Raw genomic sequence first — 115,343 nt, forward strand, 5'->3', positions numbered from 1 at the left:
TAAAGTCGTTTACGCCCTGCCGGGGATGATTCTTGCTTCCCTGTTCGTGACGTTCCCGCTGATGGTGCGCGAGGTGCTGCCGGTGCTTCAGGAGATTGGCGCCCAGCAGGAGGAAGCGGCCTCTACTCTAGGCGCGTACTCGTGGTATACATTCTGGAAGGTGACTTGGCCGTCTATCCGCTGGGGCGTTATTTACGGCGTTGTACTGACGGTGGCAAGAACGCTAGGCGAGTTTGGAGCGGTGCTTGTCGTATCGGGCAATATTATGAACAAGACGCAGACGGCTACCACGCTCGTGTATCAGGATGTCGAGAATTTTAACGTTGTAGAAGCAAACGGCGTAGCCCTTGTGCTTGCCGTATTCTCCGTAGGCCTTCTCCTATTAATGGAATGGGCGAAAAAACGAAAGGAAGTGCATTAAGCCATGCATATTGAAGTTCGTAACTTGAGCAAGAGCTTTGGCGATTTCCACGCCGTGCAGGACGTCAGCTTCGAGATTGAAAAAGGTCATCTGATCGGGCTTCTTGGTCCAAGCGGCGGCGGCAAAACGTCGATTCTTCGTATGCTGGCCGGCCTCGAGACGCCTACTTCCGGGGATATTCTGTTCCATGGCAAGCGGGTTAACGATCTGCCCCCGCAGGAGCGCGGAATCGGCTTCGTATTCCAGAACTATGCATTGTTCAAGCATATGACCGTATATGACAACATTGCTTTTGGGCTGAAGGTAAAAAAGCAGTCCAAAGAGCAAATCCGCGAGCGCGTATCTACGCTGGTTGAGCTGACGGGTCTCAAGGGCTTCGAGCACCGTTACGTGCATCAGCTGTCCGGCGGACAACGCCAGCGCGTCGCTTTCGCCCGCGCGCTTGCTCCGGAGCCGCAGCTGCTGCTGCTTGACGAGCCGTTTGCCGCTATTGACGCCAAGATTCGTACCGAGCTGCGGACTTGGCTGAAAGAAATGATCGAGCGCGTAGGCATCACTTCCATCTTCGTCACCCATGACCAGGACGAAGCGATTGAAGTAGCGGACGAGATCATGATCATCGGCAAAGGCAAGCTGGAGCAGAAGGGCACGCCTTGGGAAATTTACAAAAATCCGCAAACGCCGTTTGTCGCAAGCTTTATTGGCGAATCGACGATCGTGGAGGACGTTAAAGTACTAAAAGGCTTTGACGCCGCATTGTCCTTCCCGGGAACAAAAGCTCTCATCCGTCCCGAATATATCGAGATTGGCAAGCCGGGCGAGATTCGCCTGCAGTCCGCGTCCGTAAACGCAACGGTGAAAGCCCTGCATTTCCGCGGCAGCGAGTGGATGGTCGAGCTGCTCGTGGACAACGTAAAGCTTATTACGTACCGTTCGCTGGAGAAGGAAGTGCTGCAGCCTGGCGAGCAGGTTAGCGTGCTTGTCCATCGCGCGTATCTCTTCAACGATAACGACAGCTGGATTATGGAAAACAGCCTGAAGGTTGACCCCATGCCGATTCATATCTAAGTACTCATCTTAGTAGAAAGAGTTGTATACGAACATGAATATAAATCGAAGAGCAAGCCGGCGGATTGCCGTACTGCTCCTGGCCGTACTGCTGATTATAACAGCAGGCTGCGGCAAGGAGGAGACGAAGCAGCCCGCCGAGTCTACCGCACAAGACGGTGATGTAACGCTTGTCATCGGTGCCTACTCCGTAGTGAAGGATGCGTTCAGCGAGATTTTGCCGCAATTCCAAGCCTATTGGAAAGAGCAGACAGGTCAGAAGGTTGTATTCCAGGAATCGTATGAAGCTTCGGGAACGCAGGCACGCGCCATAGCCGGAGGCTTCGAGGCGGATGTCGCGATTCTGGCGATGGAAGGCGATCTAGATAAAATCTCGAACGCAGGTTTCATTACGCATGATTGGAAGTCTCAGCCGAATAAAGGCTTGATTACGAAATCGATTGTTGTCCTCGGGACCAGAGAAGGCAACCCCAAAGGCATTAAGGACTGGGATGATCTCACCCGCAAAGGCGTAAAGGTTCTCTATCCGAATCCAAAGACATCCGGCGGCGCGCAATGGGATATCAACGCGATCTACGGAGCAGGGCTCAAGAAGTCGGAGGAAGAGACGGGGACAAAGGATCCGGCTTTTGCCAAGAAATATTTGGAGTCGATTCATAAGAACGTGGAGTCTCTCGATAAGAGCGGGCGCGCTTCCATGGCGGCTTTCGAATACGGCGTTGGCGACGTTATCGTTACTTACGAGAATGAACTGCTTGGCCGCATAATGAATGGCGTTAAGTATGACATCGTTGTTCCGAAGAACACGATCCTGATCGAGAACCCGGCTGCCGTCGTGGATAAAAACGTCGATAAACACGGTTCGCGCAAAGTGGCCGAAGCGTTTATCTCGTATTTGCAAAGCGAGGAAGCGCAGCGTACGTTCGTCAAATACGGCTTCCGTTCGGTCGACGATAAGGTAGCCGAAGAGTCTAAGGATAAGTATGTCGTACCGGAAGGGCTGTTCGATATTTCCTATCTGGGCGGCTGGAAGGAAGTCCGTCAGAATCTCTATTCGAAAAAAGGCATCTGGTATCAGGTGCTTGCGGGAATTTAAAACGCAACAAAAAACTCCATGGTGGAAGCGCCGCTTCCCCGTGGAGTTTTTTTGTTTTATTCGGCGGCTGGCTGCAGGACGAATTTCTCAATGACATGACGAACGCCTTCTTCGTTATTCGTCAGCGTAATATAATCCGCGATTTCCTTCAGCTTAGGGGTGGCGTTGCCCATTGCCACGCCAAGACCGGCTGCTTCAATCATTTCGTGGTCATTCCACGCATCGCCAATCGCGATGGTCTGCTCGACCCCGCAGCCTAAATGCTCGGCCATAAATCGCAGCGCATGGCCTTTTGTGCCTTCCTTGTGCATAAACTCGAGGTAATGAGGCTTGGATTTCGTAATATGGACCCGGTCGCCAATAATAGGCTTTAACTCTTCGGCGAGCTGATCCAGATAGGCCGGATCATCGATGATAAGCATTTTATTGTTAGGCTTGTCGAGCAAAGCTTCGAAATCCTCGGCTACGACATACGGGATATTCGTCAGCGTGGAATAGTTGACCGCTTTCTCGTTGGCTTCCTTCACGTATAAAATATCGTCCGCATAAAGCTGCAAATGGAGGCCTCGCTGCTCGGTGATCGCGTACAGCTCCTTCGCCGCATCCTGCGGCACGCAGCGCTCGTAGAGCACTTCCCCATCCAGGAGCGTCTTCACAAGCGAGCCCTGATAAGTAATAATCGGAACGTTCAGCTGGATCTGATCCGCGATTTTTTTGGCCGAAGCATACATCCGTCCCGTGGCCAGGGTAACGGTTACGCCTAACGCAATGGCTTCCTCCATCGCCTTTTTCGTGCCTTCGGTCACGATTAACTCGTCATTAAGAAGCGTATCATCGACATCGATTGCAATTAATTTGTACATGTCTCTCTCTCCTGTCTCTATTCGTCCAACAAAAGCTAGGTTGATTGTAGCGAAAAACCTAGCCGGCTTCAACCCTATACCCCAACGGATTACCCCGCCCATTTGCTCAGCGTACCCCAAATAAGCTACATTAGAATACAGAACATCAGTCATAGTCAGGAGTGACCCATAGTGAAAGAAATCTCGAATGAGGCAGCGAAGCAGCGGATTATAACGTTTGCGGTTATTGGCGCATTACTATTTACGATTATCGGATTTATTCTTGGCTGGCTCTGGATGGAAGTGAGGTATCCCATGCTGAAGGAGCCTGCGTTCCGTAATTTTACGGTGTCCTACAACACCATTATGGATAAATACTTAAACGGCGCGAAGTCGGAGGATCTCATTAACGGCGCCTCCCAAGGCATGCTTGCTTCGCTGGGCGATCCTTACTCCAGATATTTGGTCAAGGAGCAGGGCAGCGCTTATACGCAAGGCTACGAAGGAGAATTCTCCGGAGTGGGCATTACCCTTCAGGAAGCGGACGGCAAGTTTATCGTGGCCAGCGTGACGGAAGGAGCGCCGGCAGAGCGCGGAGGCGTTCACGCGGGGGATGAGATCGTTGGCGTGAACGGGACCACGATTAAAGGCAAAGAGTACGATGATGTCATTACCGTTCTGCGAGGAGATGCCGGTACGAAGGTGAAGCTGTCCCTTCAACGGGGAGACGTTGCGAAGCCGATCGAGGTGGAGCTGACTAGGGAAGCGATTGCGGTACATACGGTAACGTCGGAAATGCTCAGCGGCGGCATCGGGCACGTAACGATCACGAAGTTCGGGGAGAAGACGGATGACGAGTTCAAGACCGAAATCGGGAAACTCCAAAAAGAAGGGATGAAGAAGCTGCTGCTTGATCTTCGTTCCAATCCCGGCGGCCTGCTGCAATCCACGATCCAGATTGCGAATATGCTAGTGCCTAAGGATAAAGTCATTCTGGAGGTTGTCTACAAAAATCACACGAATACGGTTACTTACCGCTCGAAGCAGGAGAAGCCATGGACGATTCCGATCGTTGTCCTGGTGAACGGTCAATCCGCAAGCGCCAGCGAGGTGCTTACGGCTGCGCTCAAGGAATCCGCTGGCGCAACGGTGGTTGGGGAGAAAACCTTCGGCAAAGGCATCGTGCAGACCTTCCAGCAGTTCAAGGACAAATCGGTGCTTAGCCTGACGGAAGCCCAATGGAAAACGCCGGGAGGCACCTGGATCCATAAGCAGGGCGTAACACCGGATGTAACGGTAGCTCTGCCGGCCTTCGCAAGCCTCAGCCAGCTTCCGTTCGGAACGGAGCTTAAGACCGGAAGCTTCGGGGACAACGTCAAGACGCTCCAGCTGATGCTGCAGGAGCTTGGATACACGCCGGTTGGAGATATCGGCTTGTTTAACGAGCAGACCGCTGATGCGTTAAGCCGCTTCCAGAAGGATAATAAGCTGGGGGCAACCGGCACGTTTAACGACATGACGGGTTACCGGATACTCGAGTTATTAAGCGACAAGCTGAAGGAAGAGGATACGCAGCTTCACAAAGGGATCGAAATTTTGAACAGTAAATAAGTCCGCCGAATTCGCTATTGACAACGGGAATGATAATTATTATCATTCATAGAGGAAAGTATTACACCGTTGCGCAGCGAGGTGAGCCGGCATGAAGAAGATCAAATATTGCACCCGGAATTTAAAGAACGGAACCAAGCCTGTTTACAAGGCGATGAAGAACAAGTATCCGGACATAAAGATGAAGAAGAAGGACTGTCTTGGCAACTGCAGAACGTGCAAACGCGAGAGCTTTGCGATGATTAAATCCAGAAGCATCTGCGCTTCGAGCCCGGACCAGTTGTATAAGGAATTGAAGAAATTGATCGGGTAACCAAATATTTTGGATAATTTTGCATGGGACGGCTTTTGCCGTCCTTTCCGTTTATGTTAGAATAAAACCAAACACGAAAAAGAGGTGCATAAGCGATGAATGATAAATTAGCGGAAGCGCTCAATGAGCAGATGAATTTTGAATTTTATTCGGCGCATGTGTATCTTGCAATGGCAGCCTATTGCTCCGGCGAAAGTCTCGATGGATTCGCGAACTTCTTCATTATCCAAGCTGAGGAAGAGCGTTTCCATGGTATGAAAATATACAAATTCCTGAATGACCGCGGACGCCGCGCTACGCTTTCCGCGCTTGGCGAGCCTAAGAACGAATACGAGTCCATGCTTGACGCCTTCCAGCATGGCTACGCGCATGAGCAGCAAAATACGAAGCGCTTCTACAACCTGGCGGATCTTGCGCTTAATGACCGCGAGCACGCAACGATGTACTTCCTGAAATGGTTCATCGATGAGCAGGTTGAAGAAGAAGCATTGTTCGATAACATTATCCAGAAGCTGAAGCGCATTGATAAGGACAGCAACGCATTCTACATGCTGGACGCGGAATTCGCGCAGCGTACGTTTGTAGCTCCGGCAGAATAATAGACATTATGAGAAAACGGGACCTGGCAGCATTACTGACAGGTCCCGTTTTTTTATGATCACAAGATGGAGGAATGGAATGTTTATCGCGCAGCGTATTTTGGGATATGCGGCTATATTATTCGGTCTTCTGATTTCCTTTTCGGGACAAATCGGAGAGGGCGGGATGTTCGCCGCTGCCGGTTTTGTGCTTGTCTCGCTAGCCGAGCTCGTCCGGCTGCAGCAAGGAATGTACCATCTGGCCTTAGGTCTGCCGCTCAAAAATGAGCAGATTCATAAAATACTTAGACGAACCCCGCCGGTCAAAGTGACCTCAACGACCTTGTCGATTCATCCCTTTAATGAGACCGAATATCCGCTGCTGGAGCTTCAAGGAGAATCCTATTTGCGGGTAAAAGCCTTTATTCCTTATATCGAGCAGTCCGAAACGGAGTACCGGTTCACCTTCCCGGAATCGGCGCTTGTCCTGCTCATTTGCGACCCCCGTTATAGTCATGGAAGCCGCTTGTTCCAATATAATGACCAAGTATTCGTCAAGCTGTCGGCGTTGCCTCTTTCGGTACAGAAGGAAGGGGATCGGCTACGGGTTGAGATCGCAGCCCCGAAGCATTAACTATAAGCATGAATAATGAAAGACGATACCGCCGCGGGCTTGCCGCGGTAATAAGCGGGGGAGCTGATATACAGCTCCTCTTCCGCCCTTGTGACGGCTACATAGGCGAGCCGCCGTTCCTCTTCCATCGCAGCTTCCCCGACATTATCGCCAGCCTGAATAGCGCTTCGGTCGCTGTTCTTCTCCGCGGTAATCGCCGAGCTATGCGGCAGTATCCCTTCGGATACGCCGCACATAAAGACGACCGGAAACTCCAGCCCCTTGGACTTGTGAATGGTCATAAAATTGACCGCGTCGGCATTGCTGCTGTCCAGCTTCATCCGTTTCATCTCTTCATGTTTCGACGCAATCTCGTCGATAAAAGCAAGGAAAGCCGTTATGCCGTCAAACCGTTTGGCTGAAGCCTCCAGCTCGTCCAGCATTTCCTTCAGGGAATCCTTATGCTCGGTTAAGGCCGGTCCGCTTTTGTTAGCTTCAATAAATTGATCGTAGAATTCCATGCGAAGCCGGCGGATCGCCGCCTCCGGCTTCAGCTTCTCCAGGGAACGGATCAGCTTGATCCGTTCTTTTATTTTATCCTGATGGAAAGACTTAATCTCAGGATACCGGGTTAGATGGATAAGCGGCCATTTCTTAGCCTGCTTCTTATCCTCATTCCATATAAACGCCATCGCCTGATCCGGCCGGACATACATCGTGGCAAGCATCGCTTCCATCGCGTCAAAGTTGCGGCGGTCGACGGACAAGCGAAGATGGGCGATAACCGGCTTAATGACCCATTGCTCGTACAGCGATTCGCCGCTGCCGTAGTCGATAAACGGGACCTGGCGGATAACCAGTTGATCAAATATCGCCCGGCTGCTGCTGGCAGTCCGGAATAGGATCGCAAAATCTCGGAACGAGCGTCCTTTTTTCTCCTTCTGCTGCAGCAGCGTATTTACGATCAGATCCGCTTCGTCGTCGCTGTTGCCGGGTCTCGCATACACGGGCGGAAGGCCATGGGGCTTTGCCGTCAGCAAGGTTTTGCTGCGCCGCTGCTTATTATGGCGGATAACGGCGTTGCCAAGGCCAACGATGCCGGAGCCGGAGCGGTAATTGACGTCGAGAATAATGTTTTTGGCGCCGGGGAACTGCTTCTCGAAGTTCAGGATATAATCGTTGCGCGCTCCGTTAAAGGAGTAGATCGTCTGATCGTCATCGCCCACCACCATCAGATTCCGGTGCGGCTGAACGAGGAGCTTGATGATCTCGTACTGAATCGTATTGGTGTCCTGGAATTCATCGATCATGACATAGCGGAACCGGTTCTGCAGCATGGCGAGCAGGTTCTCGTCCTGCTTGAGCAGCTGGTACGCTTCGAGCAGCATGTCATCGTAATCGATTAAGTCTAATTGGCGTTTCCATTCTTCATAACTGGTAAAGATAAGCTTAAGCTGCCGGTCCTCTTCCGTTTTCTCGGGAAGGTCCGGAACGGCAATCATCTGCATTTTATAAGACGACAGCAGGGTTATAAGCGTCTCCGGCTGGTACGTCTCATGCAAATTGCGTTCGCGCAGCAGCCGTTTGAAGTAAATCTGCTTGCGTCCGGCTTCGCCCAGAATATTTTGCTTGTAGCCGCGCCTGCGCAGCATAAGAAGACAAAACGAATGGAAGGTTCGGGCTTCAATCTTGGCTGTGGCTCCTTGTCCGATATTCGGCAGCTGGCTGATTCGTTGCTTCATTTCGTCGGCTGCTTTTTTGGAGAAGGTCATAAGCAGAAGCTGCTGGGGCGGGATGCCGCGGACGGACAGCATGTATCCGGTCCGGCAGACGAGGACGGAGGTTTTGCCCGAGCCTGCGCCGGCCAGTGTCAGAATGGGGCCATCGATATGGCGCACCGCAGAGATCTGCCTCTGGTTCAACCGAATCCCTTGGCTTTCCAAAGCGCGGAAATAGAAGGCATCCTTGTCGGAAGGAGGGACCAGCTGCTCGCTTGTATCGGCGGAAGCAGGGGCGGCCGGTGTATAATTTTTATTAACAACGCCGTACGGGCGTTTGTAATAGATTTTATTGTTGGAATTTGTTGCATTGTTCATTGTCTATAATCACCTGTTGTCGATTATAGCATGATAGAATGGGTGTTCGTACGTTAAAACCGAAATTATTAATATTTGGAGAGGAATGAAGACATCATGATTGGACCGGCAGGCAAGGAAGACGTGGAGCAAGTAATGCCGCTGCTGCATGAAGCTATCGGCAACATCGCCTGCTCCCTTGCGGGAGTGGAGGATGAAGCGGAAGCGATGCGGATATTGGCCGAATTTTATATCGAAGAGGGGAACCGTGTCAGCTACCGGAATGTGATCGTAGACAAAAGAGACGGCGTAATTGCGGGTATATTGGTATGCTATTCCGGGGATCGCGCGGAGCAACTGGATCAGCCGTTAATCGAGCGCGTGAAGCGGGTAACCGGTATCGCGGATTACGCGATCCTGACGGAAACGCGTCCTGGCGAGTTTTACCTGGACTCCATTGCCGTCCATTCTTCATTCCGCAAGCAAGGCATTGCCAAGGCGCTGATGGCTGCTTTCGAGCAGGAGGCTGTGAAGCAAGGCTATTCTCTGGTTTCGTTAATCGTTGAGGAATACAATGGCCAGGCAAGGCTGCTTTATGAAAAAATGGGCTACAGGGCAGACGGCGAGCTTTTGATTAGCGGACACCGCTATACGAGAATGGTAAAGACTGTATCCGGAGAATAAGGGCGAGGAAAGAAGGAATGCGGCGAGTTATGTCGAAACTGTAGAACCGGCGTAATTATTACAAACATAACGGGTGATACATATATGAACCTTATCCCTTCCTCTTGGAGTACCCCGACTTTTAGTTGTGAAGATTTGCAGTCATCCGAAATTGGTCTTGTGCAGGAGTTGTATACGGCAAGCGCGCCGGTCGCCTTGTGGGATGGGAAAGAGCAAGATCCTCATTATATCGAGCTTTCCTATCATGAAGGCATACTGCCGGAAGGCGGCGTGAAGGAGCGGTTCCGGATTCAGTCCATCAGGCTGAAAACAACGGAGGAAATCGTTGGCTTCCTCAGTGTGTATCATAGCTACCCTCATCCGGATTCGCTGTATCTGGCCATGATGTGCATCAGCGGTGATTTCCAGAATCAAGGCTACGGCCAGGAAGTCATGAAGCATTTTCTGCTGGAGATTGGTCTGCTTGGTTATTCCGAAGTCAGGGTTAATGTCTCTCTCCGCAATTGGGCAGGACTTCGCTTCTGGACGAAATCCGGGTTCAATCGCATCAGCGGCATTTTTGGCGACAAGGAGTTCGCGGAAGGCAAATTTGCGGATATCGAGCTGATTAACCGATGGTCAATGTGAATTTTTAGATGTCATTGTGTAATAATGATAACTATGTTAAGATTATAATTATTCTAAATTATAATCATTCTAAATAAGCTTGAAGCACAACAACGGATATTGAAACACAAGGAAAGGCGGGTGAGCTTTATCATGATCGAAGAACAAATGGAAACGATCAACCGTCAGTTAAGAACAAAAGGCTACAAATTAACACCGCAGCGCGCAGCGACCGTTCGCGTATTGCTGGAGAACGAGAAGGACCATTTGAGCGCGGAGGATGTTTACATGCTGTTGAAGCGCAGCAACCCGGATATCGGTCTGGCAACGGTCTATCGTTCCCTCGAGCTGCTGAGCGAGCTGCACATCGTCGAGAAAGTAAACTTCGGCGACGGCGCAACGCGTTACGATCTGCGGAGCAACGATCAGGAGCATCACCATCATCACCTGATTTGTACCGAATGCGGTACGGTCGAGGAGATCATGGATGACTGGCTGCTGCCGATGGAGAATCGGATTGCGAAGGAATTCGGATTCAAGGTATTGGACCATCGCCTTGATTTTCACGGGATCTGCAAAGCCTGCAAAAGCAAAGCAACGGATAATGACCATAAAGCCGTGTCTTAACATAATAAGGAGCCTTGGATCCGGAATGGATCCAATGGCTCCTTTGTTGTTGAAAAGGCCTAGCTGCTCGGCTTGCCGTTTATGTAATAGCTGTCTTCCCGGTACGTACGGAAAGCGACCTCTACTTCAGCGATGCCGATCCGGGCCAGATGAGCGGTAACGGTTTGGGCGAACCGGTCGCGGACCGCTTGTCCGCGCTCGAACCAGCCTACCTCAACGAACGGATACGATTGTCCTTCCGCAAGACCGCCGAAGACGGCCGTCGCATGAAGGCATTCCATCGTGAAATTATCCGTGCCGCATTCGCAAATGGAGGCCAGATCTTCGGCCAGCGCCAGGCTAACCGTCGTCAGCCGATCGGCTGGTACCCCGCGAAATAAAAGCTGTGGCATATGCTACCTCCTTCTAGTCATGTAAAGCATCAGCTCCAGCAAGATGCACTATCCATTAGATTACCTTGACTTGGTCCTATATTGCAACGCATGGAAACTCCGAAGGTGGAGGTTGCGGAAGCCGATGCTCATGCGTTATCGTAGGAGACAAGAGCAAGACGAAGGCCCCCTTACGGATAAGGGAGCCTTCATGCAAGAAACATTAACTGTACTTGAGCCAAATATTGCTGAGGGCAAGAAGCGGCCAAATATAGTTGTTGCTGGCATAATGGGCATAGACGCTGCCGGGAAGCGCTCCGCCGGTTGGATACGTATACGTCCAGTCATGGCGGTCAAGGGACTGCAGGAGAGCTTCCACGCCGCGTTCCAGAGCAGGAGTAGGCTTAGGCAAAGCAGCGGTCAGCCCATCCAGCGCCCATGCCGTCTGGGATGGCGTGCTGAAGTTTAAGGGAACGTAACGCCGGACTTTATCGCTGATACAGGATTCGCCCCAGCCGCCGTCTTCATTTTGGACCTGAAGCAGCCAATCGACTCCCTTCTTGATAGCCGGATGATCCTCCGCGATGCCTACGGCCGTCAGCCCTTGAATAGCGGCACTTGTACCATGCACATAAGTGATGCCCCAGCGCCCGTACCAGCTGCCGTTGCTTTCCTGCTGGGACAGGACCCAGCGCAGCGTGGATTCAATCCAGCTGTTGCCGGCGTTCATGCCAAGCTCTTGCCCAAGAAACTGCAGCGTACGCGAAGTCAGGTCGACCGTGGAAGGGTCAACCGCGATATCCTTGGCACCTTCGAAATTAAAAAAAGCAATCGGCAGCCGCGAGCCCTGCCGCTCAAACGCCGGCCAGCCGCCGTTATCGTTGCGCATGGTGAGCACCCAGTTCAAGCCCCGTTGCCAGTCCGCTTGCAGCTCCGGCGTACGGGAGCTGTAGGGCTCGATGGCGCGAAGGGCGGCGGTGGTATCGTCCACATCCGGATAAAGGGTGTTTACGTTGGAGAAGCCCCAGCCGCCGGCAGGCGTGCCGGGATTACGGATTGCCCAGTCCCCAAGCTGGGTCTGCTGTCTTTGGCGGAGGTATGCACCGGCGTTCTCAAGCGCGGTTGAGGTAGGGTTTACTCCGGCCTTGCGCAGGGCATGAACAAGCATGGCGGTATCCCATACTTCCGAGGACGCGATCTGCACATGGCTGTTGGCGCACATGACGGAACGGATGCCGGACACCATGCGGTGAATAAGCGGTGAGCTTGACGAATAACCAAGCATCAGCAGCACCAGAATCATAAACATGGTGGCCGTTGTATAAGTGAGCAGCGTACCGTCCGGTTCCAGCCGGTCGAACAGAAATTGAACCGCCTTTTCCTGCGGGGTTGGCGATTCGAAGGGAAGCAGCTCCGACAGCGACAAGGAGCCAACCAAGGTGGCCAGGGCTGCAATCCACGGCGAATCGTTCTCGAATCGCTTGGAGCTGCCGACGAAGAGATCGGACAAATCGGGCATGGAAGCGCTATGCTGGACGAACTGGGCGTTAGCCAGCATAATGATCGGCACGATATGTACGCGGGCATGCCCGGATAAGGAAAAGAGATCGATGCCAATCCCGCTGTCGGAGAAAAAGACCTCGAGGGGAATACGCATCGACTTTGGCCATGAAGCCTGGCCTGCCGCGGCGAAGATGGCCTGCGTCAGGAGAGAGCGGATTTTGGACAAGCCGCCTTTGCTTAAAATAAACTGCTTCGCCTGCTGCATGCGGGGATCCAGCCTATTCAAAAAACCGGAGTAAAGCAGCGCGAAATAAGCTTCGGCCGTCGCATCCAGATTGCCGTCTTCTTCATCAGGGTATATTTTCCAAGTGCCGTTAGGAAGCTGTCTGCTCAAGATCCGGCTAGCTATTTGGCGGATAAGGGCTTCATTCTGGCCGTAGCCAAGCATCCGGAGAATAATGATAAAATAACTGTCCGGCATCGTGCCGGAATCAAAGCAAAGACGCCATGACCCGTCTGCCGATTGAAGCTGCAAGAGCTCACCCCGCATTTGCTCGATCCTCGCGCGGATTCGATTCATATCCATAGACCGCATTCATTCCTTTGCTGCGATGATATTGCTGCTTGTTATGTATATGCGGGAGCAAGCGGGGAAAAGAAGAAGCCTTGCAATTTCAAGCGTCATATCAGGAAAGGAGATTCGGATTAGATGCATGACATTACGATAGATTTGTATAGAAACTGGATTGATACGGTAAAGGAAGTTTTTCGCGGCTCGGGCCATCCGATTCCGGGAAATGTAAGCGACACGGAGGTAGCCATCCTGTATTTCCGTCAGACGGCCCAGTCGGATGAGGAGGCAGCAGCGCAGCAGCAAGCGAACGAAGAAAGGCTGCGCGGCATGCAGCAGGCGATTACGGACCATTTCGAATCGGTTATTTTGCCGGATATCCGGAAACGTACCCGTTACGAAGGCAACCGCTTCTGCTTCCAATGGGTATACAACAACGGCGAGCATATTATCGAGGAGTATTCGTCTTACCGCATCCCGGTATAGGTTCGAAAAAAAGAGGCTGACCCGTCTAACGACCGGTCAGCCTCTTCGTCATTATTCATCCGCTTCCTTGTAATGCTCCTTGCAGAAAGCAAGCAGCTCTTGCTCCTCGTCTTCCTCCAATTCGAAGTCGAGCAGCTTGTCCGTCACCCGCTCGATCAGCTCATGCTTGATCAGACGCCCGCCGCCTTCCTCTTCGCTGTATACGGCGCGGATATAGATGCCGTTACTTGAATACAATTCGTCTTCTTCATCCAGATCGATATCGACCAGGAACTCGTAACGGCGTCCGGATAAGATGCCAAACGGATCTTTAATAAATTCTACGCTGTAGCTTGTAATCTCTAGCATATGATCATCCTTTGCTTCTTCTGTTGTCTGCCTGGGCTGCCGCATTCCGGAGCGGATTGTAGAACAGCTTCGGTATTCCGGTATCGAACTTCAGGAGCTTCCCCGTTACCGGGTGCTCGAAGGCAAGAACCCGCGCGTGAAGGCCAAGGCGGCCAATCGGCTTAGTGTGCGCGCCGTATTTTTTATCTCCCGCGATAGGATGCCCGATATCCTGCATATGAACGCGGATTTGATTTTTACGGCCGGTCTCCAGATGAACCTCAACGAGCGAAAAGGCTTTTCCCGCCTGCAGCAGCTTGTAGTGGGTAACCGCGTGTTGACCGTCGTTCGGATGCGGACTGGAATACATTCGGAGCGTTTTGCTTTCCTTCAGCCAGGAGGAGATCGTGCCCTCTTGCCGTTTCACTTCGCCTTCCACAAGCGCAACGTAAGAGCGCTCCTTCACGATCGTCTGCCACTCTTCCTGCAGCTTTTGCTGCACGGCTTCGCTTTTGGCGAACATCAGCACCCCGGACGTATCCCGGTCGAGGCGGTGAACGATAAAGATCCGGTTCTTCGGATCGGAATCGCGAACATAAGCCATTAACTGGCGGTATGCGGTCATCTCGGTTTCTTTGTCCGAAGCTATCGTAAGAAGGCCGGCCTCTTTGCTGGCCACAATGACATGCTCGTCCTCGTGCAGAATCGTAAGCCCGACGAGGGGAAACTTTTCTTTTTCCCGTTCCTTGCGGATGACAACCGTTTGCCCGGGCTGAAGCGGGTAGTTATATTTCGTTTCGGCGCGGTCATTGACGTATACCTGACCATGCGCCAGCAGCGATTTGACCGAATTGCGGCCCTGGTTCAGATGAGCCAGCAAAAAAGCGAGCAGCTCGGACGCCTCGGTAACGGGGAACGACTTGTTTGGCGCGGCCGTACCGTTTTTGGATGAAGCGTTTTTAGCCGGGCCGGGGCTATGGGGTTTCTTTGACATGACTTTAAGTTCCTCCTGCGCTTGAGTTGCTCAAGCTTGACTGCAATCACTATACCATGATCGGCTTTGCAAATTCTACACAGAGCCCTTCATACTCCGTTCATGTTGAGCCGATATAATAAGCATTGGCATTATTAACCTATGAAACCATTTTCATAGACAAACGAAGGCAGATAGTGGTACGATAGATTAATCTATCATTTTAGCTGGTAATACAGTAAAAATTTGGAGGAAAAAGTAATCGTGAAAAAGAAATTATCCTATACCTTGTTAACTCCGCTGCTTGCAGCAGGTCTTCTGCTTTCTCCTCTCGGAGCTCCGCAGCATGCCGCAGCAGCAACGTCTCCCGTTAAATTCGCCGCTACGGCCAAAGCTTCCGCTATCAGCGTTTACGTCGACGATAAGAAGCTCTCGGTCTCGAAAGCTCCCTATACGAAAAATGGCGTTACCTTCGTTCCGATGCGCGAGCTGTTCAAAGCCTTGAATGCCTCCGTAACCTGGGAAGAGAAGGCGCAGACGATTATCATCCGCAAGGATTACACATCCATTACGCTTACGATCGGCAACAAAGTAGCTCTCATTAACGGCAAGTCGGTGAAGCTGGACGCCGCACCGGAAATCAAGAACAATACGACCTTTGTTCCGGCCCGTTTCGTAGCGGAATCGCTTGGCGGCACGGTGAAATGGGATAATGCCAAGCAGGCCGTGCGAATCACGACAGAAGAATACGAATACGAAAAGGAATTCGAGCAGCTTCAGGAAGAGCTGAAAAACCGTCCGAAATATACGCCGCAGCAGATCGTCGACATGTACGACGACAGCGTGGTAACCATTACGACCAATCTGGGTCTGGGCAGCGGCGTTGTTATTGGCGACCGTTACGTTCTGACGAATTACCATGTGATGCAGGATGCTTCCTCGGCAACGGTTATTACCGTGAACAATAAGCAGATCAAGGTATCCGGCGTTGTTACATACAGCCAAAACAATGATTTGGCGATTATCCAGACTGACCAGTCGATTGGCTCGACGCCGGTCGAAGTGGGCTACAGCAGCCTGAACGTGAAAAAAGGCGATAAGGTTGTCGCGATCGGAAGTCCGCTTGGTCTTCAAAACACGGTTTCCGACGGTCTGGTCAGCAATATCATTTATGAGGGAAGCACGCGTTACATCCAGACGAGTGCCCCAATCGACCATGGCAGCTCCGGCGGCGCTTTGTTTGACGAATACGGCGAGCTGATCGGCATCACCTCCGCGGGTTACACGTCGCAAGCGGATTTGAATTTCGCGGTCTCGACGGTTTATGCGGCGATGCTGATGGAGGATCTCCCGAAAGTGCCTTCCGCCAAAGTGAAATTCCTCGATCCAACGCTTCCGGACACGCTTGTTGGTCAATCGGAGGACAAGATTGCGGCTTTATTGAAAGAGCAATTCGGCGTTTTCTCGACGGAACAAGGGGAAGCGAAGCTGAGCAACTGGAAGGTTACGCGGGATTCCCAAGGCTGGCTTGTCATTACGACGGATATGGATCCCGTCTTTTACACGTATTACGGCGGGCAGAATAAAGAGGGTCTTCGCACCTGGGCTATCAACTTAGCAACCGAGCTTCATCGCATGCTGCCGGACGAAAAGATTCAATTCCAGATTTATTACGACCGTATTTTCGGCTTCGAACCGCGCGGCTTTGACGCAAGCGAAGTGAAGGCACTCGGCAATGACAAATGGGAGGTTCGCTTCCCGATTCTGGATATGCAGTTTAAAGATCAGCTTTATATTAACATGAAGGACTAATTCTCCATTATACGAAAAGAGGCTTACCGTTGGGGCAGCATGGATGCTCCCTGCGGCGGGCCTCTTCTTTTTTGGCCGTGTTTTCGGTACAATAGGGTAAGCTTGCATGAGAGCAGAAAGAGGTACCGTGATGAAAGTTGTGTTATCAACACTAAATGCCAAATATATTCATACTTCGCTTGCCCTGCGCTGCCTGAAGGCATACAGCGGCGAGCATTTCGATATGGAAATTGCCGAATATACGATCAAAGATCCCGTGATGAACATCGTTTCGGATATTTTCTCGCGCAAACCGGATGTTGTTGGCTTCTCCTGCTACATCTGGAATATTGAAGAGACGATTACCGTCATCAATATGCTGCGCAAAATCATGCCGGAGATCAAGATCGTCCTTGGCGGACCGGAAGTGAGCTACGACACGGAATATTGGATGGAGCGAATTCCGGAGGTTGATTTTATCGTTGTTGGCGAAGGGGAAGAGACCTTCCATCATTTGCTGACGGAGATTGAGGGAGCGGGCAAATACCATATGGTGTTCGGCATTGCTTATCGCAAGCAGCGCGAGGACCGGGTAGAGATTCTTCTCAATCCGGGCCGTCCGAAGCTGGATCTGGCGACGCTGCCGTCTCCGCACCGCTTCGAGGAGGATATTCCTCATCTGGGCAGCCGGGTTGTTTATTTCGAGACAAGCCGCGGCTGTCCGTTCAGCTGCCAATTCTGCTTGTCGAGTATCGAGGTTGGGGTCAGGTATTTCGATATGGAGCGGACGAAGGCCGATATTACGTATTTGATCGATTCCGGCGCGAAGCTGATCAAGTTCGTGGACCGCACCTTTAACATCAAGAGGGACTATGCGCTCGAAATGTTCAAATTCCTGATCGAGAACCACCGCGGCTGCGTATTCCAGTTCGAGATTACCGCTGATATCATGCGGCCGGAAGTGCTCGATTATTTGGCCGAGCATGCACCGCCGGGCGTTTTCCGCTTCGAGATTGGCGTTCAATCGACCAATGATCCGACCAATGAGGCGGTACAGCGCCGCCAGAACTGGAAGAAGCTCGTGCGGACCGTTACGAAGGTGAAGGAGTCCGGCAAGATCGACCAGCATTTGGACTTGATCGCGGGCTTGCCGCTGGAGAATTACGACACGTTCCGCGGAACGTTTAACGATGTGTTCGAGCTGGGTCCGGAGGAGCTGCAGCTTGGTTTCCTGAAGATGCTGCGCGGCACGGGCTTGCGGCGGGACGCCGATAAGTGGGGCTATATTTACATGGACCATGCGCCGTACGAGATGCTTGGCAACGAGCTGATGCCGTTTGCCGATATCGTGCGGATCAAGCGGGTTGAGGATGTGCTGGAGAAGTACTGGAACGCGCACCGGATGGACCGAACATTAGGTTACCTGGTCAACGAGGTCTTTCCTTCCCCGTTTGATTTCTTCCAGTACTTTGGCGACTTCTGGGAGGAAAGAGGCTGGCAGAAGATCGGTCATCAGCTTGAGGATCTGTTCTCAAGGCTCTGGGCATTCCTATCCGAGTACAAAGCGGGTGCGGCATCCGAAGAAGCGGCTAAGCTGGATCTGGATGTCGTGCTTGGCCTCATGAAGTACGATTATTTCCTGAACCATAACTACAAGCCGCGGAAAACATGGTGGGAATTCACGATGGACAAATCGGAATGGAGCGGCTGGATGCGCCGCCTTGCCGAGCGACCGGAGGAAGTATCCCGTGAATTTGCCGATCTGCAGCTGAACGAGAAGGAGCTTTACAAGCATACGGTAATCGAGCTGCTTCCGTTTGACCTGGAGCATTATCTGGCGACGGGCGAGGTTGTCAAGAGCAGCCATACGCTGCTTGCCGTCCTGTATGCCCTTGGCGGAGGAGAACGTCAGGCGAAGCCGACGCCTAAGCCGGTCATTATGAGGGTAAACTCCGATGCCATGTCCGTAGGTTTCTAAAAGAATCAAGGCCGCCCCGAGAGGCGGCTTTTATTTTGCATGCGTCCATATAAAACCATTGCCCGCGGCCGCTCATATGATACAATAGGAAGCTATGCGGAACGTTGAATAAAAGGAGTTATTATACATGGAACATGGCATTCCTTCTAATGCGCTTATTACGATAGCCGGTACGGTCGGAGTCGGCAAATCGACGTTAACGTCTGCCCTCGCGCAGCGTCTTGGCTTCCGGACTTCGCTGGAGCAGGTCGAGCATAACCCGTATCTGGAAAAGTTTTACCATGATTTTGAGCGGTGGAGCTTTCATCTGCAAATCTATTTCTTAGCCGAGCGCTTTAAAGAGCAGAAGGCGATTTTTGAGGCAGGCGGAGGTTTCGTGCAGGACCGTTCCATCTACGAGGATACCGGCATATTTGCGAAAATGCATGCGGATCAGGGAACGATGACCGCTACGGATTACGCGACGTATACCAGCTTGTTCGAAGCGATGGTCATGACGCCGTATTTTCCGCATCCGGATGTTCTGATTTATTTGGAAGGCAGCCTGCCGTCCATTCTGAACCGGATTGCGGCGCGCGGGCGGGAGATGGAAATTCAGACGGAACGCGCTTATTGGGAGCGGATGCATGAGCGTTACGCAGCCTGGATCGGCGAGTTTAACGCTTGTCCGGTGCTTAGGCTGAACATTGACGAATACGATGTTCACGATCCGGCATCGCTGGACGGAATTATCGCGCAAATTAGAAGCGTAATCGGAGCGTCGCGGTTGGCAAAGGCGCAGGCGGCTGCCGCAAGCGAATAGGGATAAATTAAAACTGCCGGGGCATCCCGGCAGTTTTTGCGTGTTTATACGGATGGGTCCGAACCTGAACCTATGCTTGCATGCGCCAGGTTGGTTTTTGGTTTAAGGAAAATATTCAGCCGTTCCGTAAACAGGAACATGGCTGCCGTGCACAGGACGATATAGAACGGGAAAATGCCGATGGTAATCGAGGAAGCCAATAAACCGAGAAGCGGCGGCATAAGCGTGCTGCCCGTGTAAGCCACGGCCATCTGGTACCCCATAATGGACTGCGATTTCTTTTTCCCGAACCGTACCGGCGTTTCATGCAGCATGCACGGGTAGATGGGGGCAAGGCCAAAGCCCACAATGATGAAGCCGGCAAGCGCAAAGCCTTCGGGCAGCGGAAGGAAAAGCAGCAGGGCGCCGATTAAGGCGATTAATTGGCCCCCGCGGATCAGATTGCGGTTGCTGACTTTGAAGGTGATGAAGCCGGTAATAAACCGGCCCGCCGTAATGCCTGCATAGTAGAGCGACACCCACTGCGCGGCGGTAGAAGCGGAAACGTTTTTCATGTTTACAAGATAGCTGCTGCCCCACAGGCCTACCGCCGCTTCAATCCCGCAGTACAGCATGAAGGAAACGAGAGCAAGCTTCACGCCTCTGATTTTTAACGGATGACCTGCCGCAGTCTTCTCCTCGGGCTCATTTACGGCTTCTTCCTGCGCGGCGAGGTGTGAGACTCTGCTATGAATCTTGGCAACCCGGTCCCATAAGGGGAGGGAGAAGAACAGGATGACGACAAGCGCGCATTGGATAGCCGCCACGGTCAGATAGCCGTATCTCCAGGCATTATTGGTAATGAATTGAGCCATAATGACAGGTCCAAGCGTAGCGCCTACGCCCCAGAAGCAATGAAGCCAGCTCATATGATGCGCTTTGTAATGGGCGGCCACGTAGTTATTCAGGCCAGCGTCAACCGCCCCGGCGCCAAGTCCTAACGGAATCGCGCAAACAAGCAGCCAGACGAGGGACGGGGAGGTGGCGTAACCAAGCAGGGCGCCAGCGGTCATAATGCAGCTGACCAAGGTTACTCTTCCGGTGCCGAAGCGATTAAGAATCGTGCCGCTGCCGAGGCTGGATACAATCGTTCCGGCGGCAATGGTCATATACAGCACGCCTGCCGCTCCAAGGGGAGCGTTCAGCTCCGGCCGCATGACCGGCCACGCCGTTCCGAGCAGGGAGTCCGGCAATCCGAGACTGATAAAAGCCAAATAAATAATGATCAGAAAAAAAGTTGCCATGCTCGTTCACCTGTTTCTTTTATTCAAATGGAGATCATCAGTTCCAGTCCGAGGCTTTGCAGGCCGTCCAGATAATCCTTCTTCATATCGCTCGCCTTCAGAAGAGGGAGATGCTCCTTCGGGATATAATCGGCGCTTCGCTCCAAGATTCGTCCCAGGATGGCCTCCGTTACCTCGGCGTTGTTAAAAACAATCGTATGCGGGTTGATAATCGCCGTAATCGATGCGATAAGCCGGCTGATGGCATCCAGCCTGCTGGCCCCGTCTTTTTTTTGTATCGCTTGCTGGAAGTTCAGTTCATTGTACTGGGGCACGAAGGAGACCTCTCCGGAGAAGAAGGTGCTTCCTCTTACGACATCTCCGTTGATCATAATGCCAGCGCCCGGGCCGAATTGCCCAAAGTACAAATAGACAAGGGAAGGATTGTTCTCGTGGCTACCTGTTTTGTAATAGCCCAGCACGGCGGCATTCATGTCGTTCTCCACCACGACGGGCAGGGAGAATTGCTCCTCCAGGTATTGCTTCAGGTTAATGTTCTGAAAGTTGGAGTAATCCGGGATATGGATGACCCGACCGTTATTGACCGCGCCCGGTACTCCGATTGCTATGGACTTGATAGTGGGATGACTCAGCAGAAGCTGTTCGATGTACAAGGTCAGGCTGGGAAGATCGTTCATTAACGCGCTTGACGTCGTGCCTTGCTCCTTCGTTTCTCCCGCACAGTTAAAAATCGTATAGCTGATCTCCGACTTCTCGAAAAAGATAGCCAGCCCCAGCATAAACTCCGTATTGTACGCGTATCGTTGAGCTCTTCTTCCGCCGCTCGAATCGTCCAGCCCTACGGTCATCAGCTCGCCGGCCTCTTCCATTTGGGTCAGAAACTTGCTGATCGTCGGGAAGCTGAGGCCAAGCTTTTGGCTAAGCTCCGCTTTGGTCGCGCTCCCCAGCGTCAGCAGGGCGGAACGCAGGCCGTATAGAATTACGTTTTTCATCTCTTTGGGTGTTGCCGGGAAATCAGTCACGGTTAACTACAGCTCCTCTGTACAGACTTATTAAACGTCTTTAATAAGTTGGTTTGATCGTATCAAAAATGATTCCGGAGAGCAAGAGGAGAGTCGTGAGAAAATGTTTTACGTTGGTGGGTATATTGCCGGATGGAACGGGAATTGGGAGGAGATTGGCGTTTGGCGGGCTTAACGATGCGGGGAAGCGGTGGAAGTGAGCGTGTTCGCATCGTTAAGGAGGCGAGCGGAGGCGGGGAAGCGGTGGAAATGAGCGTGTTTGCGGGGCTTAACGATGTGGCACATCGCTAAGGAGAGAAAAGTAGCTGGTTTGTGTGTCCTTAAAGATGCGGGGCATCGTTAAGGAGGCGAGCGGAGGCGGGGAAGCGGCAGAAATGAGCGAATTTGCAGGGCTTAACAATGTGGCACATCGCTAAGGAGAGAAAAGCAGTTAGTTTGTGTGTGCTTAACGATGCCGCGCATCGTTAAGGAGGCGAACGGAGGCGGGAAACCGGTGGAAATGAGCGTGTTTGCTAGGCTTAAAGATGCGGCGCATCGTTAAGGAGAGAAAAGCAGCTGGTTTGTGTGTCCTTAACGATGCGGCACATCGTTAAGGAGGCGAACGGAGGCGGGAGGCGGCAGAATTGAGCGGAATTGCGGCAGTTTAACGATGTGGGATATCGCAAAGGAGAGAAAAGTAGCTGGTTTGTGTGTGCTTAACGATGCGGGGCATCGTTAAGGGCTGGGCGGAGGGGAGTGAGGGCAGCGAGCGCAATGCCCGTGGGCATAAAAAAACGCCCCGAAAGATCAGTCCGACCTTTCGGGGGCGCTTTTTGAAGCTGCCAGGCAAGCCTCAGGCAGCTTACCTCTTCTCCACCGCGACCAAATACGGCGCGGTGTCTCTTTGCGGCTGGCGGTACAGCACAGCCGCGTACAAAGCCCCGGGCAGCTTCGCTGCCCAGTCGGCGACAATCGCCGCCTCCTCCGCGCCACCCGGATGCCCCGGGTATAGCGCGACAGTGACAATGCCGCCGCGGCGCAGCAGCGCAAGCGCCGCGTCCAGGGCGGCGATCGTTGTCGTCGGTACCGTAATGACCGACTCGTCGCCGCCCGGCAAATAGCCGAGATTGAACATCACGGCTGCAACGTTTCCTTCGGCGGACGGGCCAATGGCCTCCGCCATAAGTGCATGATTGCGCAGGTGAAGCCGCACCTGCGGCAGCTTGCCGCGCTCCTCCAGCGGGCGGAGCCGCTCGAGCGTGCGGTTCAGCGCATCCTGCTGGATGTCGAACGCGTGCACCGTGCCGCGCGCTCCGACCAGCTCGGCGAGCTTCAGCGTGTCGACGCCCCCTCCAGCGGTGGCGTCGATGACAATGTCGCCCGGCTGCACGCGTTCGGCGATCCATTGATGCGCCATGCTGAGAATAGACAGAAACCCCATTTTACACCGCCCCCCATAGCTTGCCCTGCCATGTGCCGCGGCGTTTCAGCTCCGCGTCAATCGCATTCAGCACCACCCATTTCTGCATGCTCCACATCGGCCCGATGAGAAGCTCCTTTGGCGCATCGCCGGTAAGACGGTGGATGATCATCTCCGGCGGCAGGAATTCAAGCGTGTCGACGATCAGCTTGACGTATTCGTCCAGCTCCAGGAAGCGGAGCAGTCCGGCTTCGTATTGCTTAACCATCGGCGTTTTGCGCATGAGATGGAGCAGGTGGATTTTGATGCCCTGCACGTCCATTGCGGCAACCGCCCGGCCCGTCTCCAGCATCATTTCGTGTGACTCCTGCGGCAGACCGTAAATAATATGCGTGCATACGCGGATGCCTCGTTCGCGCAGACGGCGTACCGCGTCAAGGTAACAAGCCGTATCATGGGCGCGGTTGATGAGCTCCGAGGTTGATTCATGGATCGTCTGCAAGCCCATTTCCACCCACAGGTAGGTCCGTTCGTTCAATTCGGCCAAATAATCGACGACATCGTCAGGCAGGCAGTCCGGCCGCGTTGCAATCGATAACCCCACCACACCCGGCTGCTGCAAAATCACCTCGTAATACTCCCGAAGCTCCAGGGCGGGTGCGTACGTATTCGTATACGCCTGGAAGTAGCCGATATAATTGGCCTCCGGCCATTTTTGATGCTGGCGGTCGCGGATTTTATTGAATTGCGTAACGAGATCATCGCGCCGGCTGCCGGCAAAATCGCCGGACCCGCGGGCGCTGCAGAACGTGCAGCCGCCTTTGGCAATCGAGCCGTCCCGGTTGGGACAGGTAAAGCCGGCATCAAGGGTCACCTTGAACACTTTGCCGCCTAGCTGCTCGCGCATCTCGTAGTTCCATGTATGAAATCGCTTGTCGCCCCACAGCATCGGCTGTCCTGGCGTCAAGGATGTTGAATTTGCTTTCATGCGGTTCTCCTTTATACGGATAAGAATGGCATTCTCCATTTTATCGGAAAGAAGGGGGAAATGCCATGCCGGATTAGGCGGATGGCCAGACATCCGAAGAGACATTTTGAACCGTAGAACAAGCTGGAAATTATTTTAAAACGGGAGCGAAATAGGCTTGCTATACCTTACATGATCTGTTATATTAAAAGTGCGACAAATCAATGAAAAAACCTTACATGCTTAATTCGTAATGATCGTCATAAAACGTCGATAAACTGGAAATGCTGTAATAAAAAAATCGATGAGGTGATCCTAATGAGTCAACAAACAAGAATTCCGCATGGCGATGAGAAAGTAACGGTTGAATTAACAGTCAAAGAATTGATGGCGCTTACAGGAGTTCGTTTCCACAACAACCATCATATCGAAATATCCGCACGCAAGAAGTTGAACGAGATTATCGAGAACACGTATCGCGACATTCAATCCGAAGGTCCGATTGATTACCAAATGCTCGTTTAATGATTATGCCAATATCCATACAAACCTAAAGCCTTGGCGATTGAAAAATCGTTAAAGGCTTTTTCTTTTGCGTCATTCCCGCTGGCATCTTTACAAGGCGGCCGAACTTGGGCACAATAGGGACTAGCTTAATTTGTAGGAGGACCTGTACAAGATGCGTTTAAGAGGAAGAAAAGGAATCCGCGAGTCGCTGGAAGCGCAGCCGGAATTAGTCGTATTGGATGCGAAGCCGCACAAGGGGAAATGGCGCGAGTTTTTCGGCAACGATAAGCCGATCCATGTAGAGCTTGGCATGGGGAAAGGCCGTTTCATCAGCAATATGAGCTTCCGCAACCCGGACAATAACTATATCGGCGTTGATATGTACGACGAGCTGATCCGTCGCGCAAGCGACAAGGCTCGCAGCATTTGGGAGGAAAGCGGAGTGGAAGAGCCGCCTAATCTGGCGCTGCTTCGCGCGAACATCGAGCATATCGAAGAAATGTTCGAGCCTGGCGAGATCGAGCGGATTTACCTGAACTTCAGCGATCCATGGCCAAAAAGCAAGCATGCCCGCCGCCGGCTGACCCATCCGCGCTTTTTGCGCAAGTATGCCCAGCTGCTGAACGAACGCGGAGAGATCCATTTCAAGACCGATTCGGAATCTCTGTTCGAATTCTCCCTTAATAGCTTTGCCGAGGTGGAATTCCAGCTCCGCAATATCTCGCTTAACCTTCATAAGAACGGTCCGCGCGAAGATCTGGTATTTACCGAATACGAGATGAAGTTTATGGAGAAGGGCCAGCCGATCTACCGCTTGGAAGCGGTAATTGGCGAAACCGTGCTGCGCGAATACCGCGAAAGCAAGCTGGAGAACTCGCGCCGCGAAGAAGCGGAAGCCGAGAACGCCGGTGAAGACGAAGACGATTCGGCAGAATAACAAAAAGGCTGTTCCCGCGGGGAACAGCCTTTTTCAATTCTAAGATTTTTATAAGTTTCTTCTCATCAGCATAGCTCCGCCAAGCCGTTCCCCTTGCTTTCAAAATAAAGTAAGAGTCCAGCTGTATTGAACGGTTATTGCCGTCAACGTGCCGACAAGCGCGCCGGCCGCCACGTCGGACGGGTAATGAAGGCCGAGATACATGCGTGACCACGCAACCGACAGAGCGAGTACGGCCGCAACGGGCAGGATAATCGGGAACCATACTCCGCCTGCTCCGATAATCGGAACGACATAGGCGAAGATAGCGGTTGTATGTCCGGAAGGGAAGGAGGAGTCGACAAGCGGATTTTTCCCCGTGTTTACTCCGTTTAACGCCTGATAAGGGCGAAGCCTTTTTAGTTTCCGTTTCACGACATAGACCGGTAGATGACTGATAAATACGGCAGTAAAGCATTGCCAGCCTGTCGTGCTCCAGGGATTAGGTGCAAACATGGCAACGAGGAAAGAGCTGATGAGTGTAAAGGACGCTCCTCCAACATGCGTCACCGTGCTTAAATAAACCCCAAGCAACCGGTGAAGCCTGCTTTGTGATCGGCGTTGATTCGCCCATAGGATCATTTGCAATTCCCGGGTTCGTAACCACCCTATCATTCTTCTCATCCGTTTCCTCCTAAAAGATTTGTGAAGCAAATCTGCTTCGAAAGCGTAGGCTTAAAGATTAAAGAGCAATTCTTAACTCCCACACATTATAATCGATATTTGTCTATTATGGTTCAATAAATAAGGTTGTACAAGTTTTAAGTTTATACGAAGAAGCCGAATTTCAAAAGATTAACCAATCTTTAAAATGAGGATGATTATTCGCTAACAGACCTCCTGTAGAATGGAGCCGATCAAGGTTTCATTCCGAAGCTTATGCTTTCGAGGCATGAATCACCACAACGGCTGAACCTTTGCCTTTTGTAGGTGCTAATTCATTTTAGGAGGCGTTCTTCATGAGAGTTGCGCTTTTTACCGACACGTTTGAACCTGATGTGAATGGCGTGGCACGCACGCTTGGCCGCTGGACCGACTATTTGAAGCGGCAGGGTGCGGAAGTGCTTGTTCTGGCTCCGGATCCGGCTGCAGGCAAGCAAAGCGGCAAATCATCCACTTCCGTTGAGCGCTTCGCCAGCCTGCCTTTCTTCCTATATCCCGAGTGCCGCCTGGCACTTCCCAATCCCATTCATATCCGCAGGGCGTTAAAAGAATTCAATCCAACGATTATCCACGTAGCTACTCCGTTTAACCTTGGACTTTGCGGCGTTCATTATGCCCGCAAGCTCCGGATTCCTCTCGTTGCGTCCTACCATACCCATTTTGATCAATATTTGCCGTTTTACAATTTGCAATGGATGGCAAAGCTGTTATGGAGATATATGGAATGGTTTCACCATGACTGCCGCTCCATCTACGTCCCTTCCCGTTCCACGTACGAGGATTTGAAGGAGAAGGGCTGGGATGACGGCCGGCTTGAAGTATGGAGCCGCGGCATTGATACGGAAGCCTTTCATCCGTCTGTCAACCGGGAGGAGTGGCTTCTCCGGTACGGAATCGACAACGATCGATTTGTCGTTCTGTACGTGGGAAGATTAGCTCCCGAAAAAAATGTCGATATCGCATTAGATGCTTTTGCGCAATTTCGGCAAAATATAAGCGAGGAAGCGGTTTTTGTCATCGCGGGCGACGGACCTTCGTCCGATGCGCTGAAGGAACGGTGCCGCCGCGAAGGAATCGACGCCCGTTTCATAGGGTTTACGGCTATGCCGGATTTGCAAAAATGGTATGCTTCCGCCGATTTGTTCCTGTTCCCTTCGGCAACGGAAACATTTGGCAACGTGGTGCTGGAGGCGATGTCCTGCGGGACGCCGGTCATTTGCGCCGACAAGGGAGGCGTAACGGATTCCGTTCAGCATGGCGTAACGGGACTGCAGTGCAATCCGGAGGATCCCCGTTCATTTACGAACGCGATGGGGCTTCTGTACAGCAATCCGGAACTGCGCGCGGCGATTGCCGAGCAAGGACGCATCTACAGCCAGAAACAGTCCTGGAACGCTATTTTCGACAAGCTGGCCGCCAGCTTTGAACGGTATTCGATTCCGTTACAGCCACATATTCGTCACAAAGCGAAGTGACGGACCGGGAACATTGTATCAACTCTTTACGTATGTATTGGACGTAAGGGCTAAAAAATTAGGAAATGGATGAAAATAAGGGCGATAGGGCGCAAAAGGAGGTAATGGAACCATCTGACTGCCATGCAAGCGTTTTAATGGCTGGATAACGGATAATGGCGGTAATTAGAGCTTTTGACAAAGATAATCAATCTGTGGAAAATCAAAATGTCCCGCGATTCGTTTACACAAACACAAAAAAACGGACCGGACACAAGAGAGAATTATGATAAAGAGCCTGTCGGCGCCTGATAGCAGGTCGATTAGAACGGGCAATTAAAAAGGGGTCTCAAGGGGGCAGTACCGAAAAATGTTCAACACGATTATGCTTGTATTCCAGATCGTATTCGCATTGCTGGGCTTGTACCAACTGTTTTTGACATGTTTTGGCTGGCACCGCAAAAAAGAAGATTTATCCCATCCGCCGCAAAAAACTTTCGCGCTTTTGATTGCGGCGCATAACGAGGAGCAGGTTGTAGGAGCGCTTATCGAGAATCTGCTGAAGCTGAAGTATCCTCGCGAGCTGTTTGACATTTTTGTCATCTGCGACAACTGCACGGACGGCACGGTCGATATTGTGAACAGCTACGAAGGCGTTTATGCCTGCGTGCGCAATAACAAGAACCAGCGGGGCAAAGGCTACGCCGTGGAATGGATGCTCAAGGAACTGTGGAAGATGCCGAAAAGCTACGACGGCGTTGCGATCTTTGATGCCGACAATCTGGTAGCGACCGATTTCCTGCAGTACATGAACAATGATTTGATTAACGGACACCGCGTTATTCAGGGCTACCTGGATACGAAAAACCCGAACGACTCGTGGATCAGCTCGGCGAACGCGATCAACTACTGGTTCTGTAACCGCCTGTGGCAGCTGCCGCGCACGAATCTGGGTCTGGCTAACTTCCTCGGAGGCACGGGCATGTGCTTTGATGCCAAGCTGCTTCAGGAAATGGGCTGGGGCGCAACAAGCCTCGTGGAAGACTTGGAATTTACGGTGCGTTGCATCCAACGGGGTATTTATCCGAAGTTTAATTTCGAAGCGAAAGTGTTCGACGAGAAGCCGATTACGTTCCAGGCATCGGCACGTCAGCGCCTGCGCTGGATGCAAGGACATTTCGACGTTACGCGCAAGTACATGCTGCCGCTTTTGTGGCAGGGCATTAAAGAACGCAGCATGACGAAAATCGATGCTTCGCTGTACGTATTTAACGCATATAACTATTTGGCCGGCTTTTTCATTGCAGCGATCATCTGGGGCGACATGCTTCTGTTTGGCGGCAACAATGTGGAATCGGTATACAACCTGCTGCCAATCTGGCTGAGCATTCCGTATATGGCTTACGTGTTTATCCAGATTCCTTTGTCGATGTACATGGCAAAGGTGCCGTGGAAGCTTTACTTGCGGATTCCGACATTCCTGCTCTTTACCGTGTCGTGGTGGCCGATTACGGTTCACGCGTTCTTCACGCAAAACAACAAGAAATGGAGCCATACGCAGCATACGCGCGTTATCCGTCTGGAGGACGTGCAAAGCAAACAGCTGTAATAAGGCATGACATAATGGGTTGACACATAGAAATCCATTGTGTTATAGTATGTCGGTAACGTTTTTGACAAAACATATTTGCACAAGCAGAAGCACCCGCTTCTCACCTTTCGGTCACGCCGACTGGTTTGCGATAACTGACTAGCTTAACGAGTTGCTTCCCTGCGAGGTAACGAGGGCGGCCACAATCAACGGTTATAACAATGCGGGTTCGTGCGAACCCGCATTTTTTATTTTGCACCACAACACATAAACATCCTATCTTGGAGGTGGCACGTTATTAGCAGAGAACATCAAATCAACGATGAGATCCGGGCCAGAGAAGTACGACTTGTAGGCGCGGACGGCGAGCAAATCGGTATCAAATCGATCCGTGACGCTATGCAGATGGCAATTGACCTGAGCTTGGATCTGGTGAATGTAGCACCAACGGCTAAACCGCCGGTTTGCCGGATTATGGACTACGGTAAGTTCCGTTACGAGCAGCAGAAGAAAGAAAAAGAAGCACGCAAAAATCAAAAAATCGTCGACCTGAAGGAAGTTTGGTTCCGTGCCAACATCGACGAGCATGACTATCAAACGAAATACCGGAACGTTGTGAAGTTCTTGGGCGAAGGCGATAAAGTTAAAGCCTCCGTACGCTTCCGCGGACGGGAAATCGCTCATGCCGCCATCGGCCAGAAAATTCTGGACCGTCTGGCGCAAGAGGTTGCCGAAATATGCAGCGTAGAACGTGCACCGAAGCTGGAAGGCCGGAGCATGATTATGATTTTGGCACCAAAAAGCAACAGTTAAATAAAGGGAGGATAATCGACATGCCTAAAATGAAAACACACAGCAGTCTGAAAGACCGCTTCAAAATTACTGGTACTGGTAAAGTGAAACGCTACAAAGCGTACAGAAACCACTTGCTTTCCCACAAATCCGGTCGTCAAAAACGTGTTCTTGCTGGCCAACCACTGATGGCAGCTGGCGACGTTCGTCGTATTCAACAAGGTCTCGCTAACCTTAAATAGTAGCAATCGTTCAGATAGCTTAATCAAATTCAACCTACGGGAGGTTTCCACTCATGGCAAGAGTTAAAGGCGGTTTTGTCCGCGCTCGTCGTCGTAAAAGAATTCTTAAACTGGCAAAAGGTTATTTCGGTTCGAAACACCGTCTGTTTAAAACAGCAAAGGAGCAAGTTGGTAAATCGCTTCTTTACGCATACCGCGACCGTCGTCAAAACAAACGTGAATTCCGCAGACTGTGGATCGTTCGTATCAACGCGGCTGCTCGTCAAAACGGTCTTTCCTACAACAAATTCATGTACGGCCTGAAACTGGCTGGCATCGAAGTAAACCGCAAAATGCTGGCTGACCTGGCTGTTAACGACATCAACTCGTTCAACTCCCTTGCTGGCGTTGCAAAAGCGAAAATCAACGCTTAGTTTTAAGCGTGATATAGAGAAGAGGTTGTCCCTGAGGGGGACAACCTCTTTTTTTCGTTCAAGCTACATCTCCCGCTCGGAAGAGGGCTGAAGCCGGTAAGCGCGGGGACTAACGCCGTAATAAGCACTGAAATGGCGGGTGAACGGATGAATCGACGTATACCCGAGCCGTTCTGCGATAGCCGTTACGGAATAATCCGTTTCGACGAGCAGCTGGGCAGCCTGCTTCATAAGAAGCCTATGGCGGTATACCTGCGGCGTAAACCCGGTCTCGCGTTGGAACAAGGAATGGAAGTAGGAGCGCTTAAGGCCGCACATGGCCGCCCAATCTTCGACTTGGGAGCGCGTCTCGGGATGCTCGTTCAAATAGGCGAGCAGCTTGACGATTCGGAAATCGCTGGGCTGGTGGGTGTGAACAACGTTGTACCAGCTGAGCATCCAGGCATACAGCATGCTGTTCACCAGCTCCGCGCGGTAATGCTGGCTGTTATCGAACTGCCTGGAGAGCGTAACGAAAGCATCGTACAGCCATGGATAAGGCTGAAGCGAGAAGAAGCTGGGCAGCGAATCCAGCTCCGGGCATGGCTCCTCGCGCGAGCCGGGCTCCAGCTCAAACGGCTCCGGGGCATGGATGAATACCCGGTTATAGGCTTCGGAAGTCCCTTCCCACAGATTGCAATAGAGATTATATGAAGATAACGGCTGTCCTTTCCGGATATGGAAGGCATGAGGCTCGCCGGGGCGCAGAAAGATAAGCGTCCCGCGTTCAATCGGATAAAGCTTTCCGTTCACTTCCATTTCCCCCGGTCCGTCAACAAACAGATGGAACGCGTAGACGTTGCTGATGCGAAGCTTTTCGTTCCAGCCCCCCACGTATAGATAACGCATGGAATCGCCGACATAAGGCTTTATTTCATTTATCGTTTTCATTCGGTTCCCTGCTCTCGAGCAAAAATTAGCGGATTAATCGTTAAATAATAGGACTGTCGGACAAATACGCTCTTTCCGTTCAATGTTACAATAATGCCATGATTTGCGAAAGGGCTTTCACTTGAAGAACGGACATTTAGCTAAAACTTGAGAGGATGAGCAGGATGAAAATGGTATATACCGAGCCGGCCTCGGGCTGGAAGCAGGGTCTTCCGCTAGGGAACGGACAGCTTGGCGCGGTGCTGCATGGCGGCATCGACAGCGAGACCTGGAATATGACAGAGATCACCTTCTGGTCAGGCAAGCCGGAGCGGTTCGGCGGATCGCCGGATGCCAAGGAAAAGCTGAAGACGATGCGCGAGGCTTTTTTCAACGGCAACTATGTGCTTGGAGATAAACTGGCTGCCGAGCAGCTTGAACCGGAGAAAGGCAACTTTGGAACCAATCTGTCCTTATGCGATATTCTCATTTCCTACAAGGATGAAGGCAGTCAGCTTGTGCGAGAGCTGGACCTCGAGAAGGCGGTTGTCGCGGTTTCTTACCGAAGCGGTTCCGGAGCGGTCATGCGAAGGGAAACGTTTGTGTCCCACCCGGATGGCGTGCTTGTCTCCCGGATTAAAGGGGATCAGGCAGGCTCCGTGTCTCTAACACTGAATATGGAGGGCAGGACAACTACGTTTGAAGCCCGGCTCGATGGACCGGATAAGCTTGTTTTCCGCACGCAGGCGACGGAGGACATCCATAGCGACGGCACCTGCGGGGTATGGAGCGAAGGCGCTTTAAAAGCGGTCGTTACAGGCGGGCGCGTATTAGGGGAAGGCGGTTCGGTAGCAATCGAGCAAGCCGATGAGGTTGTTCTATATTTTGCCGTAGCAACCGACTATGGCCGAAGCGATGAGGCATGGAAGGCGGAGCCCTCAGAACGGATTGAAGCGGCAGAGGCAAAAGGGTTCGAGCGGCTGCTCAGGGATCATATCGCGGATTACCGGTCGCTCTACGGCCGCGTTGATCTTGATCTTGGCGGATCCAAGTCGTTTGATTTGCTGCCTACAGACGAGCGCATCCGCAAGCTGAGAGCCGGGGAGTCAGCGGATAACGGACTTATCGCGTTGTTTTACCAGTACGGACGATATTTGACGATTGCCGGTACGCGGGCGGATTCTCGTCTGCCCCTTCATCTGCAGGGACTTTGGAATGACGGCGAGGCTAACGCCATGGCCTGGAGCTGCGACTACCATCTGGACGTCAATACGGAGATGAACTATTATCCGACGGAGATCAGCAACCTTGCGGAATGCCATATTCCGCTTATGAATTACATCGAGCAGCTTTCTTATGCGGGGCGTGCGGCCGCGGAAGATTTCTACGGCTGCGAAGGCTGGGTGGCGCATGTGTTTTCGAACGCTTGGGGATTCGCCTCGCCTGGCTGGGGACGCTCATGGGGGCTGAACGTAACAGGCGGGCTCTGGATCGCAACCCATTTGAAAGAGCATTACGAATATAGCCGGGACCGCGGGTTTTTGACTCGCCAGGCTTACCCGGTTATGAAGGAAGCGGCGCTTTTCTTCCTGGATTATATGACCGTTCATCCGAAATACGGCTGGCTGGTGACCGGCCCGTCGACCTCGCCGGAGAACAGCTTCTATCCGGGACCGGAGGAGCAAGGCGAGCAGCAGCTTTCCATGGGCTCCACGATGGATCAGATGCTGGTCCGTGATCTATTCGGCTTTGTGCTGGAATCGGCGGAGCTGCTTGCCGTGGATGAAGAGCTGCAAGAGAGGCTGAAGGAAGCCATGGAGCTGCTGCCTCCGCTGCAAATCGGCAGACGCGGACAGCTGCAGGAGTGGTTGGAGGATTACGAGGAAGCGCAGCCGCAGCATCGGCATTTCTCCCATATGTACGGCATTTATCCGGGCAACCAGATTACACCCGAGGAGACGCCCGAGCTTGGTCAGGCCATGCGGCAGACGCTGCTTGGACGGATGCTGGTCGATGAGCTGGAGGATATCGAGTTTACGGCAGCGTTGTTTGCCCTCGGCTTCTCCAGGCTTCATGACGGCAACCAGGCGGTGAATCATGTCCGTCATTTGATCGGGGAGCTGTGCTTCGATAATCTGTTGTCTTACTCGAAGCCTGGCGTGGCTGGCGCGGAGACGAATATTTTCGTCATAGACGGCAATTTCGGCGGTACGGCGGCCATCGCGGACATGCTGCTTCAAAGCCATGCGGGCTCCATTCATCTGCTGCCCGCTTTGCCGGCGGCTTGGGCAACCGGCTCGTACCGGGGGCTTCGGGCAAAGGGGAATGCGGAAGCAGCCGTCAGCTGGGAGAACGGGCAATTGACGGAAGCCGTTATTACCGCTTATTCGGATCTGGAGACGGTTGTGAAATGCGGAGGCAGCCAGATTCAGCTGAGGATGGAAGCGGGCAAGCGCTACCGGCTTGACGGCAAGCTTAAGCTGCTTGAGGCTGTAACGGCTTAATAGATCCATACCAAACCGCCAAAGAGGAAAGGGCCTTAAAGGTCTTTTCTCCAAACTTTGGCGGTTTGTCGTATGGTTCGTTAAATATTTGGATTGTTCGGGCCCTGTCTCTATTTTACATTGAAAAGGCAAACTGAAAGCGCTTCACCATTTTATGATGCGAACAGGAGGCTTGATGTAATGAAGAAGAAATTTGGGGCATGGTCCGGCAAAGGATGGTTTTTGCTGCTGGCAGCGGTCCTGGTCTTTCAATTAGCTGTAAGTTCCAACGGGCGGGAGGTTGAGGCCGCAGGAGCGGAGGTAACCGCCGTTGCCGATGCAGCATCTGCCGGCAGCTATTCCTTTGAGGCTGAATCCGCCGTCAACACGTTGTCTGGCAAAGCGGAGATCAAGGCATGCGCGGAAGCAACCGGCTGTTCGGGCAGCCAAATCGTTGGAGGACTGTGGGGCGGCTCGTCGCTCACCTTTAACGAAGCAACGGTAGATACAGCCGGCGTTTATACGATGACGATCCATTATATTTCAGGCGATCCGAGATCGGTTGGAGTCAGCGTAAACGGCGGTTCGATTGATCATTACGATTTGCCGAAGACCGCCGATTGGAACACGCTTGGCGTCTACGAGCTGGAGCTTGAGCTGAAGGCGGGAAGCAACACGATCCGCCTGGACGATGAGGGCGGCTATTCCCCGGACATCGACCGCATTGAGCTTCGCTTGTCTGATGGCGGTTCGGGCGAGCCTGGAACGGGCACGGCTTACGAGGCGGAAGCGACGAATAACGTTCTGACGGGCAATGCTTCCGTAAGCGGCTGCAGCGCGGCAACCGGCTGCTCGGGCGGCAAAAAGGTTGGCAATCTGTGGGGCGGCTCGACCCTGCAATTCCGTGACGTAATGGCGGAGAAAGCAGGCGTGTACACGCTTAGCGTTTCTTACATATCCGGAGACCCGCGCCCGGTATCGATTGCCGTTAACGACGGTCCGTCGGATAACTACGCTTTGCCTAAAACCGAGAACTGGGACACGCTTGGCGTATTCAAGCTGGAGGTTGAGTTGAAGGCGGGGGCAAATACGATCACGTTTAACGATGACGGCGGCTGGTCGCCGGATATCGACAAGATCGAGATTGCTTCCACGGAAGGTCCGGGCGAGGATCCGGGTCCGGTGGACAACATCGGCCAGATCGGGAAAGCGCTCGATTCCAAGAAATACGGCTCGATTAAAGTAACCGCGTACGAAAAAGGGGCAATCTTCGTATCCGGCAGCTACAGCATCACTTACAACACGGAGTCGGGGCTTTCTGCGTACGCCTGGAACGGCAAAACGCTTGTAAAAGGCGCTTACGCAAGCGCTCAGCTGGAAGATCAGCTGCTGGACAGCCGCAAATACAGCGAGCATAGCTTCAAGCTTAGCAGCGTGGAGAAAATCAAGGACGGGCATGGCAAGGGCGTCCGCATCACCGTTGAAAATAAAAGTGAAGGCCTTCCGCTTATGAAACAGATTTACCAGCTGTACGAAGATCAGTCTTACTTCCTTGTATCCCAGCAGGTAACGGGCAGCTCCGCGATCAGCTCGAACGACATGGCTCCGCTTGTCGTGAATGCGAGCGGCGGCGTTGATCTCGGAACCAGCGGCGACAACCGCGTCCTGATCACGCCTTATGATAACGATGCTTGGTCCCGTTATCAGGCTCGTACGATCAATACGGCTCTGAACAACAATAACTACATTAGCTCGGAAATGACGGCGATCTATGACAATACGAGCCGCGCCGGACTTGTTATCGGTTCGGTAACGCACGACGTATGGAAGACCGGTATTTTCTGGAGCGGCTCGAATGACAAGCTGAACAAATTGAAGGTGTACGGCGGCTTCACTTCGCTCACATCCACTCATGACAGCATCGGTCATGGCAAAGTATCGGGCACAACGATCACTTCCCCTCAAATTGCGGTTGGTTACTACGCGGATTACCGCGATGGACTGGAGAACTACGGGGAAGCCAATGCAGCAGTAGCGCCGCCGCTCAAGTTCGAGAAGGGCGTGCCTTCCGGCGTGCCGGTTGGCTGGAACAGCTGGGGCGCTTACGAAAGCTCGCTCAGCTACGACAAAGTCGTAGAGGTATCGAACTTCTTCAAGGATAATCTGCAAAAGTCGTTTACGAACAAAGGCACGGTCTATATCAATATGGATTCCTATTGGGATAACCTATCCGAGCAGCAGCTTCGCGACGCGGTAAAGGTTATTAAGAAAAACGGGCAAAAAGCCGGCATTTACTATGGTCCGTTCGTATACTGGGGTGACAACATGTCGCAGCCGGTGGAAGGAACAAACGGCAAGTATACGTACGGCGATATCGTACTCCGCGACGCGAACGGCAACATTCTTCCGAAGGTAGACGGCGCGTATGCGATTGATCCGACTCATCCGGGCTCGAAGCAGCGTATCGAGTATATTTTCAACAAGTTCCTGGACTATGGCTTTGAATATATCAAGATCGACTTCCTGTCCCATGGCTCCTTCGAGGGCAAGCATTACGATCCTAACGTGCAGACCGGCATTCAGGCCTACAACCAGGGAATGGCACATATCAACAAGACGCTGGGCGGCAAAATGTTCATCAGCGCGTCGATCGCGCCAATGTTCCCTAGCCAATACGCGCACGCAAGACGGATTTCCTGCGATGTCGACGGCTCGCTTGGCCGTACGGAATACCAGTTGAACAACCTGACTTACGGCTGGTGGCAGAACGGCACGATCTATTCTTACACCGATCCGGATTACATGACGCTTGCAAAAGGCGGCTCGTTTAACGCGGCTCAGACGCGGGTTAATGCCGCGGCTATTTCCGGCACCATCTACATGAACTCCGACGACGTCAGCAACGTGGAGACGCAAAAGCTGATGAAATCGCTGCTCACGAACAAAAACGTCAACGATATTGCCCTGATCGGCGAAGCATTCCGCCCGGTTGAAGGCAATACGGGCAACGCCGCGGCGGATATCTTTGTCCTCCAGGACAAGAAGGACTATTACCTTGCGGTGTTTAACTACACGAATGACGCAGTAACGAAAACCGTCGATCTGAAGCGTGCTTTTGGTATATCGGCAACAACAAAGGTTGAGCTTACGGACGCTTGGACCAACTCCAAAGTCGAAGCGAACGACACTCTCCAGGTGAACCTCGACGGCGCTCAATCCAAGCTCTACAAAGTAAAAATCAAGAATTAAACGAACAAAAGGCTGTGCCGGGTAAATCCCGGCACAGCCTTTTGTTATTTGGAGTCCTTTGTTTTCCTCCCCCTACACGCGATGCCCCCATGCGCCGACCTTACTATCGCTACGTTGGATTTCGTCCACTAGAATGATGCCGCAATGCCCGAAATTGGCGCGTACGTTGGATTCTATCCAGCGTAAACGTCCAAAAGTGGATTTAAACGCCCAAAACGGCTAATTTCGTTGGATGAACTCCAATGAAGGTTAGCTCCAGAGCTCTAATGCATGAAAAACGTTGGACTATATCCAATGTAGCTGTTGCCGAATCTTCTTTCCAATGCGGTAGAGGTTGACCCCGCACTTGCACTTGAATTCCAAAAACGGCTGTGACGGGTATACCCAGCACAGCCGTTTTTTCGCGTCACCCCAAATTCCTTGGCAGTATAAGAACTTAACCTCTAGGTTAAGTGCAGGCGGAGCAATTAAATGATTCTGGAGAAACGAAGTGTTCGCTTTTGTGAGGGGATTCCAATCCTATTGGAATTGTTCCAAGGAATCCCCGAGCAATGGCGATCGGAAGAACATTTAATTGCGCAGCATGCCCTTTAACCTGATAATCAAGTTCTTACTTCCCAGGAATCCGAATCGTCACCGACGTCCCGATTCCAAGTCGACTAAATATCGACACCCCATACGAATCGCCAAACAATAGCTTGATCCGATTATCGACGTTGCGGACGCCGTAGCCGGACAACGTATCCTCGCTTTGCGGCAGATCGCCGCTAGGCATCTTCATCCCCATGCCGTCATCGATGACCTTCAGGATGATGTCTTGTCCCTCGCGGTAAGCCCGGATAATGATGTTAATGCCGCATTCATGATCCCAGATCGCATGATTGATGCAATTTTCCACGAATGGCTGAAGAGTCAGCTTAAGAATCCGGCAAGGCAAGACCGATTCCTCGATATCGTAGTGAACCCGAAGCAGATTGGCGAACCGCACCTGCTGGATCGATACGTAATAACGGGTCAACTGAATCTCCTCGTGGATGGACAGCGTGTTTTTGCCTTTGTTCAGCGAGATCCGGTAAAACTTGGCCAGATCGGTCACCATCTTGTTCATTCGCGGGTCATCGTTGCGGATGGCTAGCGAAGAGATCGAAGCCAGCGAATTATACAGGAAATGAGGATTGATCTGAGCCTGCAGCACGTTAAGCTCCGCCTCCCGCTTGTCGATTTCCTTCATGTAGACATCCGAGATCAGCGAGCTTAGACGCTGGCTCATTTTTCGCAGCGCATTGCCGATTTGACCGATCTCATCCCGTCCAAGCGGCCGGATGTCGATAAGCTCGAAGTCCTCCCGTTCGATGCGGCGGATCATGCCAACAAGTTTTTCCATCCGTTTGGTGAACAGCCGTGCGGTGACGTAAATCAGGATAGCCATAAGGCCAAGGCTGACCAACGCGTAAGTCAGTATTCTTTTTGCCGTCAAATGAGCCTTGGACAAGAAGCTGCTGTAGGGAATAAGCGAAACGCTTTTCCAGCCGTATTTGGTCGTGTTGTAGACGACCAGCACCTTTTGGCCTTTATAGGTGCTGTCGAACCGCCCGTTATTTTCGGCGGGGAATGGTTCGGGCAGGTCGATCGGCTGGTTGAGAAGGCTTTTGTCTTTGGCGGACATCACGATGCCTTCTTCATTAATGATCAGCACCGCCTTGTCGCTCGCTTCCTTCGCCATCAGCCGGAAAATATCGGACTCTAGAATATTGATCGTTAAAACGCCGTACGGATTGTTCATGCTGCTGATGTTGAGCAGCCGCGTCAGCGTGAACATCGGAGGCTTGTCAGGCTCGGGAGGGGAGGTGACAAACCTTACGTCCCCAAAGCTGCCGCTAAGCGATTTGTAAGCCAGCGAGCTGCGGAATTTCTGATCCATGGATTTGATGTACATGCCGTCCGTGGGCAGCGTCTCATTGTTAATATAGATGCTCATGGATTCGATGTCCGGGTTTGTCGTCAGCATGTTGACGAACGAATTATTGATGTATTTGTAAGCATCAACGAACAGCGACGGATCCTTCGAATAATCGTTGGTCAGATAGGCGCGCATATTAGAGTCCAGATAGAGCGTTGCGGACAGCTTCGTGTACGTGTCCAGCTTGTTTTCAAGGTTGGAATTGATTTGCGCGACCGTAGAGTTCGTATTGGCGATCATCTGCGAAGAAAGCTCGCTGCGAATCGTCTCATACGAATATTGAACGAAAAAGAGCAGGGGGAGAATGCCCCCGAGCAAAAACATGACGAACAGCTTCTCGCGAAGCCTCCAATTGTATAAAGGATTAATCAGCCATCCGGCCAGCTTCCTCATGATTTAAGACCACCCAGCCTAAAGTTGCAGTTTGCGGTATTCGTTAGGCGTGCTGCCTTTGTGCTTCTGGAATACCGAGCAGAAATAGGAGACATTCTCGTAGCTGACCCGGTGCGCGATATCCCGTACCTTCAGCGACCGGTCCTTCAGCAGCTCCGCCGCGTGATTCATGCGGATTCGGGTCAAGTAATCCAGGATCGTCTCGCCTGTCTTCTCTTTAAAGATGGTCCGCACGTAATTGGGCGACAAATAAACTTCCTTGGCGATATCCTCTACCGTAAGAGGCAGATGATAACGCTCGGCAATCAGCTTCATAATCTGCTCCGCAACCGACTGATGGCGGTCAAGATCGCGCTCGGCTGCGGCTTTCAGCAGCTCCCTGCAGAACCTCAGCGCGTAGGCGTGATAATGGGCGATTGACGGGAGAGACGACAGCTCCTTCCAATGGTCGGCCAGCAGCTGGTCGCGAAGCGGCCCTACCATAAGAGAGGCAAAATGCTGCTCCAGCATGGACAACAGCTGAATAACCGCCCGGACGGCATAGTTCCGCTCGATTCGTTCCTGGCGCATGCCGGAGAACCAATCGTCCAGCAATTGTCCGGCGCGTTCGGCATCGCCGGCTTGCACGGCCGCAATAAGCGAAGCCGAAGTCGCGTCGACCGAGATATCGGTCTGCTTCACATTTTCGCCGGTACCGCCGCGTATAACGGAGCCGGCTTGCCGGTATAGCTTCTCTTCATTAAGTCGCTGCGATTCTTCGAACGCCTCTTTCAACAGATGAAATCCTTTGTATGGGCCAGACAGGCCGATGGTTGCGAAGGCTTCTCCTTCCGAAGTTGCGGCCAGCAGCTCTTCCCGCAGCAGCTCCCAATAAGCCGTCTCCCACTGCTGGGGTTTTCCTTGGAAGAGGACAAACAGTGTGCTTGGTCCGGTCTCAAGCACAATAGCGGCATCCAATCTCCGCCGCAGCAAAGCGCGGGCTGCTTCCGCGGCATCCGCGGTCAAGATGGAGGAAGAGGATGGCTGAGCCTGTTCTCCGTCTAATCCGCTAGTTGAGAAAGCGGGAGACTCCACCGTCATGTAAGCGGCACCAAAAGCCTGGTGCGAGAGAAAGCCGGAAGCTCCGTTCTCCCATTGCCGGATCCACTCCATCCGGCGCTCCGGGGAAGGTTCACGGACGATGCGCAGCAGCAGCCTCTCGAGCTGCCAGCCGCCGCCTTCGCTCGCCAGCTGCTCCTCCTCGAATTTCTTTTTCACTTTCGCAAGGAGCAGAAGCAGCTCCTCCATATCGATCGGCTTCAGCAAATAGCCGGCTGCTTCGATATTAAGAGCGGACTTGATATATTGGAATTCGTTATGTCCGCTTAGATAGATGATTTTGACGCTTTTGTCGATTTGCTTCGCGCGCCTTCCGAATTCCAGCCCGTCCATGATGGGCATGCGCACATCCGTAACGATGATATCCGGTTTCAGCTCGGTAAGCTTAGCCAGCGCTTCCTTCCCGTTGCGTGCTGTCCCAACGACCTGAATGCCGGCCTGCTCCCAAGGAACGTAATGCTCCATGGTCTCGAGCTCGAGCGCTTCATCGTCAACCAGAAGTACTGTATACATGTCGGCACCGCCTTTTTTCGATAGAAATAAAACCTCATGATGTACGATGATTCTAGTTTAACGGGTATGCCGTTATTCAACAATGGAGCAAACGGAAGTGTGTGGGATTGGAGCATGAATCGGTAGATCTTAATATAGAACGGCTCCAATGCCGGGCTATAATTAAGTCCATAAAGCGATGCAAACGGAAACTATATTCACGGGAGGGCAACACGATGAACATGCAAACGAAAGCGCATCCACAAAGTACCGGAGCGCTTGCCGTCAAGAGAAACAAAGGCGGTCTGCTGGCGAGGCTCAAGGAACAGCGGCTGCTTTATGTACTGATGCTGCCCGCCATTATCCTGACTCTGATGTTCTCCTATGTGCCGATGTTCGGGTTGTATATGGCCTTCATCAATTATCAGCCGGGCGGGGGAACGTTCTTCAAGCAATTTTTCACGACAGAGTTTGTAGGCTGGCAGTGGTTTAATTACTTCTTCACCAACGGCGATTTCGTACGGATTATGCGAAATACGTTGGCGCAAAGCTTCCTATCGCTGCTCTTCGGATTCCCGATGCCAATCATTTTGGCGCTTATGATCAATGAGCTGCGAAACGGCTGGTTCAAACGCACGTTCCAGACCGTCTCCTACATGCCGCATTTTATCTCCTGGGTTATCGCGGCAAACATTATTATTACGATGCTCTCGTCGGGTGGCGTAATCAACAACATTCTGACCGGCCTTCATATCGTGAACGAGCCGATTCAGTTCATGCAGAAGGGTCACCTGTTCTGGTGGATTATCGCTTTCTCGAATGCTTGGAAGGACATGGGCTTCAACGCCATCATGTATCTGGCTGCGATTTCGGCGATTAACCCCGAACTGTATGAGGTGGCGAAGGTCGACGGCGCAAGCCGCCTGAAGCAGATGCTCCATATCACGCTGCCGTCCATCCGTCCGACCATTATCATTCTCGCGATCCTCGCGATTGGCGGTATTTTGAACGCAGGCTTTGACCAGCAGTACCTGCTCCAGAACAATACGGTTATGGAATACTCGGAAGTTATCGATACCTACACGTACAAGTACGGCCTGCAAAACGGGATGTTCTCCTACGGGGCAGCCGTCGGATTGTTCAAATCGCTTGTGGCTTTCATCCTTGTCATCAGCGTGAATCAGATGGCTAAAAGAATGGAACAGCAGTCGCTGTTCTAGAACAATAACGCAAAGAGGAGAACACGCTATGGTGAAAGACAAAAAAGATTTTCTGTTTATGGCTGCCGTTTACGCCTTTATCGTTGCGATATTTGTGATAACCTTCTATCCTTTCTGGAACATTTTCATTATTTCGTTAAACAGTGCGGAGGATACTCTAAGAGGACATTTGTATCTGTGGCCGAGAGAGTTCAGTCTCAAAAGTTATGAGCAGATCCTTGGCGACAGCGAGATCTGGACGGCCATTCGGGTTACCTTGCTCAGGACCGTCATCGGAACGCCGCTTGCGGTTCTCACGATCAGCATGCTGGCGTTTGCGCTCAGCAAGAAGGAGCTTGTTGCCAACCGATTCTGGACGTTATACTTCGTCTTTACGATGTATTTTGGCGGCGGACTTATTCCGTACTACATGGTACTCAAAAGTTATCATCTGATCGACAACTTTATGGTGTTTATCGTGCCGGGCTTAATGAACGTGTTCTATATGATCATCGTCCGGACGTTTATGCAAGGGCTGCCGCAGGAGCTGGACGAGTCGGCCAAGATGGACGGAGCGAATTATCTCCAGATTTTCTTCCGCATCATTTTGCCGCTGACAACGCCGGTACTCGCAACGATTGGCCTGTTCACGGCGATCAGCCACTGGAATTCCTGGTTTGACTCGTATGTATTTACGTACAACCCGGATTTGAAAACGCTGCAGGCCGTGCTTGTCAAAATCCTTAACCAGTACCAGACCGGTTCCATGGTTGGCGATGCGCAGGCGATGGCGAATTCGGCGAAACGCATGCAAGTATCCCCGGATACAATCCGGATGGCGGCGACCATGGTTGCAACGCTTCCTATTATTATGGTGTATCCGTTCCTGCAAAAATATTTCGTTAAAGGTATGACGCTGGGCGCGGTTAAAAGCTAATCCGCCCGGCTTAGCAAGGCCAGATTAAGGATGAGGGGGTGCGTTCCGGCCGGGGATGCCCTGGCAGCTTGCCAATGCTATTATAAGTCCAAGATCAATCATAGGGGGATTACAGTATGAACTCGAAAAAATGGATGCTGTCTTTGCTTACGGCCGTTATGTCGGTTTCCTTGATTTCCGCTTGTTCTTCGAATTCATCGGATAAACCAAGCAGCAACTCGAACACGGGATCGGCGAATACCGGCACCAATGACAGCGCGACAAAGGATCCAAGCACGGACCCAATTACGATTACCTTCTTTGATAAAAATACAGGCGACAAGTTTGATAACGCCATTGCCAAAGAGATTACAAAGCGTACCGGCGTAACGATCGAAATTCAACAGCCGACGGGCAACCCGACGGAAAAGCTGAACCTGATGCTGGCGAGCGACGATTTGCCCGACATGATCATGTTCGACCGCTCCAGCGACCTGGTAGCGAAATATACGGAAGCGGGCTCGATTATCCCGCTCGACGATCTTATCGAGAAATACGGTCCGGATGTCAAAGAAATGTACGGCGACGTTCTGAACAAGACGCGTTACAAAGACGGCAAGAACTACTACCTGTCCAACTGGTACGGTCTTGAGCATGAGCCGGTATTCGGCTTCAACATGCGCAAAGACATCGTGAAGGAGCTTGCCCCGGATAAAGCGGATGGTGGCGTGCCGTTTACGCAAAGCGAATTCAAGCAGCTTCTGACCGACTTCAAAGCGAAATATCCGCAAATGGACGGCAAGGATACCATCGCTCTGACGATGGACGGCGAGAATTGGGGCGGAACGCTGGGCACGTTCAAAGGGATGTTTGGCCTGATGCCTTATTACGAGCATGACGGCAAGCTGCAATACGACGTGAAGGATCCGAAGTACAAGGATATGATTCTGTACATGAATGATCTGTACCGTTCCGGCTTGATGGATAAGGAATGGGCAATCAACAAACGCCAGGTGTGGGAGCAAAAGATCGCTACGGGCACCATTTTCTCCTCGACAGGCGCTTATTGGGATCTTGGCAACTCCAACACCATCCTCAAAAAGGATAAGGGCGATGAATCGCAGCTGTTCGCGTACAAAGTGGTTGCAGACGGCGTAGATCCTGCGAAAACGACTTACGGAGGCCGCAGCTCGCTTGGCTGGGATGCGATTGCGATCACGAAGAAGAATAAAAATCCGGAACGCACGATGCAGTTCATTAACTTCCTCGCAAGCGAAGAAGGCCAATACCTGCTCATGTGGGGGATTGAAGGCACGCACTGGGATATGAAGGACGGCAAGCATGTGCCGCGTCCGGAAACCCTGCAAGCATTCAAAGACGACTGGGCTGCTTATACGAAAGAAACGGGTATCCGCAAATGGACTTGGTTCATCAAGAACGGTCCTGGCAAAGACGGTACGCCTTATGACCTTCCAGGCCGTTATGAGCGTTCGCCGATCGACCAAATGGCAATCAAAAACCTGTCGGACAGCGTATTCGATACCGCGATTTATGACGGCATAAGCCCGCAAGGCGGCACGCCGGAAGCTCTGTCCGAGCAAAAAATCAGCGATATTACGAAGCAGGCGATCACGAAAGCGATTATGGCGCCTACGGCAGACGAAGCAAGCTCGATTTTTGACAAAATGCTGTCGGATATGAAAGCTGCTGGCGACGAAAAAGTGGAAGCCGTCTACACATCGAATTACGATGCCCGCAAACAACTTTGGAACTAATTAGGATGATCTATTTAAATAAGCAGTAGAAGGAGAAGGCCAGCCGTGCTGGCCTTTTTCCTTCCATCATCAGGCTATGAAATCTATGGACGACTGGGAGCGAAGAAATGATGACGACGGAGATGGGGCAATTCAAGCTGGAGCAGGCTGCGGGAACGTTTGCGGCGGATAACGGGCTGCTGAAGGTAACGGCAAATACGGAAGACGGCACGCTTGCGCTTGCCTGGAAGAGCGGGCATACGATGACGGGTTTTTACGCGGAAGCGCGCGTTGGCAGCGCCGTTGTCCGTTCTTCCTGGTACGGTGGGCATGCGGTTCAGGAAAGCTTGGTTCAAGAGGTTGAGGACGGCTTTGGCAAAGGGATTCGCTTCAGCTTTGAGCATACGGAGCCGGGCAAGCCTTCGCTGAAGCAGCACATCCGCTTGTATCAAGGTCTGCCTTACGCCTTGATTGAGCTTGAGGCGGCAGACTTGCAGGAATGGGAAACCAATGAGTTGACGCCTCTAGCCTCGTACTTGAATGACAACGGCGTGCTTGATTTCGGCGACGGCTCGAAGGAAGAAATCCGCTCGCTGTTTATTCCGTTTGATAATGACAAATGGGTACGTTTTGGTTCCCACGCCAATCCGTCCAGCGTCCGCAGCTATGAAGTAACGGCAGTCTACCGCGCGGAATCGCGCCGCGGCTTCGTGATCGGTTCGGTTACCCATGATACATGGAAAACGGCTATTGACGTGGAAGGCACCTTCACCGAAGCCATTGGCCGCCTGCGGGTAATTTCCGGCGTATCGGATCTGCAGACTCGCGACACGGTTCCGCACGGTTCGCTCCGCGGCACCTCCATTGTATCGCCGACGATTCTTGTAGGTGCTTACGACGATTACCGCGAAGGCATGGAGGCTTACGGCAAAGCCAATGCGGTCATTCAGCCTGCTCTTTCCTGGAACGGCGGCGTTCCGATGGGCTGGAACAGCTGGTCGGCCGTTATGACGAAGCTGGACTACGACGTGTATACGCATACTTCCGACTTCTTTGCGAAAGAGCTGCAGCGAAACGGGTTCGCCGATCAGGAGGGCAGCCTGTACGTCAACTTCGACGCCTTCTCCGACAATTTGAAGGAAGGCGAGCTTGAGGATGCGGTACGCCGCGTGAAGGCGAACGGACAAAAGCCGGGAACGTACTACACACCGTTTGCGTTCTGGGGCAGCAACCCGGATACGCCGGTGGAAGGCACGAACGGTACGGTTCTGTACCGGGAAATTTTGCTGAAGGACGAGTCCGGCAATCCGCTGCCGAAGCTGGACGGGGCCTTCCCGATCGATCCTTCGCATCCTGAAGCGATTGCGCGCATTATGCGCAAGCTTGATCAGGTTACGGCTGCCGGCTTCGAGTATTTGAAAATGGACTTCCTGGCGCATGGCACAATGGAAGGCGTCCATCACGATCCTTCCATTCGCACGGGCATCCAGGCGTATAATTACGGCATGGCGGCTATCGCCGAAGCGTTAAGTCCGGAGAAGCTTGGCCGTCCTTTCCTGATCAATTTGTCGATCGCTCCGCTGTTCCCGCACGGTTACGCGCATAGCAGACGCGTATCCTGCGATGCCTTCGGCATGATCGGAGACACGGAATATATGCTTAACGCGCTGACGTACGGCTGGTGGATCAGCGACAATCTGTACCGCTTTAACGATCCGGACCATATCGTTCTGTTCAAGAGCGACAATCAGCGGGCGACGACGGAGCATGAAGGGCGCAGCCGCCTGAATTCCGGCGTTATCTCAGGTACTTCGCTGCTCCTTGGCGACGATTACCGGATGGAGGAAGCGGCGGAACGCGCTAAAGCCTGGATGACCAACCGGGAAGTCATGGCGCTGGCAAGACGCGGCGAGTCCTTCCGTCCGGCCGAAGGCCGAAGCGGCATGGGCGGCGAGGATCTGTATTCCCTCGCCGGCGATGATGGTACATGGGTGGCCGTCTTCAACTTCGACGGGGAGAACGGGAAGTCGAAAGCAATCGATTTATCCCGCGTCGGCATCGACGGCGCCAAGGGCTTGACGGTCCGCGATTTGTGGAGCGGGGAATCGTACAGCCTAAAGCCGGGCACCTCCGAGCATACGGTTGAGCTGGAGCCGGCCGAGTCGAAGCTGCTGTTCTATATTTAATAGAAGAGGCGGTGCAGGGGATATCCTGCACCGCTTTATTTTGTTGCTGCCCGCTGTCTGATGAAGCTTGTCTCCTCTCTATCGCAACCTTCCTTCCCGGAAAATAGAACACCCCAATCACGGCACGTGCACGAGTGCCGTAATCGGAGTGTTCTTCATCCCTGGATGATATCTATTCCCGAATTATAGATGAAATAGATTTGTGCTTGAATCCGCTAAAGCAAGGACAAATAAACAGGCAGAAGCGATGCTGCCTGAATAATCTGTAGAATAACGGAAGGGAGGGATACTCATGAGCAAAGTGAGCAAAGTTTCTAAAGCACAAGTAAAGAAGCTGGTCGGCAAACCCATTTATGCGGTTAGCAAAGACGGATCTGTCGTTACGGGCAAGCTTGTGGAACTGCGGCACAACAAGCTCGTATTAGCACCTCTGAAAAAAGAAAAGGGGAAAGTCGTTCGGACGAAAGCGATTTTGCCGCTTGTATTGTTTGATCTGCTGGCGATCGGTACGCTTGGATTCTGGGGCGGCGGCGGCGGTTGCGGATGCGGCAACGCTGGCTGCGGTGGATGCGGTGGCGGTGGCTACGGCGGCGGATACGGTGGCGGCTATGGCGGTGGCTATGGCGGCGGATACGGCGGTGGCTACGGCGGCGGTTATGGCAGCGGCTACGGCGGCGGCCCGTACGGTGGCGGCGGATTCTTTTAATAGTAAGGATAAGATGAGGAAGCAAGCGGCTTAATCATCTCATAGCAGCGGAGCTCCGGATGATACTGGATGGCCTGATAGCCAAGGCGGGTGTACAGATTTTTGGCCCTGGCATTAATGTCGTCCACGAAAAGTCTGGATGCTCTGCAGTTTTGGGTTAAGCCGTAGGCTTCGGCGGCCAGCAGCAGCTTACGGCCCCATTGCCGGTTACGGTGATCCGGATGGACAACAAGCATATCCAAATACAGAATTTCCCCCGTGATTTCGAAGCGGATAAAGCCGTAAGGCTTACTTGTTTTTCCTTCTGAGGCTACATAGGTGACACCCCGGCGGAAGCGTACGGGAAGATCCCGTATCGTCTGGGCATCCAGATGATGCGCCGTATGCGACATCGGAATAAGCTCAGCTTGTATGAGACGGAATATTTCTTTATCGTCTGTTTTGGGATTACGTGCTCGTATCATCAGCGATCCCTTCCTGACCGAATGAAATTGCCGAAAATGGGCTATGTTATTGTATGATCGGCTGGCGAAATATGCCTCACACAATTTTTCAAATTGTTAGGCACATTAGCTTGACGAACAGATGTGCAAGGCATATAATAAAGAAAATCTTATCCAAGCATATGTTATCGGCAATGATGAGGACGAAGTGTTAAGGGCTCTTTTGCTCAGAGAGCGGATGGATCAGCTGCAACCATCGCCAAAACCCCTTTTCTACGAGCTCACCTCGGAGCTGTTTTCCTGAAAAGCAACACTGTCAATGTTGGCTATTAGGGGAAATCGCAAGACACGCGTTATTGTGTCAAAGGTATGGGCGTTTTGTGCGCACACGTTCATTACCTATGGAGGTTGTACATCGCAAGATGTATAACGAATTTGGGTGGTACCACGGAAGATATAACCTTTCGTCCCTCAGGCTTCGCTATATGAAGCTGGAGGAACGAAAGGTTTTTTTGTTGTTTTCGAGAGGAGGATGACTAATGGTCACGCAAAGTGCAACGCTGAAGTCAAAAGAAGAAGTTATGGAACGGATGAGAAAGCCTGAAGTAATTTCCGGTTCTGAAATATTACTCCGCAGTTTGGTGCTGGAAGGCGTCGATTGCGTGTTTGGTTATCCGGGCGGCGCCGTATTGTACATTTACGATGCGATGCACGGGTTCTCCGATTTCAACCACGTTCTCACAAGACATGAACAAGGCGCGATTCACGCAGCGGACGGTTATGCGCGCGCAAGCGGCAATGTCGGCGTATGTATCGCAACATCCGGTCCGGGCGCAACCAACCTCGTAACGGGGATTGCGACAGCCTATATGGACTCTGTACCGCTCGTTGTCATTACGGGTAATGTTATTTCGTCCCTGATCGGCACGGACGCATTCCAAGAAGCGGACATTACGGGCATTACAATGCCAATCACGAAGCACAGCTACATGGTCCGCGACGTTGAGGATCTTCCGCGCATCATCCATGAAGCCTTCCATATCGCGAACACTGGCCGTAAAGGTCCGGTACTGATCGATATTCCGAAGGATGTATCGGCGGCAAAAACGTTGTTCAAACCGGTAACGGAAGTGAACATCCGCGGTTACAACCCAACGATCTCGCCTAACAAGCTGCAAGTCGACAAATTGATCAAAGCGATCGAAGCGTCCGAGCGTCCGCTCATCCTTGCCGGCGGCGGCGTAGTGTACTCCGGAGCGCATGAAGAGCTGCTGGAGTTCGTAACGAAAACCGATATTCCGATCACGACAACTTTGCTTGGTCTCGGGGGCTTCCCAAGCGGCAATGATCTGTGGCTCGGCATGCCGGGTATGCATGGTACGTACACGGCGAACAAATCGATTCAAGCTGCGGATCTCCTCATTAATATCGGGGCTCGCTTCGATGACCGCGTAACGGGCAAGCTCGCGGGCTTCGCGCCACTCGCGAAAATCGTTCACATCGATATCGATCCGGCGGAGATCGGCAAGAACGTTCCGACCGATATTCCAATCGTAGGCGACGTAAAAACGGTTCTGCAGCAGGTTAACCAGCTTGCGAAACGGGCGGACAAGGCAGATGCTTGGCGCCAGCAGATTCAAGAATCGAAAGCGCAATATCCGTTCAGCTACAAGGATTCGGATGTTGAACTGAAGCCGCAATGGGTTGTCGAGCTGATCCACGAAACAACGGGCGGCGACGCTATCGTAACAACGGACGTAGGCCAGCATCAGATGTGGGCTGCGCAATACTATAAATTCAACAAACCACGCTCTTGGGTAACCTCCGGCGGTCTAGGCACAATGGGCTTCGGCTTCCCGTCCGCGATTGGCGCCCAAATGGCGAATCCGGATCGTACCGTTGTATCGATCAACGGTGACGGCGGCATGCAAATGTGCGCGCAAGAGCTTGCGATTTGTGCCATCAACAACATTCCGGTTAAGGTTGTTATCCTGAACAACCAGGTACTGGGCATGGTTCGTCAATGGCAGGAGCTGATCCACGAGAACCGTTTCAGCCATATCGATCTGGCAGGCAGCCCTGACTTCGTTAAGCTGGCAGAAGCTTACGGCGTGAAAGGCTTCCGCGCTTCGAACAAGGAAGAGGCGAAAGCTGTATGGGAAGAGGCGCTTCGTCATCCGGGCCCTGCAGTTGTCGAGTTTGTTGTTCGCAGAGACGAGAATGTATACCCGATGGTAGCGCAGGGTAGCACGATCGATCAGATGATCATGGGGGATGCAGAATGAAAAAGCACACGATCGCAGTCATTGTCAACGATCAGCCCGGCGTTCTGCAGCGCGTATCCGGCTTGTTCGGACGCCGCGGCTTCAATATTGAGAGCATTACCGTAGGCGCAAGCGAAGAGCAGGGCTTGTCCCGTATGGTTATCGTCACAACAGGCGATGACCATACGCTCGAGCAAATCACAAAACAGCTGTACAAGCTGATTGATGTCATCAAAGTTATCGATTTGAGCTCCAATCCGATGGTTTCCCGCGAACTTGCGCTTATCAAAGTAAGCGCGGAGCCTTCGGCCCGTCCCGAAATTCTGGGCGTAGTAGACACTTTCCGCGCGGCGGTAGTGGATATCGGCACTCATTCGCTTATCGTACAAGTTATTGGCGATACCGAAAAAATCGATGCCATGGTAGAGCTGCTGAAGCCTTATGGCATCCGCGAGCTTTCCCGTACTGGCGTAACAGCGCTTAACCGCGGTAACGTGCGTTAATAGCAGGTTTTACAAAAAAATTAGCAATGTCCCGTTTTGAACGGGGGTTTAAGGGGAGAATTTATAGGGTCCATTCTCTGCTTAAACACCCGTTCAAAAGGGTTAAATTAAAGGAGGCAATCATTAAAATGGCAGTTACATTGTATTATGAAAAAGACGCGGATCAAGGCGTACTTCAAGGTAAGACAATCGCAGTTATCGGTTACGGCAGCCAAGGCCACGCGCAAGCGCAAAACCTTCGCGACAGCGGCCTGAAAGTCGTTATCGGCCTTCGTCCGGGTAAATCCGCAGACGTTGCAGCAAAAGACGGTTTCGAAGTATTGACTGTAGCTGAAGCGACTAAAGTTGCTGACGTTGTTCAAATTTTGCTCCCTGACGAAACCCAAGCGAAAGTATACGCGGAAGAAATCGAACCAAACCTGAAAAAAGGCGCGGCTCTGATGTTCTCCCACGGCTTCAACATTCACTACGGCCAAATCGTGCCAAGCAAAGATACAGACGTATTCCTGGTAGCTCCTAAATCCCCTGGTCATATGGTTCGCCGTACATACCAAGAGGGCTTCGGCGTTCCTGGTCTGATCGCAATCCACCAAGATGCTTCCGGCAACGCGAAAGCAATTGGTCTTGCTTACGCAAAAGGTATCGGCTGTACCCGTGCAGGCGTTATCGAAACTTCCTTCAAAGAAGAAACAGAAACAGACTTGTTCGGTGAGCAAGCCGTATTGTGCGGCGGCGCTTCCGCACTCGTTAAAGCAGGCTTCGAAACTCTGGTTGAAGCTGGCTACGCTCCGGAAATGGCTTACTTCGAGTGCTTGCACGAGCTGAAGCTGATCGTTGACCTGATGTATGAAGGCGGTCTGGCTACAATGCGCGACTCGATCTCCAACACGGCTGAATACGGCGACTATGTAACTGGTCCTCGTATCGTTACCGAAGAAACGAAAAAAGAAATGAAACGCGTTCTGGAAGACATCCAATCCGGCCGCTTCGCACGCGATTTCATCCTTGAAAACCAATCGAACCGTGCTATGCTGACAGCTACTCGCCGCAACGAGGCTGCTCATCCAATCGAGCAAACTGGTAAACAGCTGCGCGAACTGATGCACTGGATCAAGAAGTAATAAAATCATAACCCGCAGATAAATTATCCCGGTTCGCCGGAGTGCGCGTAGGTTAGGGTCAACCTGCCTGTCACGCGCTCTGTGCGGCCGGGATGATTCTGTTCCCGGAGGTGTAAGGCACAAATGCGAAAAATTTATATTTTTGACACGACGCTTCGCGATGGAGAGCAATCTCCCGGTGTTAACCTGAACACGAAGGAAAAGGTTGAGATCGCGCTTCAGCTTGAGAAGCTTGGCGTTGACCGGATTGAAGCAGGCTTCCCTGCGGCTTCCCCTGGAGACCTCGCGGCGGTAAACGCGGTTGCGAGCGCAGTTAAGAATGCTACGATTATTGGCTTGTCACGCTCCCGCGAACAGGATATCGACGCGGTACGTGAAGCGCTGAAAGGCGCGCAGGATCCATCCATTCACGTTTTCCTTGCAACAAGCCCAATCCACCGCAAGCATAAGCTTCGGATGGAGAAGGAGCAGGTGCTGGAAACGGCTGAACGTGCGATCACTTACGCGAAGAAGTATTTCAGCAAAATCGAATTCTCGCTTGAGGATGCAGGACGTACCGAATTGGATTTCGTGTGCCAAATGACGGATATGGCGATTCGCGCGGGAGCTTCCGTCGTGAATCTTCCGGATACGGTTGGTTATTTGAATCCGCTTGAATACGGCAATATCTTCAAGACGGTGAAGGAAAATGTGCCAAACATCGAAAAAATCCAGCTCAGCGCTCACTGTCATGACGATCTCGGCATGGCAACGGCTAACGCTCTTGCGGCTATCCTGAACGGCGCCGACCAGATCGAAGGTACGATCAACGGTATCGGCGAACGTGCGGGTAACACGGCGCTTGAGGAAGTGGCTCTGGCGCTCGAGACGCGTTTCGATTATTTTGGCGCAAAAACGGGTCTGAACCTGCAGGAAATCGCGAGAACAAGCCGCCTTGTCAGCAAGCTGACCGGTATGGTCATCCCTGGCAACAAAGCGATTGTTGGCGCTAACGCGTTTGCTCACGAGTCCGGCATTCACCAGGACGGCATGCTGAAGGAGAAAACGACTTACGAGATTATTTCCCCGGAAACGATCGGTCTTCGCGATTCGAAGCTTGTTCTTGGCAAGCATTCCGGACGCCATGCGTTCCGTGAGAAGCTGATCGACCTCGGCTACGAGCTGGACGAAGAAGCAGTTAACGTTGCTTTCGCGAAGTTCAAGGATTTGGCTGACCGCAAGAAGCATGTTACGGATGAAGATATTCGTGCTTTCTTGGAAGAGAAGCTGGTCGATACGCCGGAGGTTTATACGCTTGAAGCGATTCAAGTCAGCTACGGCAACCAATCGACGCCTAGCGCTTCGGTTCGCATCCGTACAGCGGAGAGCGAGACTCGCGAAGAAGTGGCTATCGGCAACGGCTCCGTAGACGCGATCTACAACGCGATTGATAAAGTAACGGCTGAAGCGGTTGAGCTTGAGGATTACTCCATCAAGTCCGTATCGCAAGGCAAGGATGCGCAAGGCGAGGTGCATGTGGTGCTGAAGCAGGACGATATTTCTGCCCAAGGCCGCGGTCTCAGCACGGACATCCTTGAAGCAAGCGCACGCGCTTATATCGACGCTCTTAACCGTCTTATCGAGAAGCGCAAGTCCCCGGGACGCCGCGACAAGATGAGCTTGATCTAAGAAGCCATAGTACCGACAAAAGCCAAACCGAAAAGGTCTATTCAGACTTTCTCCGTTTGGCTTTTGCGATGAAAGGAGCGGAATAAATGATTACCGAGACGCTGCAAACATCAAGAAGAGACGAAATGATCGACATTACGCGCAAGGTGGCCTCTATTGTTGCCCGCGAAGGTATCCAGAATGGACTTGCTATTGTGTATTGTCCGCATACGACGGCCGGGATTACGATTCAGGAGAATGCCGATCCGGATGTGAAGCATGATATCCTGATGAGGCTGAACGAGGTATATCCCTGGGAGCACCCGAAATACCGCCATGCGGAAGGGAATACGGCCTCCCATCTGAAGGCGCTGACGACCGGGACAAGCCAGACGGTTATCATTAACGGCGGCAAGCTGGTGCTTGGCACGTGGCAGGGCATTTATTTCTGCGAGTTTGCGGGCCTCGAACCCGCCATTTTCATCTCAAGCTTATTGAAGGTTAAAGCAGGTTAACTGCCTTTATAAGCAGCACCTATAAAGATGATAGATTTTATATCTTGGATTTTCATGCTAGAAATGTGGTACAAATGATAACAGTATGAGAATAGCTTAATAGAGCGAATACGAGGAGTGTTTAATTATGTCAGAAGTAAAAAAAATCGCTGTCATCGCCGGCGACGGTATCGGCCCAGAGGTAGTTGGCGAGGCGCTTAAAGTTATGAAAAAAACCGAGGAGCTGTTCGGTTACCAATTCGAATTCGAGCATGGTCTGTTCGGCGGTATCGCAATCGACGAGAAAGGCACGCCGCTGCCGCAAGAAACGCTTGATATTTGCAAAAAGGCTGACGCTGTATTGCTCGGCGCTGTTGGCGGTCCGAAATGGGACAACAACCCGAAAGAGCTTCGTCCGGAAACAGGTCTGCTCGGCATCCGTAAGGCACTGGGCTTGTTCTCGAACATCCGTCCAGCTAACGTATTCGACTGTCTGAAAGAAGCATCGACGCTGAAGCCTGAAGTTCTCGAAGGCACTGACCTGATCGTAGTCCGCGAGCTGACTGGCGGCATCTACTTCGGCGAGAAATTCCGCCGCGAAGGCGCAAACGGCGAAGAAGCCGTGGATACTTGCGTATACAACGTGCAAGAAGTTGAGCGTATCGTTCGCCAAGCCTTCGACATCGCTATGACGCGCAGCAAGCGTCTGGCTTCCGTAGACAAAGCAAACGTTCTCGAAACTTCCCGCCTGTGGCGCGAAGTGGTTAACCGGATTGCTCCCGAATATCCGGAAGTTGAACTCGAGCATGTTCTCGTAGACAACTGCGCGATGCAATTGCTCCGCCGTCCGTCCAGCTTCGACGTTATCGTAACGGAAAACATGTTCGGCGACATCTTGAGCGACGAAGCTGCTATGCTGACAGGTTCGATCGGCATGCTCTCCTCCGCTTCCCTTGGCGAAGGCAGCTTTGGCCTGTACGAGCCGGTACACGGCTCCGCTCCTGACATTGCCGGTCAAGGCATCTCGAACCCGATTGCTACGATTCTTTCCGTTGCGCTTATGTTCCGCCTGACATTTGGCTACCATGAAGCGGCTCAAGTTATTGAAGACGCGGTTAAAAACGTTCTTGACGCCGGTCACCGTACGGGCGACATTGCCGTGGACAAGAGCTCCGCAATCGGTACAACAGCAATGGGCGATCTGATCGTTGCTGCAATGAAAAAATAAGCAACTGCTTATTTATAATTATTATAAATAAATATTAATTCCAATATTGACTTTATTCTAGGCTAGTGTTACTATTCTATAAGTAAGTCACGGCTTAATAGTGACATTAACTATAAAAATTGTTGGATAGGTTAAGGAGGAATTGTATTATGGCAGAGCGTTTGGTTGGCCGTCCGGCTCCAGATTTCAAAATGGATACGGCAACAGGTGACGGTAAAGATTTCGGAACAGCATCCCTTGCTGATTACAAAGGTAAATGGCTGGTATTGTTCTTCTACCCACTCGACTTCACATTTGTATGCCCAACTGAAATTACAGCTTTGAGCCTTGCTTTCGAGCAATTCAAAGCTCTGAATACAGAAGTTCTTGGCGTTTCCGTTGACAGCAAGCACAGCCACCGTGCATGGATCAACACTCCAGTTAACGACAATGGCCTTGGCGAGTTGAACTTCCCGCTGGCTGCCGATATCACTAAGAGCGTTGCTCGTGACTACGGCGTCCTGATCGAAGAAGAAGGCGTTGCATTGCGCGGCCTGTACATCATCGATCCTGAAGGCGAAGTAAAATACCAAGTCGTTAACCATAACGACGTAGGCCGCAGCGTTGACGAAACGCTCCGCGTATTGCAAGCTCTGCAATCCGGCGGTCTGTGCCCAATGAACTGGAAACCAGGTCAACAACATCTGGTTGCGAAATAAGTTCTTCTAAGCTGGAAAAAGCCCGTACCACATTGTGGTACGGGCTTTTTTTGTTTTTTGGCCGCCCGGAGGTAAATCCTGGTTTGCATGTAGAAAGAAGCCGGATTATGCTTGTAAAGCAGGAATTTCGGCAGGAAGAAGCGAATAAGTTTGAGAAGTAAGCATGCGCTGGTTAAGTTAATCCCTACGAAATAAGAATTGTCGCCGAAACCGCGAAAATTCTTAGCTGATCCTTACGAAGCAGAATTGTCGCCGAAACCGCGAAATTCTTTTAGGAGGTTGTCGCCCGATGAGCTTTTGTTGTGGAGCGAGTATGATCGGAACGAAAGGCACATTGAAGCATATGCGAACTCACATTCATAATGTACCGATTCTTTTCTGTCCTGTATGCCATCGCGTAGAGATACATTATTTGATTGAGAATGAATATGAAATATTGGCTGAGTATGCCCATGGGGACGGAGCAGCCGAGGTTGACTTCCAGGATTACGTGGAGCAGGAAGGCAAAGCGCTTTATGAGAATTGCGTTAATCACGAGAATGAGGATCCCATGGAGGTTGTATTGAGTCAAATCGACATTTCGCTTGATCTGCTCACCTTTGCGAAGCAGATTGGCGACGAGGCATGGGAAAACGAGCTTAAGACTCGTCTTGGGATGTTAAGCGGAAGACGAAATAAACTACGGCAGCGACGAACTTCTGTTTAACTTTTTTGCACGACCAAAGTTAAGCCTCCGAGTCGGGGGCTTTTTTTTCTAAGCATAATGACGGCTTTACCATAGATTTCTCATATTTATTCTCATATTTCTAACATTTGCTAAGACAGAACCCCCTGAAAACAAAAGCATGGTATCGAAACTTATATAGAGAGGAGGATACTCTTCATGTTTAAACGGTTTTTGCGGAAATCAGCCGCTGAAGCTGCTAATGACGAAAGATTAGCTCCCGAACAGATTATTAAACGAATTCATGACGGCGATGACCAATTGAGGGAAAAGTTTATTTCCGATTACAAGCCGTATGTAGCGAAGGTGACGAGCGGATTCTGCAAGCGGTTCGTCGACCCCACGCGCGATGATGAGTTTAGCGTAGCCTTAACGGCATTTAATGAAGCGATCACGCAGTTTTCCCCGGAGTCGGGCAGGTCTTTCCTTAGCTTTGCAGAGACGGTCATGCGCCGCAGGCTTATTGACTATGTGCGCAAAGAGCAGCGTCATCTCAAGACGGTGCCGTATACGGCCTTTGATCAGCAGGATGAAGAGGAACAGACTTACAACCCGATTGATACCAAAATGGCTATGCATGCTTATCAGCTGAAGCAAGACGGTGATGACCGGCGGCTTGAAATAGAGGAATATTCGAAGGAACTGCAGCAGTTCCAGATTTCTTTCATGGAACTTGCCGACAGCTCGCCGAAGCATGCCGATTCCCGCCTGCTTCTGCAGGGTATCGCGCAGACGCTTGCGAGTCAGCGGGAGCTGTTTGCCCAGCTGTATGTAACGGGCAAGCTTCCGGTCAAAGAGCTGACGGAGCTATGCGGCGTATCTAGGAAAACGGTAGAACGCAACCGAAAATATATTATTGCCATTTCGCTTATTTTAAACGGTACATATCCGTATTTATCCGATTACTTAAACATTTCAGTACCAATGCCAGGGAAGGAGGCGGGATTATGAAACGAGGGATTGTTCTCTCCATAGAAAACAAGAAGGCAGTCGTCATGACGGCGGATGGCCAATTCATTTCAATCCCGCGTCAAGCCCATATGAGAGTCGGGGAGGAAGCAGCGATTCCGGCGGAGACGGGCGCCATGCCAAGACGTAACCCTAAGGGAGTATACTGGTATTCCGGGGCAGCGGCAGCCATCCTGCTCTTTTTTATCCCCTTCTTCTATTTGACTACGGCAGAAGCTCATCCCGTCGTTGCATATGTGAGCCTTGACATAAATCCAAGCATTGAGCTGGGCGTGGACAAACAGCAGCGCGTGCAGGAGCTTAGCGGACTTAATCGTGACGGACAAGCGATCGTAAGCAAAATCAGCTATAAGGGCAAGTCTATCGAAGAGGTTGCCGCCTCCATTATGAGTACGGTTGCGGCAGAGCATTATTTGGATAAACCGGATAAGGATATCGTTATTACAAGCTACATGCTGGAGGATAAAAAACCCGGAAAAGAGCTGGAAAAGACGGTGACCGACGCTGTCGATCAGAAGGTTCAAGAGACGATTAAGCAGATCGACGCGGCTAAGGAGCCTAACGTAACGGTGCTCTCCGTTCCTACGGAAGTACGCGAGGAAGCATCCCAGAATGGCATTTCTTCGGGTAAGATGGCCGTTTATCTCATAGCCAAGGATGAAGGCTACAATATTGAGCTTGAGCAAATCAAGGCACAATCCCTTGCCGAAGCGACAAAGGCAGCGGGCGGCGTGAAGAAAATCGTGGAAAAGGGCGCCAGCAAAGAGAAGCTGAAAGAGCTTGCCGTCAAGGAAAAGCAAAACAAATCGCAAGCAACGGCTACACCGGCTGCGGATAAATCCCAATCCTCGCAAGGCGTGGGCGCAACCATCAATAAGACGGCGCCTATTAAGCCAACCGAGGCTCCGCTGAAGCATCCGACGAGACCGTCTCATGCCGAAAAACCGTCCTGGTCCAAAGAAAACAACTCGAATAAACCTTCCCGTCCCGCGAAGCCGGTATCTCCAAACAAGCCATCTGGCCCGGATAAGGAGAAATGGCAGAACGGGAATTGGTCTAACCATGGAAACAATTCGGGTAAAGATGGCGATGACGACAAAAATGACGATAAAAAAAACAATAATGCGGTGAACGGCTCGAGTAAGCTGGAGAAGTGGACTTGGCAAAACGATGATAACGAGAATAACGATAATGACGATGACCAGGGAAATGACCGAAAGAATAACCACAATGACAATAAGAAAGACAAGGACCGGGAGGACCACAACGATCGGGATAAATAAAAACTCGAATCATAGGACGTTGGGCACGGGAAAAAAGTCGGTTTTTCGCTGGAAAACAGGCCCATTTTTCGACAAAGTCTCCGATTGACAGCTATTGGCAATAAATCCTATGATAATAGAGATATGTAAGGTTGTTAAATGTTGTAAATCGTTGTGGCCGGGGAGGGTTGATGATGCATTCCATTAGAAAGCGCTATTTCCCGGCGCTTGCCGAATATATTCGTGGCGGCGAGGAGCAGTCCCTCTACAAAGCATCAGAACTCGGTAAAGACATTAAGGGGTTCAACCCTGAGGAGATTATTGCTGTTCACGAGGAAAGTATCCAATATTTGGCCGCCAATGTGGAATCCGAAGAAGCGTTAAAGCTTTATAATCAATCGTTCATGTTTCTTATAGAAGTGATGGTTGCCCACAGAATGAATGAAGTACCGGCCGAGACGGTCGAACAGAAGTTTTCGGATATGCGCGAGAGGCTTTTTCTTTCCAACCGCTCCTTCGAGATGGTTAAACATAAGTATGAGAATGTCCTCCAGCATATGGACAGCGGCATTGCGTTATTTGACAGCGACGGGATTTTGTCATTTATCAACGTCCGGATGGCTAAGCTTCTGGATATTCCACGTAAAACATTAGTCGGCTGCAATTTGCGGGAGATTCTGCTGCATCCGCTGCTGAAGCGTTCTACCAAACGCGTTATCCTTCGCTTACATAAGGAAATGATTCTGAAGCGGAATGTGTACTACGAGTTCCAGGACAAGGACGGCAAGCATTTGCTTGTGTCCTTTACTTACGGTGATCAGATGAACGGCGACTTTTTGATCAGCGTAAAGGATGTTTCCGAGTATAAGCAAATCGAGCAGACTGCCCTGCAAAATGACAAGCTGGCGATGCTGGGCCGGATTGCGGCTGCGATTGCTCATGAGATCCGTAACCCGCTCACGTCCATTCGCGGGTTTATTCAATTGTTGCGGCCCTATCTCATGCAGCTTGGGAAGGAAGAATACGCCCGGATTATTCTTACGGAGATCGACCGGGCGAATGATATTATTTTCGAATTCCTGAATTCATCCAAGCCTTCCGCGCCAATGAAGAAGTCGGTATCGATCAACCGGCTTGTGCAGGAAGTGATTCTGCTTACGGAAAGCGAAGCGTTGATGCGCAACTGCGACATCCAATTGGAAACCTATGAGAATGAAGATGATTTGATGGTCTCCATCGATGTGAAGCAGATCAAGCAGGTCATTCTGAATATCGTCAAGAATTCTATTGATGCCATTGAATCATTGCAGGAAGCACGCAGAGGCCGGATTGATCTTGTGGTGAGATCCGATGGTCAATTTGCGGAGATTACGTTGAAAGACAACGGCAAAGGCATGGACAAAGCGACGCTTGCCCGCTTGTTCGATCCCTTCTTTACGACGAAGGAAGCGGGAACCGGTCTTGGCTTGTCCGTCAGCTACCGGATAATCCGGAATCATGGAGGCTCCATCCGGGTGGACAGTACCGAGGGCAGCGGTACTTCGTTTGTTATCTATTTGCCATTAGCTGAATAAACGATTAGAATCGGGGATAGATCGCTTATTAGGATGCGGTCCCCGATTTTGTCATTGAGAGAGAGGAATTATTTAATGCGTACACATTTTACATATGAACCGGCGGCAACGGCAGGTTCTGCGGATGCGATCGTGAGACTGATTAGCAGTGCCGAGCTTAAGGCCGGCAGCATGGCGGAGTGGGTGCAGCCGCAAATCGACGAGGCGGTTCGCGGACTGTATGCCAAAGGATTATTTAAGGCGGAGCCGGAACAAACCGAGACGTTGTCGACGCTTGGGCTTCATTCGGCTTCCCATGTTATTTTTGCGGGCTATGACGATAAGACCGGCGTACACGGCCTTCGTCTTGCGGCTGCAGCAGCCGCGAATGCCCTAAAGAAAATCAAAGCGCAAACCGCGCAAATCCGCCTGCCTGAGGCGATTATGACGTCTGCAGACTACACTGTGCAGCAAGCCGCGCAGGCTTTGGTTGAAGGGCTGACGCTTGCGGTGCACGACCGCCTTCCGGAACTGCGTCAAGCCAAGCAGCGGTATGCGCTTTCCCATGTATCCTTTGTTCCCGCTGCGGGTGCGGCGGTACCGGCGGATATGGCGGAAACGTGGAATGAGGGCATGATGGTCGGCCAGCTGTACGCGGAAGGCGTGAAGGTTGCGCGCGATTTGACTAATCTTCCGGGTAATCAGCTGGTTCCGGAATCGCTTGCCGCTCATGCGGAAGAGCTTGCCCGCGAATGGGATCTGGATATCGAAGTGCTGGATGAGTGGGCAGCGATCGAGCAGGGAATGGGCGGTTTGCTGGCGGTAGGCCAGGGCAGCGTCCATGCGCCAAGAATGATTGTTATTCATTATAAAGGCGCTCCCGACAAGGAAGAAGCATGGGGATTAATCGGCAAGGGAATCACCTTTGATACCGGCGGCATTTCGCTCAAGAAAGGGCCGGGCATGGAGGAAATGATCTCCGATATGGGCGGCGCGGCAGCGGTGCTTGGCGCCATGCGCGTTATTGGCGAGCTTAAGCCGGACGTAAACGTTATTGCGGTTATACCGACAGCGGAAAATATGCCGTCTGCCCAAGCCTTTAAACCGGGCGATGTCATTAAAATGATGAATGGCTTAACGGTTGAAATCGTCAATACCGATGCGGAAGGACGTCTTGTTCTTGGAGACGGCCTGACAACGGCGATCCGCAGAGGCGCAACGCAGCTGGTTGACGTAGCAACGTTAACCGGAGCGGTGATGGTCGCGTTAGGCACGGAAGCGACAGGCGCCATTACCAATAACGAACCGCTGATGCAGCAGGTATTCGAAGCTGCAGGGCGCAGCGGCGAACGTATCTGGCAGCTTCCGGCTTATCCGGAGTATAAGAGACAGCTGCGAAGCGATGCAGCCGATCTGAAGAACAGCGGCGGACGGTATGCCGGCGCAACGACAGGCGGTTTGTTTATCGGGGCTTTCGCGGAGGATCTTCCTTGGGTTCATCTGGACATTGCCGGTACGGCATTCCTCGATAAGAGCCGCGGGCTGGAGCCAAAAGGAGCAACCGGCGTAATGGTTCGCACGCTGGTCGAACTCGTAACGAAGAACGAGGGTTAAAGGCATTCTCATTAAACAGCTAGTTATGAACGGCTGAAATTCAGCCTTCATAGCTGGCTGTTTTCTTTTTAAACCAATTCGATTCTCTTTAATTCGCAAAGAAAGTTCTATAGTTTCTTGGTATTGGACACCGTACAACCGCTTTATAATTTTCTTTATAAGCTTGACGGGACGTAATAAACCATAATTTGAAATCGCTTACAGAAAAAAAGTTAACTGTTCAAAAGTCCTAATAATAGGAGAAAAACAGGTAATCAGAGCAGGATGTTTTATCATTGGATTGCTTTTATAATTATTAATGTCATTAAGTATCGGTTTAAAGATTCAGCTGTCAGGGGGCCTTGCCTATGTACAAAGTGTTATTGGTGGATGATGAGATTTTTGTGCGCAAAGGATTAAAAAATTTAATAGACTGGGAATCGCTTGGCTATGAGATCTGCGACGAAGCGGGTAACGGACAGGAAGCTTTAGAGAAAATACAGCTGATTAAGCCCGATCTTGTTATCGCGGATATCCGGATGCCGGTGCTGGACGGACTGGGGCTGATTCAAAAGGTTACCGAGGAAGGCGCATATAGCCCAACCTTTATTATCGTCAGCGGGTATCACGATTTCCAATATGCGCAGCGCGCTCTCCGTTACGGAGTTCATGACTATATATTAAAGCCTATCGATGAGGATGAACTGGAGACAACGTTGAAGGCGCTTTCCGGAACGTTGGGATTAAAAAAGCTGGCCACGATCGCAAGCGACAGCCTGGTCACGGACTCTATTGTGGAAACGCTGGTTCAAGGCCAGTTCTCGGAGGCCGATAACGCGGCTTTATGCGCGGCGCTGCAAATGCCGGAGTTCTCAAGCTTCGATTATGTGCTGGTTGAGCTTCATGCCAGCGCGCAATCCAATGGGACCGAATGGCAGGCCAAGGAGCTGGCCGCCGTCGCGCAATCGGTGAGCGCTACTCCAAGCAGCAAAATTCCGGTCTATGAGCAGGCGAACGGTTTATTTGGTCTGCTTATTGACCAGAGGTCGTTTTTATCGCCGGAAACACGTCTTGATTCCGCATATAACAGCTTGCATGCAGCCGTTACGAAGACTTCGGGCAGGCCGGCTACCTTGTATATCGGCAAGACCGTGGAAAGGCTGCAAGAAATGTACGCTTCCTACCGTTCGGCGAATGAAGCCATGTCCTATAAATACGCCGAGCAAGGCAGCTCCGTTATTTACGCGAATCAGGTACAGGGGACCCCGCTGTATTATTTCGACGTTGATTCGGAGCTGTACGGCAGACTGCTCGAGAGACTGGAGGAGAATAACGCGGAGTTGTATGAGCAGGATATCGAGCTGTTATTCCGCCAATTCGTCGAGAAGCGGTTTGCTCCCAATGCGGTTGCCAATACGATTACCCGGTTTGTGATCGGGATTATTAATATTATTCGGAAGATGGAAGGAGACGAGAAGGGACTTAGCAAGTTCCCGCTCATTATGGACTGGCAGGGCAGCCATAGCCGTCTGAAGGACTTGAAGGGACTCTTCACGGATTTTCTCCGCGAGGCTGCCGCTTATTTGGCCGAGCTTCGGAACGAGCAGTCCAAGGGCGGGATTGAACGCATCAAGAAATACATCGAGGCGAACTATACCGAGAATATTAGCCTTAAGAGCATTGCGGGCAAATTTTATATGAACTCCGTTTATTTGGGTCAGCTGTTCCGCAAAACCTATGGGACCTATTTCAATGATTTTCTCCTGCAGATCCGGATCGGAGAAGCCAAAAAGCTGCTCCGCCAGACCGATTTCCGAATGTACGAGATTGCGGAGAAAGTGGGCTTTCAGAATGCCGATTATTTTGTGACCCAATTTGAGAAGCTGGAGAAAGTGACCCCGACCGACTACCGCAACAAGCTGCTGGGCAAAAAATAAACGGGTGGAGATTTGATGGGCAGATTTCATTGGAATCATCTTAAATTGCGGGACAAGCTTTTGTTGATGTACGTCTTTTGCGTATTTATCCCGATCGTATTGACCAATATCGTGTTCTATAACGTGACTACCAACAATATTAAAAACCAAAAATCGCATGACGCCGACATCGCCCTGGAGAAGCTTCAGGGCGAGCTTCGTGCCGTCATCGATGAAGCCGCGGGTATTTCCTACCTCTATTATATCGATCCGATGCTGTATCAGCTGCTGGACAAAAAGTACGATTCTCAAATCGAATACGTTGAAGCTTTTAACAATATCCGAAGCGTCTTCAACAAATCCGAGCAGGCTTACAAAACAACCAGCGCTACCGTTATTTATACCGATAATCCAACCGTGTTGTCCTCCGGACCTATTATGCCCCTTAGCGAAACGGAGAAGGAAGCCGACTGGTACCGGGATTTTATGAAGACGAATGTTTCTTATCCGTTGTTTATACAGGATGGAGACACGTTTAGCCTTGTTCAAAGACTGAACTATGTTAAAGGCAACGGCTATAACAATCTGATCAAGATTGATCTGAATATGGCAACGGTCAAGCAGTTGTTTGCGTTATCCGGCTTTGAGGGCAGCATTTACTTCTTGAACCCGGAAGGTGACGTCCTCTATTCCAACGATTCCAGCGTAGACTGGCACTCGAAGGCTCAGAAGAGCGAAGCGCTTCCGATGCCGAAAAACTCTCTCTCCTTTGACAAGGTGTATACGAACAACAATTATTTGAACGACTGGTCCCTGCATGGCGTCATTAACGAAGGGAGGTTTCTGCATGACGTGCGGAAATCCGGTTCCTTTGTCATCTATTTGGCGCTTATTAACTTTGTGCTGCCTTCTTTGATTATCGCGGCCCTCTCCAGATCCATAAACAAACGTCTCGTCAAGATTGTAAAGCATATGAAAAAGGTGAAAAATCAGCATTTCGAGACGATCCCGCTTGACGATGCGCGCGATGAGATCGGCCAATTGACCGGCGAATTCAACCGGATGACCGAGCGGATCGACAACCTCATTACCGATGTCTACCAGGCCGATATTCAGAAGAAGGATCTGGAGATCCGCCAGCGGCAGGCACAGCTTCATGCCCTTCACAGCCAGATCAATCCGCACTTCCTGTTTAATTCGCTCGAGACGATTCGGATGCGAAGCCTGATGAAGGGGGAGACCGAGACTGCGAAGACCATTCACTATATGGCAAAGATTTTTCGGAAGTCGATTTCCTGGAAACGCAGCTGGGTGTCGATCCGGGAAGAGATTGAGCTGACGGAATGCTTCCTTGAAATTCAAAAATACAGGTTTGGAGATAAACTGCAATACCAGATTACCGTCGAAGATACCGTTTACGACCAGATGATTCCGAAGATGACCTTCCTGCCGTTTGTCGAGAACGCCAGCATACACGGCATTGAAAGCTCGCCGGGAATCGGCCTTATTCAGATTCATATCGGAATTGCCGGAAACAAGCTGATATTCAGGCTGTCCGATAACGGGATTGGCATGTCCGAAGCCAAGCTGTCGGAGCTGCTTAGTTACCTGCGACTGGATGATTCCATCGGTGACAATGTCGGCATGAAAAACGTCTATACCCGGCTGAAGCTCTGCTATAAAGACTCCTTTGAATTCGACATTGTCAGCGAAGAAGCTCATGGAACAACCGTTGAGCTGCGTCTTCCTCTTGACATGAATGGGCAATAAACGACAAAAAAGGTTGAACTATGCTTTTCAAAGTACGAACTAAAGTTTGAGGGGTAATCAAGCTTTCGGATTCGTTTTATGATGAAAGTGCTTACAACAAACACGTTGAAATGACGAAAGGGGTCTAAACAGAAATGGTTAACAAAAAGCTTTTAACTGTCAGCCTGGCTGCTGCCATGTTAGCTGTTACGGCAACCGCTTGCGGCGGCAATAACGATAACGGCAACGCAGCTTCCAACTCCGCTTCTCCCGGAGCAGATGACAAAACGCCCGTCACTTTCTCGTACTACAGCTTCACCAGCCAGAAGGACACTCTTGCGAGCGACACCGTTATCGGCAAAGAGCTGCAAAACCAGACCGGCGTAGATTGGAAAATGGAATTCCTCGTTGGCGACCCGCAAACGAAATCCGGCGTTATGATCGCAAGCGGCGACTATCCGGACGTTATCGTTCCGGAAGGCGAAATCGACAAGCTGCTCGACGCCGGCGCATTTATTCCTCTTGATGATCTGATCGAGAAATACGGTCCAAACATCAAACGCGTATACGGTCCTTATTTCGATAAATTCAGACAAGCAGACGGCAAAATGTACTTCCTGCCGTTTGGCGCGAACCAAGGTTACATCGGCGATCCGGGGATCAGCCAAGGCGCATTCTGGATCCAACGCTCCGTTCTGAAGGAAGCGGGATATCCGAAGATCAAGACGCTTGACCAATACTTCGATCTGATCAAGCAATACCAAGAGAAGCATCCGCAAGTAGACGGCAAGGACACGATTGGTTTTGCATCCCTTGCAGGCCCTGCCGACAGCTTCTTCTCGATCACCAACCCTTCGATGCATCTTGCGGGTTACCCGAATGACGGCGACGTTATCGTCGACATGAACACGCATGAGGCTAAAACTTACGCTGCTACGGACATCGAGAAAAAATGGCTGCAAAAGCTGAACGAAGTAAACGCGGAAGGCTTGTTCGATCCGGAGACCTTTACGGCGAACAAAGACCAATTCCTGGCTAAGCTGACTTCCGGCCGCGTGCTTGGCTACTTCAACTACGCATGGCAGGTTGGCGACGCGACAAACAACCTGATGAAAGCCGGCATCGACGAGAAGCGTTACGCTCCGCTGCCAATCGTATTCGACGAGAATACGAAAGACCAATACGTGGATCCGCCTAGCTTCGTTAACAACCGCGGTATCGGCATCTCGGTAAAAGCAAAAGATCCGGTCCGCATCATTAAGTACTTCGACAACCTGCTTAAGGAAGAGAACCAAGTTCTCGTTCAATGGGGCGTTAAAGATCAGAACTACACCGTGGACGCTAACGGCCGTTACGTGATGGACGCGCAGCAAATCGCTGACCGCAATGACCCTGAGAAGAAACGCTCCATCGGATGGCAGTACTTCGAATACAGCTGGCCGCGTTACGGCAACAACTCCGTGCTGGCGGACGGCAACTCGTATGCCGTAAGCAACCAGCCTGAAGTCGCTTACGCGGGTTATACGGACGGCGACAAAGCGCTGCTGGACGCCTACGGAGCGAAGACCTTCTCCGAATATTTCTCGAAGCCTGACGAGCGTGCTTGGTACCCGGCATGGAGTATCAACAAAGGCCAAGGCACGCCTGAGCAGATCTTCCAGCAAAAAGCCAGCGACCTGCAAAAGAAATACGTTCCGAAGCTCGTTCTTGCCAAGCCAAGCGAATTCGACTCGATCTGGAACGACTATGTGGGCCAAATGGGCAAGCTTGACGTGAAAGGCTACGAAACCTTCGTAACGAAAGTGGTTCAAGACCGTATCGCGGGCAAGTGGTAATCAAATAAAGTAGACGGAAGGCCGGAAAGCTGATTCCGGCCTTCCGATCTATTGGATTCATGCAGGATGCTAGAGAGGGGAAGAGCAAGTGGAGAACATACAAGAAGTTACACCGTCTGTTGTCAGGAGTCCCAAAGCAAGCGAATCACGGCTTCAACTGTTTTTCAAAAAATTAATGCAGCAAAAAGTGCTCGTATTTATGTCGATGCCATTTGTATTATGGCTGTTCCTGTTTAAGTACGTACCGCTCTGGGGCTGGACCATTTCCTTTCAAAAGTTCAGACCGGCAAAGGATTTGTTCGATCAGGAATGGGTAGGCTGGAAAAATTTCCGCTTCCTGTTCAGCGATGACTCCTTCTATCGCGTGTTAAGAAATACGATTGTCATGAGCTCCATCAATCTCGTATTAGGTTTTGTTACCGCCATTGTATTGGCGATTTTATTAAACGAGCTTCGCCAAGTTATGTTTAAGCGGGTCGTACAGACGATCAGCTACTTACCGCATTTTATTTCCTGGGTCGTTGCGGCCAATATTATTTCTTCGGCGCTTGCGCCTGAAGGCATCGTTAATATCTTGTTAACGAAAATGCATCTGATTGATCATCCTATCTTATGGCTGGGCAAAGGGAATTACTTCTGGGGCATCCTTGGCGCATCGGAAGTTTGGAAAAACGTCGGCTGGAACACCATTATCTATTTGGCGGCCATTACAACCATTGATCCTTCCCAATACGAAGCTGCCGAGATTGACGGGGCGAACCGATTCCAGCGGATTCTGCATATTACTTTACCGGGCTTGAAGTCGGTTATCGTTATCCTGTTGATCATGAATCTTGGAAATATTTTGGAATCGGGATTTGAGCCGCAATATTTGCTGGGCAACGGCATGACCGTGGACTATTCCGAGAACCTTGATATATTTGTGTTGAAATACGGCATGAACATGGGCAACTATTCCTTGGCTACCGCAGCCGGCATGTTCAAAACGGTCGTTAGCTTTATCTTCCTCTTGTCGGCCAACTCGATTGCGAAGCGGCTTGGCGAGAGCAGACTGTTCTAGATTGACCCGAAAGTTGGACGAAGCAAGGAGGCTATCGACATGAAAGAGAGTTCGGCCAAAGCCAGGTACAGCTCTTTACCGGATAAGATTTTTGATATAAGTAATATAGTTTTTATGTTGCTCGTCGTGACGGTTACGCTATATCCTTTCCTTAATATGTTCGCGTTGTCCTTGAACGATGCGAATGACTCGATCCGCGGCGGTATTTATGTTTGGCCCCGCACGTGGACCTGGGATAACTACAATTACATCTTTAATGAAGCATCCATCTATCACGCTACGCTGATCTCCGCCTTGCGTACGATCCTTGGCACGATAACTTCCGTCTTCTGTACGGCCATGCTGGCTTATACGATCAGCCGCCAGGAGTTTGTTTTGCGCAAATTCGTAACGATGGTCGCAATTTTCACGATGTATTTCAGCGGCGGTCTCATTCCGGGGTACTTGCTGATCAAAGAGCTTCATATGATTAACTCGTTCTGGGTTTATATTATCCCCGGCATTATCGGCGTCTTTAATATGATCGTTATCCGTTCCTTTATTGAAGGCTTGCCGGACGGCATTATGGAATCGGCGAAAATCGACGGCGCGGGCGAATTCATTACTTTCATGCGAATTGTGCTGCCGCTGACCGTGCCTGCTCTTGCGACCGTATCGCTCTTCGTAGCGGTGTATCAATGGAATTCCTGGTTTGACGTATTTTTGTACAACTCTTCGCATCTTAACCTGAGCACTCTGCAGTACGAGTTGATGAAAATATTGCAAACCTCCAATACGGCGGCATCGTCAACCAATGCGGGCGATCAGTTTGCAGCCGGACAAAGCGGCGTGACAGCGGTTACGCCAACCTCGATCCGTGCGACGATGACGATTGTTGCGAGTCTGCCGATTATTCTGGTATATCCGTTCCTGCAGAAATACTTTGTTAAAGGGATGACCGTAGGCGGCGTTAAAGGTTAATCGCTTGAATCGCGTCCCTCGACTTAACATCGGGCGGACGCGTTTTTCTAATTCTGGCTGTTTGCACGACAATTCTTATTAGGGGGATTAAAGCATGGGAGACAACGGATACGCGGCATGGCTAAGATACGGGCAAGTGAAGGATGAAACGCGCTTGGAGCAATACGCAGGCTGGATGGGTGAGCTCGTGCTGCCCGCGGGAGTGCCGATGGAAGGGATCCTGAAGACGGCCGCCGTGGAATTGTCGCGGGGAATCCGCTCCATGCTGGGCGCAGCGCCTTCGGTTACGCATGAACCTTCCCGGCAGAGGTTTATCGTGCTCGGGGTACTCGGCGGCGGCACTTGGGTAGACGATGCGGCAGGCGGTGTAACCGCTTTAACGAATGAGGGCTACCTCTTAAAAACCGTACGGGAAGCGGAGAAGGAATATATCGTCGCGGCCGGCAAGTCCGAGAAAGCAGTGCTGTACGCGGTATTCCATCTGCTGCGTCTGATGCAGTCCGGGGCTGCGATCGATCAGTTGAATCTGGTCGAGTCGCCGAAATACAGCCTTCGCATGATTAACCATTGGGATAACATGGACGGCAGCGTGGAGCGCGGTTACTCCGGCCGTTCGATCTTTTACGATAATAACAACGTGCTGTCCGATTCGGAACGGATTCGCGATTACGCCCGCCTGATGGCATCGGTTGGCATTAACGGCATTGCGATTAATAACGTCAACGTCCACCGCGAGGAGACATTCCTTATTACGGAGAAGCTTCTGCCGGATGTTGCCCGTATTGCCGAGGTTTTTGGCGAATACGGCATAAAGCTGTTCCTGAGCGTGAACTATGCCGGAACGATTGAGATTGGCGGTCTGGAAACAGCCGATCCTCTTGATCCGGCCGTGCGAGGCTGGTGGAAGGAGAAAGCGGCCGAGGTGTACCGTTATATTCCGGACTTTGGCGGCTTCCTGGTGAAAGCCGATTCCGAGAATCGTCCCGGTCCGTTTACCTACGGACGCGACCATGCGGATGGGGCCAACATGCTGGCCGAAGCATTGGAGCCGTACGGCGGACTTGTGCTCTGGCGCTGCTTCGTCTACAACTGCCACCAGGACTGGCGCGACCGTTCAACCGACCGCGCGCGCGCCGCTTACGATCATTTTAAGCCGCTGGACGGGCGTTTCAAGGACAATGTAATTTTGCAGATCAAGAACGGTCCGATGGACTTCCAGGTCCGCGAGCCGGTCTCGCCGCTTTTTGGCGCGATGGAGCATACCAACCAGATGATGGAATTCCAGATTGCCCAGGAATATACGGGACAGCAGAAGGATGTCTGCTTCCTCATTCCGCAGTGGAAGGAAGTCTTGAACTTTGATACTTACGTCAAAGGCGCGGGCAGCACGGTGAAGGAGATTGCGGCAGGCAGCGTTCATGCCTATACGCATAGCGGCATTACGGCCGTCAGCAATATCGGCAATGACGAGAACTGGACCGGGCATCATCTCGCGCAGGCGAATTTGTACGGCTACGGCCGCCTGATCTGGAATCCGGAGCTGTCTTCGGAGGAGATTGCGGCGGAATGGGCCGTCCAAACGTTTGGCGGCAATAAGGACGTTCAAGAGGTTCTCGTAAACTTCCTCTTGGAATCGTGGTCCATCTACGAGAATTATACGGCGCCGCTTGGCGTAGGCTGGATGGTTACGCCTCATTACCACTACGGACCGGATATTGACGGCTACGAATATTCCAAGTGGGGAACGTACCATTTTGCCGACCATAAGGGAATTGGGGTTGACCGTACCGTGGCGACGGGTACCGGCTACAGCAGCCAATATACGTTGCCTAATGCCGAGATCTACGACAGCCTGGAGGCTTGTCCGGATGAGCTGCTGCTCTTCTTCCATCATGTTCCTTACACGCATCGGCTGAAATCGGGCAAGACGGTTATTCAGCATATTTACGATACGCATTTCGCCGGCGTGGAGCGGGTTGAATATTGGATTGGCCGCTGGCAGGAGCTCGAGGGACTTGTTGACGGCGACCGGTTCCGCCATGTAACGGGCCGCATGAACCGGCAGCTTGAGAATGCCAAGCAATGGCGAGATATCGTTAATACGTACTTCTTCCGCAAATCCGGCATTCCGGATGCCCGTAACCGGGTGATTTACTAATCTAGAAGGAAAGAGTTGGTGCAGAATATGTCATCTATTTCAAAACTATTGACACTCCGTTCCGTGTACAAGGATCATTTTGATATTGGGGCAGCGGTTAATCTGACGACGATTGAATCCCAGAAGGAACTTCTTACTGCCCACTACAACAGCGTTACCGCCGAGAATGATATGAAATTCGAGAGCGTGCATCCTTCCGAAGAGGCTTATACGTTCGAAGCGGCGGACAAGATCGCCGACTTTGCGGCGGCAAACGGCATGAAGCTGCGCGGGCATACGTTGGTGTGGCACAATCAGACCCCTGATTGGGTATTCCAAAACGCGAATGGGGCGCCAGTCGATAGAGAAACGCTGCTTGCCCGGATGAAAAGCCATATCGATACCGTTGTTGGCCGCTATAAAGGTATCGTTTATTGCTGGGATGTTGTAAATGAAGTGATTGAGGATAAAAGCGGTGTCTGGCTCCGGGAGTCCAAATGGCTGAATCTGGCCGGAGAGGATTTTATCGCGAAAGCTTTCGAATATGCGCGTGCCGCCGACCCGAAAGCGCTTCTCTTCTACAATGACTACAACGAGTGCAACCCGGAGAAGCGGGATAAAATTATCCGTCTCGTTCAATCGCTGCAGGCTAAGCAAGTGCCGATTCACGGAATCGGCCTGCAGGGACATTGGAATCTGAACGGTCCAAGCCTTGTCGAGATCCGCGAGGCCATCGAGCGTTACGCGGCAACGGGGCTTAAGCTGCAGGTCACGGAGCTGGATATTTCGGTATTCGATCATGACGATAAGCGGACGGATCTGACGGAGCCTACGGCAGACTTGCTGGAGCGGCAGGCGGAACGATACGGGCAGATATTCGAGCTGTTCCGCGAGTACAAAGAGGCGATTACCGCCGTTACTTTCTGGGGCGCGGCCGACGATTACACCTGGCTGGATAACTTCCCGGTTCGCGGACGGAAAAATTGGCCGTTTGTGTTTGATGCCAAGCACGAGCCGAAAGCATCATTCGGAAAAATAACCGATTGGCAGAAATAAGCGTGAACTTGAACGGAGTCCTTCGCGGGACTCCGTTCCTTATCTCAATAAACGGAAGCGGGGCAAAACGATTCATGGCACACGCATTAACGGGCAAGATCACGTACCGGAACCCGGTACTGCCGGGCTTTTATCCGGATCCAAGCGCTGTTCGGGTAGGCGAAGATTATTACATGGTGACCAGCACCTTTGAATATTTTCCGGGTGTTCCGGTATTTCGCAGCAAGGATCTGATTCATTGGGAGCAGATTGGCCATGTGTTGACCAGGGAAAGCCAGGTGAATCTTCGGAGCCGCAACAGCTCGGAGGGCATCTACGCGCCTACGCTCCGTTATAATAATGGCGTATTTTACATGATTACAACGGATGTGTACGGGATCGGCAATTTTTATGTAACCGCAACGGATCCGGCAGGGCCATGGTCCGACCCGATTCGGATACCTTACGGCAACATCGATCCTTCGCTGTTTTTTGACGATGACGGCAAAGTATACGTATCGGCGCAGGCCGGCTTTGGCGAGACGTCCCATATTATCCAATACGAGATCGATATCCTGACGGGCGAGGCATTATCGGAGCCGGTTGTCGTATTTGAAGGTGATGAAGGGCCTTGGGTGGAAGGCCCGCATCTGTACAAAATAAACGGCTTGTATTACATGATGACCGCATCCGGCGGAACGGGGCCGATGCACCGGGAGATTATCGGGCGCGGCACCTCTCCTTACGGACCGTTCGAAATGCTGCCGCATCCGATTCTGACGCATAACGGGTTAAAGGATCATCCGATTCAATACACCGGCCATGTCGAGCTGCTCGATGACGTGCATGGCCGGTGGTGGGCGTTGTTTCTTGGCGTCCGGCCGCAAGGCGGGAAGGGCAGCGTGCTTGGCCGCGAGACGTTCCTTGCGCCCGTTCGCTGGAGTGAAGACGGCTGGCCGATGATCGACAATAACGAAGGTCATGCGGCAATGGTGATGGAAGGTCCGGCCATCCGGGAGAGTAAGGCCTTTGCGGCCGGCTTGGACAATCCCTTGACCACCAAGTTTACCTCCGAAGGGCTTGGCCTCGAATGGATGCATAACCGAGTGATCCCTGGACAGGAGGAGCTGTCGTTAACGGAGAGGGAAGGCTGCCTTAGACTACGCGGCAATGCCAACGGTCTTCGCGACGGCGGAGCCCATGTATTCGTATGCCGCCGCCAGCAGCATCACCGGATGAGCATCGAGACCCGGCTGAGCTTTGCTCCGGGAAGAGAAGGCGAGCAAGCGGGGATTGCCGCCCGGCTGAGCGATAAGTCTTATTATTCGGTAGGAATAACGAAGAAAGACGGACAGACCGGCATTCTTGTAACGGCAATGGCGCAAGGAAGCGGGACGGAAGCTTTTACTCCAATTAAGGAGCAGGTTCCCGTCCGGCTATCGATCCGTTCGGACGGGAAGGAATACGAGCTGTTGTATACTTTGGGAGGTGCGTCCGCGGAGTGGGTCAGCTTGGGAGCCCTGCCGGCGGAAGCCTTGACGCCGGATGTGGACGGAGCTTTTACGGGCGTATGCCTCGGGATGTATGCGGCGGGAACGAAGGAAGGCCATTCAGCTCCCGCTTATTACGATTATTTCGAGTATCGCCCGCGTGCGGCTAACGAGTAAAGGAAGACTATGCGGTGCAGAGCGGGAAGCTCTGTACCGCTATTTTTTTGTTTATGCGGCAGCTTCTTTTTTATGGGCAGAATATAGGGGGTGAAAAACTTACAATTATTTGCTTGACTTCAGTAACTGTATATAATAATATTACAGTAACAAAAGTTGTTACAGTTAATGAGCGAAAAAAGAGAATACGATAGGAGTGGAGTTTTTGGAACAGAAATACAAACCTTTATTTGAATCCTTTATTTTCCCAAGCGGCGTGGAAGTAAAGAACCGTATTGTAATGGCGCCTATGACGCACTCATCCTCGAATGACGATGGAACGGTAACGGATGCGGAGCTGGAATACTACGCCCGCCGGTCCGAAGGCGCAGGCATGGTTATTACCGCATGTATTTATGTCTCGCCAAACGGCAAAGGATTTCCCGGGGAATTCGCCGGAGACAGCGATGCTATGATTCCGGGGCTTACTCGTCTTGCAGAGACGATTAAAGCCAAAGGCGCGAAAGCTATTCTTCAAATTTTCCATGGCGGCCGTCGTGTACCGCCCGCATTGGTGCCGAACGGCGATGTGGTTAGCGCAAGCGCCGTTGCGGCGACGGAAAGCCCGGATGTTGTTCCGCGCGAGCTGAAGCATGAAGAGATTGAAGCGATTATCCGTGATTTTGGCGAGACGACCCGCCGCGCGGCGCTTGCCGGCTTCGACGGAGTAGAAATTCACGGCGCGAACACTTATCTGCTGCAGCAGTTCTATTCCCCGCATTCCAACCGCAGAAACGATCAATGGGGCGGAGATATCGACCGGAGACTTACATTCCCGCTCGCCGTTGTTGATGAAGTGAAACGCGCTGCGGCTGAGCATGCTAAAGGGCCATTCTTGGTCGGATACCGATTCTCTCCGGAAGAACCGGAGACGCCGGGACTTACGATGGAGGACACCTTCCGCCTGTTAGATGAGCTTGCGCAGAAGGATTTGGATTACCTCCATGTCTCCTTATTCGATTTCCGTTCCAAACCGGCGCGCGGCGCGGATGATAGCAAAACAAGACTGGAATGGATCGCGGAGCGTGTAGCCGGCCGCGTACCGGTTATCGGCGTAGGGTCGATTCATTCGGCGGATGACGCCATCGAAGCTCAGCAAACGGGTATTCCGCTTGTTGCCATCGGCCGCGTGCTTCTGACGGATCCGGATTGGGTACAGAAGGTTGAAGAAGGACGCGAAGATGAGATTCAGTCCCGCTTAAGCTTAAGCTCGCAGAAGAAGCTTGTAATTCCCGACGGTTTATGGCACATGCTGACGGCAAGAGAAGGCTGGCTGTCATTTACCGATTAATATAAATGAGGGCTGACAATGTGGCGCCAGATGCGCTGATTGTCAGTCCTTTTTGTTTTGCATAAAATAGGCGGCAAAGGTATACTCGAATCCATAAGAGCATAATTGGAGGCCAAATAATGACCTTTGATGAAGTATTGCGGGCGTTAGAGGGAATGGGAAGCGAGCAGACCAAGAGCACTTATGTGCGGCATGGTGCGAAGGAGCCGTTTTTTGGTGTAAAGATCGGCGACATGAAGAAGCTGGTCAAAGAGGTTAAGAAAGACCAGGAGCTGGTGTACAAGCTGTACGACTCCGGCAATCATGATGCCATGTATTTGGCGGGACTGGCCGTTAATCCGAAAACGATCGCCAAAGAGAGGCTTCAGAATTGGGTGAAGCGGGCCTATTGGTATTCGCTTGCGGAATATACGGTAGCGAATGTTACAGCGGAGAGTCCTTTTGCGCGGGAGCTTGCGTTGGAATGGTTACAGTCCCCGGAAGAGATGGTTGCGGTAGCGGGTTGGAGCGCTTATGCGAATTACGTGACGATCGCTCCGGATGAGGAGCTCGATTTGACGGAAATCCGCAGGCTTTTGGAGCAGGTGCGGAAGAGCGTCCATGAGGAGCGGAACCGCGTACGGTATACGATGAATACGTTTGTTATTTGCGTAGCTTCTTACGTCGCACCCTTGACGGAGGAGGCCAAAGCCGTTGCGGAGGCGATTGGCGCCGTAAAAGTCGATGTAGGCGATACCGCCTGCAAGGTTCCGCTCGCCTCCGACTATATCGCCAAGGTAGAAGCGAGAGGAAAGCTCGGCATCAAAAAAAAGACTTGTATTTGTTAAATGATAAAGGCTGCCCCACCAGACGGTGGAGCAGCCTTTCATTCCTTCGTTTATCCGGCGGCCTGCTGCAGAGCTGCTTTTTGGGCTGAACGATCGAGATTATAGCTGTAGGCCGTTGCGGCAAATGCAAGCAAGGCAAGCACGGCCGCTGCCCACGGAAGATAACGCAGACCGTAATGATCGGTTACGAAGGCGCCGACCGAGGAGCCAACCGCAATCCCGATATTGGCGCTTATTGGCAGCAGGGAAGAGGCGAAATCCTTGGCTTCGGGCACATATTGCTCGGTCAGATGGATGAAGTACAGCTGGCATGCCGCATTGATTGAGAACGAAATGAGAGCGATAGCCATCAAGCTGACGATGCCAAGCCAAGTGAACGATAAGGTGAAACCAAAGATGACGTAAACAACGGCATGAACCAGGAACAGCGTTTTCAGCTTCGCCATGTAAGTGCCGCTTGCGATTTTGCCGCCTAGGATGTTGCTGAGAATGGTCACAGCTCCGTATACGAGCAGGATGGTGCTGGTTCGTCCTTCCGAGATATGCATAACTTCCAGCATAAGCGGATTAATATAAGTGTAGATGACGAATATGGCCGCGACCCCGATAATCGGGATAAAGAAGGCAAGCAGCACTCTCGGGTTAGTCATCAGGCGGAACTGGTTTTTGAGCGAGCTTTGCACCGCCGGCAAATTTCTTGGTACGATTCGGTACAGAAGCAGAATGCTTATAATCCCGCAAGCCGCAACCAGCCAGAAGGCGGCAGGCCATTCGAAATGCAGGCCTACGAAGGTGCCGATCGGAACCCCCAGCACGTTGGCAATGGTGAATCCGCCGATAATGTAGGAAAGCGCTAGCCCTCTCCGCTCAGGCGACACGTAATCCGTGCAGATGGAGACGGCCAGGGAAACGCTAAGCCCGCAGAAGACAGCCGTTGCCATTCGGGTAAGGAACAATAGCGGATAAGAGAAGGACAATGCGCTTCCCATCGTAAACAAAACAACCAATGAAGCACCTATCAGCAAGGCGCGGCGTTTCGTGAAGAAACCGGCGGCCATCATAACAAAAGGCGTTCCGGCCGCATAAGCAATCGCAAAGCCGGAGACCATAATGCCGGTCTGCGCAACGGAGACGCCAAGGCTGCTCGCAATTGGTGTCAGCAAACCAACGATTACATATTCGGTCGTGCCCAAGATAAAGGCCAGCAGGGTAAAGGTAAAGATAAGCAGGTTTTCTTTTTTCATGTTGAAGATCCTCCAGGTTTATTGCTTGTATGTCTTCTACCAACGCTCGGAGCCAAGAAGCTTATTGCCTCTTGCTGACAGATAAGCTTGATTGGGACTAGCTTTCCAGCTGCGCAGCCTTTCCTTCAGCAGGGACCGGTTATCGGGAGCTGCCGGGAAGTAAGTTATCGGAAGCCAGCTGTAATCCGGCATGGCGTCCAGGTCAATACGGCATTCTTCCGCGTTGTATATAAATAAATCGCCGATATTTGCAATGCTCCATTGCTTTACCGGTACCTGAACCGATTGCTGCAAGCATATTGCGCCTTTGACGGCAGCGGGTTCGCCAGGGCACAGATGCGCCCAAAGCGCGGTCGTCCCGAGTATCTCGCTAAAGGCCTCGTAAACAGGCTCATGCATACGTATATCCCATAAATATTGATGATGGATGTCGTAAGGCTGGTCAACGGGAAGCTCCTTCACCCACAAAAGATAACGCAGCGCATAAAAATGCGTTACTGCCCTTGGGAATAAAGCAAAGCCATACTGCTTCCAGCATTCCATCTCGCGCATACCCTCACCTCATTTTGGCTCTCTTTCCTACAGTCAAAGCTTAATGGAAGGCTCAAGCAGCGGCAATGAAGCATCTTGCCGGATATGTTTGCGATGTGATATATCTTGCTGTATAGATAAAAGATATTTGGAAAAGAGGGAGTAGGGATGACGGCTTCCGCTGCCGGAGAGGAAATACAAAGTCATCTGCTGTACGCCGGAAAAGTAAGCGATACGCCCAACTGGAATTTTCCGAGCCATAAGCATGATGATTTGCATGAAATTATCGTCGTATGCGGCGGCGAAGGGATGTTTACGATTGGAGGACAATCGTATAGCGTAAGCGGGGGAGACATTCTGGTCTACAATAAAGGGGTTCTGCATGAAGAGCAGTCCTTAATCGATAATCCGTTAATCACTTATTACTGCGGATTTTCGCTGCCTAAGGCAAGCCCTTCCGAGGATTGGGTCATCCCGCCTGGCGTCGAGCCCGTGATCCGGTCCAGCCGTGCTTTTTCGGAAATTGAGGCTTTGATGAGGATGATTGTTGATGAATCCTCTATCAAGGAAGAAGGATATGAGGGGATCAGCCGTTATTTGATTAATTCCGTTATTTTGTTGCTCAGAAGAGCGGTGAGGAATCAGCAGCAAATTAAGCAGGAATCTAATACCGGACTAGCCGAGCAGATCAAGGATTATATCGACAGGAATTATACGCAAAATATAAGCCTCAAGGATTTGGGGCGGCAATTCCACGTGAATCCTTATTATATTTCCCATGTATTTAAAGATCATTATCGGATTTCCCCGATTAACTATGCCATTCACCGCCGGATCGGAGAGGCGACCAGGCTGCTCGTCACAACGGAGATGAAGGTATGGGAAGTGGCGAAGCTTCTCGGCTACGACAATCCGAATTATTTTTCGATTATTTTCCGCCGGGTCACGGGTTTGTCGCCCAACCGGTTCCGGGAGAGTAATCAGCAGAATTTGTTTCCCCGCTAAAAAGCTTTCCAATCGCGAAAGAGGCAGCTTACGGCTTAAAAGCCAAAGCTGCCTCTTTCGCGATTTTCAATTATGATGTCAGAGCTTCTGCGTCTGCTGCGGTTGTTGCGGCATCCTCGCGGACAAGCTTCAGGAACTCGCGCATAAAGCCGGGAAGATCCGGCCAGGCATGGCCGGTTACAAGCTTGCCGTCCACATGAAGCGTCTCGTCCGCGTAGCAGGCGCCAAGGCGTTCAACTTCAAGGCGAGAAGCGTTGTAAGCCGTCATGGTACGGCCGTTGAAATAGCTGTAATCGGGCAGCGACAGGAATACCTGCGCCCCGTGGCAGATCGCGCCAATCGGCTTGTCGGCATCGATAAAATGCTGCAGAATGCGAGGCAGCTCCGCATTGCCGCGAATATATTCCGGCGCTCTTCCCCCGGGAATAATAATCGCAGCGTATTCGGAAGGGTCTACATCGGCGAAGCCCAAATGGGACTGCAGCTGATGAGCGGGTTTTTCCGTATACGTGTCCCATCCCTCGATAAAGTCATGGCAGACGGTATGTAAGGTTTTTTGCGTCGGGGAAGCGATAACGGCCTCGTAGCCTTCCTCCAGCAGTCGGTAATAAGGATAATACACTTCCAAAACTTCCGCGGCATCGCCAGTCACGATAAGCACTTTGTTCGACATAGGATCACTCCTCCAAAGAATTGTGAAGCAATTCTTACTTCGTAAGCATGGGCTTAAAAGAATAGTGAAGCAATTCTTCCATCGCAAGCATTCGCTTAAAGAATCGTGATGATGAATACACAGCTATTATGCCCTTCACTGTTGAAACAGTCAATATTTTCCTTTTTATATCTCAGAAAATCGTTCGTTTCTACTAGAATCAAAGCTTGAAGTGCGTGAAATTACCTATACAATAAATAAGAATAGCCATACTGCCGAATTGCATATTTGCTATATTTAAAGGAAGGAAGCTGGGGGTGCGTCATCATGAGAACGGGCTTTTCCAATCCAATGACCAAGCTAAGCGTGAAGCAGCAGCTGCTGCTCCTGTTCCTGCTTATGGTCAGCCCGATATTCATTCTTCACAGCTACGGAAATTCGGAGGCCGAACAGATACTCAAACGCCACGTAACGAATGCCTACGCTGAACTGAACAAACAGAACCATACGCTGATCGACCGGGATATCGATACCGTCAACAAAATCACAACGACGATTATCCAGAACCCCACGGCTCAGCAGCTAGTCCCCGATGACGATGAAACCGTCATTGAACGCGTCCGGAAATACGAGAAAATGGATGCTTTGCTGGCAGGCTATTCAACCGCCTTAAACGGCGGGGAGGCTGTTTATTACAGTCTGTATATCTATGATCCCAATAACTATTATTTCTTTGCGCCTAAGGTTCAGATGATCCAGAGCGGCGTATATTTCTTCTCCGACGCCAATAAGCCGAAATGGTTCGACAAGGCGGTAGGGCTGAAGGGTCAAGGCTTTATGGAGATTATCGAAAATAACGATATGCTCGTCAAGAAACGTACTTTGGCTTATATCCGGGCGGTAAATACCGTTAGTCAGGGGCACAGCGTCATCGGCGTGCTCATCGCAACCAACATGGATAAGAAGCTTGCCGAATCCATGCAGTCGGTATCCTTGCCCGGCGGAGAAATCTTTTTCACGGATAAGCAGAATTATATTCTGGCCTCCACAAGTCCGAAGACGATGGGCTCCACGGTTGAGCTTCCTGTAACCGCTTCCGGCGAAGCGGAAAGCCTGAATAAACCGATTATGACCTCGGAGTACATTTATATGGCCAGCGACAATGAGCTGCTGCAGCAGCGGCTGATCTACAAAATCCCGATCAAATCGCTCCTTCAGCAGCAAAATGAAGTGAAGCGGGTTATCCAGCTGATATCGGTGGCTTACATCCTGTTCGGGTGTATCGTCATATTCTATTTCTGGCGTTCGCTAATGACGCCGTTGCAAAGACTGGCAACGTTTGTCCGCCGTTACGAGCCTGGCAAGAGAGTGCCGGAGACGCCTGGCAAAGGCAGAAACGACGAGGTGGGAGTATTGATTGGAGCTCTGTACGATATGGCCCGCCGGCTTAATGGACTTATTCACGACAAATACCAGATGGAGATCAAGCAGCGGGAAAGCCAACTTCAAATTTTGTATCAACAGATTAATCCTCATCTTCTCTACAACACGCTTGAGAGCATTTATTGGAAAAGCTCGCTCGAAGGCAATTCCGAATCGGCGGAAATGATCAAGGAGCTGTCGAAGCTGATGAAAATCAGCTTAAGCCGCGGCCGGGAGCTGATTACGCTGGCGGAGGAGCTGGAGCATGCGGCTGCTTACGTGAAGCTGCAGCAGAAGCGTTACGACTATGACTTCCGGGTCATCTGGGCGGTACCGGAGGAGATGATGAACCATCTCATTCCGAAGGTTACGCTGCAGCCGTTGATCGAGAATGCCATCATCCACGGCGTCAAGAACATGGGGGAAGACGGCGAGATTCATATTAACGCGGAATACGAAGGCGACAAGCTGCTGATCCGCGTGGAGGACAACGGTTATAAAGAGGTGGATCATAAAGCGATTGAGTCTCTGCTGAACGAGCCGGCCGCGCAATCGTCCTCCGGATACGGCGTCAAAAACATCCATCAGCGGCTTCAGCTGCATTTCGGCAATGTCTACGGCATTCAGTACAAAAAAAGAAACGGCGGCGGAACGATCGTTACGATCCAGCTTCCGGCAGCCGGCGAAAGGAAGGAACTAGGCGATGTATAACATACTGGTGGTGGACGACGAACCGCTTATTTGCAAAGGTCTAAGCAGCGTACTGGCTTCTTCCGGCATTGATATTTCCGCCATTCACATGGCTCATAACGGTTACGAGGCGCTTGACGTCCTGCGGACCGACGATATTGATCTGCTCGTTACCGATATTCAGATGGGGACGATGAACGGCATCGAGCTGATGCAGCAGGCGAAATTAATTAAGCCATGGGTACAGACGATTATTATTTCGGCCCACGAGACGTTTCATTATGCCCAGATGGCGATCCGTCTCGGAGCTAAGGACTATTTGATCAAGCCGCTGAACAACGAGCAGTTTTTGGATTCCGTGCGCAACGTATTGCTAAAGCTCCATAAGCCCGAACCCGCCGAACAAGAGGAGCTGATCGCGGGCATGCAGGAGCATTTCCATATGGATGAGCTGAATCCGCAATCCGTGGATTGGCTTAATCAGCTCGTGAGCAGTCAGCCATCGCTTAAAGTGCAGGATATCGTTCGAATTTTGAAGGAGAAGCACGGGATCCGGCTAGAGGGTCCTTATTTCTCCATGATCCGCATCCGGCTTAATCTTGCGGACCGTAACCGCGAGTTATCGAAGACGGATGAAAGACTGCTCCGTTATGCCGCGCTTAATATCGTAAACGAGCTCTTTGACGAGCATTGGAATAATACCGCCTTTTACGCTTCGGAGCGGGAAATCAATATTATTTTGCAATGGAATGAGACGTTGTACGGGGAGACGGCATCTTCCGGCATTATGAACGAGCTGGATATGATCGGCCGCAGCCTGCATTTCAATATCCAGAAGTTTCTGGGAATTACAAGCGTAATCGGCATCAGCCAGATTCTGAAGGGGATCGAATTTATTGACGTGCTTCACGATCAGGTGATCAAAGCGCTTAGCTGCAATGACCGCCATAAGGACCACTATGTGTTCTATTACGGGGATTTCAACTGGAACCAATATTCCCAGCGCCCAACCGAAGAAGAGTTCACCGCCCAGACCAGCCTGATTGTCGAGAAAGCGATGGAGTACATTAACCAGAATTTCGCGCAGAAGGGCTTAACCCTGCATGAAGTCGCGCAGAACAACCATGTCAGCCCGAACTACCTCAGCTATCTGTTCAAGAAGGAGACGGGTTATAACCTGTGGGAATACGTCGTTAAGCTGCGGATGGAGGAGAGCAAGCGGCTTCTTCTTCATACGGACATGAGACGTTACGAGATTTCGGAGAAGGTAGGTTACGAATCGCCGGAGCATTTCAGCAAAATTTTTAAAAAGTATTACGGCATGAGTCCGAGCGAGCTAAAGAAGTAGAATTACTCATCATTGCCTTGGATACGCACATTACCTCGGGAGGCTCCTTTTTTTACAATAAGGATAGAGGATTGTTAAAGAAAAGAGGGAGACTTGTATGGAGCAACACGCTGTCGCAAACGCGCCTCTCGAGCGTAAAGGCCGATTTGCCGTATTTTTGAGGAAGCATTTCTGGGGACTACTGTTCCTGCTTCCAGCCTTTATTATTTTTATCTTGTTTCTATGGGTCCCGATCTTCAAAGGATTCATCTACAGCTTCTACCACATTGACTTTGTAAAAGGGAACAGCTTCGTTGGATTCGACAACTATAAAGTCGCGCTTCACGATAAAGACGCCTGGACGGCGGTGAAAAACACCGTTTATTATATGTTCCTTTGTCTTGTGATAGGTTTCTGGATTCCGATCGTATTCGCCATTGCGATTTCCGAGCTTCGCCGGTTCCAAGGTGTTGTCCGCGTAGCCGCTTATCTGCCGAATATTATTCCGGTAGTCGTATTGTACGGATTATGGCGCTGGTTCTATGACCCTGTCGGCCCGATCAACGGCGTGATTACAGGCTGGTTTGGCGCCGATGAACCGGTATCCTTTATGACGGATACCAAATGGTCGATGATCTCCCTTGTTATTATGGAATCATGGCAGCAATTCGGCTCGGCGATGCTTATCTATTTGGCCGCCGTGCTCAGCATTCCGCGCGACTGGTACGAAGCGGCGGAAATCGACGGGGCTGGCGTATGGAACCGGATTCGTCATATCACGCTGCCTTCGATCAAAGGCCTGCTTGGCCTTCTTCTCATTCTGCAGCTGATCGGTACCTCGCAGGGCTACCAATCCCAGCTTGCGATGCTGGACGGCGGACCTAACAATGCTACGCTGACCTACGCGCTGCTCATTGTAAAATACGCTTTTAACCAGCAAAATTACGGGGTTGCGGCCGCGCTTGGCGTTCTGATGTTTATCGTGCTGGGCTTGCTCGCCATCGTTCAATACAGGCTTCAAGGCAAGGAGGGAGACGTGCGATGAAACAGCTGGACAGAGGTATACTCTCTTCGTTTGACCTGAAGAAGAAGCCTATCTTGATCGGCTATTCGATCATGGTGCTTGTGCTGGTCGTCATGTCCTGTTCGATGATTTATCCGATTCTGACGACATTCTTTAACGGCCTCAAAACCAATGTGGAGGTTAACTCCTTCCCGCCGAGGTTCCTGCCAAGCGAATGGCATTTCGACAACTTTAACAAAGGCTGGAATTTCATCGATCTTCCGGAGTTTCTAAGAAATACGCTGTATATTTTCGGAGGCAACCTGGTCATTACCGTAGGCGTTCTTGGACTTGCGTCCTTCAGCTTGTCGAGGCTGAACGTGCCTAAGCGCAAAGCGGTCTATTTCTTCTTTATGATGACCTTGTTTATTCCGCCAACAACGTATATCATTCCGAACTTCGTGAACCTGAAGGATCTAGGCCTCATGAACTCGTTTGCGGCCTTCTGGCTGCCGGCGGGCGCCAATGCCTTCTTCCTGCTGCTGCTCAAAAACTTCTTCGACGAGATTCATTACGAAATTTTCGAAGCAGCCCGTATCGACGGCGCCTCGGATTGGAGAAGCTTCGTGCAGATCGCGCTGCCGCTGTCGGTACCGATCTTCTCGACGCTTGCGATCTTTATCTTCTCGTCTTCCTGGAACGACTGGTTCTGGCCGTCGCTCATTATGCATAACGACAGCCATTATCCGCTGGCGACGGCGATCTACAAATACGTGATTAACGCCAAAGGCCTGGCGCTTAATATCCGGTTTGCGATTCTGACCATGGTCATGCTTCCGCCAATCGTCGTGTTCCTGATCTTCCAGAAATACATCATGCGCGGATTGCATCTGGGCGGAGTGAAAGGGTAGTATTCAAATCGTAATAGTGCACATGATCGGAATAGGAATACACCTCGCAGGCTCCTATCCCTCTCCACTATGATGAGGGTGTAACAAATAAACGAACTCGAGAAGGGGAGTTACAATGAGAAAGAGCGTCTTTACGACAGTAGCTGCGGTATTACTTTGTTCGACTCTTGCCGCCTGCGGCGGCAACAACAATACGTCGAACAACGGCAACAAGCCGGCTGAAAGCGCGAATGCAAGCGCAAGCACTGACACGGCAACAGCCACTCCACAACCATCTGACGATATTACGCAAAAGAAAATCAAAATCAGCATTTATTATCCGCTTCCTGACCAAGTCGAAAACCGCAAGCTGGAAGACGACAAGATCGCACGCTTCAACAAGGTATATCCTAACGTGGAGATCGTGAAGAGCGACTGGCATTACGCTCCTAACGAAATCGGCATCAAAATGGCTGCCAACGAAGCGCCGACCTTCTTCAACACTTACGCAACCGAAGCGAAGTTCCTCGTTGAAAAAGGCTGGGCAGCCGACATTACGGACCTGTACAACAGCTACGAGTTCAAGGATCAGATCAACCCGGTACTTCAAAACCAATTCATCATTGACGGCAAAGTATACGGTATCGCTCAAAAAGGTTATGTAACAACGACCGTTGTCAACAAAAAAATGCTGGATGACAAAGGCGTAGCCGTACCTTCGTACGACTGGACTTGGGATGACATGGTGAATACCGCTAAAGGCGTTGCCGATGCGAAGAAAGGGATCGCGGGTATCGCTCCAATGGGTAAAGGCAACGAGGCAGGCTGGAACTGGACCAACTTCCTGTTCGAAGCAGGCGGCGAGATTCAAAACATTGCGGACGGCAAAGTAACGGCGGCATTCAACTCCGAAGCCGGCAAGAAAGCGCTCGACTTCTACAACAAGCTGAGATGGGACGCGGACGTTATTCCGAAAGACTGGGCACTTGGCTGGGGCGACGCTGTAGGCGCGTTTGGCCAAGGACGTACGGCAATGGTTATCGCCGGTGCGGAAGGCGTACTGGAGCAAGCGCTGAACCAAGGCGGCATGAAGATCGAAGACGTACTCACTTATCCAATGCCTGCAGCCGAAAAAGGCGGCAAACATACGGGCGTATTGGGCGGCGACTACCTCGTCATCAACCCTAACGCTACAAAAGACGAACAAGAAATGGCATTCCGTTACATCACGTTCGACTACTTCACCGACGATTATCTGACTTCGATCGAAAAAGACATTCAAGCTCGCAAAACGGAAGGCAAATACTTCATTCCGCCGCACATCAACTACTTCAGCCCGGATTCGGAGTATGGCAAAAAAGTTCAAGCGATCTTCGACAAGTACGACAATGTATACAAATACAACGCGGAATCCAATGCTCTGCTCGACGGCAAGCCTGAAGCTCAGTACAATACGCAAGAATACTACGGTTCGATGACGAACGTCTTGCAAGAAGTATTCTCGAAAAAAGGTACCGACACGCAAGCTCAGCTCGACGCGGCTGCGAAAGAAATGCAAACGAAGTACTACGACGCAATCAAGCCTTAATATGAACGGGAGTATCTCCTCGATCTAACCCTATAAGCGGCCGTGCAGATGAATTTGAATCTGCACGGCCGTTTTTATTTGACCATTGACATATTCAACATATCGTTTATATTGTGGAGGTGAACTTATGAAGCTGGCAGCCAAAAGGATAGGGGAGATAACATGGATCGTTATAGACCAAGGTATCATTTTACGGCACCTCGCAACTGGATGAATGACCCGAATGGACCGTTTCAGTTAAACGGCGAGTATCATTTGTTTTACCAGCATAACCCGTCAAAGCCCGAGTGGGGCGATATTCATTGGGGGCATGCCACAAGCCCGGATCTGGTGAATTGGACGCATCTGCCCGTTGGAATGGCTCCCTCTTATGAGCATGGCGAAGCTCACTGCTTCTCCGGCTGCTCCGTAGTCCATGACGGCGAAGTGACATTGTTCTATACAAGCATTGGCGAGGGGGAACGGAATGCGGCTACCGGAGCACAGCAATGGATGGCTCGCGGGACGGATTTGCGTACCTGGCGGAAACCGGACATTAACCCGGTTCTAACCCTGGAGCTTCATGGAGACCTTGAGATTCGGGACTGGCGGGATCCTTACGTCTGGAAGACGGAAGACGGCTGGCGAATGATTCTTGGCGGAATCCATGAGGAAAAAGGCTGCGCGTTTATATACAACTCCGAGGATTTGGAGAAATGGAGCTTCCAAGGTATTTTTTATAAGGGCGAAGAATGGATCTGGGAATGTCCGCATTTGTTCCGTTTCGGCGATAAAGCGGTATTGTTCTATTCGCCAAGCGGTCCGGTTCGTTATCTTTCCGGTACGATCAGCGGGGATAAGCTTATCGATGTGCAAAAACACGGCACCGTGGACCATGGCGGCTGGGAAGGCTATTATGCTTCAACCGGATTCGTGGACGAGAACGGCCGCCGCATTGTGCATGGCTGGATCCCGGAAGGCAGCAGAGGCGAAGAATTTCCCGAGAACCTGGACTGGGCCGGGGCTCTGGCGCTGCCGCGTGTCGTAGATCTTAAGCCAAGCGGCGCGCTTTCCATGTCCCCGGTACCTGAGGTGGAGACGCTGCGAGGCGTGAATTACAGCTTTAAAGATATAGCAATCGGACAAACGCCAGTTCTATCGGGAGTACAATCGACCTCCTTCGAATGCTTGCTTGAAATCGACAGGAAGTCGATTGAGGCAACAGGTCTGACCGTTTCCTTATTCGCTTCCGACTGCGGCAAGGAGCATACCGATGTATGCCTCAACTTGGCTTCCCATACGATTACCATCGACCGGTCGAATTCAAGCCTGCTTCCAAAGGTCCATAAAACGCCGGTTCAAGGTGAATTGCCGGCTGCAGACGGCACGGAGCTTATCAAGCTTCGTATTTTCGCGGACCAATCCATTGTGGAAGTGTTTGTGGATGACGAGACCTGCCTAACGGCCAGAGTTTATCCGACATTGGAAAATAGTAGCGGCATCCAGCTCCGAACAGACAGCGGTGAAGCCGTGGTTTCCAGTCTTCAGATTTGGGAGATGAAGGCTGCGGAAATCAGATAAGATGATAACCATAATTAGAGCATCCTTCGCAGGTGCTCTTTTTTAACTTTCAGCACCAAGCTCATCATGATATTCTCTAAGTAATATCGATCATGCAAAGAGGCAGGTTGAATGAAATGAAGATTGGCTGTTTACATGCTCATTATTCCAATATTGAATATATTGAAGCTTCAATTGGTTCGAAGGCGGAATTGATACACTTTGTGGATCCCGGACTTATGAGGTGTATGGAAGAAGGTTTTGACAAGGTTAAAGTTAAGGAGAAAGCCGCTGATCAGATCAAATGGATCACTCAGTCAGGTGTAGATGCGATTCTCATTACTTGCACCGGTTACATTGCTCTACTTGAAGAAGTTGAGACTAATCTGCCCATTATAAAAATAGACGAGCCCTTTTTTAATGAGATTTGTAAAATAACGCAGCCGCAAATACTTCTGTTCACGAATCCCGCAACTGTTGAAGGTACGATGAAGCGGCTGAAGAATTTTGCTTCATCGCATGGTTACCAGCTTCCGGACATTGAAGTCAGAGTGATTGAGAACGCGTTCCAGCTTATTATGCAGGGACAGAAGACAGAGTACGCCGACGAAGTCTTCAAGTTTATCGAGAAACTGCTCCAATCGGAACAGGATAAGAAAATAGCCGTTGCTCAGCTCTCGATGGTCAAAGCAGCCGAGAGGGTGGCACAAGAATATAATATATCCATCTCCAATCCATTAGCGCCGTTGGCAGCCTATGTTTCAAGAAAGGACAGGAGCAACTAAATAAAAAAAGCTGGGCGAAATGAATCGCCCAGCTTTTCTGCTTATTTTAAAAAGGTAATCGGTAGAGGAAAGGGGATACCCCGTCCTTAGAAACGATTCCGTTCACCTTATTTCCCGTTCCAGGACGCCTCGATTTCCTCCAGCGACTTGCCTTTCGTCTCCGGTACAACGCGCATCGTGAACAGGAACGTAATCAGCGACATGGCGCCAAAGATCCAGAACGTTACGGATGGTCCTGCCGATTCAAGCATTGGCGGGAACGACTGCGAAACGACGTAGTCGGCGATCCACAGCGCCATCGATGCGATTGCGGTAGCCCGGCCGCGGACGCGGTTCGGGAAGATCTCGCTCAGAACGACCCATACAACAGGTCCAAGCGACACGGCGAATGCCGCAACATAGATCAGGATAAAGATCAGCACAAGCGAGCCGGTCGTATGGCCGGTATGGAATGCGATGCCGATAACCGCCAGACAAATCGTCATGACGGACGAACCAACTAGCAGCAATACTTTGCGGCCGACTTTATCAATCAGCCAGATGGCCAGAATCGTAAACAGGAAGTTAACGAGGCCAATCAGGATCGTTTGCAGCAGGGACGAATCCGTGCCGGAGCCCATCGACTTGAAGATTTCCGGCGCGTAGTACATAACCGCATTAATGCCGGTGACTTGCTGAAGAACGGCAAGCACGACGCCAACGATCAATGCAAGGCGGATGCCCGGGCGGAAAATCTCTTTGAGCGAGCTGCCTTTTTCATCAGCGAAAGAGGCTTTAATATCGAGAACCTCTTGCCTTGCCTCTTCTTCGCCGTGAATGCGAAGAAGGATATGGAGAGCTTGCTCCGCCCGACCTTGCTTAATTAGCCATCTTGGGCTTTCAGGCACAAGGAAGAGCAGAATGAAGAAAATAACGCCTGGCACAACGCCTACTCCAAACATCCAGCGCCATGCGTTTGCAATATCCCAAGCATCATCGCCATAGCCGGCAATACCCGAGTTGACGAAGTAAACAAGGAAGATCCCCGTAACCGTTGCGAATTGGTTCAAGGCAACGAGACGGCCGCGGTATTTAGCCGGAGCAATCTCCGCGTTATACAGCGGGCAAAGCGTGGACGTAATCCCGATCCCAAGACCGCCGATCATGCGGGCAACGATGTACATCGAGAACGTATCCGGAATCGCTGAGCCAATCGAGCCGATAATGAACAGGGCTGCTGCCGCGATAAGTACTTTTTTACGGCCGAAACGGTCGCTTAGCACGCCGGAGAATCCCGCGCCAACAATACATCCGATAATTAGCGAGGATACGGCCCAGCCGACGGCCACCTCGTTTAAGTCAAAACGGTCTTGCATAAATCCGATTGCTCCCGATACGACAGCGGTATCGAAGCCGAATAATAAACCGCCAAGAGCGGCAATCATCGAAACGAGCGTAACAAACTTCATGCTTTTGCCATCGGCATTTGCAGTTAAGCTGCTCATTTTATTTATTCCCCTTCCATATGTGACTGATTGAATGGTTGCGTTTATTGAAACGAGTCTCATTATAACACCGGAATGGAGAGGGCTAGCGGACATTCGTCAGCACTTATTTGTGTAGTTCCAGCATGGAAAAGCCGCCTTGTCCGCTATAAAGGAGAGTGCTTGAAGCGAATAGCATTTTATTAGTTTGCCAAAACAAAAAAGTCCATGCCGCCCTGGCATGAACTCCCTGCATATCCTAATCATTTCGCTTGACTGCGGTATTCGGTCGGGGTGAGCCCCGTCACCCGCTTGAACACCCGGCTGAAATAATTCGGGTCCTTATAACCAACCTCGAAGCATACTTCCTTCAAAGCCAGCTCATCGGCGGACGAGATCAACTGCTTGGCTTTCTCGATCCGCAGCCCCGTCAAATAATCGATGAACGTCGCTCCGACCTGCTGCTTGAACACTTTGCTGAAATAGTGGGGATTCAGATGAACATGCTCGGCTGTCTCCTCGAGCGACAATTCCTCCGTAAAATGAAGCCCAATGTACTGCTTCGCCTTATCCATTACGTTAATCGTCTGCTGCTCCCGCTGCTCCCGAATCCGCTGCAGGGCGGAGATTACATAGGAGCGCTGATCCTCCGGATCGGAGTGTTCGCCCGAAGAAGCTGGAGCCGCCGCCGCCGCGGCAACGGTTGACCCCGTACCTTGTACCACACCTTCGAAATCGCGGACCTCGCCGAGATGCCGGTCAACGTCAGAAGCGAATACAGCCTCGAAATACGATTTGCGCCAGCCTCCAGCGCCTGATTGGACCGATCCGATTCCTATCGTAACCGGCAGCTGGAACTGCCTTTCGGCCAGACTGCACAGCTTCTCTCCAAACATCTTGATCTCGGCTTTCCAGTCATGATCTTTCGTATCATTCCGAATAAAAATAGCCATATGCAAGTCGATCAAGGAGCTGACAATACAGGAAATCCCGTAAGTCTTGGCGAAGCTGCGGAACGTTTCGTACAGCTTTTTCTTATCCAGTGTATAAATCTGCTTAGGGAAGGCCGCAACAACCGCGCAGCCCTCATCAAGCGGGAAGCTTAGCCAGTCGGACAGCTTCTCTTCATCCGCATCCAACACCTGATCGACCATAAGCAAGAGGGACAGTTCGTTTTCCACCAGCGGCTGCAGTTGGGATACTCTATCCCGCAAATGCAGCTCTTCGGTCCGTTTGGATTTCTCGCGTTCCAGCTCCTCAATGAGCTGGTTCAAGATCGACGAGATCTGCTCGCGTCCGGCAGGCTTGACGATATATTCTTTTACGCCTAGGGAAACCGCTTCTTTGGCATAGGCAAAAAAGTCATAAGCCGTCACCAGAATAAACTTGGTGTCCGGCAGGCGAGATTTTATTTCCCGGATGGCTTGCAGACCTTGAATACCGGGCATATTAATATCCATCATAATGATATGGGGGCGGAATTCCTCCGCCTGTTCAATGGCTCTTCGGCCATTATCGGCAAACGCGATCTGGAACCTGTCCGGCAGCATCCGGTGAATGAGATGCTCCAGCCCTTCGCGTTCCAGCGCTTCGTCATCGGCGATCAATAGACGGTACATCGTGATCCGGTCCTCCTTTCTGCTCTTCGCCCTGAGGCAGGAGGAGAATAACCGAGGTTCCCCGTCCTGGCTCGCTTTCGATCCTTACGACATCTTGCCGGTTATAGAAAAGCCGCAGCCGCTTAATCACATTTCGCGTGCCAAAGCCCATTGAATTTTTTTTCGCGGGAGCGGGTTTAGTGGGCTCTTGCAGGGCAAGAAGCGCGTCGCGATCCTCTATTGTCATTCCGGCTCCGTTGTCCCTAATGACTATTTTAACGTTTTCGCCGGACCGCTCGATAACAAGCTGAATCATTCCGCCTGACTCCATCCGTTCCACGCCGTGCACAAAAGCATTCTCCACAAGCGGCTGTACCGTCAGAGCGGGAATCAGCATATCCAGCACGGATTCATCGATCTGCTGCTTGATATCTACGCGGTTGCGGAACCGGGCTTGTTGAATCGTGAAGTACTCTTGAACATGCTTAAGCTCGTCGCCAAGCGTAACCGGGCGGTCCAGCTGGCTTAAGTTGTAACGAATCAGCTTGGACATCGACACAATAAGGTCGCTTGTCTGATCGGCCCCTTCAAGCAGCGCCAGCTTGGACAGCACATTTAGCGTATTGAACAAAAAATGCGGGTTGATCTGGCTTTGAAGGGCTTGAAGCTCCAGCTCTTTCACCAGACGCTCCGATTCCATGCGTTCCTTATCCCGGCCCATCAAGTCATTCAAATCCTTGATCATATGGCGGAACGCTTCCGACAGGATGCCAAGCTCGTCATTCGAGCGTTCGGGAAGATAAGCGGTATCGAGCTGCCCTTTGGACAGATGCTGCGCCGTTTGTACGAGACGGTCCACCGGCTCCGTAATGCTTCTGGATATCCATAACGCAACTACGATACTCAGCAGCGTATTGATGATGAATACGGCAGGACCAAGCCAATCCATTCGTACGATTTCCAATTGGATGCTCCGGTATACCGGCTCGTAAGCGCTAAGCTCCAGGTCAATGAGACGGCGTTCTTCCTCTCTTATGAAAGAGCTCGTCCGCTCCGTATCCTCATAGTAATCCAGCGCCTCGTTCGGAGCGGCAGACTTTTCAGCAGCTTGTACTTGCTCCGCCAGCGTCTGAAGCATATGGGCATATCCCTGCAGCACACCGGCGATGTCGGACTCCGTCCGCTGGCTTGCCAGCTGCCCGCTGATTTGCGCGAGTTCCGCCTGTTGCTGCTGAAGCGAAGCCCGGTTGTTGCCCTCGGGGTTCAGCAGATACGCGTACAGGGCCCGCACATTCTCATCGGCCGTTTGCGCCGACCGGGTATACAGCAGCATGCGGTCCATCATCGTATTGTAGCTGTGCTGCACCGTTTTGGAGCTTTCGAACAGGAAGAACGTGACGCCGTTCGTCAGGAGCACCAGCAGCGGGATAAAGAGCAGCAGCTTCCTTCGAAGTGTCATGGGGCGGGAACCTCCTTATCCGTAATGACGGAAATCGGAGTATACTGCTTCGAAGAAACGGTTTGTCCCTGAAAATATTGATTCAGCAGAGACATCGCTTCATAACCCATTTGGGAGGGCTGCTGCACAATCGAAGCTTCGATCTGCTTCTTCTTGATAGCGGTTAGAGTATCCTCCAGGTCATCGAAAGAAAAGATAGTAACCCCGCCGGGCTTAACGCGGGCAACGGCTTCCGCCATGCCAATACCGTCAAGGGAGCTGAAGCCGACCATATAATCGATCTCCGGATGCTCCTTCAGCATTAACTCAGCCTGCTGCGCGGCTTGAAGCCTGGATATATTCGAAGCGCGTACTTCCGCAATGGAGAGCCCCTTATACGTGTTAATGACCGACTGGAATCCTTCCAGGCGGAGCCGCTGATTGGCAGCCTCCTTGCTGCCTACAAGAACGCCAATGACGCCGCTTGGTTCCTTCGGTCCGTCCTCCGCAATAAGGCGTCCCATTTCTTGACCAGCATAAGCGTTATTGGTGCCGACATAAGCGAGGCGCTTGCTGCCGGGTTCATCCGTGTCGACGGTAACGACCGGAATCCCAAGCTTGTTCGCTTTTTCGATTAACGCCTTATCTTGCTCGGTTCCGATCCCCTGCAAAATAATCCCGTCCATCTTGGAGGCAATCGCCTTCTCCAGCAGCTTCATCTGCTCCTCCGCGTTAATGCGGAACGGTCCCATGTATTGCAGCTCCATCCGGTATTGACCGGCAGCTTTGAGCGCCCCCTGTTCCACGGATCGCCAGAACGGATTGTCCAGCTCTTGCGAGATTAGGGCGATCTGCCGCTTGGTTTGATCTTGATCGCCTGCCTCCAGCGGGGTTACAAGACCTCTAATCCGTACGGTAGACCAATAAAACTGAACCAGTACATAGGCAAAAATAATAAGTAACAGAAGGACGCCGATATTCCATCTTCTTCGGTTGGCCATATGGCTTCTTAAGCTCTCCTCGGGTGTCTGAATAATAGCCACATTATACATGAACGGACATTAAAGCCAAAATTAATCTAAATTCAATGTTCATGTTAGCAGGGGATTCCGGCATTTTGTGGAATTGATTTGAGTAGCGATCACTTTGAATTCGAAAAGGTGGAAATATTCGAATGGACAAGCATGGTCATATAATGAAGCATAACTTTATGGAATCGATATGGAACAATATCCCCGACGGGATTGTCGTAATAGATTTGGATGAGAATATTCTTGATGTCAATCCTGGGTTTGAAGCCCTTCACGGATGGAAGAGGGAAGAGCTGATTGGCAAGCCCTGCTGCTTTACGCCGGTACATCTTCTTGAAGAACGAAGATTAATGATCGATAAGGCCAAGCTTGGCGAAAGTCTGCAGTGTCAGGAGACGTTTAAGCTGCGCAAGGACGGCACGATGGTGTATGTCAGCCTTACTCTTACGGCTCTTAGGGATGAGAATGGGAATATCATCGGGGTTGTTGGAATTGAGAGGGATATATCCGACCGGATTAAGATGGAAGCCTCCTTGTTTGAAGCGGAAAGCTTGTACAGTCATCTGGCAGACAGCGCGCTGGCTGGTGTGTTTGTAGGACAGGGAAACCGTATTTTGTATGCGAACCCGTACTTGGCAGCCCTGTATGGTTATACGAATGAAGAATTGCTGCAGGTAGAGCTGGAAAAATTAATGCTGCCCGGCGAGCTGGAAGTCGTTTCGCGGGATGCGCAAGTAACCTTGATGGATCAGAAGCAAATCTACTTTCATTTCAACATTACAGGGGTTAAGAAGGACGGCTCCCCTGTTCACCTCGAAGGCAACTCCTGCCTGATCTCCTTTCAAGGCAAGCCTGCGCTGCTAGGCACGGTACAGGATATTACGATCAAGAAGGAAAAAGAGCGCTCCCTTCGCGACAGTGCCAACATGTATCAGCGTATTATCAAGTTCCTCCCCGAGCCTATTGTCTTGATCGACAATGGCGAAATTGTGTATGCCAATAAATTAGCGGTCAAGTTGATTGGCGCTGCCGACGATTCCGAGATGGTCGGGCGGCCTATCCTTGATTACGTCGATCCCGCTTATAGCGACGATCTGATGGATGTGCTCAACAAAGTGATTCATACCGACGACCCCACGAATTTTATCGAAAATAAGCTGCTGTGCAACGACGGTCAGACGATCGACGTTGAGATGTCGAGCATCCGGATCCATAATTACCGGGGAAAAATGGTGATTCTGACCGTTATCCGGGATTTGACGGACCGCAAACGGTCGGAAGAGATGCTTGTCCGTTCCGAGAAGCTCTCGGTGATCGGGCAGCTGGCAGCGGGCGTAGCTCATGAAATCCGCAACCCGTTAACCGCATTGAAGGGTTTTACCCAGCTGCTGAAATCCAAGGCGGAGGGGAACTCGTTCTATTATGACATTATGACCAATGAGCTGGACCGGATCAATTTTATCGTGAATGAATTTATGACTCTTGCGAAGCCGCATTTCTCCAAATTTAGCACGCGAAGGCTGGATCATATTTTACATGCCGTCATTTCGATTTTGGAAACGCAGGCGATTCTGATGAACGTATCGATCCGCACGGAATTCGAGAACTGTATTCCGTCGATTTATTGCGATGAGAATCAGCTGAAGCAGGTCTTTATCAATATTATAAAAAATGCAATAGAAGCAATGCCCCTTGGAGGGCAGATCACGATCACGGCGGCGATGGAACCGGATCATGAGCGGATGCGCCTGACGATCCGCGATGAAGGCATGGGCATTCCGGATGAGATCATCCGTCAAATCGGACAGCCGTTTATTACGACCAAGGAGAAGGGGACGGGTCTTGGCCTTATGATCAGCTCGCGCATTATCGAGCAGCATCAAGGGCTGATGAATATATCAAGCGTTCCGGGAGAAGGAACAACGATTGAAATCATCCTGCCGTTAAATACGGAGGAGCAATGAAGAGAAGGCTGAGCGACGATATCGCTCAGCCTTCTTTGTCTTTTATAGGGAAGAGACGGACCGGCGGATAATCAGCTCCGCGGGCAGGACGATTTTTTTCCACGGTCCGGCTTCCTCTTTATTCTGAATGCGGTCGATCAGCATCTGCATGCCCAGGTAACCGAATTGATAGGCCTGCTGCGCGGCAACCGTCATAAACGGATCAACCTCGGAATACGGGCCAAAATCGTCAAAGCAGACGATGGAGATGTCTTCCGGAATCCGCATATTCCGTTTTCTCAGCAGTCGAATGGCTTCGATCGCCAATACATTGTTGCCGGCTACGACGGCCGTCGGGAGCGGGTCTAGCGAATCCAGCCAGGCTTCCATCTCCGACAGATCGGTACGCGGACCGTAACTGGTCTCAAAGACGATGCTCTCGTCATAGGTCAATCCGTTCAGGATTAGCGCTTCCTTATAGCCTTCAAGACGCAGTCTTGCGCTTGATATCGTATCCGAGCCGTTTACCATCGCAATGCGGTGATGGCCCTGCTTGGCAAGATGGTTAACCAGCTGGCGTGCGCCTTCCTTGCTGTCCCCAAGCACGATGTCGCATTCGACGCCGGGCACCTCGCGGTCCAGCAGGACGAACGGGATGTTATGCCGCTGCAGCGATTCGAGATGGGGCAGAGATGGATCGCCGGCCGGGGCAATCAGCACGCCGTCTACCCGGGTCGTCAGAATCGTATTAATGTAGTCGGCTTCCTTCTCCAGACTTTCGTCGCTGTTGCCGAACAGCAGGCGGTAGCCGTTCTTGGTGGCGGCATCTTCGGCCCCCCGGGACAATGTTGTATAGAACGGGTTCGTTATATCGGTAATAAGCAGGAACAAGCTCCGGGTCTGCTGCAGAACAAGGCTGCGGGCCATTTGGTTCGGAACATAGTTCAGCTCTTCCATTACCTTTTTGACCCTGGCTCTTGTTTTCTCGCTTATTCTGCCTGTGTTATTGATAACTCTAGAAACGGTCATCGCGGATACGTTAGCTTTCTCCGCAATATCATAGATTGTAACCATACCTACTGCTCCTCATCGACATTTCATGCTTTTATCTTACAAGAGAAAACGATTGACAGCAACAGGACGCCTTGTTAAATTAGAGTTATCGGTAACATTTTATTTGCTAGTTTCGTTATTATTCATTCATTGGTTTATGCTTTCGAGGTAAGAATCATCACGAACAGCCTTAACGGCTGTTTGTGTGACAATTCTTTTTAGGAGGGGTATTTATGACGGACATCGCTTATCGCTTTCAGAATGGTTTTCCCAAGATCGGGATTCGTCCAACGATAGACGGACGCCGCAAGGGAGTTCGCGAGTCGCTTGAGGTTCAAACGATGAATATGGCTAGGTCGGTCGCGAATCTGATCGCCGAAAATTTGCGTTACCCAAACGGTGAACCTGTGCAATGCGTCATTGCGGATACGACTATCGGCGGGGTGGCGGAAGCAGCGGCCTGCGCGGACAAATTCGCCCGCGAGAATGTTGGGGTATCGATAACGGTTACGCCTTGCTGGTGTTACGGTACGGAAACGATGGATATGAACGCTTCCATCCCGAATGCGGTATGGGGCTTTAACGGAACGGAGCGTCCGGGTGCGGTATATTTGGCTGCCGTTCTGGCAGGCTACGCGCAAAAAGGCATTCCGGCATTTGGCATTTACGGCGAGGAAGTTCAGGAAGCATCCGATACCTCCATTCCGGATGACGTGCGGGGCAAGCTGCTTTCCTTTGCGAAATCGGGACTTGCGGTAGCTTATATGCGCGGCAAATCGTATTTGTCGATGGGCTCGGTATCGATGGGCATCGCGGGCTCTATTGTAAGCGATTCCTTTTTCCAGGAATACCTCGGCATGCGGACGGAATACATCGATATGTCCGAGTTTGTACGCCGCTTCGAGGAGCAGATCTACGATCCTGCCGAATTCGAGAGAGCGCTAGCTTGGGTGAAAGAGAACTGCGCGGAAGGTCCGGACAATAACCCGGAAGCGATTCAGACCTCGCGCGAGAAGAAGGATCAGGACTGGGAGACGGTTGTTAAAATGACGATGATCGCCCGCGACCTGATGATCGGCAACCCGCGCCTTGCGGAGCTTGGCTTCGGCGAAGAAGCAATGGGCCATAATGCGGTTGTGTCCGGCTTCCAGGGACAACGCCAGTGGACGGACCATTTCCCGAACGGCGACTTTATGGAAGCGATTCTGAACTCCTCCTTTGACTGGAACGGCATCCGCCCTCCGTTTATTGTCGCAACGGAGAATGACAGTCTGAACGGCGTCGTTATGCTGTTTGGCTACCTATTGACGAATACGCCGCAAATTTTCGCGGACGTGCGCACTTACTGGAGCCCGGCTTCCGTGGAGCGGGTAACGGGACATAAGCTTGAAGGCCATGCGGCTAACGGCATTTTGCATCTGCTTAACTCGGGTTCGGCAACGCTCGACGGTACCGGCGAGCAGCAGCTTGACGGCCAGCCGGCGATGAAGCCGTTCTGGGATATTACGGAAGACGAAGCGGCGGCTTGCCTTGCGGCTACTTCGTGGAGACCGGCTGGCGTGGAATATTTCCGCGGCGGCGGCTTCTCCTCCGACTTCCTGTCGCGCGGCGGCATGCCGATGACAATGTCCCGGATCAATTTCGTTAAAGGCGTAGGGCCGGTTCTGCAAATTGCGGAAGGCTACTCCGTCGAGCTGCCAAGCGATGTGCATGACAAGCTCGACAAGCGGACGGATCCAACCTGGCCAACGACTTGGTTCGCCCCGAATCTGACAGGCAAAGGCGCCTTCAGTTCCGTATACGACGTGATGGACAACTGGGGAGCCAACCACGGCTCGATCAGCTTCGGCCATATCGGCGCAGAGCTGATTACGCTTGCTTCGATGCTGCGTATTCCGGTCAATATGCATAACGTTCTGGAAGAGAACATTTTCCGTCCGCGGGCATGGGGTCTATTCGGCACTAACGACAAAGAAGCGGCTGACTACCGGGCTTGCTCGAACTTCGGGCCATTGTACAAGTAAGCAACATGCTTTCGAAGTAAGAATTACCTAATATGTCAAATAAGGAAATTCTTTTTAAGGGGATGGAAGAATTGGATATTCGGCAGGAGCTGTGCAAATACGCAAGAAAGACCGTTGCGAATAAGCTGGTCGTTGGACCGGGCGGCAATATAAGCGCGAAGCATGAAGGGAAAATGTACCTGTCGCCAAGCGGCTTTGCCCTTGACGAAGTGGAGCCGGAGCAATGGGTAGCGGTTGATATCGAGACCGGCGCGGTAGAGGATAACGGACTTCGTCCGTCCTCTGAGGTGCTGATGCATCTGTACGCTTACCGTGCGAATCCGGCGATTGGGGCCATTGTTCATACCCATCCGCCATACTGTATCGCTTTTACGCTGGTCGAAGAGGAGCTTCCGATTATGTTCCCGGACCAAGCGGCGCTTGTCGGCAAGACCGTCTATATTCCATACGTGCTGCCTACGACGGAAAAGCTGGCGGATGCCCTCGTCCCTAAAGTGAAGGAAGCAAGCAGCATTTTGCTTGGCAATCACGGCCTTGTCACAACCGGACGCAACCTGCGCGAGGCGTATTACCGGACGGAGGTTGTGGAAGAGAGCGCGAAGATCTTCCTGATCGCCAGCCAGGTTAAAGAACCAAAGGTGCTGACGAAGGAAGAATTCGAGGAGATCGCGTCGCTTGAGAGCGAGGCTTACCGGATCAAGCTGCTGCAGAAGCAGCAATAACTTAAGGACAGCGGCTGCCGCTGCAAGGAGGAATTCAGGCATATGGAACAAGCAACCACCGTATTGGCGTTTGATCTTGGAGCAAGCAGCGGCAGGGCGCTGATTGGCAGGCTGACGGGATCCGATATGGCGGAGCGCAGGCTGGAGGTAGAGGAGATACACCGTTTTCCGAATGTTGCGGTTCAGGTTGGCCGTCATTTGCATTGGGATATTCTTAGGCTGCTGCAGGAGATGAAGCATGCGCTGCGCAAGGCGTTCCAGCTTGGGTATAAGCCGGTTACGTTTGGCGTGGATACATGGGGCGTCGACTTTGGCCTTCTGGATGCGAATGGGGAGCTCCTTGGCAATCCCTATCATTACCGGGATCCGCATACGGAAGGGCTGATTGAGGAGATCGAAGCCAGATTTGGCAGAGGAGAGCTGTTCCGGCAAGGCGGTCTGCAGTTTATGCCGTTTAATACGGTCTATCAGCTGTATGCCATGAAAAAGGCAGCTTCTCCAAAGCTGGAAGCGGCGAGGACGCTGCTGCTGACGCCGGACCTGCTTGTCTATTTGCTGACGGGGAAGCGGGTTTGCGAGTTTTCGATGGCGACTACCACGCAGCTTCTTCATCCGGATACTAGGAAGTGGAATACGGCTCTTATGAAGGAGCTGGGGATTCCGGAAGAGATGTTCCTTGAGCCTGTTTATCCGGGAACCCGGATTGGGCCCTTGTCGGAGGAGGTTTGCGAGGAGCTGGCAATTCCGGCCGTTGAAGCGGTTGCCGTTGCCACGCATGACACGGAATCGGCCGTCGCAGCCATTCCGGCAGCGGCAGAACCGTTTGTGTACCTGGTATGCGGCACCTGGTCGCTGGTAGGGACGGAACTTGACCAGCCGTTGTTAACCGAAGAGGCGATGGAGCTTGAGTTCTCGAATGAGGGCGGAGTTGGCGGCAAATACCAGCTGCTCAAGAACATCATGGGGTTGTGGATTTTGCAGGAGTGCAGGCGGGAGTGGGAAGAGCAGGGGATGGCGTTTTCTTTTGGCGAGCTTGCGGTTATGGCCGAGCAGGAGGAGCCTTTCCGCTATCTCATTAATCCGGATGACCTGCGGTTCTTCGGCCCGTCCAACATGACGGAAAAGGTAAGAAGCTATTGCCGCGAGACGGGGCAGCCCGTTCCGGAATCGGCGGCGGAGGTTGCAAGGTGCATTATGGACAGTCTTGCTCTTAAGTACCGGAATGCGCTCGAGCAGATTGAGAAGCTGACGGGCAAGCAATACGGCGGCATGCATATGGTCGGCGGCGGTATTCAGAACAAGCTGCTCTGCCGTCTGACGGCAAATGCGATCGGCCGCCCGGTATGGGCCGGACCGGTGGAAGCAAGCGCGATTGGCAACATGCTGGCACAGTTTATGGCGCTTGGTGAATGCGCGAATCTGGAGGAAGCGCGGCAATTGTCGGCGGCATCCTTCCCGGTTGAAATCTACGAGCCAGCGGATACGGATGTATGGAATGAAGCTTATGCACGATTCAAGCAGCTGTTGCAGGCTGATCTTAATTAGGGAGGACCCCTAGCGATGTTGAATGGTATTCCGAAAATCCTTTCACCCGAATTGCTGAAGATCCTGATGGAAATGGGGCATAGCGACGAAATTGTGCTGGCCGACGGCAATTTCCCGGCGGTAAGCCATGCCCAGCGTCTTGTCCGCTGCGACGGACATGGCGTGCCCGAGCTGCTGGATGCGATTATGCAGCTGTTCCCGCTTGACCAATATGTCGAGAAGCCGGCTGCTCTCATGCAGGTGATGCCGGGCGATCCGGCGGAGACGCCGATCTGGGGCGAGTATAAGGCCATTATTGCGCAGCGCAGCGGCTTGGAAGAGCCGTTCGAGGAAGTGGAGCGATTCGCCTTCTACGAGCGCGCGAAGAAAGCCTACGCTATCGTTGCAACCGGCGAAAGCGCGATCTACGCCAACTTAATCTTGAAAAAAGGCGTTATTAAATAGTTTGTAATGGAGGAAGCTGCCCGCGAGGGCAGCTTTTTTCGCTCGCGCTCGCTTAACGCTGCGCGGCATCGTTAAGCGAGCACAAGTGAGTAAATTAGCTGGTCTTAACGATGTGGCACATCGTTAAGGTGGCTCTCAAACAGGGGAAATGCCCAGTTTGGGCTGATTTTAAGGAGCGTAGCAATGTGCGGCATCGTTAAGCTAGCCCATGCGAGTAAATTAACTGGTCTTAACGATGTGCGACATCGTTAAGGTGGCTCTCAAACAGGGGGGAATGCCCAGTTTGGGCTGATTTTACGGAGCTTAGCGATGCGCGGCATCGTTAAGCTAGCCCAAGCGAGTGAATTAACTGGTCTTAACGATGTGCGACATCGTTAAGGTGGCTCTCCAACAGGGGGGTGTGCCCAGTTTTGGCTGATTTTAAGAAGTTTAGCGATGCGCGGCATCGTTAAGCTAGCCCAAGCGAGTGAATTAACTGGACTTAACGATGTGCGACATCGTTAAGAAGATAACGCAAAAAAACCTGGTTACTGAGGGAGCCGGCGGGTCAACGCGAGGTGAGAGCAGCCTGGTAAGCGGGAAAAACCGTGTTACTGGGAGGGCGGCGGGTCAACGCGAGGTGAGAGTAGACTGGTAAGTTGGAAAAACCGTGTTACTGGGAGGGAGGCGGGTCAACGCGAGGTGAGGGCAGCCTGGTAAGTTGGAAAAACCGTGTTACTGGGAGGGAGGCGGGTCAACGCGAGGTGAGAGCAGCCCGGTAAGCGGGAAAACCGTCTTACTGTGTGGCCGGCGGGTTAACGCGTAGGGGACGCGGACGCGAAAAGGCCGTGCCGGTAATCCGGCACGGCCAACAAGACCTAAGTCGTCTTAAACGTATACGATTTGCGGGAAGCCTCTCGGTTCTTGGAATCAAAGACAACAACCTCGATTTTATGGCTGCCGGCTTTCAGCTTGTCCGGCTGGATCGAGAAGGTGTAAGGATACTGCTGGCGCGTCAACACAACAGCGCCGTCCAGTTTGATGACGACCTTGCTAATATAAGGGTCATACGTTTTCACCCATACGACGCCGGTAGCCGGCTTGCCGATTGTGCCTTGATTCGCAAACTTGCTTACGGTTTTCGTATAACTGCTTGAACCCGATACGACCTTCGACAAGTAATAAGGATCTTGGATCATTTTGCCGTAAGAAGCGAGCAATGCCGGACTTTCCGTCAGGCTGAAGTTGTTCAGGCTGCGCTCCGCGCTGTAGGAATCCGTCAACGTATTGAGACTGAACCAGTTGATTGATTTTACGCGAGGATACTTCAGTTTTGCGCCATGATAGAGCATATTCATCTTCGTAATGGCAAAATTGACGGCAGACGTATTACCGGCTTTGCTGAAGTGCGTCGCGCCAAATTCACTGATCATAATGGGCTTGCGGGAAGCGTACAGCTTGTACGTGTAATCCACGGAATCCAGCGGATTCACTTGATCGGCGGGCTCCTTCACATTGCCGTTGAAATATTTGACGCTGTAGATGCTGAGGCCAACCCAGTCAACATAATCGTCTCCCGGATAATAAGCCGTGATTTTTTGCTTCGGATTCGCCGCCGGCGACCAGACCATAGCGACATTCGGAGCTTCTTCCTTCATGACCTTCGAGACCAGGCGGAACTTCTCGATGTAGAGCGACGGATTGCCATTCCACTTCACCCAGCTGCCGTTCATCTCGGAGGCGAACCGGAGGAAGACAGGAACGCCCGCAGCTTTTGCATCCCGCGCGAATTTGCGTAAATACGCATCATCCTTGACCGCGTTTAATCCGTCATCCGGCTGCAGAGCAATTTGAATTGCGCCACCGGCTTCTTTTACGGTCTCTGCCCAATGATAAGGGAACGGATTGCCGTATTTATGGTAGTTGAAAAACACGGCATGCTGCTTGCTGGCGAGCTTGTTGAAGGCGTCAAATTTGCCGTCTTTTTGTTTCTCGACGCCGCTGTCTTTCTCTACGTAGGCACCGATGTACATGCCCGACGCGGGTTCGAACTTCGCTAAGTGGCTGCTTCCGGATGAGGGGGAGGCGCCTTCTTTCTCAAGATAAAGATCGATTTCCGTATTCAAGGCGTCAGCTTTGGCCAGTACGGCAAAATACGTGTTTAGGTCGCCGGATTTTTCCCCGATCGCTTTGTGGATTTTGGCTTCCCGATAATACGTATCGGCCGCCTTCTGGAACTGATTGTCCAGCGTATAAGCCTCCGCCAGCTTACGCAAGTAACCGGCTTGCTCCGACTGGGCTACGGCAAGCTCGAATTCCTTGATCGCGAGCTTGATTTTGCCTTGATTCATATAAGAAACACCGTTTGTGTAATGCTTCCAGTGGTGTACCGTGTCTGCCGCATGCACGGTTTGCGCGAGCGGCTGTACCGTTAAGGCCAGAATAAACGCCATCGCAAGGATAAATCGCAATCCCCTCCAGCCTTTCTTACGAGCGATTGTCATTTGTCATGCCCTCCTTATTTGTCCTATAGCTTGTTGTATTTGCCTGGAATAGGCATTTCTTTCTACAATTATCGGTTTCGCGTTTGCACAGCTGAATACTTGTCCGAAATAGACGACTTTAGTCCTATTAACTTCTTTTACACATAGACCAGGGAACTTGAAACGGAAGAAAATGAAAAGCCAAACCTCAATCCGCAGCAACCTTTATCTGGAAAATATAGTCTAGATCATATAGGAGCAAAGGGGAGGTTTAACGAATGAAGCTCACCGCCATAACGACTGCAATCTTATTTGTGCCGTTACTCTTAACGGGCTGCAGCCCGGATTCAAACTCTAATTCTGCGCCCTCTGCGAAACAGCCTGCAACGGAGGAAGCACAAGCTTCCGGCATTCCGCCGGCATCTGCTGCGTCATCCGCTAGCGAAGCTTTGCGCATAGACTTAATAAAACAAGATAAAGGGTTCTCCTTTCCCTTACATGATTCGGAAGAAGTTAACGGTTTTGTCGCACAAACATTTCCAGTCCCAAATGACCGTAATCTTGTGGCCCATGTCGTAAAACGAACCGTCTACGACCCGGAGGGGATTAGATATCGGTTGGACGTCGTTGCCGTTAATCCCAAAGAGCAGACGTACAGTCTGTATCCGGTGGCGGATATTACCGTGAAGGATAATTATTCCGTCGATTCTATTGCCGGGGCTTACGGGTTTACGAAACAGGATCAGCTTGTTCTTGTGCAGCCCAAGAAGCGGGAGGACGGGCAGGAGGGGATCCAATACGACGTGGTCGCGCTTGATTTACGCAATGGGCGGATAAAGACAATAGCGGCGAATGCGGTGCCGGATGTATCGCCGTCTTTTTATGCAAGGGGATGGATGAACAATTCCGGATATCTATATCTGAACAGCTATTCGGATGGCCGTCTTTGGTCGGTGGACCTACTTACGGGCGAGGTTCGGCCGATAGAAGGATCATTCAAGCACGAATGGCCGTTATATCTCGTGACGCCTTCGCCGGACGGCAATCTGTTCTGGCATGAACAAACCGACAGCTTCCGTCTATACGACCGGAATGGCAAAGAGCTTAAGGTTATTCCGCCAACGCTTGGTTATCATTCCTATCCGGCATTCGAATGGAGCCCGGACAGCCGGTTTGCGGCATTGTCCTTTACGTTGAGCGACAGTCATGACAATGTGCTGGGCGGGGATGAGGCCTACATTATCGCGCCTGAAGCAATAGCTTTTTATGATGAGAAAGGGGACTTGACCTGGGATGTTCAGGCTAAGCCGAAGGAAGGTCTGACTCATGTGGACTGGAACGGCTGGCTTGCGAAAGGCAATGAGGGAGTGCTGTCCTGGTACCGGCTGGATCGTGCTGAAAAGGGGGCGGTCCCCCGCAAGATTGATCGAACATACGCCTTGGCTAACGTGTTGACCGGTCAAATCACGAATCTGACGCCAGCGAAAAAGCTGGAGGATTTGAAGTCGCCGATGGCGGTGGTCAGTCGAACCGGACCGCTTCTGTTTGTTGACCGTGATGAGGGGCTATTCTGGTCGCCAGCGGAAGAGACGGGCAATGAGGACAGGAATTACGTTCTGCTGTCGAAACCGGAAGGGCCGCAGCTTATATGGGCGGCACGCGATTACAGCTCGGAGCAAACGACGATTAGCCGCTATAACCCGGTGAATCATGCCACCTCCGTTACGGTATTTAATGAACCGCTCGGTGAGGGGCTTCAATTAGTCGACGATACGCTTATTGTCGACAACAAAATGAACTATAGATGGATTCATTAGAATAGGCGAATAGCCTGCCCTCGAATTACCGGTGGCAGGCTATCTTTATGGTCATGCTATATAAGTACCGCATCAGCTTCCGCTGCCTATGCGGGCATTCTGCTGTTGTTTGCATATGATTTTTCGTAAGCTGTCCCCGGATAAAAAGTAAACCCGCTCAAGGTCAGCGATTGACCGCCCTTTGCAATATTCCGCGTAGATCTCACCATTGCGATCGTTGATCCGCGCTTTGGTGCCGCTCAGCTGTCCCCAGCCGGCTCGCTCTTCGCTTTGTTTCGGAATGTAAAGCAATTCGCCATCAATATATTGCTGGATTTGCCTAAGCAGAGTCGGGGGAAGCACATCTTTTCCGTTTTTGTAACGCCCCATCGAGGCCCTCCTTCGATATTTGGTTCCATTGGCTTTCGTTGGCTTGTTTTGCGTTAAACATGGCTAACCCTCCTCCTTTCGTATTTTGCGTTGCGATTATATTCAAAATTGATGGGGGAACCGGGTAGGTTCCCCCTATATGGGACATTCGCTTACGCGAATGCCACCTCCTGGATCTGAATCATTTCGTTCAGCCTCCTTTCCGTTCATTTCGTCGGCCCGACATCTATATTAACGCATAGAAAGGCGGTATCCCGCAAGGGCAAAAACGGTTAAATTTGTATTTTGCCATAATCGAATTTAAAATCCTTCTTGCTCATTCGCCTTCTCAGCCAACTGAAACGTACGCCTAGTTGACATTCTTAAAATATTTAAATAATATTCACCTATCTGACAGGTATAAAGGACGGTTGAACGATGATTCGCAAAATTAAAAAGCAGCATACCCATGAACTCGTTTCCGAGGAGATCATCAAATATATTGCAGACAAGGAATTGGCGGAAGGGGACAAGCTTCCGTCCGTTGACGAGCTGGTCCGGATGTTTGGTGTAGGACGGTCCTCCTTGCGCGAAGCGCTGCGATATTTGGAAGCCATTGAAATCGTAAAGGTCATTAACGGAAAAGGCATATACGTCAACGATGCGGGCTCTTACCGTTACAGCGGAAAAGTAAAAATAGACGACGAAAAATCGTTTCTGCTCGATATTCTTGACGTTAGAAGGGCGCTGGAAGGCAAAGCCGTCGAGCTGGCCGCGAAACGGATAACGGACGCCAAGATCGAGGAGATGAAAGCATGCCTCGCGGAATACGACGAACGAAAGCAAAAAGGTCTGGATACTTCGGCGATCGATTACGAATTCCATCAGCATATTTACGACGCGGCAGGCAATCCGCTGCTTCATAGCGTGTACGACTCCATATCGGAGCTGATTAAGAAGTTCTTTTCGGGCCCGTTCGGGGTGAAAGAGCTGTTCGACAATACCTATCCGTTTCACCGCACTTTATTCGACGGGATTGCAAACCACGATGCAAAGCACGCGTTGAACGAATTTAGCCAAATGATGGACATTATCGAGGAGACTATACGGGAATATTGACAGAAAATTTAGATATTGACAACTTGTAAATGGCTCACTTATATTAAACCTATCAGACAGGTATACAGTATGATACTCACTCATTTTAAGGGGGATTCCAATGCAACAAATGTCTTGGAAGAAATCGCTGTTATCCGTATCTATGATTGGTGTGGCACTAAGTTTGACCGTAACGGCATGCAGTTCTTCCGGCTCCAAGAATGGAGACGGTGGAGGAGACAAGGTTGTTACGCTGCGCATGATCGAAAGCTTGACCAGCCCTAATCGCACGGCCATCATTCAAGAAGGCATAAAGGCATTTATGGATCAGAATCCGAACATTAAGGTCGAACTGATCTCGCCGCCGTTCGATCAGGCGGACAACAAGATCAGAACGATGCTTAACGCGAAGCAAGAGCTTGACGTGCTTGAGGTTCGCGATCTCAACGTGGCGGAATTCGTAAACAACGGCTACGTGGAACCGCTTAATGACTATACGAAAAATTGGGATGACTTCAAAACCGTCACCTCCGTCGCCCAGTCCGTCGCTACCGTTGGCGACAAGCTGTATTTCATCGCAAACGGACTCTATCAGCGGCAGCTGTTCTATCGCGCGGATTGGCTGAAGGAAGCGGGCATCTCCGTTCCGGCTACATACCAGGAGTTAATCGATGCTTCCGTGAAGCTGACCGACCCTTCCAAAAACCGCTTCGGCTTCTCGTTCCGTGGAGGATCCGGCGCCAACGCCGTTCCGGATACGATGATCCAGGCTTACGATTCGGAAAAAATCAATATCGATGACGCGATGTTCCTGAAGGACGGCGGCACCATCTATTCGTCTCCGGAAGCGAAGGAAGCGGTCGAACAATACGTGAAGCTCTATAAAGAAGGCTCGCCGCCTGACTCTATCAACTGGGGCTTCCAGGAACAGGTGCAAGCTTTTACGTCCGGCGTGACGGCATTCCTGTTGCAGGATCCGGACGTTATACAGACGTTGAACGATAGCATGGAGGAAGGCACGTGGGCAACCGCTCCGATGCCGAAGGGACCGAATGGCAAAGCGCTCATTTCCGCCGGCGGCGCGGGTTGGGGAATTACCTCCTACTCGAAAAACAAAGAAGCTGCCTGGAAGCTGATCAGCTTCTTGTCCTCGCCTGAAGAGAATACCAAGCTGTCGAAGAGCCACGGCACCGTGCCGATTCACTCTTCCGCTACCGAGGATGCATTTTTCCAAAGCGGACCGTACAAGACGCTGCTTGATATGACGAATCAGCCGGACACGTTCGTTAACTTCAAGCCGCCTTTCCAATATCCTGCGAACGGACAATGGGGCACGGTAGCCATGGAATCCGGACAGAGCATGCTGCTGGGACAGACGAGCGTGGAAGATACGTTGAAGAAATGGGACGATTACTGGGTGAAAGCGAAAGCTGAATTGAAAAAATGACCTTAAAATAGCGGTGGGCGGCATGAGAACCGCCTGCCGCATTTTACTAGCGGGGGAAGGTGAGATGGCATGAGCAAGCAGCGAAGGTACATATTACTCAGTTTGCTTCCTGCATTGGCATTGCTGCTGGTGTTTACGTTCTATCCTTTTTTGCAAGGGGTAGTCATGGCGTTTCAAAATTACGTGCTGTTTGACCTGACCAACGTTCAGTTCATCGGCTTGCAAAACTTCGAAACCGCGTTTCGGGACGCGAAGTTTCTTTCGGCGCTCGAGAACAGCGGGTATTGGGTGTTTTTCTCGCTTGTGCTGCAATTCCTGATCGGTTTGTCGCTTGCTCTGACGCTGCGAAAAAAATTCAGGGGAAGAGGGATCTATCAAGGCTTTGTTTTCTATTCCTGGGCTTTGTCCGGTTTTCTAATCGGCCTGATCTGGAAGTGGATGTTCAACTCGCAAATTGGCGTCATTAACGATCTGTTAATGCGAACGGGCCTTATCGATACGCGCATCGGCTTCCTCTCCGATCCGAAATGGGCCATGACGTCGGTTATCATCGCTAACGTCTGGTACGGCATCGCGTTTTTCGCGATTATGCTGCTGGCCGCGCTGCAATCCGTGCCCGCGGATCTGTACGAAGCGGCGGAAATGGACGGTGCCGGAGGGCTGCGCAAGTTTTTTAACGTGACGTTTCCTTATATCCTGCCGACGGTTATCGCAACGACTTTGCTCCGGGCCATCTGGATCTTCAACGATCCGTCCATCATCTACGGCCTTACGAACGGCGGACCTGCCGGAACGACTCATATTCTCTCATCGCTTATGCTGGATAAGATTATCTATGGCGGGGATTACGGAATGGCCTCGGCGATTGGCGTGATCATGATCATCATACTTATGCTGTACACCGTGTTTTATCTGTTCGCTACAAGATCGGAAAAGGCAGGTGACTTCTAGATGAAGCAACGCGCGTTGACGGGCCTGAAGTCGCTTTATCTCGGCATCTTTTTCCTCATTATGGTTTTTCCGCTCTATTGGATCGTAATCACTTCGCTTAAGCCGCGCAAGGAGATTTTTTCTTTGCCGATTCGGTATTGGCCGGAGAAATTTACCTTCGAAAACTATGCCAATATTTTTAAAGTTTCAAAGTTTCATGTCTATATCGGCAACAGTCTGCTTATTTCGGTAATTGCCGCACTTATCGTCATCTGCATTGCAACGTTAAGCGGTTATGTCATGGCCCGGTTCCAGTTCCGGGGGCATAAGCAAATTATGATGGCCTTTTTCTTGACGCAAATGCTGCCCGGGTTTATTTCGCTCGCGCCGCTCTATCTGCTGATGGCCGACATGAACCTGATTAATAACCGGTTTTCCTTGGTTCTTGCCTACACGGTTATGCTTATTCCTTTTTCCACGATTATGCTTCGGGGGTTCTTCCAGCGAATTCCCAGCAGTCTGGAGGAAGCGGCGATGATTGACGGCTGCTCCAGGCTGACGGCTCTGATTCGGGTCATTATACCGGTCATGCTGCCGGGAATCGCATCCACCTTTATTTTCGCATTCGTGCAAAATTGGAACGAGCTGTTTATGGCGGTTATGTTTATTGACGATGAGAATTTGAAGACGCTGCCCGTGGCGATGAACTCCTTCGTTATGAAGTTCGACGTGGATTGGGGTTCCATGTCCGCCGGTACCGTATTGTCCGTCATTCCGACCGTCGTTCTGTTTGCGTTCGCTCAGCGGTATATCGTGGAAGGGCTGACGCAAGGCGCCGAGAAGGGTTAGAGGCATAGCGGCGGAATGACGCAAACAAAGGAATGAATGCATAGGGAGAGAAACCGAATGAATGAAGGACTGCATACCAAAGTAGCGCATGACGAAGTGGACACGAAGCATTACGGCGCCGTCACGATGCCGATTTATCAAAATAGCCTGTTTGCGTTCGAAAACCATGAGTCATTCGATCATGCCATGCAGGACGTATTGGCTGCTACCGTCTATTCCCGGGGCAATAATCCGACGGTACAATATTTGGAGGGCAAAATAGCGGAATTGGAAGAGGCTGAACGGGCGCGCTGCTTCGCGTCGGGGATGGCTGCCATTGCCGGCTCCTTGCACGCGCTGTTGAGATCAGGAGACCATGTCATCTGCGTCAATCAAGCTTATGGACCAACGAGGCAGTTCCTGGACGAATTGTCGGAACGGTACCGGGTCGAAGTAACCTACGTCGACGGCTGTCTGTTATCTGACTTCGAAGACCAGTTACGGCCGCACACGCGACTGATCTATCTGGAGAGTCCGACATCGGGTTTGTTCCAGCTGCAGGACTTGGAGGGAGTCGCGGCGCTTGCGAAACGCGAGGGTGTTCTTACGATGATTGACAGCAGCTGGGCGACGCCATGCTACCAGCGTCCGCTCAATTGGGGAATAGATCTCGTGCTTCATTCGATGACCAAATATTTCTCCGGCCATAGCGATTGCTTGGGAGGCGTCGTGGCAGGCCGCGCGGACCTGATCGATGAAATTGCAAACAAAGGGTATATGCTGTTTGGGGGCGTTATGACTCCGCATACGGCTTCCCTCATGATCCGGGGGCTGCGAACGCTGCCTCTCAGGATGGAAAGACATCATAGCAGCGGGTTGATTATCGCGGAATTTATGGAGAAGCATCCGCTGGTGAACCGCGTGAATCACCCCGGTCTGCCTTCGCATCCGCAGCACGCTCTCGCATGCAAGCAATTGGACGGGTACGGCAGCCTATTTTCCTTCGAAACTCAGTTGCCGGCAGAAATGCTGAAGAAGTGGGCGGACGCCTTGCGTTACTTCCGGATTGGAGTCAGCTGGGGCGGCTTCGAAAGTCTGGTGACGGTTGGACAAACGCCTGCAAGCCGCAATGCAACGGGGAATAACCCTTCTGTAGCCCGACTGTACATCGGTCTGGAGGATCCGCAAACGCTGATTGGGGATATCGAGCAGGCTTGGCGGCACGTTATCGGAACATAACGTCAGTCCCGTTATAAGGAATAGCAGGACAGCAGCCCGCCGCATGGCGGGCTTTTTGCTAACTTAAGGGCATGTGTTATTTTAATAAGTAGCCGCATTAATATATAGAAGGAGAATGGATGAGATGAAATCGTCGCTGCCTATCATTGTTCGCTCTACGGAAATTGACGTCAACGGCCATGTGAACAACGCAAAGTACCTGGAATATTTCGAATGGGGACGAGAGGAATGGTACGAGTTATGCGGGCTTCCTTATGAAGCCTTCGCCAGCATGAATATACAAACGGTTACCGTAAACATCAACGTAAACTATAGAAGCGAGTGCAGGCAAGGAGACCAATTAACGGTCACCTGCCAGCCTGAACGAATAGGCAATTCCAGCTACGTTCTGAAGCAGGAGATTAAGGACGAGCGCGGCGAAGTGCGGGCCGATGCCTTGGTTACGAGCGTAACGATGGATCAATCCACCCGCAAAAGCCGCGCGGTCCCGGATGAGCTTAGGAAGTTTTTCGAATCTCAGGAATAAACGGCCTCATTTTTCAAACCGCAGGTTTCCAGTACGCCCGCAAGAATCCCAATCATGTTCTCTACATCCTCGGCGGTTACGATAAGCGGCGGCATTAAGCGAATCGTGCGCGCATTTGGCGCATTCACAAGCAGACCGTTGTTCATGCACTGTTCGGCAAGGGCTGGGGCAGTTCCCTCGGGTACGTCAAAAGCAAGCAGCAGTCCTTTGCCGCGGACTTGACTGACCGCATAATTGTTAGCCAGCCCGTTCAGCTTCTCTTGAATAAAAGCCCCCTGTTTTGCCGCATTATCCGTTAGTCCCCGCTGCAGGATTTCGCTCACGACCGCATGGCCGGCCGCCATGCCAAGCGGCGCCGCGCTATAGGTGCCGCCTTGATCCCCCGGCTCGAACAGATCGTATTGCTCCGTAGTCAGCATCGCCGAAAGCGGGAATCCGCCGGCGATTCCTTTTGCGAGCGTCATCACGTCCGGCTTCACCCCGTAATGCTCGTAAGCAAACAGCTTTCCGGTTCTTCCGAGGCCGGTCTGTACTTCGTCGAAAATCAGCATAATGTCGTATACGTCGCAGGCTTTGCGCAAGGCTTGCAAATAAGGAGCATCCACCGAGTGGACGCCGCTTTCGCCTTGTACAAGCTCAAGCATAATCGCGCAGGTTTTATCGCTGATCGCGGCAAAGCAGGCGTCGAAGTCATTAATCGGCACATGCTTGAAGCCTGGGACCTTAGGCTCGAATAAATGCTCGAACGCCGGTTTGCCGGTTGCCGACATCGTGGCCAGCGTTCTGCCGTGGAAGCTGTTCATCAACGTAATAATCTCGTAAGCGCCGTTCAGATGAAGGGCGCCGTGCTTCCGGGCAAGCTTAATCGCGCTTTCGTTCGCCTCGGCGCCGCTGCTTGCGAAGAAGACTTTGTCAAAGCCCGAAATCTCCGTAAGGAGGTTCGCGAACTCAATCATGGGCTTGTTATAGAATCCCGGACTTGCATGCACAAGTTGACCGCTTTGATGAGCGAGGGCCTTCTGCAATACGGCAGGGGAATGTCCAAGACTCGTCACCGCCCAACCCCCAATAAAGTCCAGATAAGCCTTGTCTTCGGTATCCCACATATACATGCCTTCCCCGCGGGTCATGACTACTTCAGGACGTTTAGCCGTATATAGGAGCGATTGCTTGGCGGATGCGAGCAAGCCGTCGGTTGTTTTCGTTAACGATTGCATGAATGATCGAACCTCCATCTCTAACATGATGTGAATTAATATACATCATAATGTATATTAATTCAATATCGGGACGAGCGATTTGCGAAAAGAATATTTTTCCTGCTTTTAAGCATGAGAAAAGGCCATCCCGCATAGGCGGGATGGCCTTACGTTTCCTTTATCCGATTGTAATCTTTCCTTCCGGGTGCCGGTAAAGCTCTTTGGACTGATTCGGAACCAGGGTATAAGCGAGGGTGAGCGGCCCCATCCTTCCGACAAACATAACGATAATGATTAAGATTTTCCCGATGTCGGTCAAATGCGGGGTTAACCCCATCGATAAGCCCGTCGTTCCGAAGGCGGAGGTAACCTCGAACATCACCGTCAGGAAATCCGTCTCCTCCGTAGCGGACAGAATCATCGTAAACAAGACGATGGTGGCAACGGATACGGCCGTAATCGTCAGGGCTTTGTGTACCCGGTCTTTTGCCAAACGTCGCTTGAAGA

97 protein-coding genes, 1 pseudogene and 1 other annotated feature (2 of these 99 cut by a window edge) are annotated in these 115,343 nt (G+C 51.5%); of the genes and pseudogenes, 71 read left to right on the forward strand and 27 right to left on the reverse strand.

Annotated features, from left to right (window positions below; all coding sequences use genetic code 11):
• The 3 genes in view from ACR9FF_RS06635 to ACR9FF_RS06645 are tightly spaced (at most 34 nt apart) and all read left to right on the forward strand, a layout consistent with a single transcriptional unit that may run on beyond the window.
• Positions 1-421, forward strand: partial view of a sulfate ABC transporter permease subunit gene (locus ACR9FF_RS06635; RefSeq protein ID WP_127491085.1) — the 3' portion only. The gene continues 377 nt to the left of window position 1, outside the view; the window shows 421 of its 798 coding nt (coding positions 378-798); the start codon falls outside the window, past its left edge; it ends in the stop codon at positions 419-421.
• 3 nt (positions 422-424) lie between these two features.
• Entirely contained in the window at positions 425-1,489 is a 1,065-nt protein-coding gene (locus ACR9FF_RS06640; protein ID WP_127490852.1) for a sulfate/molybdate ABC transporter ATP-binding protein, read from the forward strand.
• Between the two features lie 34 nt (positions 1,490-1,523).
• On the forward strand, positions 1,524-2,585 hold the full coding sequence (locus ACR9FF_RS06645) for a sulfate ABC transporter substrate-binding protein (protein WP_435169848.1): 1,062 nt from the start codon (positions 1,524-1,526) through the stop codon (positions 2,583-2,585).
• Between the two features lie 56 nt (positions 2,586-2,641).
• Here ACR9FF_RS06645 and ACR9FF_RS06650 read toward each other — a convergent pair whose 3' ends face one another.
• Entirely contained in the window at positions 2,642-3,448 is an 807-nt protein-coding gene (locus ACR9FF_RS06650; protein WP_201006295.1) for a Cof-type HAD-IIB family hydrolase, read from the reverse strand.
• Between the two features lie 171 nt (positions 3,449-3,619).
• Between ACR9FF_RS06650 and ACR9FF_RS06655 the strand changes: the two genes are divergently transcribed.
• The 4 genes from ACR9FF_RS06655 (at position 3,620) to ACR9FF_RS06670 (ending at position 6,563) form a co-directional block, all read left to right on the forward strand.
• Positions 3,620-5,038 (forward strand): S41 family peptidase, encoded by a 1,419-nt coding sequence (locus tag ACR9FF_RS06655; RefSeq protein WP_435169851.1) that lies wholly within the window; start codon positions 3,620-3,622, stop codon positions 5,036-5,038.
• 91 nt (positions 5,039-5,129) lie between these two features.
• Entirely contained in the window at positions 5,130-5,351 is a 222-nt protein-coding gene (locus tag ACR9FF_RS06660; RefSeq protein ID WP_015842888.1) for a DUF1450 domain-containing protein, read from the forward strand.
• Between the two features lie 95 nt (positions 5,352-5,446).
• Complete coding sequence (locus ACR9FF_RS06665) at positions 5,447-5,950, forward strand: ferritin (RefSeq protein ID WP_127490848.1); 504 nt, start codon at positions 5,447-5,449, stop codon at positions 5,948-5,950.
• Positions 5,951-6,029: 79 nt separating this feature from the next.
• On the forward strand, positions 6,030-6,563 hold the full coding sequence (locus ACR9FF_RS06670) for a hypothetical protein (protein WP_127490847.1): 534 nt from the start codon (positions 6,030-6,032) through the stop codon (positions 6,561-6,563).
• Here ACR9FF_RS06670 and ACR9FF_RS06675 read toward each other — a convergent pair.
• A complete protein-coding gene (locus tag ACR9FF_RS06675) occupies positions 6,560-8,638 on the reverse strand; it encodes an ATP-dependent helicase (RefSeq protein ID WP_435169855.1) in 2,079 nt (692 codons plus the stop codon). The two genes, ACR9FF_RS06670 and ACR9FF_RS06675, sit on opposite strands and share 4 nt — an antisense overlap.
• Before the next feature lie 96 nt (positions 8,639-8,734).
• Here ACR9FF_RS06675 and ACR9FF_RS06680 point away from each other — a divergent pair, with 96 nt between their 5' ends.
• From ACR9FF_RS06680 to ACR9FF_RS06690, 3 genes are all read left to right on the forward strand, one after another.
• Positions 8,735-9,301: a GNAT family N-acetyltransferase gene (locus tag ACR9FF_RS06680; RefSeq protein ID WP_127490845.1), complete on the forward strand. Its 567-nt coding sequence runs from the start codon at positions 8,735-8,737 to the stop codon at positions 9,299-9,301.
• A gap of 135 nt (positions 9,302-9,436) precedes the next feature.
• Positions 9,437-9,928 (forward strand): GNAT family N-acetyltransferase, encoded by a 492-nt coding sequence (locus ACR9FF_RS06685; RefSeq protein ID WP_435169857.1) that lies wholly within the window; start codon positions 9,437-9,439, stop codon positions 9,926-9,928.
• A gap of 135 nt (positions 9,929-10,063) precedes the next feature.
• Complete coding sequence (locus ACR9FF_RS06690; protein ID WP_041614036.1) at positions 10,064-10,534, forward strand: Fur family transcriptional regulator; 471 nt, start codon at positions 10,064-10,066, stop codon at positions 10,532-10,534.
• Between the two features lie 59 nt (positions 10,535-10,593).
• Here the strand turns inward: ACR9FF_RS06690 and ACR9FF_RS06695 are convergent, their stop codons facing one another.
• Both ACR9FF_RS06695 and ACR9FF_RS06700 read right to left on the reverse strand, forming a co-directional pair.
• The gene (locus ACR9FF_RS06695; RefSeq protein WP_435169859.1) at positions 10,594-10,926 is read right to left on the reverse strand and encodes a DUF1904 family protein; all 333 of its coding nucleotides are present in this window, start codon (positions 10,924-10,926) and stop codon (positions 10,594-10,596) included.
• A gap of 202 nt (positions 10,927-11,128) precedes the next feature.
• Positions 11,129-12,994, reverse strand: coding sequence for a squalene cyclase (locus ACR9FF_RS06700; protein WP_435169861.1), 1,866 nt, complete (start codon positions 12,992-12,994; stop codon positions 11,129-11,131).
• A 123-nt stretch (positions 12,995-13,117) separates the two neighbouring features.
• Here ACR9FF_RS06700 and ACR9FF_RS06705 point away from each other — a divergent pair, with 123 nt between their 5' ends.
• Positions 13,118-13,465 carry a hypothetical protein gene (locus ACR9FF_RS06705; RefSeq protein ID WP_127490843.1) on the forward strand — a complete coding sequence of 116 codons (348 nt, stop codon included), beginning with the start codon at positions 13,118-13,120 and terminating at the stop codon, positions 13,463-13,465.
• A gap of 51 nt (positions 13,466-13,516) precedes the next feature.
• On the opposite strand, the gene ACR9FF_RS06710 is transcribed toward ACR9FF_RS06705, so the two are convergent.
• Positions 13,517-13,813: a DUF6509 family protein gene (locus tag ACR9FF_RS06710; RefSeq protein ID WP_127490842.1), complete on the reverse strand. Its 297-nt coding sequence runs from the start codon at positions 13,811-13,813 to the stop codon at positions 13,517-13,519.
• 4 nt (positions 13,814-13,817) lie between these two features.
• Entirely contained in the window at positions 13,818-14,786 is a 969-nt protein-coding gene (locus tag ACR9FF_RS06715; RefSeq protein ID WP_435169863.1) for an RluA family pseudouridine synthase, read from the reverse strand.
• Between the two features lie 243 nt (positions 14,787-15,029).
• Between ACR9FF_RS06715 and ACR9FF_RS06720 the strand changes: the two genes are divergently transcribed.
• The 3 genes from ACR9FF_RS06720 (at position 15,030) to ACR9FF_RS06730 (ending at position 19,336) form a co-directional block, all read left to right on the forward strand.
• Positions 15,030-16,577, forward strand: a complete 1,548-nt coding sequence (locus ACR9FF_RS06720) for a stalk domain-containing protein (protein WP_164775343.1) — start codon at positions 15,030-15,032, stop codon at positions 16,575-16,577.
• A 130-nt stretch (positions 16,578-16,707) separates the two neighbouring features.
• Positions 16,708-18,534 (forward strand): B12-binding domain-containing radical SAM protein, encoded by a 1,827-nt coding sequence (locus ACR9FF_RS06725; protein WP_435169866.1) that lies wholly within the window; start codon positions 16,708-16,710, stop codon positions 18,532-18,534.
• A 127-nt stretch (positions 18,535-18,661) separates the two neighbouring features.
• Positions 18,662-19,336, forward strand: coding sequence for a deoxynucleoside kinase (locus tag ACR9FF_RS06730; RefSeq protein WP_435169868.1), 675 nt, complete (start codon positions 18,662-18,664; stop codon positions 19,334-19,336).
• Between the two features lie 44 nt (positions 19,337-19,380).
• On the opposite strand, the gene ACR9FF_RS06735 is transcribed toward ACR9FF_RS06730, so the two are convergent.
• Both ACR9FF_RS06735 and ACR9FF_RS06740 read right to left on the reverse strand, forming a co-directional pair.
• Positions 19,381-20,619: an MFS transporter gene (locus ACR9FF_RS06735; RefSeq protein WP_435169870.1), complete on the reverse strand. Its 1,239-nt coding sequence runs from the start codon at positions 20,617-20,619 to the stop codon at positions 19,381-19,383.
• Between the two features lie 23 nt (positions 20,620-20,642).
• The gene (locus tag ACR9FF_RS06740; protein WP_127490836.1) at positions 20,643-21,641 is read right to left on the reverse strand and encodes an ROK family transcriptional regulator; all 999 of its coding nucleotides are present in this window, start codon (positions 21,639-21,641) and stop codon (positions 20,643-20,645) included.
• A gap of 132 nt (positions 21,642-21,773) precedes the next feature.
• Here ACR9FF_RS06740 and ACR9FF_RS06745 point away from each other — a divergent pair, with 132 nt between their 5' ends.
• On the forward strand, positions 21,774-21,932 hold the full coding sequence (locus ACR9FF_RS06745; RefSeq protein ID WP_435169872.1) for a hypothetical protein: 159 nt from the start codon (positions 21,774-21,776) through the stop codon (positions 21,930-21,932).
• Positions 21,933-22,482: 550 nt separating this feature from the next.
• On the opposite strand, the gene ACR9FF_RS06750 is transcribed toward ACR9FF_RS06745, so the two are convergent.
• Together ACR9FF_RS06750 and ACR9FF_RS06755 are read right to left on the reverse strand one after the other, a co-directional pair.
• Positions 22,483-23,061 carry a class I SAM-dependent methyltransferase gene (locus ACR9FF_RS06750; protein WP_435169874.1) on the reverse strand — a complete coding sequence of 193 codons (579 nt, stop codon included), beginning with the start codon at positions 23,059-23,061 and terminating at the stop codon, positions 22,483-22,485.
• A 1-nt stretch (position 23,062) separates the two neighbouring features.
• Entirely contained in the window at positions 23,063-24,028 is a 966-nt protein-coding gene (locus ACR9FF_RS06755; protein ID WP_127490834.1) for a TIGR01212 family radical SAM protein, read from the reverse strand.
• A 297-nt stretch (positions 24,029-24,325) separates the two neighbouring features.
• Here ACR9FF_RS06755 and ACR9FF_RS06760 point away from each other — a divergent pair, with 297 nt between their 5' ends.
• Positions 24,326-24,532 (forward strand): hypothetical protein, encoded by a 207-nt coding sequence (locus ACR9FF_RS06760; RefSeq protein WP_015842906.1) that lies wholly within the window; start codon positions 24,326-24,328, stop codon positions 24,530-24,532.
• Positions 24,533-24,686: 154 nt separating this feature from the next.
• On the forward strand, positions 24,687-25,451 hold the full coding sequence (gene trmB / locus ACR9FF_RS06765; protein WP_127490833.1) for a tRNA (guanosine(46)-N7)-methyltransferase TrmB: 765 nt from the start codon (positions 24,687-24,689) through the stop codon (positions 25,449-25,451).
• 99 nt (positions 25,452-25,550) lie between these two features.
• Here the strand turns inward: trmB and ACR9FF_RS06770 are convergent, their stop codons facing one another.
• A complete protein-coding gene (locus ACR9FF_RS06770; RefSeq protein WP_127490832.1) occupies positions 25,551-26,114 on the reverse strand; it encodes a phosphatase PAP2 family protein in 564 nt (187 codons plus the stop codon).
• A gap of 335 nt (positions 26,115-26,449) precedes the next feature.
• On the opposite strand from ACR9FF_RS06770, the gene ACR9FF_RS06775 reads away from it, so the two are divergent.
• From ACR9FF_RS06775 to rplT, 5 genes are all read left to right on the forward strand, one after another.
• Complete coding sequence (locus ACR9FF_RS06775; protein WP_435169878.1) at positions 26,450-27,628, forward strand: glycosyltransferase family 4 protein; 1,179 nt, start codon at positions 26,450-26,452, stop codon at positions 27,626-27,628.
• Positions 27,629-27,977: 349 nt separating this feature from the next.
• Positions 27,978-29,216: a glycosyltransferase family 2 protein gene (locus ACR9FF_RS06780; RefSeq protein ID WP_127490830.1), complete on the forward strand. Its 1,239-nt coding sequence runs from the start codon at positions 27,978-27,980 to the stop codon at positions 29,214-29,216.
• Positions 29,217-29,294: 78 nt separating this feature from the next.
• Positions 29,295-29,455 (forward strand) — a sequence feature (ribosomal protein L20 leader region).
• Positions 29,456-29,471: 16 nt separating this feature from the next.
• Positions 29,472-30,011 (forward strand): translation initiation factor IF-3, encoded by a 540-nt coding sequence (gene infC, locus ACR9FF_RS06785; protein WP_174806518.1) that lies wholly within the window; start codon positions 29,472-29,474, stop codon positions 30,009-30,011.
• A gap of 20 nt (positions 30,012-30,031) precedes the next feature.
• Positions 30,032-30,232 (forward strand): 50S ribosomal protein L35, encoded by a 201-nt coding sequence (gene rpmI, locus ACR9FF_RS06790; protein WP_015842912.1) that lies wholly within the window; start codon positions 30,032-30,034, stop codon positions 30,230-30,232.
• Positions 30,233-30,285: 53 nt separating this feature from the next.
• On the forward strand, positions 30,286-30,645 hold the full coding sequence (gene rplT / locus ACR9FF_RS06795; protein ID WP_127490829.1) for a 50S ribosomal protein L20: 360 nt from the start codon (positions 30,286-30,288) through the stop codon (positions 30,643-30,645).
• Between the two features lie 63 nt (positions 30,646-30,708).
• On the opposite strand, the gene ACR9FF_RS06800 is transcribed toward rplT, so the two are convergent.
• On the reverse strand, positions 30,709-31,575 hold the full coding sequence (locus tag ACR9FF_RS06800; RefSeq protein ID WP_127490828.1) for a helix-turn-helix transcriptional regulator: 867 nt from the start codon (positions 31,573-31,575) through the stop codon (positions 30,709-30,711).
• Between the two features lie 164 nt (positions 31,576-31,739).
• Here ACR9FF_RS06800 and ACR9FF_RS06805 point away from each other — a divergent pair, with 164 nt between their 5' ends.
• Complete coding sequence (locus tag ACR9FF_RS06805) at positions 31,740-34,058, forward strand: glycoside hydrolase family 95 protein (RefSeq protein WP_435169881.1); 2,319 nt, start codon at positions 31,740-31,742, stop codon at positions 34,056-34,058.
• A gap of 180 nt (positions 34,059-34,238) precedes the next feature.
• Complete coding sequence (locus ACR9FF_RS06810) at positions 34,239-37,286, forward strand: carbohydrate-binding protein (RefSeq protein ID WP_435169883.1); 3,048 nt, start codon at positions 34,239-34,241, stop codon at positions 37,284-37,286.
• Between the two features lie 610 nt (positions 37,287-37,896).
• Here ACR9FF_RS06810 and ACR9FF_RS06815 read toward each other — a convergent pair.
• Positions 37,897-39,639: a sensor histidine kinase gene (locus ACR9FF_RS06815; RefSeq protein ID WP_201006337.1), complete on the reverse strand. Its 1,743-nt coding sequence runs from the start codon at positions 39,637-39,639 to the stop codon at positions 37,897-37,899.
• A gap of 18 nt (positions 39,640-39,657) precedes the next feature.
• Positions 39,658-41,250, reverse strand: coding sequence for a response regulator transcription factor (locus ACR9FF_RS06820; RefSeq protein ID WP_435169886.1), 1,593 nt, complete (start codon positions 41,248-41,250; stop codon positions 39,658-39,660).
• Between the two features lie 215 nt (positions 41,251-41,465).
• On the opposite strand from ACR9FF_RS06820, the gene ACR9FF_RS06825 reads away from it, so the two are divergent.
• The 5 genes from ACR9FF_RS06825 to ACR9FF_RS06845 all read left to right on the forward strand — a co-directional run bounded on the left by ACR9FF_RS06825 (position 41,466) and on the right by ACR9FF_RS06845 (position 47,990).
• Positions 41,466-42,449, forward strand: a complete 984-nt coding sequence (locus tag ACR9FF_RS06825; RefSeq protein ID WP_116393961.1) for an ABC transporter permease — start codon at positions 41,466-41,468, stop codon at positions 42,447-42,449.
• A gap of 28 nt (positions 42,450-42,477) precedes the next feature.
• Complete coding sequence (locus ACR9FF_RS06830) at positions 42,478-43,365, forward strand: carbohydrate ABC transporter permease (RefSeq protein ID WP_116393960.1); 888 nt, start codon at positions 42,478-42,480, stop codon at positions 43,363-43,365.
• A 116-nt stretch (positions 43,366-43,481) separates the two neighbouring features.
• Entirely contained in the window at positions 43,482-45,119 is a 1,638-nt protein-coding gene (locus ACR9FF_RS06835) for an ABC transporter substrate-binding protein (protein WP_435169889.1), read from the forward strand.
• Positions 45,120-45,226: 107 nt separating this feature from the next.
• Positions 45,227-47,284, forward strand: a complete 2,058-nt coding sequence (locus ACR9FF_RS06840; RefSeq protein ID WP_435169891.1) for an alpha-galactosidase — start codon at positions 45,227-45,229, stop codon at positions 47,282-47,284.
• Positions 47,285-47,576: 292 nt separating this feature from the next.
• Positions 47,577-47,990: a hypothetical protein gene (locus tag ACR9FF_RS06845; protein WP_435169893.1), complete on the forward strand. Its 414-nt coding sequence runs from the start codon at positions 47,577-47,579 to the stop codon at positions 47,988-47,990.
• On the opposite strand, the gene ACR9FF_RS06850 is transcribed toward ACR9FF_RS06845, so the two are convergent.
• Positions 47,987-48,454 (reverse strand): GNAT family N-acetyltransferase, encoded by a 468-nt coding sequence (locus tag ACR9FF_RS06850; protein ID WP_435169895.1) that lies wholly within the window; start codon positions 48,452-48,454, stop codon positions 47,987-47,989. The genes ACR9FF_RS06845 and ACR9FF_RS06850 overlap by 4 nt on opposite strands.
• A 518-nt stretch (positions 48,455-48,972) precedes the next feature.
• Between ACR9FF_RS06850 and ilvB the strand changes: the two genes are divergently transcribed.
• The 22 genes and pseudogenes from ilvB (at position 48,973) to ACR9FF_RS06960 (ending at position 77,005) form a co-directional block, all read left to right on the forward strand.
• A complete protein-coding gene (gene ilvB / locus ACR9FF_RS06855) occupies positions 48,973-50,718 on the forward strand; it encodes a biosynthetic-type acetolactate synthase large subunit (protein WP_127490820.1) in 1,746 nt (581 codons plus the stop codon).
• Positions 50,715-51,200, forward strand: a complete 486-nt coding sequence (gene ilvN, locus ACR9FF_RS06860) for an acetolactate synthase small subunit (protein ID WP_015842926.1) — start codon at positions 50,715-50,717, stop codon at positions 51,198-51,200. Before ilvB ends, ilvN begins: the two co-directional genes overlap by 4 nt.
• 128 nt (positions 51,201-51,328) lie before the next feature.
• Complete coding sequence (ilvC, locus tag ACR9FF_RS06865) at positions 51,329-52,321, forward strand: ketol-acid reductoisomerase (RefSeq protein WP_015842927.1); 993 nt, start codon at positions 51,329-51,331, stop codon at positions 52,319-52,321.
• 123 nt (positions 52,322-52,444) lie between these two features.
• The gene (locus ACR9FF_RS06870; protein ID WP_116393954.1) at positions 52,445-53,989 is read left to right on the forward strand and encodes a 2-isopropylmalate synthase; all 1,545 of its coding nucleotides are present in this window, start codon (positions 52,445-52,447) and stop codon (positions 53,987-53,989) included.
• Positions 53,990-54,075: 86 nt separating this feature from the next.
• A pseudogene (locus ACR9FF_RS06875) lies at positions 54,076-54,473 on the forward strand (secondary thiamine-phosphate synthase enzyme YjbQ).
• A gap of 137 nt (positions 54,474-54,610) precedes the next feature.
• Positions 54,611-55,690, forward strand: coding sequence for a 3-isopropylmalate dehydrogenase (gene leuB, locus ACR9FF_RS06880; protein ID WP_116393952.1), 1,080 nt, complete (start codon positions 54,611-54,613; stop codon positions 55,688-55,690).
• A gap of 149 nt (positions 55,691-55,839) precedes the next feature.
• Positions 55,840-56,388 (forward strand): peroxiredoxin, encoded by a 549-nt coding sequence (locus ACR9FF_RS06885; RefSeq protein ID WP_116393951.1) that lies wholly within the window; start codon positions 55,840-55,842, stop codon positions 56,386-56,388.
• Positions 56,389-56,677: 289 nt separating this feature from the next.
• The gene (locus ACR9FF_RS06890; protein ID WP_116393950.1) at positions 56,678-57,094 is read left to right on the forward strand and encodes a hypothetical protein; all 417 of its coding nucleotides are present in this window, start codon (positions 56,678-56,680) and stop codon (positions 57,092-57,094) included.
• Between the two features lie 177 nt (positions 57,095-57,271).
• Positions 57,272-58,063 (forward strand): RNA polymerase sigma factor SigI, encoded by a 792-nt coding sequence (gene sigI, locus ACR9FF_RS06895; RefSeq protein WP_201006345.1) that lies wholly within the window; start codon positions 57,272-57,274, stop codon positions 58,061-58,063.
• A complete protein-coding gene (locus ACR9FF_RS06900; RefSeq protein WP_435169901.1) occupies positions 58,060-59,364 on the forward strand; it encodes an anti-sigma factor domain-containing protein in 1,305 nt (434 codons plus the stop codon). Before sigI ends, ACR9FF_RS06900 begins: the two co-directional genes overlap by 4 nt.
• A 173-nt stretch (positions 59,365-59,537) precedes the next feature.
• On the forward strand, positions 59,538-60,917 hold the full coding sequence (locus ACR9FF_RS06905) for an ATP-binding protein (protein ID WP_201006357.1): 1,380 nt from the start codon (positions 59,538-59,540) through the stop codon (positions 60,915-60,917).
• Between the two features lie 75 nt (positions 60,918-60,992).
• Entirely contained in the window at positions 60,993-62,510 is a 1,518-nt protein-coding gene (locus ACR9FF_RS06910) for a leucyl aminopeptidase (protein WP_435169904.1), read from the forward strand.
• 347 nt (positions 62,511-62,857) lie between these two features.
• Complete coding sequence (locus ACR9FF_RS06915; protein ID WP_435169906.1) at positions 62,858-64,426, forward strand: response regulator transcription factor; 1,569 nt, start codon at positions 62,858-62,860, stop codon at positions 64,424-64,426.
• Between the two features lie 15 nt (positions 64,427-64,441).
• The gene (locus tag ACR9FF_RS06920; protein WP_435169908.1) at positions 64,442-66,175 is read left to right on the forward strand and encodes a sensor histidine kinase; all 1,734 of its coding nucleotides are present in this window, start codon (positions 64,442-64,444) and stop codon (positions 66,173-66,175) included.
• Positions 66,176-66,309: 134 nt separating this feature from the next.
• Complete coding sequence (locus ACR9FF_RS06925; protein WP_435169910.1) at positions 66,310-67,989, forward strand: ABC transporter substrate-binding protein; 1,680 nt, start codon at positions 66,310-66,312, stop codon at positions 67,987-67,989.
• Positions 67,990-68,146: 157 nt separating this feature from the next.
• Positions 68,147-69,049 (forward strand): ABC transporter permease, encoded by a 903-nt coding sequence (locus ACR9FF_RS06930; protein ID WP_236013399.1) that lies wholly within the window; start codon positions 68,147-68,149, stop codon positions 69,047-69,049.
• A gap of 39 nt (positions 69,050-69,088) precedes the next feature.
• Positions 69,089-70,009, forward strand: a complete 921-nt coding sequence (locus ACR9FF_RS06935) for a carbohydrate ABC transporter permease (protein WP_435169912.1) — start codon at positions 69,089-69,091, stop codon at positions 70,007-70,009.
• A gap of 94 nt (positions 70,010-70,103) precedes the next feature.
• On the forward strand, positions 70,104-72,167 hold the full coding sequence (locus ACR9FF_RS06940) for an alpha-glucuronidase family glycosyl hydrolase (RefSeq protein WP_435169914.1): 2,064 nt from the start codon (positions 70,104-70,106) through the stop codon (positions 72,165-72,167).
• A 27-nt stretch (positions 72,168-72,194) separates the two neighbouring features.
• On the forward strand, positions 72,195-73,202 hold the full coding sequence (locus tag ACR9FF_RS06945; RefSeq protein WP_435169916.1) for an endo-1,4-beta-xylanase: 1,008 nt from the start codon (positions 72,195-72,197) through the stop codon (positions 73,200-73,202).
• A gap of 74 nt (positions 73,203-73,276) precedes the next feature.
• A complete protein-coding gene (locus ACR9FF_RS06950) occupies positions 73,277-74,848 on the forward strand; it encodes a glycoside hydrolase family 43 protein (protein ID WP_435169918.1) in 1,572 nt (523 codons plus the stop codon).
• A gap of 205 nt (positions 74,849-75,053) precedes the next feature.
• Entirely contained in the window at positions 75,054-76,178 is a 1,125-nt protein-coding gene (locus tag ACR9FF_RS06955) for an NADH-dependent flavin oxidoreductase (protein ID WP_435169920.1), read from the forward strand.
• Positions 76,179-76,297: 119 nt separating this feature from the next.
• Complete coding sequence (locus tag ACR9FF_RS06960; RefSeq protein ID WP_317980928.1) at positions 76,298-77,005, forward strand: DNA alkylation repair protein; 708 nt, start codon at positions 76,298-76,300, stop codon at positions 77,003-77,005.
• Between the two features lie 50 nt (positions 77,006-77,055).
• Here the strand turns inward: ACR9FF_RS06960 and ACR9FF_RS06965 are convergent, their stop codons facing one another.
• Together ACR9FF_RS06965 and ACR9FF_RS06970 are read right to left on the reverse strand one after the other, a co-directional pair.
• A complete protein-coding gene (locus ACR9FF_RS06965; RefSeq protein ID WP_435169922.1) occupies positions 77,056-78,249 on the reverse strand; it encodes an MFS transporter in 1,194 nt (397 codons plus the stop codon).
• Between the two features lie 36 nt (positions 78,250-78,285).
• Positions 78,286-78,801 carry a hypothetical protein gene (locus ACR9FF_RS06970; protein ID WP_435169924.1) on the reverse strand — a complete coding sequence of 172 codons (516 nt, stop codon included), beginning with the start codon at positions 78,799-78,801 and terminating at the stop codon, positions 78,286-78,288.
• A gap of 147 nt (positions 78,802-78,948) precedes the next feature.
• On the opposite strand from ACR9FF_RS06970, the gene ACR9FF_RS06975 reads away from it, so the two are divergent.
• Positions 78,949-79,785: an AraC family transcriptional regulator gene (locus tag ACR9FF_RS06975; protein ID WP_116393934.1), complete on the forward strand. Its 837-nt coding sequence runs from the start codon at positions 78,949-78,951 to the stop codon at positions 79,783-79,785.
• Between the two features lie 70 nt (positions 79,786-79,855).
• Here the strand turns inward: ACR9FF_RS06975 and ACR9FF_RS06980 are convergent, their stop codons facing one another.
• A complete protein-coding gene (locus tag ACR9FF_RS06980; protein WP_127490802.1) occupies positions 79,856-80,458 on the reverse strand; it encodes a DJ-1/PfpI family protein in 603 nt (200 codons plus the stop codon).
• A gap of 306 nt (positions 80,459-80,764) precedes the next feature.
• Here ACR9FF_RS06980 and ACR9FF_RS06985 point away from each other — a divergent pair, with 306 nt between their 5' ends.
• The 7 genes from ACR9FF_RS06985 (at position 80,765) to ACR9FF_RS07015 (ending at position 89,681) form a co-directional block, all read left to right on the forward strand.
• The gene (locus ACR9FF_RS06985; protein WP_127490801.1) at positions 80,765-82,570 is read left to right on the forward strand and encodes a cache domain-containing sensor histidine kinase; all 1,806 of its coding nucleotides are present in this window, start codon (positions 80,765-80,767) and stop codon (positions 82,568-82,570) included.
• Positions 82,563-83,897 carry a response regulator gene (locus ACR9FF_RS06990; protein WP_116393931.1) on the forward strand — a complete coding sequence of 445 codons (1,335 nt, stop codon included), beginning with the start codon at positions 82,563-82,565 and terminating at the stop codon, positions 83,895-83,897. The genes ACR9FF_RS06985 and ACR9FF_RS06990 overlap by 8 nt, the downstream gene beginning before the upstream one ends.
• 97 nt (positions 83,898-83,994) lie before the next feature.
• On the forward strand, positions 83,995-84,921 hold the full coding sequence (locus ACR9FF_RS06995) for a carbohydrate ABC transporter permease (protein WP_015842957.1): 927 nt from the start codon (positions 83,995-83,997) through the stop codon (positions 84,919-84,921).
• Entirely contained in the window at positions 84,918-85,790 is an 873-nt protein-coding gene (locus ACR9FF_RS07000; RefSeq protein WP_127490799.1) for a carbohydrate ABC transporter permease, read from the forward strand. Before ACR9FF_RS06995 ends, ACR9FF_RS07000 begins: the two co-directional genes overlap by 4 nt.
• A 115-nt stretch (positions 85,791-85,905) precedes the next feature.
• The gene (locus ACR9FF_RS07005) at positions 85,906-87,357 is read left to right on the forward strand and encodes an ABC transporter substrate-binding protein (RefSeq protein WP_435169929.1); all 1,452 of its coding nucleotides are present in this window, start codon (positions 85,906-85,908) and stop codon (positions 87,355-87,357) included.
• Positions 87,358-87,519: 162 nt separating this feature from the next.
• Entirely contained in the window at positions 87,520-88,917 is a 1,398-nt protein-coding gene (locus ACR9FF_RS07010) for a glycoside hydrolase family 32 protein (protein ID WP_435169931.1), read from the forward strand.
• A 116-nt stretch (positions 88,918-89,033) separates the two neighbouring features.
• The gene (locus tag ACR9FF_RS07015) at positions 89,034-89,681 is read left to right on the forward strand and encodes a hypothetical protein (protein ID WP_435172052.1); all 648 of its coding nucleotides are present in this window, start codon (positions 89,034-89,036) and stop codon (positions 89,679-89,681) included.
• Positions 89,682-89,788: 107 nt separating this feature from the next.
• Here the strand turns inward: ACR9FF_RS07015 and ACR9FF_RS07020 are convergent, their stop codons facing one another.
• From ACR9FF_RS07020 to ACR9FF_RS07035, 4 genes are all read right to left on the reverse strand, one after another.
• Positions 89,789-91,165, reverse strand: coding sequence for a sugar porter family MFS transporter (locus tag ACR9FF_RS07020; RefSeq protein WP_435169933.1), 1,377 nt, complete (start codon positions 91,163-91,165; stop codon positions 89,789-89,791).
• A 242-nt stretch (positions 91,166-91,407) separates the two neighbouring features.
• Positions 91,408-92,763 carry a response regulator gene (locus ACR9FF_RS07025; RefSeq protein WP_435169935.1) on the reverse strand — a complete coding sequence of 452 codons (1,356 nt, stop codon included), beginning with the start codon at positions 92,761-92,763 and terminating at the stop codon, positions 91,408-91,410.
• Entirely contained in the window at positions 92,738-94,201 is a 1,464-nt protein-coding gene (locus ACR9FF_RS07030; protein WP_435169937.1) for a sensor histidine kinase, read from the reverse strand. The genes ACR9FF_RS07025 and ACR9FF_RS07030 overlap by 26 nt, the downstream gene beginning before the upstream one ends.
• Entirely contained in the window at positions 94,198-95,181 is a 984-nt protein-coding gene (locus tag ACR9FF_RS07035; protein ID WP_435169939.1) for a substrate-binding domain-containing protein, read from the reverse strand. The genes ACR9FF_RS07030 and ACR9FF_RS07035 overlap by 4 nt, the downstream gene beginning before the upstream one ends.
• 173 nt (positions 95,182-95,354) lie before the next feature.
• On the opposite strand from ACR9FF_RS07035, the gene ACR9FF_RS07040 reads away from it, so the two are divergent.
• Positions 95,355-97,175: a PAS domain S-box protein gene (locus tag ACR9FF_RS07040; protein WP_127490793.1), complete on the forward strand. Its 1,821-nt coding sequence runs from the start codon at positions 95,355-95,357 to the stop codon at positions 97,173-97,175.
• 42 nt (positions 97,176-97,217) lie between these two features.
• On the opposite strand, the gene ACR9FF_RS07045 is transcribed toward ACR9FF_RS07040, so the two are convergent.
• A complete protein-coding gene (locus ACR9FF_RS07045) occupies positions 97,218-98,228 on the reverse strand; it encodes a LacI family DNA-binding transcriptional regulator (RefSeq protein WP_116393922.1) in 1,011 nt (336 codons plus the stop codon).
• Between the two features lie 212 nt (positions 98,229-98,440).
• Here ACR9FF_RS07045 and ACR9FF_RS07050 point away from each other — a divergent pair, with 212 nt between their 5' ends.
• From ACR9FF_RS07050 to ACR9FF_RS07065, 4 genes are all read left to right on the forward strand, one after another.
• Positions 98,441-100,231 carry an L-fucose isomerase gene (locus ACR9FF_RS07050; RefSeq protein ID WP_435169942.1) on the forward strand — a complete coding sequence of 597 codons (1,791 nt, stop codon included), beginning with the start codon at positions 98,441-98,443 and terminating at the stop codon, positions 100,229-100,231.
• Positions 100,232-100,293: 62 nt separating this feature from the next.
• Positions 100,294-100,953 (forward strand): class II aldolase/adducin family protein, encoded by a 660-nt coding sequence (locus ACR9FF_RS07055; protein ID WP_435169945.1) that lies wholly within the window; start codon positions 100,294-100,296, stop codon positions 100,951-100,953.
• A 42-nt stretch (positions 100,954-100,995) separates the two neighbouring features.
• Positions 100,996-102,498, forward strand: coding sequence for a rhamnulokinase (locus ACR9FF_RS07060; RefSeq protein ID WP_435169947.1), 1,503 nt, complete (start codon positions 100,996-100,998; stop codon positions 102,496-102,498).
• A 15-nt stretch (positions 102,499-102,513) separates the two neighbouring features.
• Positions 102,514-102,942, forward strand: coding sequence for an RbsD/FucU family protein (locus ACR9FF_RS07065; RefSeq protein WP_127490789.1), 429 nt, complete (start codon positions 102,514-102,516; stop codon positions 102,940-102,942).
• Between the two features lie 857 nt (positions 102,943-103,799).
• Here the strand turns inward: ACR9FF_RS07065 and ACR9FF_RS07070 are convergent.
• Positions 103,800-105,425, reverse strand: coding sequence for a glycosyl hydrolase (locus ACR9FF_RS07070; protein ID WP_435169950.1), 1,626 nt, complete (start codon positions 105,423-105,425; stop codon positions 103,800-103,802).
• Positions 105,426-106,021: 596 nt separating this feature from the next.
• On the opposite strand from ACR9FF_RS07070, the gene ACR9FF_RS07075 reads away from it, so the two are divergent.
• Entirely contained in the window at positions 106,022-107,221 is a 1,200-nt protein-coding gene (locus ACR9FF_RS07075) for a TolB family protein (protein WP_435169953.1), read from the forward strand.
• Positions 107,222-107,293: 72 nt separating this feature from the next.
• On the opposite strand, the gene ACR9FF_RS07080 is transcribed toward ACR9FF_RS07075, so the two are convergent.
• Positions 107,294-107,590, reverse strand: coding sequence for a CD3324 family protein (locus tag ACR9FF_RS07080; RefSeq protein WP_015842974.1), 297 nt, complete (start codon positions 107,588-107,590; stop codon positions 107,294-107,296).
• Between the two features lie 417 nt (positions 107,591-108,007).
• Here ACR9FF_RS07080 and ACR9FF_RS07085 point away from each other — a divergent pair, with 417 nt between their 5' ends.
• The 6 genes from ACR9FF_RS07085 (at position 108,008) to ACR9FF_RS07110 (ending at position 113,637) form a co-directional block, all read left to right on the forward strand.
• Positions 108,008-108,688 (forward strand): FadR/GntR family transcriptional regulator, encoded by a 681-nt coding sequence (locus ACR9FF_RS07085; protein ID WP_435169955.1) that lies wholly within the window; start codon positions 108,008-108,010, stop codon positions 108,686-108,688.
• Between the two features lie 100 nt (positions 108,689-108,788).
• Positions 108,789-110,114: an ABC transporter substrate-binding protein gene (locus ACR9FF_RS07090; protein ID WP_116393913.1), complete on the forward strand. Its 1,326-nt coding sequence runs from the start codon at positions 108,789-108,791 to the stop codon at positions 110,112-110,114.
• Between the two features lie 69 nt (positions 110,115-110,183).
• Positions 110,184-111,065 carry a carbohydrate ABC transporter permease gene (locus ACR9FF_RS07095; RefSeq protein WP_127490785.1) on the forward strand — a complete coding sequence of 294 codons (882 nt, stop codon included), beginning with the start codon at positions 110,184-110,186 and terminating at the stop codon, positions 111,063-111,065.
• Positions 111,066-111,893 carry a carbohydrate ABC transporter permease gene (locus ACR9FF_RS07100; RefSeq protein WP_127490784.1) on the forward strand — a complete coding sequence of 276 codons (828 nt, stop codon included), beginning with the start codon at positions 111,066-111,068 and terminating at the stop codon, positions 111,891-111,893.
• Between the two features lie 57 nt (positions 111,894-111,950).
• Positions 111,951-113,111, forward strand: coding sequence for a trans-sulfuration enzyme family protein (locus tag ACR9FF_RS07105; RefSeq protein ID WP_127490783.1), 1,161 nt, complete (start codon positions 111,951-111,953; stop codon positions 113,109-113,111).
• Between the two features lie 124 nt (positions 113,112-113,235).
• The gene (locus ACR9FF_RS07110; RefSeq protein WP_435169960.1) at positions 113,236-113,637 is read left to right on the forward strand and encodes an acyl-CoA thioesterase; all 402 of its coding nucleotides are present in this window, start codon (positions 113,236-113,238) and stop codon (positions 113,635-113,637) included.
• Here the strand turns inward: ACR9FF_RS07110 and ACR9FF_RS07115 are convergent.
• Positions 113,628-114,854 (reverse strand): aspartate aminotransferase family protein, encoded by a 1,227-nt coding sequence (locus ACR9FF_RS07115; protein WP_435169963.1) that lies wholly within the window; start codon positions 114,852-114,854, stop codon positions 113,628-113,630. The two genes, ACR9FF_RS07110 and ACR9FF_RS07115, sit on opposite strands and share 10 nt — an antisense overlap.
• A 160-nt stretch (positions 114,855-115,014) precedes the next feature.
• Positions 115,015-115,343, reverse strand: the end of a protein-coding gene (locus tag ACR9FF_RS07120; protein ID WP_127491075.1) for a TrkH family potassium uptake protein. 1,003 nt of this gene lie beyond the right edge of the window; 329 of the gene's 1,332 nt are visible here — the last part of the coding sequence; the start codon falls outside the window, past its right edge — the gene reads right to left on this strand; it ends in the stop codon at positions 115,015-115,017.

It is taken from the genome of Paenibacillus glycanilyticus (assembly GCF_051200795.1).
In the GTDB taxonomy this organism is placed as follows: domain Bacteria; phylum Bacillota; class Bacilli; order Paenibacillales; family Paenibacillaceae; genus Pristimantibacillus; species Pristimantibacillus glycanilyticus.

Coding starts and splice junctions, on each gene's coding strand:
- ACR9FF_RS07015 (WP_435172052.1), top strand. CDS start 89,034: ATGAAGATTGGCTGTTTACATGCTCATTATTCCAATATTGAATATATT.
- ACR9FF_RS06645 (WP_435169848.1), top strand. CDS start 1,524: ATGAATATAAATCGAAGAGCAAGCCGGCGGATTGCCGTACTGCTCCTG.
- ACR9FF_RS06925 (WP_435169910.1), top strand. CDS start 66,310: ATGGTTAACAAAAAGCTTTTAACTGTCAGCCTGGCTGCTGCCATGTTA.
- ACR9FF_RS07105 (WP_127490783.1), top strand. CDS start 111,951: ATGAATGAAGGACTGCATACCAAAGTAGCGCATGACGAAGTGGACACG.
- ACR9FF_RS07100 (WP_127490784.1), top strand. CDS start 111,066: ATGAAGCAACGCGCGTTGACGGGCCTGAAGTCGCTTTATCTCGGCATC.
- ACR9FF_RS06990 (WP_116393931.1), top strand. CDS start 82,563: ATGTATAACATACTGGTGGTGGACGACGAACCGCTTATTTGCAAAGGT.
- ACR9FF_RS06675 (WP_435169855.1), bottom strand. CDS start 8,638: ATGAACAATGCAACAAATTCCAACAATAAAATCTATTACAAACGCCCG.
- rpmI (WP_015842912.1), top strand. CDS start 30,032: ATGCCTAAAATGAAAACACACAGCAGTCTGAAAGACCGCTTCAAAATT.
- ACR9FF_RS06750 (WP_435169874.1), bottom strand. CDS start 23,061: ATGGGGTTTCTGTCTATTCTCAGCATGGCGCATCAATGGATCGCCGAA.
- ACR9FF_RS06725 (WP_435169866.1), top strand. CDS start 16,708: ATGAAAGTTGTGTTATCAACACTAAATGCCAAATATATTCATACTTCG.
- ACR9FF_RS06745 (WP_435169872.1), top strand. CDS start 21,774: ATGGAACGGGAATTGGGAGGAGATTGGCGTTTGGCGGGCTTAACGATG.
- ACR9FF_RS06705 (WP_127490843.1), top strand. CDS start 13,118: ATGCATGACATTACGATAGATTTGTATAGAAACTGGATTGATACGGTA.
- ACR9FF_RS06995 (WP_015842957.1), top strand. CDS start 83,995: ATGGAGCAACACGCTGTCGCAAACGCGCCTCTCGAGCGTAAAGGCCGA.
- rplT (WP_127490829.1), top strand. CDS start 30,286: ATGGCAAGAGTTAAAGGCGGTTTTGTCCGCGCTCGTCGTCGTAAAAGA.
- ACR9FF_RS06805 (WP_435169881.1), top strand. CDS start 31,740: ATGAAAATGGTATATACCGAGCCGGCCTCGGGCTGGAAGCAGGGTCTT.
- ACR9FF_RS06845 (WP_435169893.1), top strand. CDS start 47,577: ATGAGCAAAGTGAGCAAAGTTTCTAAAGCACAAGTAAAGAAGCTGGTC.
- ACR9FF_RS07020 (WP_435169933.1), bottom strand. CDS start 91,165: ATGAGCAGCTTAACTGCAAATGCCGATGGCAAAAGCATGAAGTTTGTT.
- ACR9FF_RS06950 (WP_435169918.1), top strand. CDS start 73,277: ATGGCACACGCATTAACGGGCAAGATCACGTACCGGAACCCGGTACTG.
- ACR9FF_RS06835 (WP_435169889.1), top strand. CDS start 43,482: ATGAACTCGAAAAAATGGATGCTGTCTTTGCTTACGGCCGTTATGTCG.
- ACR9FF_RS06905 (WP_201006357.1), top strand. CDS start 59,538: ATGCATTCCATTAGAAAGCGCTATTTCCCGGCGCTTGCCGAATATATT.
- ACR9FF_RS07085 (WP_435169955.1), top strand. CDS start 108,008: ATGATTCGCAAAATTAAAAAGCAGCATACCCATGAACTCGTTTCCGAG.
- ilvN (WP_015842926.1), top strand. CDS start 50,715: ATGAAAAAGCACACGATCGCAGTCATTGTCAACGATCAGCCCGGCGTT.
- ACR9FF_RS06980 (WP_127490802.1), bottom strand. CDS start 80,458: ATGTCGAACAAAGTGCTTATCGTGACTGGCGATGCCGCGGAAGTTTTG.
- ACR9FF_RS06800 (WP_127490828.1), bottom strand. CDS start 31,575: ATGAAAACGATAAATGAAATAAAGCCTTATGTCGGCGATTCCATGCGT.
- ACR9FF_RS06920 (WP_435169908.1), top strand. CDS start 64,442: ATGGGCAGATTTCATTGGAATCATCTTAAATTGCGGGACAAGCTTTTG.
- ACR9FF_RS07050 (WP_435169942.1), top strand. CDS start 98,441: ATGACGGACATCGCTTATCGCTTTCAGAATGGTTTTCCCAAGATCGGG.
- ACR9FF_RS06830 (WP_116393960.1), top strand. CDS start 42,478: ATGGTGAAAGACAAAAAAGATTTTCTGTTTATGGCTGCCGTTTACGCC.
- ACR9FF_RS07070 (WP_435169950.1), bottom strand. CDS start 105,425: ATGACAATCGCTCGTAAGAAAGGCTGGAGGGGATTGCGATTTATCCTT.
- trmB (WP_127490833.1), top strand. CDS start 24,687: ATGCGTTTAAGAGGAAGAAAAGGAATCCGCGAGTCGCTGGAAGCGCAG.
- ACR9FF_RS06975 (WP_116393934.1), top strand. CDS start 78,949: ATGACGGCTTCCGCTGCCGGAGAGGAAATACAAAGTCATCTGCTGTAC.
- ACR9FF_RS06935 (WP_435169912.1), top strand. CDS start 69,089: ATGAAAGAGAGTTCGGCCAAAGCCAGGTACAGCTCTTTACCGGATAAG.
- ACR9FF_RS06840 (WP_435169891.1), top strand. CDS start 45,227: ATGATGACGACGGAGATGGGGCAATTCAAGCTGGAGCAGGCTGCGGGA.
- ilvB (WP_127490820.1), top strand. CDS start 48,973: ATGGTCACGCAAAGTGCAACGCTGAAGTCAAAAGAAGAAGTTATGGAA.
- ACR9FF_RS07090 (WP_116393913.1), top strand. CDS start 108,789: ATGCAACAAATGTCTTGGAAGAAATCGCTGTTATCCGTATCTATGATT.
- ACR9FF_RS06730 (WP_435169868.1), top strand. CDS start 18,662: ATGGAACATGGCATTCCTTCTAATGCGCTTATTACGATAGCCGGTACG.
- ACR9FF_RS07065 (WP_127490789.1), top strand. CDS start 102,514: ATGTTGAATGGTATTCCGAAAATCCTTTCACCCGAATTGCTGAAGATC.
- ACR9FF_RS06965 (WP_435169922.1), bottom strand. CDS start 78,249: ATGAAAAAAGAAAACCTGCTTATCTTTACCTTTACCCTGCTGGCCTTT.
- ACR9FF_RS06710 (WP_127490842.1), bottom strand. CDS start 13,813: ATGCTAGAGATTACAAGCTACAGCGTAGAATTTATTAAAGATCCGTTT.
- ACR9FF_RS06970 (WP_435169924.1), bottom strand. CDS start 78,801: ATGCGCGAGATGGAATGCTGGAAGCAGTATGGCTTTGCTTTATTCCCA.
- ACR9FF_RS06850 (WP_435169895.1), bottom strand. CDS start 48,454: ATGATACGAGCACGTAATCCCAAAACAGACGATAAAGAAATATTCCGT.
- ACR9FF_RS06825 (WP_116393961.1), top strand. CDS start 41,466: ATGAACATGCAAACGAAAGCGCATCCACAAAGTACCGGAGCGCTTGCC.
- ACR9FF_RS06870 (WP_116393954.1), top strand. CDS start 52,445: ATGCGAAAAATTTATATTTTTGACACGACGCTTCGCGATGGAGAGCAA.
- ACR9FF_RS06640 (WP_127490852.1), top strand. CDS start 425: ATGCATATTGAAGTTCGTAACTTGAGCAAGAGCTTTGGCGATTTCCAC.
- ACR9FF_RS06735 (WP_435169870.1), bottom strand. CDS start 20,619: ATGGCAACTTTTTTTCTGATCATTATTTATTTGGCTTTTATCAGTCTC.
- ACR9FF_RS07055 (WP_435169945.1), top strand. CDS start 100,294: ATGGAAGAATTGGATATTCGGCAGGAGCTGTGCAAATACGCAAGAAAG.
- sigI (WP_201006345.1), top strand. CDS start 57,272: ATGTTTAAACGGTTTTTGCGGAAATCAGCCGCTGAAGCTGCTAATGAC.
- ACR9FF_RS07000 (WP_127490799.1), top strand. CDS start 84,918: ATGAAACAGCTGGACAGAGGTATACTCTCTTCGTTTGACCTGAAGAAG.
- leuB (WP_116393952.1), top strand. CDS start 54,611: ATGTCAGAAGTAAAAAAAATCGCTGTCATCGCCGGCGACGGTATCGGC.
- ACR9FF_RS06660 (WP_015842888.1), top strand. CDS start 5,130: ATGAAGAAGATCAAATATTGCACCCGGAATTTAAAGAACGGAACCAAG.
- ACR9FF_RS06695 (WP_435169859.1), bottom strand. CDS start 10,926: ATGCCACAGCTTTTATTTCGCGGGGTACCAGCCGATCGGCTGACGACG.
- ACR9FF_RS06885 (WP_116393951.1), top strand. CDS start 55,840: ATGGCAGAGCGTTTGGTTGGCCGTCCGGCTCCAGATTTCAAAATGGAT.
- ACR9FF_RS07025 (WP_435169935.1), bottom strand. CDS start 92,763: ATGTACCGTCTATTGATCGCCGATGACGAAGCGCTGGAACGCGAAGGG.
- ACR9FF_RS06910 (WP_435169904.1), top strand. CDS start 60,993: ATGCGTACACATTTTACATATGAACCGGCGGCAACGGCAGGTTCTGCG.
- ACR9FF_RS07010 (WP_435169931.1), top strand. CDS start 87,520: ATGGATCGTTATAGACCAAGGTATCATTTTACGGCACCTCGCAACTGG.
- ACR9FF_RS07005 (WP_435169929.1), top strand. CDS start 85,906: ATGAGAAAGAGCGTCTTTACGACAGTAGCTGCGGTATTACTTTGTTCG.
- ACR9FF_RS07040 (WP_127490793.1), top strand. CDS start 95,355: ATGGACAAGCATGGTCATATAATGAAGCATAACTTTATGGAATCGATA.
- ACR9FF_RS06760 (WP_015842906.1), top strand. CDS start 24,326: ATGAGTCAACAAACAAGAATTCCGCATGGCGATGAGAAAGTAACGGTT.
- ACR9FF_RS06900 (WP_435169901.1), top strand. CDS start 58,060: ATGAAACGAGGGATTGTTCTCTCCATAGAAAACAAGAAGGCAGTCGTC.
- ACR9FF_RS06945 (WP_435169916.1), top strand. CDS start 72,195: ATGTCATCTATTTCAAAACTATTGACACTCCGTTCCGTGTACAAGGAT.
- ACR9FF_RS07060 (WP_435169947.1), top strand. CDS start 100,996: ATGGAACAAGCAACCACCGTATTGGCGTTTGATCTTGGAGCAAGCAGC.
- ACR9FF_RS06715 (WP_435169863.1), bottom strand. CDS start 14,786: ATGTCAAAGAAACCCCATAGCCCCGGCCCGGCTAAAAACGCTTCATCC.
- ACR9FF_RS06755 (WP_127490834.1), bottom strand. CDS start 24,028: ATGAAAGCAAATTCAACATCCTTGACGCCAGGACAGCCGATGCTGTGG.
- ilvC (WP_015842927.1), top strand. CDS start 51,329: ATGGCAGTTACATTGTATTATGAAAAAGACGCGGATCAAGGCGTACTT.
- ACR9FF_RS06775 (WP_435169878.1), top strand. CDS start 26,450: ATGAGAGTTGCGCTTTTTACCGACACGTTTGAACCTGATGTGAATGGC.
- ACR9FF_RS06670 (WP_127490847.1), top strand. CDS start 6,030: ATGTTTATCGCGCAGCGTATTTTGGGATATGCGGCTATATTATTCGGT.
- ACR9FF_RS06810 (WP_435169883.1), top strand. CDS start 34,239: ATGAAGAAGAAATTTGGGGCATGGTCCGGCAAAGGATGGTTTTTGCTG.
- ACR9FF_RS06815 (WP_201006337.1), bottom strand. CDS start 39,639: ATGAGGAAGCTGGCCGGATGGCTGATTAATCCTTTATACAATTGGAGG.
- ACR9FF_RS07030 (WP_435169937.1), bottom strand. CDS start 94,201: ATGACACTTCGAAGGAAGCTGCTGCTCTTTATCCCGCTGCTGGTGCTC.
- ACR9FF_RS06700 (WP_435169861.1), bottom strand. CDS start 12,994: ATGGATATGAATCGAATCCGCGCGAGGATCGAGCAAATGCGGGGTGAG.
- ACR9FF_RS07080 (WP_015842974.1), bottom strand. CDS start 107,590: ATGGGGCGTTACAAAAACGGAAAAGATGTGCTTCCCCCGACTCTGCTT.
- ACR9FF_RS06650 (WP_201006295.1), bottom strand. CDS start 3,448: ATGTACAAATTAATTGCAATCGATGTCGATGATACGCTTCTTAATGAC.
- ACR9FF_RS06770 (WP_127490832.1), bottom strand. CDS start 26,114: ATGAGAAGAATGATAGGGTGGTTACGAACCCGGGAATTGCAAATGATC.
- ACR9FF_RS06890 (WP_116393950.1), top strand. CDS start 56,678: ATGAGCTTTTGTTGTGGAGCGAGTATGATCGGAACGAAAGGCACATTG.
- ACR9FF_RS07045 (WP_116393922.1), bottom strand. CDS start 98,228: ATGGTTACAATCTATGATATTGCGGAGAAAGCTAACGTATCCGCGATG.
- ACR9FF_RS06940 (WP_435169914.1), top strand. CDS start 70,104: ATGGGAGACAACGGATACGCGGCATGGCTAAGATACGGGCAAGTGAAG.
- ACR9FF_RS06985 (WP_127490801.1), top strand. CDS start 80,765: ATGAGAACGGGCTTTTCCAATCCAATGACCAAGCTAAGCGTGAAGCAG.
- ACR9FF_RS06780 (WP_127490830.1), top strand. CDS start 27,978: ATGTTCAACACGATTATGCTTGTATTCCAGATCGTATTCGCATTGCTG.
- ACR9FF_RS06680 (WP_127490845.1), top strand. CDS start 8,735: ATGATTGGACCGGCAGGCAAGGAAGACGTGGAGCAAGTAATGCCGCTG.
- ACR9FF_RS06820 (WP_435169886.1), bottom strand. CDS start 41,250: ATGTATACAGTACTTCTGGTTGACGATGAAGCGCTCGAGCTCGAGACC.
- ACR9FF_RS06665 (WP_127490848.1), top strand. CDS start 5,447: ATGAATGATAAATTAGCGGAAGCGCTCAATGAGCAGATGAATTTTGAA.
- ACR9FF_RS07095 (WP_127490785.1), top strand. CDS start 110,184: ATGAGCAAGCAGCGAAGGTACATATTACTCAGTTTGCTTCCTGCATTG.
- ACR9FF_RS06960 (WP_317980928.1), top strand. CDS start 76,298: ATGACCTTTGATGAAGTATTGCGGGCGTTAGAGGGAATGGGAAGCGAG.
- ACR9FF_RS06915 (WP_435169906.1), top strand. CDS start 62,858: ATGTACAAAGTGTTATTGGTGGATGATGAGATTTTTGTGCGCAAAGGA.
- ACR9FF_RS07035 (WP_435169939.1), bottom strand. CDS start 95,181: ATGGCCAACCGAAGAAGATGGAATATCGGCGTCCTTCTGTTACTTATT.
- ACR9FF_RS07110 (WP_435169960.1), top strand. CDS start 113,236: ATGAAATCGTCGCTGCCTATCATTGTTCGCTCTACGGAAATTGACGTC.
- ACR9FF_RS07115 (WP_435169963.1), bottom strand. CDS start 114,854: ATGCAATCGTTAACGAAAACAACCGACGGCTTGCTCGCATCCGCCAAG.